The organism is Geomonas anaerohicana (assembly GCF_016458305.1).
Lineage (GTDB): Bacteria > Desulfobacterota > Desulfuromonadia > Geobacterales > Geobacteraceae > Geomonas > Geomonas anaerohicana.
This window is the reverse complement of sequence record NZ_JAEMHL010000004.1, coordinates 57,672-170,509: the sequence shown is the minus strand read 5'-3', so window position 1 is coordinate 170,509 and position 112,838 is coordinate 57,672. Positions and strand designations below refer to the sequence as shown.

103 protein-coding genes and 1 tRNA gene (1 of these 104 only partly in view) are annotated in these 112,838 nt (G+C 62.3%); 32 read left to right on the top strand and 72 right to left on the bottom strand.

Annotation, left to right across the window (positions count from 1 at the left end):
• Window positions 1-571 precede the first annotated feature (571 nt).
• Window positions 572-2,068 carry a sigma-54-dependent transcriptional regulator gene (locus JFN91_RS09870; RefSeq protein ID WP_199389042.1) on the top strand — a complete coding sequence of 499 codons (1,497 nt, stop codon included), beginning with the start codon at window positions 572-574 and terminating at the stop codon, window positions 2,066-2,068.
• 115 nt (window positions 2,069-2,183) lie between these two features.
• Here the strand turns inward: JFN91_RS09870 and JFN91_RS09865 are convergent, their stop codons facing one another.
• Window positions 2,184-3,152 carry a peptidylprolyl isomerase gene (locus JFN91_RS09865; RefSeq protein WP_199389041.1) on the bottom strand — a complete coding sequence of 323 codons (969 nt, stop codon included), beginning with the start codon at window positions 3,150-3,152 and terminating at the stop codon, window positions 2,184-2,186.
• A gap of 355 nt (window positions 3,153-3,507) precedes the next feature.
• Window positions 3,508-3,924 carry a hypothetical protein gene (locus JFN91_RS09860; protein WP_199389040.1) on the bottom strand — a complete coding sequence of 139 codons (417 nt, stop codon included), beginning with the start codon at window positions 3,922-3,924 and terminating at the stop codon, window positions 3,508-3,510.
• A 186-nt stretch (window positions 3,925-4,110) separates the two neighbouring features.
• Between JFN91_RS09860 and JFN91_RS09855 the strand changes: the two genes are divergently transcribed.
• Window positions 4,111-4,275, top strand: coding sequence for a hypothetical protein (locus JFN91_RS09855; protein ID WP_183347731.1), 165 nt, complete (start codon window positions 4,111-4,113; stop codon window positions 4,273-4,275).
• Between the two features lie 135 nt (window positions 4,276-4,410).
• Window positions 4,411-5,385, top strand: a complete 975-nt coding sequence (locus JFN91_RS09850) for a CHAD domain-containing protein (protein WP_199389039.1) — start codon at window positions 4,411-4,413, stop codon at window positions 5,383-5,385.
• Here JFN91_RS09850 and JFN91_RS09845 read toward each other — a convergent pair.
• The 13 genes from JFN91_RS09845 to JFN91_RS09785 all read right to left on the bottom strand — a co-directional run bounded on the left by JFN91_RS09845 (window position 5,330) and on the right by JFN91_RS09785 (window position 24,360).
• Window positions 5,330-6,265, bottom strand: a complete 936-nt coding sequence (locus tag JFN91_RS09845) for a M28 family peptidase (RefSeq protein ID WP_199389038.1) — start codon at window positions 6,263-6,265, stop codon at window positions 5,330-5,332. The genes JFN91_RS09850 and JFN91_RS09845 overlap by 56 nt on opposite strands.
• Window positions 6,262-6,846, bottom strand: coding sequence for a DUF4124 domain-containing protein (locus tag JFN91_RS09840; RefSeq protein ID WP_199389037.1), 585 nt, complete (start codon window positions 6,844-6,846; stop codon window positions 6,262-6,264). Before JFN91_RS09840 ends, JFN91_RS09845 begins: the two co-directional genes overlap by 4 nt.
• Window positions 6,847-7,108: 262 nt before the next feature.
• Window positions 7,109-10,693: a pyruvate:ferredoxin (flavodoxin) oxidoreductase gene (nifJ, locus tag JFN91_RS09835; protein WP_199389036.1), complete on the bottom strand. Its 3,585-nt coding sequence runs from the start codon at window positions 10,691-10,693 to the stop codon at window positions 7,109-7,111.
• Between the two features lie 50 nt (window positions 10,694-10,743).
• Complete coding sequence (locus JFN91_RS09830) at window positions 10,744-10,905, bottom strand: DUF6290 family protein (RefSeq protein ID WP_199389035.1); 162 nt, start codon at window positions 10,903-10,905, stop codon at window positions 10,744-10,746.
• A gap of 41 nt (window positions 10,906-10,946) precedes the next feature.
• Window positions 10,947-11,819, bottom strand: coding sequence for a succinate--CoA ligase subunit alpha (gene sucD / locus JFN91_RS09825; protein WP_199389034.1), 873 nt, complete (start codon window positions 11,817-11,819; stop codon window positions 10,947-10,949).
• Window positions 11,820-11,829: 10 nt separating this feature from the next.
• Complete coding sequence (gene sucC, locus JFN91_RS09820; protein WP_199389033.1) at window positions 11,830-12,999, bottom strand: ADP-forming succinate--CoA ligase subunit beta; 1,170 nt, start codon at window positions 12,997-12,999, stop codon at window positions 11,830-11,832.
• Between the two features lie 497 nt (window positions 13,000-13,496).
• Window positions 13,497-15,746 carry an NADP-dependent malic enzyme gene (locus tag JFN91_RS09815; RefSeq protein ID WP_199389032.1) on the bottom strand — a complete coding sequence of 750 codons (2,250 nt, stop codon included), beginning with the start codon at window positions 15,744-15,746 and terminating at the stop codon, window positions 13,497-13,499.
• A gap of 215 nt (window positions 15,747-15,961) precedes the next feature.
• A complete protein-coding gene (locus JFN91_RS09810; RefSeq protein ID WP_199389031.1) occupies window positions 15,962-17,275 on the bottom strand; it encodes a dicarboxylate/amino acid:cation symporter in 1,314 nt (437 codons plus the stop codon).
• A gap of 399 nt (window positions 17,276-17,674) precedes the next feature.
• Complete coding sequence (locus JFN91_RS09805; protein WP_199389030.1) at window positions 17,675-19,081, bottom strand: sigma-54-dependent transcriptional regulator; 1,407 nt, start codon at window positions 19,079-19,081, stop codon at window positions 17,675-17,677.
• Entirely contained in the window at window positions 19,078-20,889 is a 1,812-nt protein-coding gene (locus tag JFN91_RS09800; RefSeq protein ID WP_199389029.1) for a transporter substrate-binding domain-containing protein, read from the bottom strand. The genes JFN91_RS09805 and JFN91_RS09800 overlap by 4 nt, the downstream gene beginning before the upstream one ends.
• 162 nt (window positions 20,890-21,051) lie before the next feature.
• A complete protein-coding gene (locus JFN91_RS09795; RefSeq protein ID WP_199389028.1) occupies window positions 21,052-23,040 on the bottom strand; it encodes a heterodisulfide reductase-related iron-sulfur binding cluster in 1,989 nt (662 codons plus the stop codon).
• A 105-nt stretch (window positions 23,041-23,145) separates the two neighbouring features.
• Window positions 23,146-24,102: a YbgA family protein gene (locus JFN91_RS09790; RefSeq protein WP_199389027.1), complete on the bottom strand. Its 957-nt coding sequence runs from the start codon at window positions 24,100-24,102 to the stop codon at window positions 23,146-23,148.
• A gap of 84 nt (window positions 24,103-24,186) precedes the next feature.
• Window positions 24,187-24,360: a hypothetical protein gene (locus JFN91_RS09785; RefSeq protein ID WP_215907347.1), complete on the bottom strand. Its 174-nt coding sequence runs from the start codon at window positions 24,358-24,360 to the stop codon at window positions 24,187-24,189.
• A gap of 329 nt (window positions 24,361-24,689) precedes the next feature.
• Here JFN91_RS09785 and JFN91_RS09780 point away from each other — a divergent pair, with 329 nt between their 5' ends.
• Window positions 24,690-27,491 (top strand): PAS domain-containing sensor histidine kinase, encoded by a 2,802-nt coding sequence (locus JFN91_RS09780; RefSeq protein ID WP_199389025.1) that lies wholly within the window; start codon window positions 24,690-24,692, stop codon window positions 27,489-27,491.
• Between the two features lie 107 nt (window positions 27,492-27,598).
• On the opposite strand, the gene fusA is transcribed toward JFN91_RS09780, so the two are convergent.
• Complete coding sequence (gene fusA / locus JFN91_RS09775; RefSeq protein WP_328746754.1) at window positions 27,599-29,668, bottom strand: elongation factor G; 2,070 nt, start codon at window positions 29,666-29,668, stop codon at window positions 27,599-27,601.
• Between the two features lie 219 nt (window positions 29,669-29,887).
• On the opposite strand from fusA, the gene JFN91_RS09770 reads away from it, so the two are divergent.
• Window positions 29,888-30,328, top strand: coding sequence for a BON domain-containing protein (locus tag JFN91_RS09770; RefSeq protein WP_199389023.1), 441 nt, complete (start codon window positions 29,888-29,890; stop codon window positions 30,326-30,328).
• 87 nt (window positions 30,329-30,415) lie between these two features.
• Here the strand turns inward: JFN91_RS09770 and JFN91_RS09765 are convergent, their stop codons facing one another.
• Window positions 30,416-30,589 carry a hypothetical protein gene (locus JFN91_RS09765; protein ID WP_199389022.1) on the bottom strand — a complete coding sequence of 58 codons (174 nt, stop codon included), beginning with the start codon at window positions 30,587-30,589 and terminating at the stop codon, window positions 30,416-30,418.
• Window positions 30,590-30,603: 14 nt separating this feature from the next.
• On the bottom strand, window positions 30,604-30,963 hold the full coding sequence (locus JFN91_RS09760) for a VanZ family protein (protein WP_199389021.1): 360 nt from the start codon (window positions 30,961-30,963) through the stop codon (window positions 30,604-30,606).
• Window positions 30,964-31,197: 234 nt separating this feature from the next.
• Between JFN91_RS09760 and JFN91_RS09755 the strand changes: the two genes are divergently transcribed.
• Complete coding sequence (locus tag JFN91_RS09755) at window positions 31,198-31,620, top strand: pyridoxamine 5'-phosphate oxidase family protein (RefSeq protein WP_199389020.1); 423 nt, start codon at window positions 31,198-31,200, stop codon at window positions 31,618-31,620.
• A gap of 71 nt (window positions 31,621-31,691) precedes the next feature.
• Here JFN91_RS09755 and JFN91_RS09750 read toward each other — a convergent pair whose 3' ends face one another.
• From JFN91_RS09750 to JFN91_RS09715, 8 genes are all read right to left on the bottom strand, one after another.
• Window positions 31,692-32,318 (bottom strand): hypothetical protein, encoded by a 627-nt coding sequence (locus JFN91_RS09750; protein WP_199389019.1) that lies wholly within the window; start codon window positions 32,316-32,318, stop codon window positions 31,692-31,694.
• Between the two features lie 55 nt (window positions 32,319-32,373).
• Window positions 32,374-32,832, bottom strand: a complete 459-nt coding sequence (locus JFN91_RS09745; protein ID WP_199389018.1) for a hypothetical protein — start codon at window positions 32,830-32,832, stop codon at window positions 32,374-32,376.
• Window positions 32,833-33,027: 195 nt separating this feature from the next.
• Entirely contained in the window at window positions 33,028-33,318 is a 291-nt protein-coding gene (locus JFN91_RS09740; RefSeq protein ID WP_199389017.1) for a putative quinol monooxygenase, read from the bottom strand.
• Window positions 33,319-33,367: 49 nt separating this feature from the next.
• Complete coding sequence (locus JFN91_RS09735) at window positions 33,368-33,985, bottom strand: hypothetical protein (RefSeq protein ID WP_199389016.1); 618 nt, start codon at window positions 33,983-33,985, stop codon at window positions 33,368-33,370.
• A 409-nt stretch (window positions 33,986-34,394) separates the two neighbouring features.
• Complete coding sequence (locus tag JFN91_RS09730; protein WP_199389015.1) at window positions 34,395-34,874, bottom strand: type II toxin-antitoxin system MqsA family antitoxin; 480 nt, start codon at window positions 34,872-34,874, stop codon at window positions 34,395-34,397.
• The gene (locus JFN91_RS09725) at window positions 34,871-35,155 is read right to left on the bottom strand and encodes a DUF4258 domain-containing protein (protein WP_199389014.1); all 285 of its coding nucleotides are present in this window, start codon (window positions 35,153-35,155) and stop codon (window positions 34,871-34,873) included. Before JFN91_RS09725 ends, JFN91_RS09730 begins: the two co-directional genes overlap by 4 nt.
• Before the next feature lie 184 nt (window positions 35,156-35,339).
• Window positions 35,340-35,927 carry a hypothetical protein gene (locus JFN91_RS09720; protein WP_199389013.1) on the bottom strand — a complete coding sequence of 196 codons (588 nt, stop codon included), beginning with the start codon at window positions 35,925-35,927 and terminating at the stop codon, window positions 35,340-35,342.
• Window positions 35,928-36,100: 173 nt separating this feature from the next.
• On the bottom strand, window positions 36,101-36,451 hold the full coding sequence (locus JFN91_RS09715) for a hypothetical protein (RefSeq protein WP_236015073.1): 351 nt from the start codon (window positions 36,449-36,451) through the stop codon (window positions 36,101-36,103).
• Window positions 36,452-36,592: 141 nt separating this feature from the next.
• Between JFN91_RS09715 and JFN91_RS09710 the strand changes: the two genes are divergently transcribed.
• The 4 genes from JFN91_RS09710 to JFN91_RS09695 all read left to right on the top strand — a co-directional run bounded on the left by JFN91_RS09710 (window position 36,593) and on the right by JFN91_RS09695 (window position 42,515).
• Window positions 36,593-37,936 carry an integron integrase gene (locus JFN91_RS09710; RefSeq protein ID WP_199389012.1) on the top strand — a complete coding sequence of 448 codons (1,344 nt, stop codon included), beginning with the start codon at window positions 36,593-36,595 and terminating at the stop codon, window positions 37,934-37,936.
• A 32-nt stretch (window positions 37,937-37,968) separates the two neighbouring features.
• On the top strand, window positions 37,969-41,157 hold the full coding sequence (gene mobF / locus JFN91_RS09705) for a MobF family relaxase (RefSeq protein ID WP_199389011.1): 3,189 nt from the start codon (window positions 37,969-37,971) through the stop codon (window positions 41,155-41,157).
• 299 nt (window positions 41,158-41,456) lie between these two features.
• Window positions 41,457-41,843, top strand: coding sequence for a DUF6290 family protein (locus tag JFN91_RS09700; RefSeq protein ID WP_199389010.1), 387 nt, complete (start codon window positions 41,457-41,459; stop codon window positions 41,841-41,843).
• Window positions 41,844-42,224: 381 nt separating this feature from the next.
• Window positions 42,225-42,515: a helix-turn-helix transcriptional regulator gene (locus JFN91_RS09695; RefSeq protein WP_199389009.1), complete on the top strand. Its 291-nt coding sequence runs from the start codon at window positions 42,225-42,227 to the stop codon at window positions 42,513-42,515.
• 85 nt (window positions 42,516-42,600) lie between these two features.
• On the opposite strand, the gene JFN91_RS09690 is transcribed toward JFN91_RS09695, so the two are convergent.
• From JFN91_RS09690 to JFN91_RS09620, 15 genes are all read right to left on the bottom strand, one after another.
• Entirely contained in the window at window positions 42,601-43,830 is a 1,230-nt protein-coding gene (locus JFN91_RS09690) for a tyrosine-type recombinase/integrase (protein ID WP_199389008.1), read from the bottom strand.
• Between the two features lie 179 nt (window positions 43,831-44,009).
• Window positions 44,010-44,096 (bottom strand) — tRNA-Leu (locus JFN91_RS09685).
• Window positions 44,097-44,117: 21 nt separating this feature from the next.
• Window positions 44,118-44,399, bottom strand: a complete 282-nt coding sequence (locus JFN91_RS09680) for an integration host factor subunit beta (RefSeq protein ID WP_015721554.1) — start codon at window positions 44,397-44,399, stop codon at window positions 44,118-44,120.
• A gap of 53 nt (window positions 44,400-44,452) precedes the next feature.
• Complete coding sequence (locus JFN91_RS09675; RefSeq protein ID WP_199389007.1) at window positions 44,453-46,207, bottom strand: 30S ribosomal protein S1; 1,755 nt, start codon at window positions 46,205-46,207, stop codon at window positions 44,453-44,455.
• 68 nt (window positions 46,208-46,275) lie between these two features.
• A complete protein-coding gene (gene ispH, locus JFN91_RS09670; RefSeq protein WP_199389006.1) occupies window positions 46,276-47,127 on the bottom strand; it encodes a 4-hydroxy-3-methylbut-2-enyl diphosphate reductase in 852 nt (283 codons plus the stop codon).
• Between the two features lie 2 nt (window positions 47,128-47,129).
• Window positions 47,130-47,831 carry a (d)CMP kinase gene (gene cmk / locus JFN91_RS09665; RefSeq protein ID WP_199389005.1) on the bottom strand — a complete coding sequence of 234 codons (702 nt, stop codon included), beginning with the start codon at window positions 47,829-47,831 and terminating at the stop codon, window positions 47,130-47,132.
• Window positions 47,828-49,117, bottom strand: a complete 1,290-nt coding sequence (gene aroA / locus JFN91_RS09660; RefSeq protein WP_199389004.1) for a 3-phosphoshikimate 1-carboxyvinyltransferase — start codon at window positions 49,115-49,117, stop codon at window positions 47,828-47,830. The genes cmk and aroA overlap by 4 nt, the downstream gene beginning before the upstream one ends.
• Before the next feature lie 99 nt (window positions 49,118-49,216).
• Entirely contained in the window at window positions 49,217-50,077 is an 861-nt protein-coding gene (locus tag JFN91_RS09655; protein ID WP_199389003.1) for a prephenate dehydrogenase, read from the bottom strand.
• 12 nt (window positions 50,078-50,089) lie between these two features.
• Window positions 50,090-51,169 (bottom strand): prephenate dehydratase, encoded by a 1,080-nt coding sequence (gene pheA, locus JFN91_RS09650; RefSeq protein ID WP_199389002.1) that lies wholly within the window; start codon window positions 51,167-51,169, stop codon window positions 50,090-50,092.
• Between the two features lie 94 nt (window positions 51,170-51,263).
• Entirely contained in the window at window positions 51,264-52,007 is a 744-nt protein-coding gene (locus JFN91_RS09645; protein ID WP_199389001.1) for a hypothetical protein, read from the bottom strand.
• Window positions 52,008-52,259: 252 nt separating this feature from the next.
• Window positions 52,260-53,417 (bottom strand): ABC transporter permease, encoded by a 1,158-nt coding sequence (locus JFN91_RS09640; RefSeq protein WP_199389000.1) that lies wholly within the window; start codon window positions 53,415-53,417, stop codon window positions 52,260-52,262.
• Between the two features lie 7 nt (window positions 53,418-53,424).
• Window positions 53,425-54,591: an ABC transporter permease gene (locus JFN91_RS09635; protein WP_199388999.1), complete on the bottom strand. Its 1,167-nt coding sequence runs from the start codon at window positions 54,589-54,591 to the stop codon at window positions 53,425-53,427.
• Window positions 54,592-55,281: an ABC transporter ATP-binding protein gene (locus tag JFN91_RS09630; protein WP_199388998.1), complete on the bottom strand. Its 690-nt coding sequence runs from the start codon at window positions 55,279-55,281 to the stop codon at window positions 54,592-54,594. It abuts the gene before it with no gap.
• Between the two features lie 2 nt (window positions 55,282-55,283).
• On the bottom strand, window positions 55,284-56,501 hold the full coding sequence (locus tag JFN91_RS09625) for an efflux RND transporter periplasmic adaptor subunit (RefSeq protein WP_199388997.1): 1,218 nt from the start codon (window positions 56,499-56,501) through the stop codon (window positions 55,284-55,286).
• 77 nt (window positions 56,502-56,578) lie between these two features.
• A complete protein-coding gene (locus tag JFN91_RS09620; protein WP_183347669.1) occupies window positions 56,579-56,860 on the bottom strand; it encodes a DUF503 domain-containing protein in 282 nt (93 codons plus the stop codon).
• Between the two features lie 342 nt (window positions 56,861-57,202).
• On the opposite strand from JFN91_RS09620, the gene JFN91_RS09615 reads away from it, so the two are divergent.
• The 3 genes from JFN91_RS09615 to rdgC all read left to right on the top strand — a co-directional run bounded on the left by JFN91_RS09615 (window position 57,203) and on the right by rdgC (window position 61,036).
• On the top strand, window positions 57,203-58,330 hold the full coding sequence (locus JFN91_RS09615) for a WD40 repeat domain-containing protein (protein ID WP_199388996.1): 1,128 nt from the start codon (window positions 57,203-57,205) through the stop codon (window positions 58,328-58,330).
• Window positions 58,327-59,595: a multiheme c-type cytochrome gene (locus tag JFN91_RS09610; RefSeq protein WP_236015072.1), complete on the top strand. Its 1,269-nt coding sequence runs from the start codon at window positions 58,327-58,329 to the stop codon at window positions 59,593-59,595. Before JFN91_RS09615 ends, JFN91_RS09610 begins: the two co-directional genes overlap by 4 nt.
• 247 nt (window positions 59,596-59,842) lie before the next feature.
• Window positions 59,843-61,036 carry a recombination-associated protein RdgC gene (gene rdgC / locus JFN91_RS09605; protein WP_199388995.1) on the top strand — a complete coding sequence of 398 codons (1,194 nt, stop codon included), beginning with the start codon at window positions 59,843-59,845 and terminating at the stop codon, window positions 61,034-61,036.
• Window positions 61,037-61,196: 160 nt separating this feature from the next.
• Here rdgC and mnmA read toward each other — a convergent pair whose 3' ends face one another.
• Entirely contained in the window at window positions 61,197-62,276 is a 1,080-nt protein-coding gene (gene mnmA, locus JFN91_RS09600; protein WP_199388994.1) for a tRNA 2-thiouridine(34) synthase MnmA, read from the bottom strand.
• A gap of 206 nt (window positions 62,277-62,482) precedes the next feature.
• On the opposite strand from mnmA, the gene JFN91_RS09595 reads away from it, so the two are divergent.
• Entirely contained in the window at window positions 62,483-63,313 is an 831-nt protein-coding gene (locus JFN91_RS09595; protein ID WP_199388993.1) for an HDOD domain-containing protein, read from the top strand.
• A gap of 88 nt (window positions 63,314-63,401) precedes the next feature.
• Here JFN91_RS09595 and JFN91_RS09590 read toward each other — a convergent pair whose 3' ends face one another.
• The 5 genes from JFN91_RS09590 to JFN91_RS09570 form a co-directional block, all read right to left on the bottom strand.
• On the bottom strand, window positions 63,402-63,815 hold the full coding sequence (locus JFN91_RS09590; RefSeq protein WP_199388992.1) for a (deoxy)nucleoside triphosphate pyrophosphohydrolase: 414 nt from the start codon (window positions 63,813-63,815) through the stop codon (window positions 63,402-63,404).
• Complete coding sequence (locus tag JFN91_RS09585; RefSeq protein ID WP_199388991.1) at window positions 63,812-64,075, bottom strand: Txe/YoeB family addiction module toxin; 264 nt, start codon at window positions 64,073-64,075, stop codon at window positions 63,812-63,814. Before JFN91_RS09585 ends, JFN91_RS09590 begins: the two co-directional genes overlap by 4 nt.
• Window positions 64,072-64,320 carry a type II toxin-antitoxin system Phd/YefM family antitoxin gene (locus JFN91_RS09580; protein ID WP_236015071.1) on the bottom strand — a complete coding sequence of 83 codons (249 nt, stop codon included), beginning with the start codon at window positions 64,318-64,320 and terminating at the stop codon, window positions 64,072-64,074. The genes JFN91_RS09585 and JFN91_RS09580 overlap by 4 nt, the downstream gene beginning before the upstream one ends.
• A 90-nt stretch (window positions 64,321-64,410) precedes the next feature.
• On the bottom strand, window positions 64,411-65,520 hold the full coding sequence (locus tag JFN91_RS09575) for a hybrid sensor histidine kinase/response regulator (protein WP_199388990.1): 1,110 nt from the start codon (window positions 65,518-65,520) through the stop codon (window positions 64,411-64,413).
• A gap of 2 nt (window positions 65,521-65,522) precedes the next feature.
• Complete coding sequence (locus JFN91_RS09570; RefSeq protein ID WP_199388989.1) at window positions 65,523-68,315, bottom strand: PAS domain S-box protein; 2,793 nt, start codon at window positions 68,313-68,315, stop codon at window positions 65,523-65,525.
• Between the two features lie 390 nt (window positions 68,316-68,705).
• Here JFN91_RS09570 and JFN91_RS09565 point away from each other — a divergent pair, with 390 nt between their 5' ends.
• From JFN91_RS09565 to JFN91_RS09555, 3 genes are all read left to right on the top strand, one after another.
• Entirely contained in the window at window positions 68,706-69,281 is a 576-nt protein-coding gene (locus JFN91_RS09565) for an ANTAR domain-containing response regulator (protein WP_199388988.1), read from the top strand.
• A 253-nt stretch (window positions 69,282-69,534) separates the two neighbouring features.
• On the top strand, window positions 69,535-70,374 hold the full coding sequence (gene htpX, locus JFN91_RS09560; protein WP_199388987.1) for a zinc metalloprotease HtpX: 840 nt from the start codon (window positions 69,535-69,537) through the stop codon (window positions 70,372-70,374).
• A 12-nt stretch (window positions 70,375-70,386) separates the two neighbouring features.
• On the top strand, window positions 70,387-71,307 hold the full coding sequence (locus JFN91_RS09555) for a TerC family protein (protein WP_199388986.1): 921 nt from the start codon (window positions 70,387-70,389) through the stop codon (window positions 71,305-71,307).
• Between the two features lie 147 nt (window positions 71,308-71,454).
• Here JFN91_RS09555 and JFN91_RS09550 read toward each other — a convergent pair whose 3' ends face one another.
• The 6 genes from JFN91_RS09550 to JFN91_RS09525 all read right to left on the bottom strand — a co-directional run bounded on the left by JFN91_RS09550 (window position 71,455) and on the right by JFN91_RS09525 (window position 78,104).
• Window positions 71,455-72,780 (bottom strand): hemolysin family protein, encoded by a 1,326-nt coding sequence (locus JFN91_RS09550; RefSeq protein WP_199388985.1) that lies wholly within the window; start codon window positions 72,778-72,780, stop codon window positions 71,455-71,457.
• A 325-nt stretch (window positions 72,781-73,105) separates the two neighbouring features.
• Complete coding sequence (locus JFN91_RS09545) at window positions 73,106-73,606, bottom strand: chemotaxis protein CheX (RefSeq protein ID WP_183349398.1); 501 nt, start codon at window positions 73,604-73,606, stop codon at window positions 73,106-73,108.
• Window positions 73,607-73,727: 121 nt separating this feature from the next.
• Complete coding sequence (locus JFN91_RS09540) at window positions 73,728-74,933, bottom strand: methionine adenosyltransferase (protein ID WP_199388984.1); 1,206 nt, start codon at window positions 74,931-74,933, stop codon at window positions 73,728-73,730.
• Window positions 74,934-75,120: 187 nt separating this feature from the next.
• The gene (locus tag JFN91_RS09535; protein WP_199388983.1) at window positions 75,121-75,516 is read right to left on the bottom strand and encodes an FxsA family protein; all 396 of its coding nucleotides are present in this window, start codon (window positions 75,514-75,516) and stop codon (window positions 75,121-75,123) included.
• A 9-nt stretch (window positions 75,517-75,525) separates the two neighbouring features.
• A complete protein-coding gene (locus JFN91_RS09530; protein ID WP_199388982.1) occupies window positions 75,526-76,899 on the bottom strand; it encodes a sigma-54-dependent transcriptional regulator in 1,374 nt (457 codons plus the stop codon).
• A gap of 11 nt (window positions 76,900-76,910) precedes the next feature.
• The gene (locus JFN91_RS09525; RefSeq protein WP_199388981.1) at window positions 76,911-78,104 is read right to left on the bottom strand and encodes a pyridoxal phosphate-dependent aminotransferase; all 1,194 of its coding nucleotides are present in this window, start codon (window positions 78,102-78,104) and stop codon (window positions 76,911-76,913) included.
• Window positions 78,105-78,287: 183 nt separating this feature from the next.
• On the opposite strand from JFN91_RS09525, the gene JFN91_RS09520 reads away from it, so the two are divergent.
• Window positions 78,288-79,571 (top strand): O-acetylhomoserine aminocarboxypropyltransferase/cysteine synthase family protein, encoded by a 1,284-nt coding sequence (locus JFN91_RS09520; RefSeq protein ID WP_199388980.1) that lies wholly within the window; start codon window positions 78,288-78,290, stop codon window positions 79,569-79,571.
• Between the two features lie 257 nt (window positions 79,572-79,828).
• Here the strand turns inward: JFN91_RS09520 and JFN91_RS09515 are convergent, their stop codons facing one another.
• Window positions 79,829-80,320, bottom strand: coding sequence for a YchJ family protein (locus tag JFN91_RS09515; protein ID WP_199389248.1), 492 nt, complete (start codon window positions 80,318-80,320; stop codon window positions 79,829-79,831).
• A 36-nt stretch (window positions 80,321-80,356) separates the two neighbouring features.
• Window positions 80,357-80,647, bottom strand: coding sequence for a Dabb family protein (locus JFN91_RS09510; RefSeq protein ID WP_183349410.1), 291 nt, complete (start codon window positions 80,645-80,647; stop codon window positions 80,357-80,359).
• A gap of 205 nt (window positions 80,648-80,852) precedes the next feature.
• Between JFN91_RS09510 and JFN91_RS09505 the strand changes: the two genes are divergently transcribed.
• Complete coding sequence (locus JFN91_RS09505) at window positions 80,853-81,584, top strand: DUF4350 domain-containing protein (RefSeq protein WP_236015068.1); 732 nt, start codon at window positions 80,853-80,855, stop codon at window positions 81,582-81,584.
• A 37-nt stretch (window positions 81,585-81,621) separates the two neighbouring features.
• Entirely contained in the window at window positions 81,622-81,996 is a 375-nt protein-coding gene (locus JFN91_RS09500; RefSeq protein ID WP_183349414.1) for a desulfoferrodoxin, read from the top strand.
• Between the two features lie 248 nt (window positions 81,997-82,244).
• On the opposite strand, the gene JFN91_RS09495 is transcribed toward JFN91_RS09500, so the two are convergent.
• Window positions 82,245-83,618, bottom strand: coding sequence for an HD-GYP domain-containing protein (locus JFN91_RS09495; protein ID WP_199388978.1), 1,374 nt, complete (start codon window positions 83,616-83,618; stop codon window positions 82,245-82,247).
• Window positions 83,611-85,218 carry a HEAT repeat domain-containing protein gene (locus tag JFN91_RS09490; protein WP_199388977.1) on the bottom strand — a complete coding sequence of 536 codons (1,608 nt, stop codon included), beginning with the start codon at window positions 85,216-85,218 and terminating at the stop codon, window positions 83,611-83,613. The genes JFN91_RS09495 and JFN91_RS09490 overlap by 8 nt, the downstream gene beginning before the upstream one ends.
• Window positions 85,219-85,472: 254 nt before the next feature.
• Between JFN91_RS09490 and JFN91_RS09485 the strand changes: the two genes are divergently transcribed.
• The 3 genes from JFN91_RS09485 to JFN91_RS09475 all read left to right on the top strand — a co-directional run bounded on the left by JFN91_RS09485 (window position 85,473) and on the right by JFN91_RS09475 (window position 88,273).
• A complete protein-coding gene (locus JFN91_RS09485; protein ID WP_199388976.1) occupies window positions 85,473-86,768 on the top strand; it encodes an Nramp family divalent metal transporter in 1,296 nt (431 codons plus the stop codon).
• A gap of 5 nt (window positions 86,769-86,773) precedes the next feature.
• The gene (locus JFN91_RS09480; RefSeq protein WP_199388975.1) at window positions 86,774-87,691 is read left to right on the top strand and encodes a universal stress protein; all 918 of its coding nucleotides are present in this window, start codon (window positions 86,774-86,776) and stop codon (window positions 87,689-87,691) included.
• 393 nt (window positions 87,692-88,084) lie between these two features.
• The gene (locus tag JFN91_RS09475) at window positions 88,085-88,273 is read left to right on the top strand and encodes a hypothetical protein (RefSeq protein ID WP_199388974.1); all 189 of its coding nucleotides are present in this window, start codon (window positions 88,085-88,087) and stop codon (window positions 88,271-88,273) included.
• Between the two features lie 224 nt (window positions 88,274-88,497).
• Here JFN91_RS09475 and JFN91_RS09470 read toward each other — a convergent pair whose 3' ends face one another.
• Both JFN91_RS09470 and JFN91_RS09465 read right to left on the bottom strand, forming a co-directional pair.
• Window positions 88,498-89,919, bottom strand: a complete 1,422-nt coding sequence (locus JFN91_RS09470; RefSeq protein WP_199388973.1) for a DEAD/DEAH box helicase — start codon at window positions 89,917-89,919, stop codon at window positions 88,498-88,500.
• Between the two features lie 237 nt (window positions 89,920-90,156).
• Window positions 90,157-90,795: a hypothetical protein gene (locus tag JFN91_RS09465; protein ID WP_199388972.1), complete on the bottom strand. Its 639-nt coding sequence runs from the start codon at window positions 90,793-90,795 to the stop codon at window positions 90,157-90,159.
• 238 nt (window positions 90,796-91,033) lie between these two features.
• Between JFN91_RS09465 and JFN91_RS09460 the strand changes: the two genes are divergently transcribed.
• The 3 genes from JFN91_RS09460 to JFN91_RS09450 all read left to right on the top strand — a co-directional run bounded on the left by JFN91_RS09460 (window position 91,034) and on the right by JFN91_RS09450 (window position 95,191).
• Complete coding sequence (locus JFN91_RS09460) at window positions 91,034-92,485, top strand: ATP-binding protein (protein ID WP_199388971.1); 1,452 nt, start codon at window positions 91,034-91,036, stop codon at window positions 92,483-92,485.
• Window positions 92,482-93,162 carry a response regulator gene (locus JFN91_RS09455; protein WP_199388970.1) on the top strand — a complete coding sequence of 227 codons (681 nt, stop codon included), beginning with the start codon at window positions 92,482-92,484 and terminating at the stop codon, window positions 93,160-93,162. The genes JFN91_RS09460 and JFN91_RS09455 overlap by 4 nt, the downstream gene beginning before the upstream one ends.
• Before the next feature lie 340 nt (window positions 93,163-93,502).
• Complete coding sequence (locus tag JFN91_RS09450) at window positions 93,503-95,191, top strand: methyl-accepting chemotaxis protein (RefSeq protein WP_199388969.1); 1,689 nt, start codon at window positions 93,503-93,505, stop codon at window positions 95,189-95,191.
• 75 nt (window positions 95,192-95,266) lie between these two features.
• Here the strand turns inward: JFN91_RS09450 and JFN91_RS09445 are convergent, their stop codons facing one another.
• The 4 genes from JFN91_RS09445 to JFN91_RS09430 are packed head-to-tail and all read right to left on the bottom strand — an operon-like array spanning window position 95,267 to window position 97,820.
• A complete protein-coding gene (locus JFN91_RS09445) occupies window positions 95,267-95,575 on the bottom strand; it encodes a hypothetical protein (RefSeq protein WP_199388968.1) in 309 nt (102 codons plus the stop codon).
• A gap of 13 nt (window positions 95,576-95,588) precedes the next feature.
• Complete coding sequence (locus tag JFN91_RS09440; RefSeq protein WP_199388967.1) at window positions 95,589-96,242, bottom strand: CBS domain-containing protein; 654 nt, start codon at window positions 96,240-96,242, stop codon at window positions 95,589-95,591.
• A 38-nt stretch (window positions 96,243-96,280) separates the two neighbouring features.
• Entirely contained in the window at window positions 96,281-96,892 is a 612-nt protein-coding gene (locus JFN91_RS09435) for a DUF4124 domain-containing protein (protein ID WP_199388966.1), read from the bottom strand.
• Between the two features lie 55 nt (window positions 96,893-96,947).
• Entirely contained in the window at window positions 96,948-97,820 is an 873-nt protein-coding gene (locus JFN91_RS09430; RefSeq protein ID WP_199388965.1) for a methylenetetrahydrofolate reductase, read from the bottom strand.
• A gap of 274 nt (window positions 97,821-98,094) precedes the next feature.
• Between JFN91_RS09430 and JFN91_RS09425 the strand changes: the two genes are divergently transcribed.
• Window positions 98,095-99,729, top strand: coding sequence for an ABC-F family ATP-binding cassette domain-containing protein (locus JFN91_RS09425; protein ID WP_199388964.1), 1,635 nt, complete (start codon window positions 98,095-98,097; stop codon window positions 99,727-99,729).
• Window positions 99,730-99,828: 99 nt separating this feature from the next.
• On the opposite strand, the gene JFN91_RS09420 is transcribed toward JFN91_RS09425, so the two are convergent.
• The 9 genes from JFN91_RS09420 to JFN91_RS09380 form a co-directional block, all read right to left on the bottom strand.
• Window positions 99,829-101,802, bottom strand: coding sequence for a tetratricopeptide repeat protein (locus JFN91_RS09420; RefSeq protein ID WP_199388963.1), 1,974 nt, complete (start codon window positions 101,800-101,802; stop codon window positions 99,829-99,831).
• Window positions 101,799-102,560 (bottom strand): class I SAM-dependent methyltransferase, encoded by a 762-nt coding sequence (locus JFN91_RS09415; protein ID WP_199388962.1) that lies wholly within the window; start codon window positions 102,558-102,560, stop codon window positions 101,799-101,801. The genes JFN91_RS09420 and JFN91_RS09415 overlap by 4 nt, the downstream gene beginning before the upstream one ends.
• The gene (locus JFN91_RS09410; RefSeq protein ID WP_199388961.1) at window positions 102,557-103,684 is read right to left on the bottom strand and encodes a DegT/DnrJ/EryC1/StrS family aminotransferase; all 1,128 of its coding nucleotides are present in this window, start codon (window positions 103,682-103,684) and stop codon (window positions 102,557-102,559) included. The genes JFN91_RS09415 and JFN91_RS09410 overlap by 4 nt, the downstream gene beginning before the upstream one ends.
• A 48-nt stretch (window positions 103,685-103,732) precedes the next feature.
• Window positions 103,733-105,133, bottom strand: a complete 1,401-nt coding sequence (locus tag JFN91_RS09405; RefSeq protein ID WP_199388960.1) for an NDP-hexose 2,3-dehydratase family protein — start codon at window positions 105,131-105,133, stop codon at window positions 103,733-103,735.
• A complete protein-coding gene (locus tag JFN91_RS09400; protein ID WP_199388959.1) occupies window positions 105,123-106,070 on the bottom strand; it encodes a glycosyltransferase family 2 protein in 948 nt (315 codons plus the stop codon). Before JFN91_RS09400 ends, JFN91_RS09405 begins: the two co-directional genes overlap by 11 nt.
• Window positions 106,071-106,261: 191 nt before the next feature.
• The gene (locus tag JFN91_RS09395) at window positions 106,262-106,588 is read right to left on the bottom strand and encodes a hypothetical protein (protein WP_199388958.1); all 327 of its coding nucleotides are present in this window, start codon (window positions 106,586-106,588) and stop codon (window positions 106,262-106,264) included.
• A gap of 205 nt (window positions 106,589-106,793) precedes the next feature.
• A complete protein-coding gene (locus JFN91_RS09390) occupies window positions 106,794-107,405 on the bottom strand; it encodes a MarC family protein (RefSeq protein WP_199388957.1) in 612 nt (203 codons plus the stop codon).
• A 171-nt stretch (window positions 107,406-107,576) separates the two neighbouring features.
• Window positions 107,577-108,566, bottom strand: a complete 990-nt coding sequence (locus JFN91_RS09385; protein ID WP_199388956.1) for an NAD(P)H-quinone oxidoreductase — start codon at window positions 108,564-108,566, stop codon at window positions 107,577-107,579.
• 127 nt (window positions 108,567-108,693) lie between these two features.
• The gene (locus tag JFN91_RS09380; protein WP_199388955.1) at window positions 108,694-109,059 is read right to left on the bottom strand and encodes a hypothetical protein; all 366 of its coding nucleotides are present in this window, start codon (window positions 109,057-109,059) and stop codon (window positions 108,694-108,696) included.
• 144 nt (window positions 109,060-109,203) lie between these two features.
• On the opposite strand from JFN91_RS09380, the gene JFN91_RS09375 reads away from it, so the two are divergent.
• From JFN91_RS09375 to JFN91_RS09355, 5 genes are all read left to right on the top strand, one after another.
• Window positions 109,204-109,947, top strand: coding sequence for a YebC/PmpR family DNA-binding transcriptional regulator (locus JFN91_RS09375; protein WP_183349474.1), 744 nt, complete (start codon window positions 109,204-109,206; stop codon window positions 109,945-109,947).
• A 75-nt stretch (window positions 109,948-110,022) separates the two neighbouring features.
• Window positions 110,023-110,517: a crossover junction endodeoxyribonuclease RuvC gene (gene ruvC, locus JFN91_RS09370; RefSeq protein ID WP_199388954.1), complete on the top strand. Its 495-nt coding sequence runs from the start codon at window positions 110,023-110,025 to the stop codon at window positions 110,515-110,517.
• A 276-nt stretch (window positions 110,518-110,793) separates the two neighbouring features.
• Window positions 110,794-111,393 carry a Holliday junction branch migration protein RuvA gene (gene ruvA / locus JFN91_RS09365; protein WP_199388953.1) on the top strand — a complete coding sequence of 200 codons (600 nt, stop codon included), beginning with the start codon at window positions 110,794-110,796 and terminating at the stop codon, window positions 111,391-111,393.
• Between the two features lie 363 nt (window positions 111,394-111,756).
• On the top strand, window positions 111,757-112,629 hold the full coding sequence (locus JFN91_RS09360; protein ID WP_199388952.1) for a transglutaminase-like domain-containing protein: 873 nt from the start codon (window positions 111,757-111,759) through the stop codon (window positions 112,627-112,629).
• 74 nt (window positions 112,630-112,703) lie between these two features.
• Window positions 112,704-112,838 carry the 5' end (the start) of a hybrid sensor histidine kinase/response regulator gene (locus JFN91_RS09355; RefSeq protein ID WP_199388951.1) on the top strand. The gene runs 2,205 nt beyond the window's last position, so 135 of the gene's 2,340 nt are visible here — the first part of the coding sequence; it begins with the start codon at window positions 112,704-112,706; its stop codon lies off the right edge, out of view.

Sequence of the window (112,838 nt, the reverse complement as noted above, 5' to 3'; positions counted from 1 at the left end):
CCTCGGCACGCATCCTGCTAGCTTTACTTGCGCCGATGGCACATTGGCCGGTGGGAAACACGGAAACGAACTGCCTCCGTCTCTTGAAGCCGCACCGGCAGCGCGTCAAGACACCGAAAGTTGGTCATTTGCCCCATGGGCTTGTCGACAGAGCTACCGATGCCGGAAAGGCGCAGGTCGGGGGCTGGGGTCGCGTCCTATGCGATAAACTGTTGGAAACGCCCCACCCCGCTGCGCCAAATCACGCAGGTGGGAGAAAAAAGTAACGCCCCCTCGCAAAATTAGCGGATGCAGCCGCAGCCGCCGAAGTAGTGGGGCAGATGCCGCAAAAGTGGGTGATATCACCCACAACACTGGGTGAGGATTCCCGTGAGAGCAGCACTGCATTGGGCCAGGCTATCGCAACCGGCGTTACATTCGGAAAAAACAATACACAAATTATTAAATGCATGATAAAGTTCAGCCGCCTGCTGACCGGCACGGGGAGCCTCCCCGTAACTTGGCCGACACCGGCCTCAGCCTATCGAGAATGTGCGGAGTCCCGCAGCAGGTCCAGGAAGGAACGTTCACCATGAGTAAAAACAGGATCTTGGTCGTCGACGACGAAAAGCTGATCTCCTGGTCCCTTGCCGCCAGCCTTAAAAAGGACGGTTACGAGGTGGACACGGCGGCGTCCGGTGCAGAGGCCATTCAGAAATTCGAAAGCTTCAAGCCGGACCTGGTCATGCTGGACATTTGCCTTCCCGACACCAGCGGCCTCGAACTCTTGAAGCGCTTCAAGGCCGCCAACGACGACCTCTACGTCATCATGATCACCGCTTACGCCAACGCCGACTCCGCCGTGCAGGCGCTGCAGGACGGCGCAGAGGACTACTTCGGCAAGCCGTTCAACCTCGAGGCGGTCAAGCACGTGGTGGAGCGGGCCTTCGAGAAACGGCGGCTCAAGAAGGAGGTCGACTACTTCAGGAACGAGCTGCGCAGGAAGTCGGACCACGAGAAGATGGTGGGCAACAGCCACAAGATGATCGAGGTCTTCAAGATGATCAAGATCTGCGCCGATGCCGATGCCAAGACGGTGCTGATCACCGGCGAGAGCGGGACCGGCAAAGAGTTGGTCGCCAAGGCGATCCACTACCACAGCGCCCGGGCCGACGCCCCCTTCATCGAGGTCAACTGCGCCTCCATCCCCGAAAACCTGCTGGAAAACGAGCTCTTCGGCCACGAAAAAGGGGCCTACACGGATGCTTCCCGGCGCCAGAAGGGGGTCTTCGAACTGGCGGAGGGGGGGTCGGTGTTCCTGGACGAGATCGGCGACATGCCCTACCAGATGCAGGCCAAGATCCTCAAGGCGACCGAGACCAAGCGTTTCCGCAGGCTCGGGGGGCAGGAAGACGTCGAAGCCAACGTGCGTATCATCACCGCGACCCACCAGGACCTTCCCAGGATGGTCAAGGAAGGGAAATTCCGCGGCGACCTCTTTTTCAGGCTCAACGTGATGAACATCTGCCTGCCGAGGCTCAGGGACCGCAAGGAGGACATCGAGTCGCTGGTGCAGTACTTCATCGAGACCCTGAACGAGGAGTACGGCAGAAGCGTGACCCATGCGGCGCCGGAGACCCTGGAATACCTGAACAGGTACGACTGGCCCGGCAACGTCCGCGAACTGCGCAACTGCGTGGAGCGCCTCATGATGCTGGAACAGGGCAAGGTGCTGACCCCGGAATTCCTGAGTCCCGAGATCAAACAGAGCAAGGTCGCCCCGCTGGACCCCGATGCCTCGGGGGTGATAAGCACCGACTTCGCCGGCGAGCATATCGTGCTCCCTTCTACCGGCATCTCGTTGGAAGAACTGGAAAAGATGCTGATTCAGCTGGCGTTGAAGAAGTCCGGGGGGAACCAGTCCAAGGCCGCCAAGTTCCTGAAGACGAGCCGGGATACCCTGCGCTACCGGATGAAGAAGTTCGGCCTTTCCGACTCGGGCAAGGAGGGGGAGCCCGACGGATACGAGGCGCCGGTTGTCGGCAGCAGCGCCTCCCAGCCTTCCGCCGACAGCCTGAGGTGGGCCTGACCACACCCCGCTAGCAACCCGGGATCCCGGATCCTGCAGCGCCGCCCCGGCTGCGGAAAAATAAACGGCCCGGAGGGAAATCCCCCCGGGCCGTACTGCGTCAGGTGACCTGCGCTTACACCTTCTCGATCTTCGCCTTGTGGCGCAGCTCGGTCAGGAAAGCCGCCACCGCCTTGCGCGTCTGCTCCATCTTCAGGTACTGCACGATCTGAAACTTCACTGCTTCGAAGCTGTCAGTGGAGGGAGCGATGCGCTCCTGCAGCTTGATGATGTGGTAGCCGAACTCCGTCTCCACCACCTTGCTTATCTCCCCGGGTTTGAGGGCAAAGGCCGCCTTCTCGAAGGGAGGAGTCATCTGGCCCTTCCCGAAAATGCCCAATTCTCCCCCCTTGGTGCGGCTGGGGCAGGTCGACTCGGCCTTGGCCACCGCGGCGAAATCCTCACCCTTTTGCACCCTTTTCAGCAGCGCCTCCGCCTTGGCACGGGCCTTGTTCTTCTCCTCGACGCTCCCCTTTTGGTCCACGCTCACCAGGATGTGGCTCGCCTGCAGGCGCTCACCCTTCTGGAACAGCTTGGCCTTGTTGTCGTCGTAGAACTTCCTGGCCTCCTGCTCCGAGCAGGTGGCCTTGGCCGAGAACTGCTTGTCCACGAAGTAGTTGACCACGATCTCTTTGCGCATCGACTCCCGTACCTCGGCCTCGGTCATCCCGGTTGCCTTCAGCGCTTTTTCGTACTCCTCCTTGCTGGGGAAGGCGGCGCGGTTTTTCTGGTATTGCTGGTCGACCAGCTGGTCCAGGTTCTTTATCGCCAGCTTCTTCCCCTCCTGGTACAGAAGCTCCGCCGAGGTGAGCTGATCGAGGGCGGCGTCGGCGGCCTTCTTCATCTGTTCCGGCGGCAGGGTCTGGTTGACCCGGTTTTGCGCCAGCAGGGTTTTCACGGCGCGGTCAAGTTCCGGCTTGGTGATGGTGGTTCCGTTCACTTTGGCGACGGGGGCGCCGGTCGGCCCCTGCTCCGAGCACCCCGGGAGCGCGCACAGGGCCAGGACAGCCACTGCGGCCGGGATCCAATTCTTCAATGCAGACATGGAAATCTCCTTTAATAAAATAATGATGCAATGCATTAATGGGCAGCATTGTTACAGCAAGAGCCGTACCCGCATGCGATATAGGCGAAGCCTCAAGGTGCCGGACGCCAACGCATTGAGTTTTACTTGCGGTAATTATTGAGAGTTGCAACCTTTTCGCTGCTATGATCGCTACGGAGACGGCGCTGGGACAGATGGGCCGTCACCCAACGCGGCAAGCGGGTGGGGCATTTGACCCACCCGCCTTGGGAAAGCGGTGCGGCTTCTCTCGACAACACCCCGGGGGACCGGGTGACGCGGCGAAAAAAAAGGCCGCGCCTTTCGGTGCGGCCCTAAAGTTTCCCTTTCCAAATAGTTAATATCCGCCGCCGCCAGTGCCGCCGCCAGTCCCGGAACCGCCAGAGCCACCGCTGGTGCCGCCGCCGGTGCCACCGCCAATACCACCGCCGGTTCCGCCCATGCCGCCGGTGCCGCTAGGGCCTCCCAAGGCCGGGGTGCCGTAGTTAGGCTGGGTGCCGGTGACGCCGGTGCCCGTGCTTCTCCTGGTGTGCTTCCTGGTCTTCTTGCTGCTTTTCTTTCTTTTCTTCTTGGTTTTTGTCTTGGGCTTGGCCGTTTCGGCGCTCCCCTGGTCGCTCTGGGCGCCGGTCGACATGCCGGTCCCCTGGCCGCCGGAGTAACCCGAGTCGGTTCCGGTGGTGTCTGCCGCCCAGACCATTCCAGCGAAAGATACTGCTACCAGCGCGGCTACGATGGTGGACAATACTTTTTTCATGGCGCTTCCTCCCAAGTTTGATAAACAACCGACACACTATAGCACGTCATTAATTTTTACCAATCATAACCCTGATTTTTTTCTCCTTGCGGTAGCGGCGGTTTTTCACCCTCAGCCGCTTGACATATTAATGCACTATAGTTATAAACATCTAATCCAAAATCGACACCAAAGGAGAGCGGCACGTTGAAAAAGATGAAACCCTTTGACCTGGCCCACGAGCAGTACCAACTACTGATGGCAAAGTTCCAGACCACGAAGGACCTGCGGGAAAAGAATATCCTGTTCAGAAGACTCACCAACCTCCTCGCAGTCATGGAATTCCTCATCTCCATCCACAAGCCTCACTGACGGCGTTAGATCCAGGGGGCGCAGCCTGCGCTCCCTGGCACGAAAGTATGCGCACGTTTACTGCCTTGCCTTATTACCAGCAGTGCTATCCTTGATTGAGTTCATGCTATAATGCTGTCAGTCCTGGTGAAGGCTATGAGTATCCCCGCCGAACGCACTTCTTCTCCGCAACTTCACACGGCACGCCTGTGGTTTGCCTCTTCGCACCTCCTTGCCATGCTGCAGCAGGAATTCTTCGCCCATTGGCGCGGCGCGCTGCGCCGGTTCGACCTAGACGAGGTGCACGACCTGCGCGTCGCCTCCCGCCGTCTGCGCGAGGGGCTTGCCCTCTTTGCCCCCCTACTGCCGGAGAAAAAGGTGGCAAGGCTGTCACGCAGGGTGAAAAAGCTCACCATCATGCTGGGAGATTTGCGCAACGTGGACGAGGCGTTGCTGTTTTTCTCCGGGCTCGAGAGGCCGGCGAGCGGCGCTGCCCCGGCCGGCACCGATGAGTTGCTGCGAACGCTGTCCAAGGAGCGGGAGGCGGCCCAAAAGGAACTGACCCGGGCGCTGGCCCGCTTCCGGGCGGTGAGACTCGAAATGGAATTGGCGGAATTGACGGAGCAGGTCACCCCCTTCAAGCCTCGTTCGGTCGACCCCTTCATCGGGATAGGCCTGTTCGCGGCAGGGGCGCTGGAGGAACGGGTCAAGCTGGTCGAGGAACTCTTCCCGGCCGCGCTACACGAAGAAGACGCGGTGGCGCAGCACCGGCTCCGCATCGCCTTCAAGAAACTGCGCTACCGGCTGGAGATCCTGGCGCCGCTGCTTGAGGGGACTGACTCCGCCAGGTGCCTGTCCCCTTCGGAGCAACTGCGCCGGGTTCTCAAGCGCTACCAGGACCTGCTGGGCAAGCTGCACGACCTGGATGTTTTCGCGGAGATGGTGCAGGAACGAGTGGCACCGGGAACGGGTCGGGAAGAGCTGCTGCAGGTACTGGCGCAGCACCGGGCCGTCCTGTTCACAGACTTCAGGCAGGCCCACCGCGAGCAACCACTCGAGTCCCTGGTGAGCCAGATCAGCGCTGAGCTTCGCCTTCCCCACCGGCCAGACCAAGCAGGAACGCAGCTGTAGCTTCGCAGACGCGGAGCGCGAAGGAGAGGTTGAGGGTGTCGACGGTGTCGCTGGGCTGGTGGTAGTGGGGGTTGCGGAAGTTGGTGGTGTCGGTGAGCATGATGGCGGGGTAGCCGGCATCCCAGAAGGGTGCGTGGTCGGATCTGCGGGTATCGGGGAGGAGTTCGCCGTTGCCCGGCACCACCAGGGGGACCACGGGGAGAGGCACCTGGAAGCTCTCGACGGTCAGCGCAAAGCGCGTCACCAGCCCCTGCGACATCTCGTTACCGATCACGGCGAGAAAGTCGCCGTGCGGGGGCACCTGCAGAGGAACACCTGCGGGGGCGCCTTGGGGCAGCGAACTGCCCGCGAAAGCGACCGATTCCAGCACCACCACGGCTTCGATCTCCCACCCTTGTGCCGCTGCCAATGCGGCCAGGGCACGGCTGCCCCTGAGCCCGATCCCGGCTTCCTCACGGTCCGCGTTTTCCTCCAGGTTCACCCCGACGAACTGCAGCGTCAGTTCCGGCCGCCACTGCTTGAAGATCGCCGCCAGTTCCAGGAGCAGCGCGACGCCGCTTGCGTTGTCATCCGCCCCAGGCGAACCGGCCACGGTATCGAAATGGGCCAGTACCAGGAGGCGCTTTTCCGGCCGGCGCGTCCCCAGCCTGGTGGCGACGACGTTGTGGTACTGCTCCGCGCCGTCCTCAAAGCCGTGCAGGTCCACTGCGTACCCCAAGGCACGCAGCATGTCCTCCACGTAGCCGCACGCCTGCTGCAAGGCGACGGGCGCCACCACCGGATGCCGGACCCCCTCCAGAAAGGTAAGGTGCTGCACGATGCGGTCCCTGGAGACAGCAGGGAGCGCCCCGCCCTTCCCCGCTCCGGAGAGCGGTCTCATTTGATGGCCTCGAGTTCCCGCTCCAGGTGCTGCACCCGCGCCTCGTCCCCGCGCACTTCTTCGAGTTTCTTGAAATAGGCGGAACGTGCGGCACCGGACATGGAAAGGGCCCGGTTCTTGGTGACGTAGGGATTCTTCTCGTCAGTGGTCTTACCCTCGGCAAGCTCCTTCTGGAACTTCTTGGCCTCATCCACGGACGGGGTGCGCCCCTTGAGCACCATCCACCTGTGATGCAGTCTCTGCAGTTCCTGCTTTTTCCCCTGCAGACCTCCCCGGACCTGGGCCAGTTCCGCGCCGAGTCGCTCCCGCTGCACGCTCTTCGGGTCGACGGGGACTACCACGCCGCCCTTGGCTGTCGCCGCTGTCGTCGGCGCCTCCTGCTTGGGCGTACTTGCGGCGGGCTTCGCCGCAGGAGCAGAATCCACCTCCTGGGCACGCTTCAGGTACTTGTCCGGAATTCGGTCCGAATCGTCGGTGAAGTGAACGGTGCCGGCGTCGTCGCGCCACTGGTAGGTGCCGCCCAAAACAAGCGCGGGTGCGGCAACGAGAAAAAACAAGGCAGCCATCGTCGTAGGTCGCATGTGCCCTCCGGAATGCAAGATCGTGCAGTTCAAGGCTGAAGATAATATGCATGTGGCGCCGTTTGTCAATTTTCTTTTGCCGCCTCTCATCTTCCGTGACCCTGCGTCCCCTTACCCGCCGCGGCGCAGGCGCCGGTAAAGGGAAAGGGCCGGGGAAGTATCCCCGGCCCTTTCTATTGCCTAATACCGTTATTTGTCAAACTCCCCCCTCCCCTTGCGGGAGAGGGGGGGCAAAAAAGGCTTGCCGCAGCGTCGGCTGCCGCTACTGCTTCCCGTCCTCGCCGAAGCTCAGCGCGGCGAGCTTGGTGTAGTAATCGAAGCGGTCCGCGGCCCAGGCGCTCGCCTTCTGCATCAACTGCTCGGCCGCCTCGGGGTTCATCTTCCTGAGCACCTTGTAGCGGTTCTCGCCCCCCGCGTACTCCTCGAAGGTGGTGGTGGGCGCCTTGCTGTCCAGCTGCAGCGGGTTTTTCCCCTGCGCGGCCAGGGCCGGGTTGTAGCGGTACAGCGGCCAATAGCCGGAGGAGACTGCCTTTTTCTGCTCGTCCACGCCGCGGGTCATGTCGATCCCGTGCGCGATGCAGTGCGCGTAGGCGATGATCAGCGACGGTCCGTCGTGGGCCTCGGCCTCGATGAACGCCTTGACCACCTGGCCCGGGTTGGCCAGGGAAACCGCCGCCACGTAGACGTGGCCGTAGGCCATGGCCATCATGCCCAGGTCCTTCTTGGCCATGGACTTGCCGCCGGCGGCGAACTGCGCCACCGCCCCAATCGGGGTCGACTTGGAGGCCTGGCCGCCGGTGTTGGAGTAGACCTCGGTGTCGAGCACCAGGATGTTGACGTTTTTACCGGAGGCGATGACGTGGTCCAGGCCGCCGTAGCCGATGTCGTAGGCCCAGCCGTCGCCACCCACGCACCAGACCGACTTCTGCACCAGGTAATCGGCGATGGGAAGGAGCTGCGCCGCGGCCTCCTCGTCGCATCCGGCCAGGGCCTCCTTGAGCCTGGCCACCCGGACGCGCTGCGCCTCGATGGCGGCCTGCCCCGACTGGTCAGCGTCCAAAATCTCCCGCATCAGCGGCGCGATGGCGGTGCAGCTGCTGCAGCCGCACTCGACGAGCTGTTCCAGGAACTCCCGCGCCGCCTGGCTGAATTTGTCCACCGCGAGGCGCATGCCGTAGCCGAACTCGGCGTTGTCCTCGAACAGCGAGTTGGACCAGGCCGGGCCGCGCCCGTCGGCGCGCTTCGCCCACGGGGTCGTGGGGAGGTTGCCGCCGTAGATCGAGGTGCAGCCGGTGGCGTTGGCGATGAGGGCCCGATCGCCGAAGAGCTGCGACAGAAGCTTCAGGTACGGAGTCTCGCCGCAGCCGGCGCAGGCGCCGGAGTACTCGAACAGGGGGCGCACCAGCTGGCTGCCGCGCAGGGTGTCCAGCTTGACCAGTGCCGGGTCGAGGTCGGGAAGCCCCAGGAAGAAGTGGTAGTTGGCTGCCTCGGCGGCGCGCAGCGGCGGCTGGAACTGCATGTCCAGCGCCTTGTGCCCCGGGTTCTCCTTATCCTTGGCCGGGCAGTTGTGGGCGCAGGCGCCGCAGCCGGTGCAGTCCTCGGGGGCGACCTGGAAGGTGACCTTGTGCTGCTTCAACTCGGCGATCTTCGAGTCGGCGCACTTGAACCCTGCCGGTGCGCCGGCCAGTGCCTCGGCCGGGTATGCCTTGACCCGGATGGCTGCGTGCGGACAGACAAAGGAGCAGATGGCGCACTGGATGCAGAGCTTTTCGTCCCAAACCGGGATGTCAACGGCGATGTTGCGCTTTTCGTACTGCGAGGTCGCGGTCGGGAAGGTGCCGTCGATGGGCATGGCGGAGACCGGGAGGTCGTCTCCGAAGCCGGCGATGATGCGGCCGGTGACCTCCTTGACGAAGTGCGGCGCGCCCGCCCCGACCGGCGGCGGCATGGTAATACCGCTTGACGCTACTGCGGGAACGGCGACCTCGTGGATGTTCAAAAGCGCCTGGTCCACGGCCGCGTTGTTCATGGCGACCACCTTCTCGCCCGCCTTGCCGTAACTCTTCTTGATGGCCCCCTTGATCTCGGCGATGGCGCTTTCGAGCGGGATGATCCCGGAGATCTTGAAGAAGGCGGTCTGCATGATCACGTTGATGCGGGCGCCCAGGCCAAGTTCCTCGGCGAGCTTGATGGCGTTGATGGTGAAGACCTTGAGCTTCTTGTCGATGATCTGCTTTTGCACCTCTACCGGCATCTTGTCCCAGACCTCGGCGTGGTCGAACGGGGAGCAGAGCAGGAAGGTGGCGCCGGGTTTCGCCTTGCCCAGCATGTCGTACTTCTCCAGGAAGGTGAAGTTGTGGCAGGCGACGAAGTCGGCGTTGTCGATCAGGTACGGTGCGTTGATCGGCTGCTTGCCGAAGCGCAGGTGCGAAGTGGTGATGGTGCCCGCCTTCTTGGAGTCGTAGACGAAGTAGGCCTGGGCGTAGTTGTCGGTTGCCTCACCAATGATCTTGATGGAGTTCTTGTTGGCCCCTACGGTGCCGTCCGAGCCCAGGCCGAAGAACATCGCCTCGTAGGTCCCTTCCATCGCGGTCCTGAAGGAGCTGTCGTAGTCGAGGCTCGCGCCGGTCACGTCGTCGTTGATGCCGACCACGAAGTTGCTCTTGGGCTGGTTCTCCTTCAGGTTGTCGAACACCGCCTTGGCCATGGCCGGTGTGAACTCCTTGGAGCCCAGGCCGTAGCGCCCGCCCACGATGACGGGGTAGCCGACGAAGTTGCTCATGCCGGCCGCCATCCCCTCACCGATGGCGGTACGGACGTCCAGGTAGAGCGGCTCGCCCAGGGCGCCCGGCTCCTTGGTGCGGTCCAGCACCGCGACGCGGCGCACGGTGGCCGGGAGCGCCTTGATGAAGGCCTCCAGCGGGAAGGGACGATACAGGTGGATTTTCACTACGCCTACCTTCTCCCCCTGCGCGTTCAGCGTCGCCACGGTCTCCTGAACCGTGTCGGCGCCCGAGCCCATGATCACGACGACCCGCTCGGCGTCCGGAGCGCCCGCGTACTCGACCACGCTGTACTTGCGCCCGGTGAGCGCTGCAAACTTCTCCATCTCCTTTTCGACGATGCCGATGGTGGCGGGATAGAAACGGTTCACCGTCTCGCGCCCCTGGAAATAGACGTCAGGGTTCTGGGCGCTGCCGCGCAGCACCGGGCGGTCCGGGGTGAGGCAGCGGGCGCGGTGCGCGTTGACCAGCTCGTTGTCGATCATGGCGCGCATGTCGTCATAGGACAGCGCCTCCACCTTCTGCACCTCATGGGAGGTACGGAAGCCGTCGAAGAAGTGCAGAAACGGTATGCGCGAGCGCAGGGTGGCCGCCTGGGCGATCAGGGCAAAGTCCATCACCTCCTGCACGTTGTTGGAACAGAGCATGGCCCAGCCGGTGGCGCGGCAGGACATCACGTCGGAATGGTCGCCGAAGATGGAAAGCGCCTGGGTGGCGATGGCACGCGCCGAGACGTGAAACACGGTCGAGGTCAGCTCGCCTGCGATCTTGTACATGTTGGGGATCATCAGCAAAAGCCCCTGGCTCGCCGTGAAGGTCGTGGTGAGCGCCCCCGCCTGCAGCGCGCCGTGCACCGCACCGGCCGCGCCCCCCTCGGATTGCAGCTCGGAGACCAGCGGCACCGTGCCCCAGATGTTCTTCTCCCCCGCCGCGCTCTTCGCGTCGGAGATCTCCCCCATCACCGAGGAAGGGGTGATCGGGTAGATCGCGATCACCTCGTTGGTAGCGTGGGCCACGTGGGCAGCCGCGGTGTTGCCGTCTATGGTTACCATTTTTCTGCTCATGCTCTCGCTCCTCTTTGCTTAAATCAGTGAATGCTGTTGCGGCGGCCGGGCTACGTCACGCTTTGCCAGGGGACTACATCCTGCAGGGCCTCCCGCATCAGGTCGGACACCTTCATGTTGACCTCTTTGGAAATCTTCTCGATGGTCTCGCGCTCCTCGCGGCTCACCCGCACCGAGAGTACGTGATAGCGTGCATTGTCTTTCTTTTTCATCGGGACCTCCGCAGCCACACCCGTGGCGCTCCTTATCTTTGTTACGGCTTGTAGACCTTGAGCAGCGCCTGTGCCATCTCGGCCGGGGTCGCCGCGACACTGATGCCGCATTCCTTCAGCACCGCCACCTTCTCGGTCGCGGTTCCCTTGCCGCCGGAGATGATGGCGCCGGCGTGTCCCATCCTCTTGCCCGGGGGAGCGGTGACCCCGGCGATGTAGGCCGCCACCGGCTTGGTCATGTTCTCCTTGACGAAGCGTGCCGCCTCCTCCTCGGCGCTGCCGCCGATCTCGCCGATCATGATCACCGCCTCGGTGTCCGGGTCCTCCTCGAACAGGCGCAGGCAATCGATGTGGCTGGTGCCGTTGACCGGGTCGCCGCCGATGCCGACGCAGGTGGACTGGCCGAGGCCGATGCAGGTCAACTGCCAGACCGCCTCGTAGGTGAGGGTGCCGGAGCGGGAAACGACGCCGATCTTGCCCGGCTTGTGGATGTAGCCGGGCATGATGCCGATCTTGCACTCGCCGGGGGTGATCACGCCGGGGCAGTTGGGGCCGACCAGCCGCGTCTTCTTGCCCACCAGGTACTGTTTCACCTTCACCATGTCGAGCACCGGGATCCCCTCGGTGATGCAGCAGACCAGTTCGACGCCCGCGTCCACCGCCTCCATGATCGAGTCGGCTGCGAACGGCGGCGGGACGTAGATGACGCTCGCCGTGACGCCGGTCGCGTGCACCGCCTCGGCGACGGTGTCCCAGACCGGGAAGCCGTCGATCACCGTCCCCCCTTTGCCCGGGGTCACCCCGCCCACCATCTGCGTGCCGTACTCGCGGGCGCCCTGCGCGTGGAACAGGCCGGTCGCGCCGGTGATCCCCTGCGTGATGACCTTGGTCTCCTTGCCTATCAATATGCTCATGGCGTCCCCCCTAGGCGGCAGCCGCGACGGCTGCCACGATTTTCTGCGCTCCGTCGGCCATGCCGTCGGCGGCTACTATGTTGAGGCCGCTTTCGGCCAGAAGCTTCTTGCCCAGCTCCACGTTGGTCCCCTCCAGGCGCACCACCAGCGGCACCTGGATGCCGACCTGGCGCGCCGCCTCGATTACCCCGGTGGCGATCACGTCGCACTTCATGATGCCGCCGAAGATGTTGACCAGGATCCCCTTCACGTTCTTGTCCGAGAGGATGATCTTGAAGGCCTCGGTGACGCGCTCGATGGTGGCCCCGCCGCCGACGTCCAGGAAGTTGGCCGGGTCGCCGCCGTAGTGCTTGATGATATCCATGGTGGCCATGGCGAGTCCGGCGCCGTTCACCAGGCAGCCGATGTTGCCGTTGAGCGAGATGTAGGAGAGGTCGTGCTGGCTTGCCTCGATCTCGTTGGGGTCCTCCTCGTCGAAGTCGCGCATGTCGCCGATCTGCAGGTGCCGGAACAGGGCGTTGTCGTCGAAGCCGAATTTAGCGTCCAGTGCGATCAGCTCGCCCTCGGCAGTAACCACCAGCGGGTTGATCTCCAGCAGCGAACAGTCACAGGCAATGAAGGTGGCATAGAGGTTGGTAAGGACCTTGACCGCCTTGTTGGTCAGCTTTCCCTTGAGCCCCAGGCTGAAGGCGATCTTGCGGCACTGGAACGGGGTGAGCCCCACCAGGGGATCGACCGCTTCGGTGACGATCTTCTCGGGGGTATTAGCCGCCACCTCCTCGATGTCCATGCCCCCTTCGGTGGAGGCCATCACGGTGACGCGGGAGGTGCCGCGGTCCACCAGCAGGCTCACGTAGAGCTCGTTGGCGATGTTGCAACCGTTCTCCACCAGTACCCGGTGCACGACTTTGCCTTCCGGCCCGGTCTGGTGCGTCCTCAGGGTCATGCCCAGCATGTCACGGGTGATCATCTGGACTTCGCTGGAACTGCGCGCCAGCTTGACGCCGCCCCCCTTGCCGCGCCCGCCGGCGTGGATCTGGGCCTTCACCACCCAGGGCCCCTCGCCCAAACGCTTGGCCCATTCCCTGGCGCTGGCGCCGTTGTAGCAGACGTGGCCGTCGGGGACCGGCACGCCGAATTTTCTCAGGATCGCCTTGGCCTGGTATTCGTGGACGTTCATTTTCCCTCCTTAAAGCCTTTGTTTTAGTGAACCCACCCAGTGCATAACATTAACCGTCTCTTGTTTTATTTTGGCTGTTTTCCGGGGGTCAACGCCGCACAACACTCATATACTCCCATGACAGAAATATGGCAAACACTTTTATAATTTTTGAGTAAAAAAATTGGTAAGACCATGATTTACACTGAATCAAGACCGGGATAACCAACAAAAACACCACCACACCTGTTCGAACGAATGTTTGAATTATCGATATTTACGCGGGGAATCAGGAAGAAGTGCGGAGATCTGACAAACAGGACCATCGCAGTAGAACGACACCGGCAACGTTATTTGGTTACATTGTAATACAGCCATATCTGGAAGTGCAGAAGCGGGCAAACAACGAAAGCCGAAAATAAAACACACCGTAAACGAAACGTAATGCGGGCACAAAAAAATCCCCCGCTCCACCTCCGCAGAGGGGGACGGGGGACTCGTTTCCGACGCATCAATACCTATGGGTTCTGGGCGTCCACAACGGCGATGGCGGCCATGTTGACGATGTCGTTGACGTCGTCGCCGCGCTGCAGCACGTGCACCGGCTTGTTCATCCCCATGAGGATGGGACCGATGGATTCGGCGCCCCCGAGCCGGCGCAGCAGTTTATAGCAGATGTTGCCGGAGTTGAGATCCGGGAAGATGAGCACGTTGGCCGGGGTCTTCAGCTTCGAGAAGGTGAAGCCGTCCAGAAGCTCCGGGACCACGGCGGTGTCCGCCTGCATCTCCCCTTCGACCACCAGGTGCGGGGCACGCTCCTTGACCAGCTCCACCGCACGCCTCACCTTGCTGGCCTGCGGGTGCTCCACGGAGCCGAAGTTGGAGAAGGAGAGCATGGCAATCCGCGGCTCCACGTCGAGCATGGCCACCTTTTCGGCGGCGAGGATCGCGGTCTCCGCCAGTTCCTCCGCGGTCGGATCTATGGTGACCGTGGTGTCGGCGAGGAAATACACCCCCTTCTTGAACACCATCATGTACAGGCCGTGCACGCTGGAAAGCCCCGCCTGCTTGCCGAGCACCTCCAGCGCCGGGCGGATGGTTTCCGGGTAATGGGTGTCGATACCACCCAGGAGCGCGTCGGCATGCCCCTTGTGTACCATCATGGTGCCGAAGTGGGTGCGGGACTTGCGGCGCATGATGCGGCTGCTCTCGGAGCTGGTGATCCCTTTTCTCTGGCGCAACCGGTACAACTCTTGGGCGTACTCCTCGGTATGCTCGCTCTCGGTCGGGTCGACGATGGGGACGTCCAGGTCGAGATTCAGGTCGTCCATCTTCTGCTGGATCTTCTTGCGGTCGCCCACCAGGATCGGCTGGGCGATCCCCTCTTCCACCAGGGTCTGGGCCGCACGCAGGATCTTTTCGTTGTCACCTTCGGGGAAGACCACCTTCTTGGGGTCGCTCTTCGCCTTGTTGATGATGCTGCGCATGATCTCCTTGGAGCGCCCCTGCGAGCACTCCAACTGCTCGATGTACTTCGCCATGTCCTCGATGGGCTGGCGCGCCACGCCGGTGTCCATGGCCGCCTGGGCGATGGCCGGCGCCACGTGCAGAAGGACGCGCGGGTCGAACGGCTTGGGGATGATGTAGTTGGGACCGAAGGTGAACTTTTCGTTACCGTAGGCCTTGGAGACGGAATCGGGCACCTCCTCGCGGGCGAGCTTCGCCAGCGCGTGCACCGCGGCGAGTTTCATCTCCTCGTTGATGGCGGTCGCGCGCACGTCCAGCGCCCCGCGGAAGATGAAGGGGAAACCGAGCACGTTGTTGACCTGATTCGGGTAATCGGAGCGGCCGGTGGCCATGATTACGTCGCCGCGCACCGCATGCGCCTCCTCCGGGGTGATCTCGGGATCCGGGTTCGCCATGGCGAAGATGATCGGGTTAGGCGCCATGGAGCGCACCATCTCCGGGGTGAAGGCCCCCTTGACGGAAAGGCCGAAGAGGATGTCGGCGCCGTTGGCCGCCTCCTCCAGGGTGCGGAACGGGGTGTCGGCGGCGAAGAGTTCCTTGTACTTGTTCATCCCTTCGGTGCGCCCCTTGTAGATGACACCCTTGGTGTCGCACATGATCATGTTGTTGGGTTTTACCCCCAGGGCGATGGCGAGCTTGGCACAGGAGTTGGCCGAGGCGCCGGCGCCGTTCACCACGATCCGGATATCCTCGATCTTCTTGCCGGTAAGCTGCAGGGCGTTCAGAAGCGCCGCCGAGCAGATGATGGCGGTGCCGTGCTGGTCGTCGTGGAAGACCGGGATGTTCATGGTCTTTTTCAGCTCTTCCTCGATGTAGAAGCACTCGGGCGCCTTGATGTCCTCCAGGTTGATGCCGCCGAAGGTCGGCTCGAGCAACTGGCACGCCTTGATGATCTCGTCCGGGTTCTCGGTGTTCAACTCGATGTCGAAAACGTCGATGTCGGCGAAACGCTTGAAGAGGACACCCTTCCCCTCCATGACCGGCTTGCCGGCCAGGGCGCCCAGGTTGCCCAGCCCCAACACCGCGGTGCCGTTGGAAACGACGGCGACCAGGTTCCCCTTGGCGGTGTACTTGTAGGCATCATCGGGATTTTGCTGAATGGCCAGGCAGGGCTCGGCGACGCCCGGCGAATAGGCAAGCGACAGGTCTGCCGCGGTCTGACACGGTTTGGTGGCGATGACTTCGATCTTCCCTTTTCTACCGTTGCAGTGGTAGTCAAGTGCTCCCAATTTCTTACTCATCTATGCAATCCTCCTCTTGCTGCCAATTTTTGGTTCAAAAAAAGAGGGCAGCAGCAACGGCGTGCTAGCCCTCTCTTCAAAAGCCCCTTGCGGGCCAAAGTGTTAGATTTCGTGGTTCGCGTCAAGCGCCGCAGAGTTCCCCCCCTCCCGTCAAGGGAGGGGGAGCAGGGACATCCGGCGGGGCAGCACAGGCGCCCCCTTACCAACTCGTGGCTTTACGCCTCTTCCGGCTCCGGCTCGAGCAGCCCCATCTCGGGCTCCTCTTCGACCTCCTGGTTGTTGAGCACGCGGTTCATGCGCTCCAGGTCGAGCTCGTTCTCCCAGCGGGAAACGACGACGGTGGCGACGCCGTTACCGACCAGGTTGGTCAGGGCGCGCGCCTCGGACATGAAGCGGTCGATACCGAGGATCAGCGCCAGGCCCGCCACCGGGATGGTGGGGATGGCTGCGAAGGTGGCGGCGAGCGTCACGAAGCCGCTGCCGGTGACGCCGGCAGCTCCCTTGGAGGTCAGCATCAGCACGCCCAGGATGGTGATGGTCTGGGTCATGGTGAGCGGGGTGTTGGTGGCCTGGGCCACGAAGATGGCGGCCATGGTCAGGTAGATGGAGGTGCCGTCCAGGTTGAAGGAGTAGCCGGTCGGGATGACCATGCCGACCACGGACTTGGTGCAGCCCAGGTTCTCGAGCTTCGCCATCATGCGCGGCAGGGCGGACTCGGAGGAGGAGGTCCCCAGTACGATCAGGAGTTCTTCCTTGATGTAAGAGATGAACTTGAAGATGTTGAAGCCGCAGATCTTGCCGATGGTGCCGAGCACCACGAAGATGAACAACAGGCAGGTGAGGTAGAAGCTCCCCATCAGCATGCCCAGCTTGGCCAGGGAGCCCAGGCCGAACTTGCCAATGGTGAAGGCCATGGCGCCGAAGGCGCCGATCGGGGCGAACTTCATGATCAGGTTGACCACCCCGAACAGGGCGTGGGAGACGTCATCGATGAACTTGTAGATCGGCTTCCCCTTCTCGCCCAGTGCGGAAAGGGCCAGGCCGAAGAAGATGGCGAAGAAGAGCACCTGGAGGATCTCACCCTTGGCGAAGGCGTCGACGACGCTGCTTGGGATGATGCTCAGGGCGAAATCGGCGAAGCTGTGCGATTTGGCCGCGGTGGCGGTGTAGGTCGCCAGCCCCTTGGTGTCCAGCTTGGTGACGTCGGCGTTCATGCCCACACCCGGCTGGATCACGTTGATCACCAAAAGGCCGATGCCCAGGGCCAGGGTGGAGACCACTTCGAAGTAGAGCAGCGCCTTGCCGCCGACGCGGCCTACCTTCTTCATGTCATCCATGCCGGCGATGCCGGTGACCACGGTACAGAAGATAACCGGGGTAATGATCATCTTGATCATCTTGATGAAGCCGTCGCCCAGGGGCTTCATGGCCGCTCCGGTGTCGGGCAGGTAGTAGCCCAGCGCGACACCGATGGATATCGCCAACAACACCTGGAAGTACAGAACCTGGTAGAACTTCTTCGTTTTCATGGTCTCTCCTTTTGAGTGGCTCGTGTGAACCTGGAATATAGATCCCGCAAAGGCATAAAGCCGATAACACTGTTTGACACTTTATATCAGCAAGACGAATACCAAAGGGCTGTATACGGATGCAAGTAACCGTTTATACGATGAAAAATAATGTTTTACGCCTGAGACATGGCGGCAAAGGTATTAACCAAAGGAAAGACCTTTGCTGTTGCAATGGGGAAAACGCCTTGGTTTCGGCATGATGGAGGACTTAACCACGGTTAAGCAATTAACCTAGGTTAAGCCCATTGCCGCTCACAGGAGCGGCATGGGCGGCCGGGATGACCTTTAAGGGAAGTATGAGGCGAAAAAAATCTGGGAGGGGTGGGAGGGGGAGAGCTGTTCCCCCCGTCACCGGTACTACTTGCGCGACATCTTGAGACGCTTGTTGAGGGCAGGCGCCGAGATGCCCAAAAGCCGCGCCGCAATGGCCTGGACACCATTGGCGCGGGTTATGGCCTCCTCCACCAGCAGTTCGGCGGCCTCGACGAAGGTGGGGAGGCGCTCGAAAGTGGCAAACGGGTTTTCATTTTTGGCAGGGACGGGTGCCGCATTGCGACTTTGCCCGATCGCCTTCAGGAAGCTCTCCATGGAAAGGATGCGTTCCTTGTGCAGGCTGACCGCGTTGTAGACCATGCCGCGCAGCTCGCGCACGTTGCCGGGGAAGCTGTAGGTGGCCAGCACCTGGGCCAGTTCCTTGGGCGGGGTCGGCTTCTTCTTCCCGAGCGACTTGGCCGCCTCGGCCAGGAAGTAGTCCAGCAGCATGGGGATGTCCCCGGGCCTCTCCCTAAGCGGCGGGATGTTGATGCGGTGGGTGCAGAGACGGTAGTAGAGGTCGCGCCGGAACTCACCGGCCGCCTCCCGGGCCGCCAGATCGCGGTGGGTTGCCACCACGATGCGCGCATTCATCCTCTTGGGACGGTCACCCCCAAGCGGAAAGTATTCGCCTTCCTGGAGCAGACGTAAGAGTTTCACCTGCGAAGCGATGCTCAGGTCGCCGATCTCGTCCAGAAACAGCGTCCCGTTGCCGGCCTGCTCTATCATGCCAGGGCGCGCCTGGTCCGCGCCGGTGTAGGCACCGCGCACGTGACCGAAGAGGGTGTCGGCAAACACGGTATCGTCCAGCCCCGCCACGTTGACGGCGACCAGCGGGCCCGAGCAGCCGCTCAGGGTGTGCACGGCGCGGGCGACCAGTTCCTTGCCCACGCCGCTCTCGCCGGTGATCAAAAGCGGCTGGTGGCTCGGGGAGACCGCCTCCACGTAGTTGAACAGGTCGTGCATGCGCGGATCGGCGGTGACGATATCGACGAAGGCCTCGGGGTGCTTCAGCTCGCGCGACAGCATCCGGTCCGACATGGTGCGGAACTCCTGCTGCAGTTCCAGGATGCGCACCGCGCGCAACACGCCCCCCACCAGGCGGTCCTCCTCGTCGGTCTTGACGATGTAGTCGAAGGCGCCCAGCTTCATGCAACGCACGGCGGTCTCCAGCTGGTTCATGCCGCTCACGATGATGGTCATGATGCCGGGGTGGCTCTCGCCGATCTGCTGCAACAGCGTCTCTCCGCACGGCTGCGGCATGGTGAGATCCAGGAGCACGAGGCCGATGCCCCCCTTGTCCAGCAGCCCCATCACTTCGCGGCTCTCCTGGCAGGTGACGATGTTGTTGATCCCGGCGCAGCTCTTCAGCGTGAGCGCGAACGACTTGAGCCAGGCGGGCTCGTCATCGACGAGCAGGATGCCGAAACCGGGGTAGAGGGTCTTTTTCATGTTGCCGAACTCCTGTCGGGGACGGGGAAGGAAAGGGTCACCGTGGTGCCCGCCCCCGGGGTGGACTGAAACTGCAGCGCCCCGCCGTGGTCCTCGATGATCCCGGCGGAAACGGAGAGGCCGAGGCCGGTGCCGCCGCTGTCGCGCTTGGTGGTGAAGAAGGGATCGAGCAGGTATGGGAGGTGCTCCTGCGCCACCCCCACCCCCTGGTCGGTTACCTGGAGCTGCACTACCCCCCGGGCCGCATCGTAGCTGGTGCCCACGAACACCCCACACTCCCGGTCGGGAAGGGCCTGGCAGGCATTGAGGACCAGGTTGACGATGACCTGCTCGATGCGCTGCCCGTTGCCCAGGATCTGCGGCAGCGAGCCATGCCAGGCGGTCTGGAAGTGGTTGGTGGAAGAGCGGATGGTCGGGTCGACGAGCCTCAGGGCCGTCCTCGCCACCGCGTCCAGGTCGACCAGCGACTTCTGCCCCATGTCCTTGCGGGCAAAATCCTTCAGATCGTTGACGATGCGCTTGATGCGCTGGGCGCCGTCCTGCATCTCGTCCAGGATGCGCGGGATCTCGTCGCGCATCTCCGAGTAGAGCACCCCGCCCAGCATGAAGTCGCCGTGCTCGCGGTAATGTTCCTCCAGGATCTCCTCCGCGTCGTCATGCACCCGCTTCAGCACCGGGATGTCCAAGAGGAGCAGGCCGTTGGGGTTGTTGATCTCGTGCGCCACGCCGGAGACCAGGGTCCCCAGCGAGGTCATCTTGTCGGCCTGGATCAGCTTGTCCTGGTGCCGTTTCAACTCCTCCAGGGCCTTGTTGCGCTCGGCAACCTCCTGGGCCAGGGCCGTGGTCCGCTCCGCCACCCGTTTGTGCAGGGTCTTGGACCAGAGGGCGATCGCCGCCAAGACGATCAGCAGGGGGGCCAGGATCATGGCGCCGTACTTGAGGGCAAGCTCCCTGGTCACCCTGGGGGGATCGTTCACACCCAGCCAGCGGTTGTAGATCTGGGCGTACTGGCCGGTCTTGATGACGATGGCAAGCCCCTCGTTGAAGCGGGCCAGGAGTTCCTTGTCGCCGCGCTGCACGGCGTAGCAGTACTGCTCGCTCACCACCGCCTTGGCGACCGGCACCAGGTTGGACAGGCGCAGCTCGCGGATCAGGTAGATGCCGGGGAGCTGGGCCACCACCGCGTAGTCCCCCTTCCCGGAGGCAAGCAGCCGGAGCGCCTCGGCCGGCGTCGGGGTGAGCACCAGGTCTTTTTCAAACCCCATCTGCTTCAGGCGTTCGTGCATGATACCGGCCTGGAATACCAGCACCTTCTTGCCGCGCAACTCTTCCAGGCTCTTGACCGGCTTGGTATCGCGCCGGGCGAAGATGGCGTGGTGCACGATGGTGTGCGGCGGCGAGAACTCGACCGTGTTCAGGCGCTGCGCCGAGTAGGAGAGCCCCTGCAGGATGTCGATGCTGCCGTTTTGCAGCCCGGCGCGCACCTCGGACCAGTTGCCGAACACGAAACGGACCTTGAGCCCCATCACCTCGGCGATGGCGCGGGTCAGGTCGACGTTGTAGCCGGCGGGGTTGCCGTCCTTGTCAACGAACTCGTAGGGGGGATAGGCACGGTCGCCGCCCACGACGACCGTGGCGGGTGTGCCCTGGTGCGCCGGCTCGGGGATAAAATCGGCACGCGCGCAAAGACACAGCGGGACCAGCAGCAGGAAAAAGATCAGGAGGGTTGTGCCGGTGAGATCCGGGGGAAGGCGGAGAAACCTTGTGCCGAACGATTGCGTTTTGCCTGTCAAGGCGCGCTGGACCACTGCTCCGTCCTTAAAGCTGGGATGCGGGCGCCCCCGGCTGCCGTCGGTAGCGGGAGGCCCATCACACTATCGCACGCTTAAAGTGCACAAGTCAATGAAGCTCATGAGAAAAGAGCGAAGAGCAAAGGGGACAGCCCCCTGCGGAGCCAGCCCCCCTTTAGGTCAAGCCGGGAGCCGCGCCGCCACCAGCTCGGCCAGGTCGCGCGCCGTCATGCTCCCATCCAGGCCGCCGGTCTTGATGCCATCCTCGAACATGGTCAGGCAGAACGGACAGTTGGAGACCAGCATCGGGGCGCGGGTCTCGCCGGCCATCTGCACCCGGGCGGCGCTGATGCGAGTCCCCACCCTCTCCTCGGCGAGGATGCGCCCCCCTCCCCCGCCGCAGCAGAAGCTCTCCATGCGGTTTCTGTCCATCTCGGCGATGTTGCCCCCCAGGCGCTGCAGGATCTCGCGCGGCGGCTCGAAGATGTCGGCGTAGCGGCCGATGTAGCAGGAGTCGTGATAGGTGCAGTCGAAGCTCTCGCCGGCAGCGAGCTGCAGCCGCCCCTGCTCAACGAGTTCCGCCAGGAACGTCGTGTAGTGACGCACCGGGACCTCCAGCCCGAGCTCGCGGTAGTCGCGGACCAGGGCGTTGAAGCAGTGCGGACAGGTGGTCACGATCTCCTTCACGCCGTACCCCTTGATGCGCTCGATGTTCTCCTGGGCCATGGTCTGGTACAGGTACTCGTTGCCCAGCTTGCGCGGCGGTTCCCCGCAGCACTTCTCCTCCTTGCCCAGGATGCCGAGCCGGATCCCCGCCGCAGAGCAGATCTTCGCGAAGGCCTTGGCCACCTCCTTGTTCCTGCGGTCGAAGGAGGCGTAGCACCCGACGAAATACATCACGTCGAAAGGCTCGCCGCTCTCCAGGGTGACCACGTCCAGCCCCTCGGCCCACGCGCCCCGCTCGGCCCAGGCGAGGCCGAAGGGGTTGCCGTTCACCTCGTAGTTGCCCATGGCGGTGCGCACCTCGTCCCCGGGGAAGGTCCCCTCCATGAGGGCCAGGTTCCGGCGCATCTCCAGGATCTTGTTGACGTGCTCGATGTCCACCGGACAGATCTCCTGGCAGGCACGGCAGGTGGTGCAGTCCCAGAGCACCTCCTCGGTGACGTAGCGGCAGAGATCGCCCTGCGGGTCGTTGAGCGCCATCTCCCCCACCTGCTGCACCACCCGCATCGGGGATAGCGGCTTTTCGGTGTTCCAGGCGGGGCAGCGGTCCTGGCAGCGCTTGCAGAGCGTGCAGGCGTCGGCGTCGTAGATGTCCTTCCAGGCGAGATCGATGGCCTTGGCTGCACCGTACTGCTCCGCGCTCTCGTCTTCCAGGTTGATGGTGTCGATGGCCCCCTTGGGGCGCAGGTCCGTGAACAGGTAGTTGGCCGGGTCGGTGAACAGGTGCCGCAGCTTGGTCCAGGGGATGGCGACGATGAAGGCCATGGCAAGGAAGAAGTGCAGCCACCAGAGCGCCTTGTGGGTAGCGGAGATGGCGGCAAGGTCCATGCCCGCGAACAGCGGGGTGAGCAGCAGCCCGCCGGGGGAGAGCCGTGCCAGTTCCGGGTTCTGGTGCACCTCGGTGGCGGCCATCCGGAGCGCCTCCACCACGAAACCGGTGACGAGGATGGTAAAGAGAAGCGCGTGGGCGAGGTAATCGTCCCTTTTGGTCGGGAGCGCCGGCGGCCTGACCAGGAAGCGGCGCACGAAGAGCCCGCCCAGCATGAGGATGGCGATGATGCCGGCCAGGTCGAGGACGAGGGAATAGCCCTTGTAGAAGGTTCCCTTCAGAAAGGTCCACCCGGCGAGCGGTGCGGTAAAGTCTGCCTGCAGCATGATGAGCAGCGTGCCGATGAAGAGCAGCAGAAATCCCCAGAAGAAGAAGGCATGCAGCGTCCCCGGCACCTGCACCCGAAGTACCTTGGCCTGGGTAAGGGCGCCTCGCACCATGAGCTGCAGGCGTAAGGGGAGCCGGTCCAGCCGGTCCAGGGGCTTCCCCTGCCGGTACAGGGGGAGGCGCGACCAGAAGCCCCAGGCGCACCCGCCCAGGGCGAGGAAGGCGAACAGGTACATGACCCAGATCAGGGCGTGGTTGACGTTCCAGTAGATCTCGCGTGTCGCTTCCATACGGCACCTCTTCAGTTGCGGAATTGGCAAACTATAGCCGAAGAGGGCGCTCCGGGATAGAGAAAATCTAATGGGCTGGTTTGCGGATGATCAGCCGGAGAGCGGCTAGACGTGGTTGCGCAGCATGAGTTCCGCCGGGTGGGGGGCCAGGTAGACCTGCTGCTGCAGGTACTCCTGCCGGTACTTGACGACGTAATGCTTGAGCAGGGTGAGCGGCACCACCAGCGGCACCAGCCCGTCGTGATACTGCTCGATGAGCTGCAAGAGCTCCTGCTTCTCCTCGGCTGTGAGGTGCTTCTTGAAGTAGCCCATGACGTGCATCAGCACATTGGTCTGCTTCTTCACCGTCGCGTGCAGAGCCAAGGCCCCCATGTAGAGTTCCTGGTAGCGCTCCAGCAACTCGGTCAGAGGGAGTTCCTTCCCCCTGGCCACCAGTGCCCCCAGGTCGCGGTAGAGCTGGGTGCTGTGCGACATGATCAGCAGCTTCTGGCAGGTGTGAAACTGCACCAGCTTGCCCAGGTCCGGGCTCTGGGCGAGGAAATCCTTCCAGCGCCGAAAGGCGAAGACACGCTCGATGAAGTTTTCCCGCAACACCGGATCATTCAGCCTCCCCTCCTCCTCCACGGGAAGTTGCGGGAAGCGCCGCACCACCGCCGCAGCGAAGAGGCCGCTGCCGCTGGCCGGCGGGAGCCCCTCCCGGTACACCTTGACCCGGAACAGCCCCGAGGAAGGGGAGCCCTTCTTGAAGACGAAGCCGCACAGGTCCTCGTGCGCCAACTGCTCAACCTTCTTGCGGCAGAACTCCAGCATCTGTTCGGTCTTGTCGATGCGGGTCCGGTGGGTCATGAGCCGCGGCTCTCCCGGGTCACCTTCCAGGCGCATCGCCTCGCGCGGCGTGGTCATGCCGCACTCCACCTCGGGACAGACCGGCACGAAACTGAAAAACCGCCCCAGGACCGAGGTGAGGTAGGGGTCGTGCTTGTGGCCGCCGTCATAGCGTACCTTCTCCCCCAAGAGACAGGAACTGACGCCTATTTTTATGGGTGCCGCGAATCCGGACATTGAAGAACCTCCCGTGTGCTCCTCGATGGGGCGGGAGACATTGTGGCAGAAAAACAGCCCCTGCGCCAGCGGGAAGGACTGTCTTTAAAAGAGTGGCGCCTCCTGGCAGAAGAGCCCTTCGCCGATGCAGAGCCGGACCTGGCGGGGAGGCAGCGGCATCCTCAGGTCGTGCCTGGGGACGAGGTTGGCATTACGGTCCAGCAGAGACTGCTGTTTGGGATGGCGATTTCCCCTGCGGTCGGGGGACGATTTGAGCATCAAAAACACGGATTGCTCCTTTTTAGACAGGATAGGCAGACCCACATGTGTATGCAATAATCCAACCAATGCCATAACATTCCGATTTGCCGTCAATGTCACTGGCATAGGGGTGCAACATAAAGGACAACGGCTCAAAAAACCGTCGCCGCGCGCCGGGCCTTTGACAAGCAGCACTGTCACGGCCCTTCAAAGCAACCGACATTTCTACTACCATTCGTCGCATTGATACACGAACCCACAATTGAACATTCAACATGATCTGATATAAACGTATTTTGTTGTGCTTCTCCACCCTGACCGGCAAAACCACACGCGGAGACACGCCGATGTTCGAATCGCTGGAGCAATGCCACGCCCTGTTCGACGAACTCCCCTTGGGCATGTTCATCCAGAGCCCGGACGGCACGCCGCTGCATGTCAATGCCGCGGCTCTCGAGATCTTCGGGATGGAGCGCGACCTGTTCCTGCGCCACAACAGCGCCTCCCCCCAGTGGCAACTCTGTACCGTCCAGGGGGCCCCTCTGCCGCCCGACCAGCATCCCGCCATGTCCGCCTTCCAGGGGAACCCCGCCCGCGAGGTCAACCTTGCCATCCACAACCGCCGCAGAGGGCGCCTGGTGCCGGTCTGCATGGACGCCATGCCGCTCACCTCGAAGGACGCAACCTCCCCCTCCCACGTCTGCGTGGTCTTCAGAGAAATCGCCGAGACCGAAAGGGCGCTGCACGAGAGCGAATCCCGCTATCGCGCCATGGTACAGACCCAGGCCGAGTTCGTGGTCCGCTACCGGCGCGGCGGCACGCTCACCTTCGTCAACGACACCTACTGCCGCTACCTCCAAAAGGAGCGGGAGGAACTGCTGGGTCATAATTTTTACCCCTTCTTTTTCCTGCAGGACCGCGAAGCCCTGATCCGCTGCGTCGAGAGCATGACCGAGGCAACCCAGAGCCAGTCGCTGGAGGTCCGGGCATGGCTCCCCGATGGGCGCCTGGTCTGGCAAAAGTGGAACAACACCGTAATCATGGACGAGGTCGGGCAGGTGGTGGAATTCCAGGCCAGCGGGATGGACATCACCCGAAGCAAGCAGGCCGAGGAAAGCCTCAAGAAGAGCGAAGAGCGCTATCGCTCCCTGTTCGACAACATGCTGAACGGCTTCGCCTACTGCAGAATGATCCTCGACTCCGCGCTCCCCCTCGATTTCGTGTTCCTGGAGGTGAACCACAGCTTCGAACGGCTCACCGGTCTGCACGCGGCGGGGGGGAGACGGATGAGCGAGGTACTGCCGGGGCTGTGGGATTCGGACCCCGAGCTGCTGGCCGCCTTCCGGCGCGTGGCCCTGAGCGGGAAACCGGAGCAGATGGAGTGTTACGTCAACGCCATCAGCGAGTGGCTCTCGATCTCGGTCTACAGCCCGGAGCCGGGATGCTTCGTCCTCGTCTTCGAGGTGATCACCAAGAGAAAGCGCACCGAGGAGTGCCTCGCCTTCCTGGCCCAGTCCCACACCTCGCCCACGCCCGACGAGCAGTTCTTCCATCGCCTGGCCCGCTATCTGGCCGGCACCCTGGAGATGGATTTCATCTGCATCGACCGGCTGGAGGAAGGAAACCTCTGGGCCCGCACGCTGGCGGTCTACTACAACGGCAACTTCGAGGAGAACGTCCGCTACACCCTCAAGGAGACCCCGTGCGGGGAGGTGGTGGGGCACAACATCTGCTGCTACCGCGAGGGAGTGCGCCAGCTGTTCCCCAACGACCAGGTGCTGCAGGACCTTAAGGCCGAGAGCTACCTGGGCGTTGTGCTGTGGGGTTCCACCGGGGTCCCCATCGGGCTGATCGCGACCATCGGCCGCAAGCCGCTGGCGAACCGAGAGCTGGCGGAAGAGATCCTGCAAATGGTGAGCGGCCGCGCCGCAGCGGAACTGGAGCGCCGCATCCACGAGGAGGAGCGCCTGAGACTGGAGCAGCAGCTGCTGCATGCCCAGAAGTTGGAGAGCCTCGGCATCCTGGCCGGCGGCATCGCCCACGACTTCAACAACATCCTGACCGGGATTCTCGGCAACTCGAGCCTGGGGCTGATGCGCATCGACCCCGCCTCGCCTGCGGTGGAGAACCTGCAGAACATAGAGAAGGGCGCCATCAGGGCGGCGGACCTGGCCCGGCAGATGCTCGCCTACTCCGGCAAGGGGATGTTCGTGGTGGAGCCGGTCGCCCTGAACGCCCTGCTGACCGAGATGATCCACCTGTTGGAGGTCTCCATATCCAAGAAGTCCCGGCTGGTGCTGGAGTTGCCCCAGGAGCTTCCGCCGGTGCAGGCGGATTCTACCCAGTTGCGCCAGATCGTGATGAACCTGGTGATCAACGCCTCTGAGGCGATCGGCGACCGGGGAGGAACCATCACCATCCGCAGTGGCATCCGTCATTTCGATGAGCAGTACCTGAAGGGGGCCTGGTCCGAAAAGGAAATCAAGGCGGGGGAATACCTGTTCCTGCAGGTGGAGGACGACGGCTGCGGCATGGACGAAACCACACTCTCCCGCATCTTCGATCCCTTCTTCACTACCAAGTTCACCGGCCGGGGGCTGGGGATGTCCGCGGTGCTCGGCATCATCAGGGGACACCGGGGCGCCATCAAGGTCGACAGCAGGCCAGGCCACGGGACCACCTTCACCGTCATACTGCCTGCCAGCGACCTGCCGCTCCCGGATGAGGCAGCGGAGCAGCAACCGGCGCCGGAGGAAGCGTGGCAGGGGAGTGGGACGGTGCTGCTGGTGGACGACGAGGAATTCATCTGCAGCGTGGGGGCCTCCATGCTGGAGCAGTTGGGCTACCAGGTGGTGACGGCACTCAGCGGGGCAAAGGCGGTGGAACTGTACCGCGACCGGGGCGACGTGCGCTTCGTGGTCCTCGACCTGACCATGCCGCATATGGATGGGGAGCAAACCTACCAGGAGTTGAGGAAGATCGACGCAGAGGTGAAGGTGATCATTTCCAGCGGCTACAGCGAGCAGGAGGTGACCCGGAAGCTCTCCGGAGCGGGCTACCTCGCCTTTATCCAGAAGCCCTACACCATGCAGGCGCTCACCGAGGTGATGAAGCACTGCGACACACGGCGCAGGGGCCCCAGGTGCTGACAGAGGGGCACAGAGGCAGCAAAAGGGTCCCGCCTCCCCTCGCGGAAGGGGGGTAGGGGGTGGGGGGCAGAGGGGGACAGGCACCTGCGGAGCCAGTCCCCTTCTCGCTAGGTGAGCCCGAAGCGCTCCTGCACCTCCGCAGGAGCCTCTTCAAAGCCCTGGAACTCCATGGTGTAGCTGCCGCGCCCCTTGGTCGCGCTGCGCAGCTCGGTCATGTAGCCGAACATCTCCGCCAGGGGAACGGTCGCCTTGACCAGCTCCAGTTCTCCGCGCCGGTCCAGCCCCTCCACCCGGCCCCGTTTCTGCTGCAGTCCCCCGAGCACCTTCCCCAGGTGCTCCGTAGGCGTCTCCAACTCCAGTTTCATGATCGGCTCCAGCAGCATGGGAGCGCCCTCGCGCGCCGCCAGCACCACGCCGCGCAGGGCCGCCCCGCGCAGGGCAAGTTCCGACGGTGCCGGCGCACCCGGCTCTACCGGAACCTCCAGCACCCCCACCTCGAGATCGGTCAGGGCGTACCCGGTGAGGCTCCCGCCGCTGCACGCATCCAGCAGGCTCTCCTGCACCACGGCCAGCAGTTCGGCCGTGATCGGCGGGGTCGGCTTCGGGAGCACCGTTTTGATGCCGCTGCCACGGGAGAGCGGGGCCAGGCGCAGTAACAGCTCGGCAGGTTCCGGGCGCTTGTCCGCCAGGGCCTGGAAAACCTCGCGCCGGGTTACCTCGCGCCGGAGCGTCTCGCGATACACCACCCGCGGCCGCCCAGTCTTCACCTGCACGCCATACTCGCGCCGCAGCCGGTCGATGACGATCTCCAGGTGCAACTCACCCATACCGGTCAGGATGGTCTGCCCGGTCTCCTTGTCCTCGTGCACCCGGAAGGTCGGGTCCTCCCACTGGAAAAATTCCAGCGTCCCCAAAAGATGCGCCCGGTCCTCACCCCCCTTTGCCTCAACGGCCAGCGAGACCACCGGCTCGGGCACGCTCACCCCTTCCAAGAGCAGTGGGTGCGCTGGGTCGCAGAGGGTATCGCCGGTCAGGGTCGCCTGGCAACCGGTCACGGCCACGATGTCGCCCGCCACCGCCTCGGCAACCTCCTCCCTTCTGTGCGCGTGCATCCGGAACAGGTGCCTGACGCGCTCATTGCCGCCGCGGCTCGCGTTCAAGAGGGTGGCCCCCGTCTTCACCCTGCCTGAGTAAATGCGCAGGTAGGTAAGCCGCCTCCCCTCCTCCGCCATCACCTTGAAGGCCACTGCGCGCAGGGGCTGGTCCGGGTCGCAACTGAAACTCTCCGCCTCCCCGCTGCCCGGGCGCCTCCCCACCATGACCGGGAGGTCCAGGGGGGACGGCAGGTAGAGGCAGACCGCGTCGAGGACCGGCTGCACCCCCTTGTTGCGCAGCGCTGACCCCAGCAGCACCGGGAAGATCTGGCAGGAAAGCGTTCCCTTGCGCAGGGCCCGGTGCAGATCTGCCGCCGCCACCTTGCGCCCCTCGAGAAAATCCGCCATCACCTGGTCGTCGAAGTCTGCAACCACCTCCGTCAGCTCAAGGCGTGCCTGCTGTACCGCTTCCTCGTATTCGGCGGGCACCGGTGCGCGCAGCACCGTCCTCCCCAGGTCCTGCTCCGAGAAGGTAAGCACCTCTTCACCGACAAGATCGATCACCCCCGAAAAGGCGGTCTCCGTTCCCAGTGGCAGCTGCAGCAGGGCGGCCCGCGCCCCCAGGCGTTCCTCCATGTGTGCCAGCACGTGGCCGTGGTCCGCCCCCATCCGGTCCATCTTGTTGATCAGACAGACCCTGGGCACCCGGTAGCGATCCGCCTGGCGCCAGACCAGCTCGCTCTGGGGCTGCACCCCCTCGACGGCACTGAAGATGGCCACCGCTCCGTCCAGAACCCGGACGCTACGCTCTACCTCGATGGTGAAATCGATGTGCCCCGGAGTGTCGATCATGTTGATCCGGTTGTCACCCCAGCGGCAGGAGGTTGCGCTGGCCGTAATGGTGATGCCGCGTTCCTGTTCCTGCGGCATCCAATCCATGACCGCCTGGCCGTCGTGCACCTCGCCCATCTTGTGCGTCTCTCCGCTGTAGAAGAGGATACGCTCAGTGACCGTGGTCTTCCCTGCATCGATATGGGAAATGATGCCTATGTTTCTGATGTGGGAAACGTCAGGGGCAGAAATTGTCGTTCTCCTTTTGGGGGCGATCGTGGAACAGTGGCCGGAAAAGTTCAATGATATCCAACCTCCTGCAGAAGTCAAAAGGGAATGCCAGGTAGTGACGACATTGTTTCTGATGCTTTGTGTGTACTGAGTATTGACATCCCGCCCCCTTTGCATTAATTTTTACTAATTCACTATCTCGAGTTGCCTGAATACCACCTCAAGGAGGAAGCTACCACGATGAAAACGATCAATCTGCTGCTTGCCGCCACACTGTCTGCCGCCGTCGCCTTAGGCGCACCGCCCCTGCTGCAGGCGGCCCAGGATAAGGCAGAAACCACCAAGGCCGACAACACGAAGAAAAACAAGGAAGAGAACAAGGGCGCCACTGCCGACCAGCAGAAGGAGAACAAGACCGACCGGGAGATCACCCGGGAGATCCGGCGCGCAGTGGTAAAAGACAAGTCCCTGTCCATCACCGCTCACAACGTGAAGATCATCACCAAGGACGGGCACGTCATTCTGAAAGGGCCGGTGAAGAGCGAAGACGAGAAGAAGACGGTTGAAAAGGCCGCGATCGGCGTGGTCGGCAAGGTCAAGGTGAGCAACGAACTGGAAGTGGCTCCACCTAAGGAGAAGAAAGAGAAGAAGGAGAAGAAGGACCAGAAAGAGCAGAAGTAACAGCGCCAAAGGCGCTTACCTCAAGATGATGACTAAGGCCGGGCTGCGCAGGCAGCCTGGCCTTTATCGTTGCCGGATCGATGACACCTAGCGGTTGCGGCGTTCCTGCTTGCGGGCCAGGAGTAGCTCCCACTGCCGCTGGACCTCCTCTGGCGCGTAGCGCTTGAAGAAGCGGGGGAAAAATCTGGCGATGAGCCTGTCTTCCCAGGTGAAGGTGGCTACCCAGCGCTCCGCGCGATCTGTGTCGCGTTCCTCTTTCATGCTCCACCCCGACATTACCAACGCCCGGTCAGTTGCACCTGGCGGGCGGAAGCCTTCACCCACAGCTTTCCGTTGATGAGCTCACCGGCAACCATGCCGGTCGCCGCCCCGAGACCGTCGGCAAGTAGATCATACCAACTGAAGTGGGTTCCGGTAAACTCGTCCGCCACTTCGATAGCGAAACCGGGAATCATGGCGAGCCCCGTGGCAGCCACCATACGCCTGGGCCGCTCCAGGTCTGTGGCGTGATACAGGATGGTGTCCGAGGCGAGGCCGAGGACGGCGCCGCCGCCGAAATGGGAGATCTTGTCCTTGTCGAGGGCGTGAGCCGGCAGGGCAAACAGTAATGCAAGGAGAGCGATGGCTGTTTTCATTGCTGTAACCTCCTGTACCCCTGTGCTGCAGTCGATTGCACCATGTGCCTACAGGAAAGCCGCTACAGGCCACCATTTTACCCAATTGCCGCTTTCTGACTACCCCCGGAAAGATTTTTATTGGCAAAGGCTAATTGTTTACAAAACCCATACTCTTGCAGCAATCGGGTTTGTTGTATAATATCCGTTGTCGTAGCGACCAGCGACACCACCGGGCAGTGAAGGAGCGACTATATGAACAAGCAGGAGATCCTCAATTTTCTGAATTCCAATCCCATATTTCACATGGCGACAGCCGACGGCGACACGCCGCACGTGCGCGGCATGCTCTTATACAGGGCCGACGAGAACGGCATCGTCTTCAATACCGGCAAGATCAAGGATCTTTACCACCAACTGAGCAAGAACCCGAAGGTCGAGCTCTGTTTCAGCAACGGCATCTTCGAAAACCTGATCCAGGTCAGGATTGCCGGCACCGTGGAAGCGTTGGAAGATCTGGACCTGAAAAAGGAGATCGTGGCCAAGCGCGACTTTCTGAAGCCATGGATCGACAGGGTCGGTTACGAGCAACTGGCCGTGTACGTGCTGAAGAAGGGAACGGCCACCGTCTGGACCATGTCCACAAACACCGACCCCAAAGAATATATACAGCTTTAGCACCCATACGTTGACCTCAAAAAAGGCGTCCTCCCGCACCAGGAGGACGCCTTTTTAGTATCGGTTCATCCCTACTTCGGGGTGAAGGTCACCGGCGGCGACCACGGCCCCGCCCCGGCGCGGTTATGCCCCCTGACCCGGAAGCCGTGTTCCCGCTCGACAGTCAGTCCGTTCAGGATCATCGGGTCTCCGACGGTAAAGATGTGTGGACGCCAGTTCCGTTCCGAGGAAAGATCCCCTTCCGCGACTTGAAGCTCCCATAACAACACCCCCGGAATAGGATTGACCGTGACAGCAGTGCTGCCAAGAACAGGCCCTTGGTAAATGGCAAGCCCCTGCGGAATTACCGGGGGCAGTTCTCCTCTACGCGGTTGGTTCGGCGTGAACCCGGTGTAGAGTAGCACATTCGGATCATTTACCGCAGCCAACTTGTAGAAAGCTGCCACCGTGTCTAGGTGCTTCACTGCTTCGCCTTCAACTGCCTTCCGTTCCTTAATTTTGATCGAATCGTGTGTCGACGCAGCTTCATGGGTGTATTTGAGCTTTTCTCTTACGGTGAGCAATGTGGCCGCACTACTCACCCCCTGAGGCACCCCGTTTTTAAAAGCAGCGTTGTTTTCCATGGCCGCAGCGACTGAACCCAACTCATTGATTAGGCCAAGCGCGGTCATTTTTCGGTACGCAGAGCTAATTGACATGCTACCCCCTCAATGTATTGGTGATTTTTAACACAACAGGCTGTAGTATAGGATATTACCTGAGGTTGGCAAGAAGAAATCTGCAATCGTAGCCTCCCTTCGCGATTAGCGGGAGACCCTTCCCGGACGGCGGCGGCCCCTTCCCGAACTGCGGGAGACCCTTCCCGAACTGCGGGAGACCCTTCCCGAACTGCGGGAGACCCTTCCCGAACCGCGGGAGACCCTTCCCGAACCGCGGGAGACCCTTCCCGAACCGCGGGAGACCCTTCCCGAACCGCGGGAGCCCCTTCCCGAACCGCGGGAGCCCCCTCCCGAACCGCGGGAGACCCCTCCCGAACCGCGGGAGACCCCTCCCGAACCGCGGGAGCCCCCTCCCGAACAGCGGGAGCCCCCTCCCGAACCGCGGGAGCCCCCTCCCGAACAGCGGGAGCCCCCTCCCGAACAGCGGGAGCCCCCTCCCGAACAGCGGGAGACCCCTCCGGAACGACAGGAGCCACTGGCGATTGTCCGACAACGCTCACTAGTTGTCACAATGGAGGATTTGTCACGAACAAGCCACCACAGATGATTCTATGGCGCTTACGGACCCTGCCGTGCCGGGGGCGCAATAATAAAAGGCGTCTCCGTGAGGGAAGACGCCTTTTCAGTTGCTAAGACCTGCCTTGGTACCAAACATCCGACGGGCCATGCTCCGCACGCCCCCCCTCAGTTACCCTACTTCGGTCATACGGTGCACCGTCTTGTCAGTGATCATGTCGCTAACTGCGGCAACGTAAGCCTTGAAATGTTCCGTTTCCATATGCTGCTCGAAAACGGCCTGGTCTTTCCAGTTCTCGAAGAAGACGAAGACTGCAGGATCGGCGTTGTCCTGGTGCAGGCGGTACTCGATGCACCCTTCTTCCTGGCGGGTCGGGGCGAGCATCTTGATGACTTCCGTTTTTACCGCCTCGATGCAGTCACTTTTTGCTGTTAGTTTTGCCACAATGGTTACTTTTGACATGTTGTCCCCTTTGTTCTGGATGTTGATCCCGCGCAGCGTGCGGGGGTGGTCATAGCTTGGCGCGCTCGATGATCTCCTCCAAGGTCAGCCCGCGGTTGGCCCATAGGGGGAGTTGATCGATGGCGTCGAAAAAGGCGATCTCGTCGGCGAATGCCTGTTGCCAGGGGGTGCCATCGGCGACGAACGTACCGCACGGCACGAAGGTCACATAGCCGGGATAGGACTCATCCACATAATCGGGATCAGGCTCGCCCGGCAGCGGGGGCGGCGCAAGCTCCCCTTCCTTGATGGTCAGGGGAAAGAGCCAGCATGCGGTCGGCTTGAAGGTCCACTTATGGACGCCCAGTTGCACCGCAAGCCCCTGGAGCAGGCACATGTGGTCACTGGTGGCGAAGACACACTTGGTGTGGTTGAAGTGAGACGGGAAGGCATCGGTGGTAAAGGTAAAAGGCCTGGTCGCGGTCTTTAGCCCTGAAGTGCCGTCGGGCCATGAGCCTGCCACGATGTAGTCCGCGGGGAGGCCGTCGAACTGCTCCGGGTATCGGCCCACCACGGCCCGGATCATCTCGTCTTCGCCCGGCAGCAGATAGACGCCGTCATAGCAGCAAAGCCCCTGGCATCCAGCCGGGTCACATCCCTTGACCAACATCGTCACATCATTGTCCATAGCTGCTCGTGCACCGTAAGGAGATGGCTTTGTTGTTTTATCTCCCACCCTTGAGCATGCCCGAAGGAGGGGACTGGCTCCGCCAGGTGCCTGTCCCCTTGGTGTTTGGAGACGGTGGCTGAGCAGGGAGGAGCGTTCCGCTAGAGGGACAGGCACCTAACGGAACCGGTCCCCTCTGCTCCGCCCCATTCTTTAAAGAAAAAAGGGCTATGCGTTGAACATAGCCCTTCTTTTTGTTGTCGGTTTACCGTGGTGCCCGGAGCCGGGGCCACATCAGGGCTCTATATATTCAATATGATTACTTTATAATTTAGAAAGAAGCAAAAGCACACCCAAACGTATACTTAAAAACAGTCGTTAGCAGGCAGGGTTCGTCCCCTGGCCCTTCTTAACCTTATACCTTATTTGATCAGGCCGCCAGTTTCCACTCTCTGCCTTGATCCATTTCCACAAACAACCGAAGAAGGGTTGCTTCTTTCCTGGCTGCGTCTTCGCGATGGTAGTCCACAATCTTTTTCCCACGCGCGATAATTTCACGGAAAAGCAATTCATTCGATTTGCTCATCTCGACCCGCCCATGTTCCCACTTGCTGACCTGGGTCTTGTCGATCTGCAGATTCCTGGCGAGGTCGGAGCTAGACCAGCCAAGGGACTTACGGAGGAACACGATCTCCGCCGGCAAAAGCCGCTCTTCCTTCTTCACAAGGAACTTCGCTATGCAATCATGCAACCCCTCAATGTTCCGGATCTTGGGCATGGCAACGCCACACTCGGGGCACTTGCGGACAGTGATCCCGTTCAGCGTTATGTTATCAAGACCACATTCGCGATAATGGTAGTTCTCAACGGATTCGGTAAGTTCGGCGCGGTCGCAAATAGGGCATCTCATCTCTTTTCTCTCCACGCAGTCACGATCATCAGTTCGTCTTCGTCAATGAAAGTGACGACAACCGCCATTCTCGGCGTCTCAACTCTGTACCGCCAACTCCCGTTCTCGTACTCGCCTTCCCTCACTTTCCCGCCGCGAAGGATATTGATGCAGTCGCTGGTGTCCATCTCCCGTTCTTCCATGCGCTCTATGGCATGAGGACGGGAGTAGGTAACATCTCCATTTTTCAGGATATAGTTGATTAGCTTTCTAGCTTCGCCCGGTTTCAGCGGCTCAACCATAATATACACCCTTTGCAGTAGAGTTCAACACTAAAGTTGGCTTCAGCCCAACTGTTGGCAAAACCGGAGTCCTATGAAGTTCGATATTTGCCCTTGCATTCGGCTAACGGCTCGGCACATGACCCGCCCGCCCAGCTTCTTCGGGCGGTCGGCGTCCATGTGTCTTGTTGGGGATGTTCTTAAACTACCAGAATCTCCACCACGGTTTCTGACTGGTCTCCGTGTTTGATATCTTCTCAACTTTCTTTGGCCGATAAATGGTGCAGGGGGCCTCTTCAAGTTCGTCCCAGATAAAACCAAACCCTTCAGCAACAGTCACAATATCCCACTCTTCTACATCCTCATCCCCTAAATCACTTCCGAATTTTCCAGGTGGTTCATTAGGTAAAGGATTACCTGCATTTAAATTGACCCGAGGAACGCACGACCACCAACTTCGCTTTACCGAGCCGTTCTCGACATAGTCAAAAGCAAGGGTGCCAGAGGTGTCTTCAACAGTCCAGTGGAAGAGCCTCCCTCCTGTAGATAATTCCTTAAGGTGTTCCTGAAATTCTGCTTCGTTATCTCTTCCGAAAAGTACCTCACCTTGCATAAACAACATATTCTTGAAGTTACAGACTGCGACAGTCCCGGTATCCAAGAGCATTGCGGGATTATATGTCCCCTCAAAAGCAACCTCTGTTTCTTGATTTGTCAGCCGTCCGATAATGCCTGATGTGTCGATGTCCTTCGGGAAATCCATCATAATTAAAGCACTGTAGTGAGATCCCATCCAATTCCTCCTTTGCGACCAACATTTGTTATTGAGCGGTTAGAGAAGTTACCTATACAGGAAGCTGGTTACCTATAAAGGAAACTTGCTACCTATACAGGTAGCCAATCTTGGTTACCTATATAAGAAACAACAGTATTAGAACGAGTGCCGAAGGCTCCTCATTGGAGTTGCTAATCCTTCAGCACCCTCGCCTCCAGCTCCGTACCCTGAATGGAACTGAACGGCACACGCCACACCTTCTCCACGGGGTCCCACCTCGCCCCTGCAGCCTTCAGCTTTTCGCGCAAAGCCCTTTCCGTGTAGGCGACCTGCAAGGCGACAACGGCCGTATCGCCGTGCCGGGGTGGCACCGGCCAGGCCTTTTCCTCCAGAACGAGTTCGACCGTCTTAAGACGTACGCCGCGAACCCTGTCGTAACGGTAACGCACACAAAGCAGTGCCTGGCCGTACTTGGCGACCAGCCGCTTGGTCCCCTTTTGCCCCGGTTTCAGGTGGGCCTGCGTCTTCATGTCCCTCAACATAGGCACCTCCGGCCTGAAGGCCCCATGGCGCTGCAGCAGGTTAGCATGCGCCGTTAGCCGCTATCAATGTATTTTTTTTCTTAAGGCCTTGAAAGATTACCGCAGAGCCATAATCTGTGAAGGGCTCAAACGGAGGCGCATATGATACAGTTGCCAGAGCAGCTCGTCCAGCGGTATGCAGTCGTCCTCGAGAAGCACGGGATACCGGACGAGGAACGCCCCTACTTCATCATGTGGCTCCGCTATTATCTCGATTTCTGTGATAAATACGCCGTCGAGGGCCCCGAGCCTCTGAGGCTCGGGCGCTTCCTGGCTAAGCTCGGCGAGAAAAGGCAGCCACAGAAACGCAGGGATCAGGCCGCCCATGCCGTTTCCCTTTATGCCAGGATATTCCTGGCACCCGACGAAGCCGCCCCACCGTCGAGCATGCCACAGCAGACTTCCGAACGAAAGCCCTGCCCCCCCGTTTATCCCGGCCGCGTCTCCCAGTTCTGTGAGGCGGGGTACCAGGTTTCCTCGCAATCGCCGGAATGGGACGACGTCCTGTCAAAACTAGCCGGCGAGATCAAGGTGCGCCACTATTCACGAAAGACCCTGAAGGCTTATGCCACCTGGACACGTCACTTCCAACGCTTCGTGAAAAATAAGCCCCCGGGGGAGTTGACAACGGAGGACGTGAAGGAATACCTCACCCACCTTGCCGTGACGTGCCACGTTGCGGCGTCCACCCAGAACCAGGCCTTCAACTCCCTTTTGTTTCTCTACCGTCATGCCCTGAAACGGGAGTTCGGCGAGTTGCGCGGCGTCCCCCGAGCCAAGAAGTCCCTTTATGTGCCGACGGTGCTTTCCAGGGCCGAGATCGACGCCATCCTTGATGAGCTCCCGCCACCTTACCGGCTCGTGGTGGGTCTTTTGTTCGGCTGCGGCCTTAGACTTTTCGAGGGGCTGCAGCTCAGGATCGGCGACTTCAACTTCGACGCGGGGCTTCTCACCGTGCACGGCAAAGGCAAGAAGGATCGAACCGTCCCGCTGCCGCAGACCCTGCTGCCCGCGCTCAGGGCACAGATCGAAACGGTGGCGAGACAGCATGAAGCGGATCTGGCTGCCGGGTACCACGGGGTTTTTCTGGACGACGCGCTGGAACGGAAGTTCCCGAAGGCTGCCAGGGAGTTCCGCCACCAGTGGTTCTTCCCGCAGCCGTCCCTCACCCTGGTCTCCGGTTCAAGTGAGTACCGCCGCTATCACATCCACGAGAGCCAGCTCCAGGAAGCCTTGTACCACGCGGTGTGCAGCGCCAGGATCAACAAGCGTGTCACCGCGCACACCTTCCGTCACTCCTTCGCCACCCATCTGCTGCAGGCAAACTATGACATCCGTGTCATCCAGAAGCTTCTGGGGCATGCAAGCCTAAGGACAACGATGATCTATACACATTGTGTACCGGTGAGAACGGTCAAGGAGCCGCGTAGCCCACTCGACCTGTAACCGCAGCGGGAAATGGCGACGGGGGGCACTCTATGATGACTTTATCAAGAAAGATGACAGCCGGGCACGCGGGAGGTTACTTCTCCAGGGAGGACTACTACCTGGGGGGAGCCGATGAGCCAGGAAGCAGCCTGTGGTGCGGCAAGGGGGCCGAGGCGCTGGGACTCACCGGTCCGGTCGGATCGGAAGAATTCCGTGCCCTGTGCAGGGGTGAGGCGCCGGACGGTGGACAGCTGGTTGCGGCGGGGCATGGTCGCGACCCGAAGACAGCGGAGGTCATGGAGGTACGGCGGGCAGGGAACGACGCCACCTTCTCCGCTCCCAAGTCGGTTTCCATCGCCTACGTCGCCGGGGTCGAGGGGATGAAGGAAGCCCACGACGCGGCGGTGCTTTCCGTGCTCGATCACATGGAGCGACACTACTGCCACTACCGGCACGCGAAGAGCGCCCATCCAGGGGAGATGGTGGCGGCCAAATTCGACCACGCCACCTCGCGCAGCATAGACCCGCAACTGCACTCGCACGTCTTCTTGGTGAACGCGGTTAAGACTCCGGACGGGAGCTTCAGGGCCAACACGACCAACCTGGTGTTCGAGGACCAGAAACTCCTCGGGCGCCTGTACCGGCAGGCGCTCTCCCACGAACTCACCCAGCGCGGGTTCCAGGTGACGGTGATGGACCGCTCGGAGATGTACATCGAGTTGAAAGGCATGGATCCCGCGCTCGTCGACCACTTCTCCAACAGGCGCAAGCAAATCGACCATCAGGTGGAGAAGTGGCAGGCTGAAGGGCTTTTTACCGGAGTGCCCCATGCCCGGCTTTACGAGATGGCGGCGCTGGAGACCAGGGACTCGAAACGCACCCTCACGAAGGACGAGCTGACCCGTTACTTCGAGAGGGGCTTCGAGGCCTGCGGCGCCTCGATGGACGGGGTCCGGCTCGGCATGGAGCGGGAGCACGGACTCGCCGTGCTGCACGAGCCAACCGCTCCCAACAGGGTGGTGGAGCTGGCGGTCAGGGACCTGACCGACCGGGAGGCGGTGATCGACCGGGCCCGGCTTCTGGACCAGGCGGTGCGCATCTCGGGGGGGGAGCATTCGCTTCCCGAGTTGAATGCCGGCATCGACGGCGGGACGGAGGGCGTATTCAAGGTCGGCAATGACCCGTTCGGCAGGGAGTTCTGCAGCACGAAAGAGATGCTGGAGCTCGAGGCCCGAAACCTGGAGCGGATCAGGGCCCTCCCCTCCTTTGAGAGCACCGCCTCCCCCACGAGCGTCAACTGGCTCCTGGAGCGGGCGGCAGAAGACGAGGGCCGGACGTATACGGCCGGGCAGAAAGCCGAGGTATTCAACGAGTTGACCGGGAAGCGCGGGATCACCTATACCCTGGGCGATCCTGGGGCCGCGAAGACTACGACCTTGCAGTTGGTGGAGCGCTTCAACGACCAGGTGCTGCGCCCCTACGGGGAGGAGCACCTCTCCATCAACCTCGCCTACACCGGCAAGGCTGCCCGGGAACTCGCCCTTGCCACCGGCAGACCCGCCTGCACCATCCACAGCTTCGAAAACGCCAACCCGGCTTCCAAATTTGACCTACAGAGGCAAAACGGGGAGCCGCCCATGGTAGTGGTAAGGGGTGAAAAAATTTTCATCCCCACGGAGCCTGGGACCCAGGTGGTGATTCGCGTGGACGAGGCGGGCTTTTTGGGAGCGAGGCAGACCGAGCGGCTTCTCGACGTGGTGGAGAAGCTGCAACAAAGCGGTGCCCGGGTGAAGCTGCACCTTCTGGGTGACTCTAAGCAGATGCAGGGTGTCCAGGCGGGGAACCTGCTCGTACCGCTCAGGGAGCTCGGGGAGAGAGGCGAGATCGACTACGCGCACCTGACCGACATCTTGCGGCAGCGGGACCCGGGGCTTTTGGAGATCGCGCGCGGGCTGAACCGCGAGGACCGCCTCTTAGCCGTGAACGCGCAGGAGGCGCTCAGGGGGCTGGCAAAGAGGCGCGAGATGGTGGAGATCGCCGACCCGCAGGAGCTACGCAAGGCGGTGGTGGAGCATTACCTGGCAGAGAGCCGCAAGCCCTCCCATCTACCCGAGCGCGAGGAAGCCGGGCAACCGCAGCAGGTGCTCCTTCTGACCGTGACCAACGCGGCGCGCAGGGAACTGAACCGGGAGATCCGGCAGGCACGTGTCGCGTCGGGCGAGATCCTGGAGGGAAAACCGTTCGCGGTGCTGGTCCCGGTGCGCCAGGGGGTGACGGTGGAAGGGTTCCAGGTCGGGGACACGGTGCAGTTTACCGGGACGAGACGCACGGACGGCCAGATGGAGCGCTGGGGGACGCGGCTCAATACCGAGGCGCAGGTGACCGGGCTCGACCGGGAGCGGAACATGGTCCAGGTGACCTACTCCTTCCACACCAGGAAGCGGGACGGGCGGGAACTGTCACGCACGGTTACCAAGGAATTCTCCGCCGCAGAAATGGCGGGTAAGACCAGGCTGTACCGGGAGGAGGAGCGGAACTTCTCCGTGGGGGACCGCGTCGTGCTCCTGAAAAACGACACCAAGCTGGATCTGCAAAACGGTGCCATGGGGGTGGTCAGGGAGTTGGACTCAAAGGGACGCGCGGTGGTCGACCTCGGAGACCGCAAGGCAGCGATCGACCTCACCCGTTACCGGCACCTGGATCACGGCTACGCGGTCACGGTGCACAAGAGCCAGGGGAGCACGGTGGAGCACTCGATCCTGTACGCCCCGGTTCCCCCTCCGAAGCAGACCCTCACGCCACGGTTCGATGTTCCGGCGTCGGAAGTGGAGTACGGCAGGGCAAGCTTCAACGCCCTCAACGTCTCCTTGACCCGCGCCCAGTTCGGCACCCGTGTCTTCACCAACTGGGTCGAGGGACTTTCCCGCTCGGTGGAGATGGTGGACGAGAAGACCACCACCTTGAACAGGGGGAGCTACAGCGACAAGATCGCGGCAAAGGAGGGTCCGCTTCACGCATCGGTTCGGCAGTTCGCGGAGAAGGTCACGGAGATGGAGCGGGCGGTGCGCGGACCCGAGGCGGCCGTCACTCAAAGGAAGGCGGAGAAGGATCTCGCAGCCATGTCGCGGCCTCTCAACATCCCGCTGCCGGGTCGGGAGATCGCACCGGTCCAGAAGGGTCCGGGACGCGAGCTCGAGCTCAAGGGTCCCAAGGGGTTCGGACGCGGGTTCGGGGAATGATTTTTCGTGCCTCGCAAAGCCGGTTTCGCATGTCGTTGGTGCCGGTGGTAAACTGCACGGCGGGCCTCGCTCCGCTTGGCTGACGTTTTCTTTCACACCTCATGCAGCCCCCTCACGGGGGCTAAAATGTCAGACATCGGCAAGCCTTGTCTTTCCAGGTAGTTTCACGGTACCGCGTGGCGCCACGGTGGGGCCAGGCATCTTTGAAAAGTGACTTAACCCTGCGGAATGGCTACCGGACCGGCTGGGGCCAGAATGTAGCACGGCGTAGCACAAAAAAAGAGCGTGTCGGACGGTCTATGGACAGGATCTCGCTACGGCTTTCAGAGGAAGAAAAGGAGCTTTTACGGCGCCAGGCCGAGGAGGCGGGGGTGAGCGTTTCGGAGCTGATCCGGGACCGGCTTTTCCCCGCAAACCTCTCCGGAACTCCCGCCACGTTCGGGCAGGTTTGCGGGCTCTCGGAGCGGATTGCCGCGCTCTCGGCAACGGTGGAAAAGCTCGCCAAAACGGTGCAGGAGTCCCCTCCGCCCAAGGCCGCGCCGGAGTCGATGGTGGAGTTTCGCCTGGAAGAAATGGGGCTGATTCTGGGAGAGCTTTGCGGGCAGCTGGCGGGACTCAGGGAGGCTCTTTCGAAGCGGGAACAACCGGTTTCAGGCTGGACTTCATTTCTATCGCGGAACAGGTAGCGAGGCGGTCCCAGCCCGTTCTGAGGGGTATGACCCTGCTCACGCAGCTTCGTCCCCCTTCCGAACCGGCCCTACATGAATTCCCCACTCTTGCCAAAGGCGTAGCGATTTTAAGCAGGATGACGCTGCCTTGATGTTTGAGGTTCATGCAGCATTTTTTATTCACCATTCGCGAACCATGTAAACCCGTACCGTTCTCAGGTATCGTGTACCTGCTTTGAACAGGGCATGTACTTTCTCGGGGCAGATTGGAGACAGACGCATTGGCAGCTTCAATAATTATAAATATTTAAGATTGGCACACTCTAAGCTAGTTTCTACATGGCACGGGAAACAGCCGCTGCCTCCCCGTCAAACGAGGGGGAAACAGAGGAGGTCGCCATGAACGCCAGGAACGAGTTGCCCGGTGACGGGTACGTGAGACTCCACCAGATCATCGGGCAAAGGGAAGTAACCGAGGAACAGGCGGCAGCAAACAGGAAGACGGGGCGGGGGCCAAAGATGGCCAGACCTGCCATCATCCCACTCTTTCCTATCAGCCGCGCCGGCTGGTATGCCGGCATCAAGAAGGGAATCTATCCAAAGCCGGTCAAGCTCTCGGAGCGGATTGCAGCCTGGCCGGTACAGGTAATTCGGGACCTCCTGGACCGGCACGCCGCCCTTGCAAAATGACGGTGGCGCGGGTAAGCGACCGAGAACGGGCCGGATCGACGAGCTTCATGGAAGCGGGATCCGGCCCCCTCATACGCCCTCCAATCTAGGTCACCCTCTTGAGCGGCAGCACCATTGCTCCCGCTTTCAAGCCGTCCAGGTAGTCGGCCCAGGTCTGCATCATCTTGCGCCTTTCGGCAAGGTGGGTGGTCCGGTTGTAGGCGCGCCCCAGCGGGTCTCGCACCTGGTGGGCCAGCTGGTGTTCGATCAACTCGGGACGGACCTGCAGCACCTCGTCCAGGATGGTTCGGGCCATGGCGCGGAACCCGTGCCCGGTGATCTCGGACTTCTCAAACCCGAGGCGGCGCAGTCCTGCGTTGACCGCATTCTCGGACATGCAACGGTGGGTAGAGCGCATACATGGAAACACATACTTGTCATGTCCGGTGAGTAAATGCAGCCCCCTCAAGATCTGCACAGCCTGTTTCGGCAACGGAACCAGGTGCGGCACACCCATCTTCATCTTCGCCCCCGGAATATTCCACTCGGCGGCCTCGAGATCGATTTCGGACCATTCGGCGTGGCGCAACTCCCCGGGACGGACAAAGAGCAAGGGGGCCAGTTGCATGGCACATTTGACGACGTAGGACCCCTTGTAATCGTCTATGGCACGCAGAAGCGAGGCCACATCTGTGGGGTCGGTAGGAGCTGCGAAATTTTTGTTTTTCACCGGTGGCAGCGCCCCTTTCAGGTCCGCCACCGGATCTCGGTCGGCGCGCCCCTCGGCTACCGCATAGCGGAATACTTGGCCGCAGGCGATCTTGACCCTGAAGGCTGTTTCCAACGAGCGAGCCTCGATCCGGCGCAGGACAGTCAGCAACTCGGGTGCCTTGATTTCCCCGATCGGCCTGGCTCCGATCCACGGAAAAACGTCCTGCTCCAGGCGCCGCAATATCTGTTCGGCGTGCTTCTCCGACCACTGCGATTTGAACCTGGCGTGCCAATCTCTCGCCACGGTTTCAAAGGCGTTCCTGACTTGAGCGATCTTCTCCAACTTTTCTGCTTTCTTCACCTCGCCAGGATCAACCCCTTCGGATAACAGTTTGCGGAAAGAGGTTCTTTTGCCCCGCGCATCGGCAATAGAAACCTCAGGGTAACTCCCCAGCGAAAGCAGCTTCTCCTTCCCTCCGAAACGGTACTTGAAGCGCCACAACTTGCTTCCTGTCAAGGTGACCAAGACGAACAGGCCGCCCCCATCAAAGAGCGTTACCTGTTTCCCCTGAGCCTTTGCCTTACTCACCTGCAGGTCGGTTAACGGCGGGATTCTCTTCGGCATTTGGGTACACCTCCTTTTTCGGTATACGCTAGTAATGTCCCAACCACCATACCCCCAAGCATATACCTAAAAAAAGAATCTTGCAGCAGATTGCGCTGGACCTAAGCTAGTCCAAAAACAGAAAAAGCCCTGATTTCTCAGGGCTTTTGGGTTGCATGCTATTCTATTGTACTTACCGCTGGTGCCCGGAGCCGGGGTCGAACCGGCACGGCTGTGAGGCCGACGGATTTTAAGTCCGTTGCGTCTACCAATTCCGCCATCCGGGCCGATCCCGTCGGTAATTGCTGCTACAGGTTGTTCACGCGCTCCCGCAGGTCCTTCCCGGTCTTGAAGAACGGGGTCTTCTTGCTCGGGATGCTGACGATTTCGCCGCTCTTCGGGTTCCTCGCCTCGCGCGGCTCGCGGTCACGGATGGTGAAGCTGCCAAAGCCGCGGATCTCGACCTTGTCACCGTTGGTGAGAGCCTCGCTCATGGCGTCGAACACCATGGAGACTACCGCCTCGGAATCCTTGCGGGTCAGAGCACCGCGTACTTCAACCAGTTTGTCGATCAGTTCGCTCTTAGTCATTTAAACACCTCAATATGAACCTATAAGATTACTCAGTCGGCGAAGTGACTGGTTTATTCTTCAGTGCTCTTCTTCAGCTTCTCTTTGAGGAGATCGCCGAAGCTGGAGGTTGCCTCACCCTGGCTACCCATGTAGGAAGCCATCTCGGCTTTCTCCATTGCGGTCTGCAGCGCCTTGATGGAGAGGGCGATCTTCTTCTCGACCATGTCCACGTTCAGGACAACTGCCTCGAGCTCGTCGCCCACGTTGGCGAAGTCCTTCGGAGAAGCGACCTTCTCGTAGGAAATCTCGGAGACGTGGATCAGACCTTCGATCCCTTCCTCGATCTCGACGAAGATGCCGAAGTCGGTCACGGAGGTCACCTTGCCGTTGACCTTGGAGCCCGGCTTGTACTTCCTGGGGATCTCTTCCCACGGATCCGGAACCAGCTGCTTGATGCCCAGGGAGAGGCGCTCGTTCTCGACGTCGATGTTGAGAACTACGGCCTGCACGGTCTGGCCCTTGCTGAACAGCTCGCCCGGGTGCTTGACGCGGCGGGTCCAGGAGATGTCGGAGACGTGGACCAGGCCGTCGATGCCGTCCTCGATGCCGATGAAGACGCCGAAGTCGGTGATGTTCTTGATCTGCCCTTCGATCTTGGTGCCGACCGGGTAACGCTCGCCGATCACGGTCCAGGGGTTGACCTCGGTCTGCTTGAGGCCCAGGGAGATCCTGCGATTGCCCGGATCCACGCCCAGGATCACCGCCTCGACTTCCTCACCAACCTTGAGGATTTCCGACGGGTGACGCACGCGACGGGTCCAGGACATCTCGGAGACATGCACCAGGCCTTCGATGCCGTCCTCGAGGGAGATGAATGCGCCGTAATCGGTGAGGCTGACGACCTTGCCGCTCACGCGCTCGCCTTCCTGGTAACGGTCAGCAACGTTGAGCCACGGATCGGGCACGGTCTGCTTGAGGCCCAGGGAGATCTTCCCTTTCTCGCGGTCGTACTTGAGGACCATGACCTTCAGGGTGTCGCCCACCTTGACCATTTCGGACGGGTGGCCAAGACGGCCCCAGGACATGTCGGTGACGTGCAGCAGGCCGTCTACGCCGCCCAGGTCGACGAACGCGCCGTACTCGGCGATGTTCTTCACTACGCCGTTGACGATGTCGCCTTCCTTCAGGGTGGACAGGGTCTCGGTCCTTGCCTTGTCACGCTCTTCCTCGAGCAGCACGCGGCGGGACAGCACCAGGTTGCCACGCTTTCTGTTCAGCTTCAGGATGCGGAACTGGTAGGTCTGGCCGACGAAACGGTCCATGTTGCCGCCGGGGCGCAGGTCAACCTGCGAAGCCGGGAGGAACGCTTCCACGCCGACGTCTACGGTCATGCCGCCCTTCACCTTGCCGGTGATCTTGCCTTCGATGACGCCGCCTTCGCCGGCTGCGGCGATGGCTTCCCAGGCAACCTGGGAATCGGCCTTCTTCTTGGAAAGGACCATGTGGCCGCGGATGTTCTCACCGCGCTCGAAGTAAACGTTGACTTCGTCACCGACTTTGACGGTCAGTTCGCCGTTCTCGTCGATGAACTCGGCGATGCGGATGGCACCTTCCGACTTGTAGCCGACGTCAACCAGCACCACGTCCTGCTCGATCTGAACCACGACCGCCTTGACGACTTCGCCGCTCTGCGGCTGCCTCAGACTGTCCTGGAAAAGGTCAGCAAACTCGCCACCCATTTCTGCCTGGTCCATCTCCTCGTCATTATCGTGTAACCGCCTGATCGGCATATCTTTTTTCTTGAACGTACGTTTTTCATCACCCATTGAAACTGTTACCCCCTCGTGTAATCTCCATATAAAATCGAGCTAATTTAGCACATCGGACAAAAATATCAACCTATTTTATCCTTGTCGATGGCCGAAATTCTTTCCGTCACTTCGTCGATCAACCACTTCGGCGTCGAGGCCCCCGCCGTCACCCCAACCCGCTGCACCCCTTCGAACCAGGCCGGGTCGATCTGGCCGGCGGTCTCGATGTGGTGCGTGCGCGGCAAAAGTTCGCGGCAGATCTGGGCCAATCGTTTGGTGTTGGCGCTGTTGAATCCGCCGATGACGATCATGCAGTCCACCTCGCCAGCCAGCTTCTTGGTCTCTTCCTGGCGCACCGCGGTGGCGTCGCAGATAGTGTTGTAGACCCGGGTCTCGCCGCCGCGGGCGAGGCAAGCCGCCACCACCTCGTTCAGGTGTTCGAAGGACTGCGTGGTCTGCGCCACCACCCCCATCTTGGCCATACGCGGCAGCCTCTCGACGTCCTTGCCGGAGCTGACCACGTAAACCCGGCCGGTGGCGTAGGAAACGATCCCCTGCACCTCAGGATGGACCGCATCCCCGACCACGACCACGTCGTACCCTTCCTTGGAGAGCATGGCCACGTGTTCCTGGGCTTTCTTGACGAAGGGGCAGGTGGCGTCGACGATGGCCAGATCGGCGCGCACCGCGGCTTCCAGTTCCTCGGCGGCGACGCCGTGGGAGCGGATGATGACGGTACTGCCGTTTTTGATCTCGGACACGTCCTCGACCGACTTCACCCCCATCTCCTCGAGGCGCTGCACCACCTGCGGCGAATGGATGATCGGCCCCAGGGTGTAGGTGTCGCCGCCCTTGCCGGCGGCGTCGAAGGCGAGATGGGTGGCCCTTTTCACCCCGAAGCAGAAGCCCGCGTGTTTGGCCAGTATCACTTCCATGGTTACCCCTTGTCGCCCTGTGCCAGGCGCTCACGTACCGCGTTCTCCATGACGGACAGCACCTCCTCGATGGAGAGGCTGGTGGAGTCGATGGGGAGCGCGTCGTCCGCCTGCTTGAGCGGCGCGTGCTCGCGCCCCTCATCCTGCTTGTCGCGCTGGATTACCTTGGCGATGGTCTCCTCGAGCGTCGCCGAATCGCCGCGGGCGGCCAGTTCCAGGTAGCGGCGGCGGCCGCGCTCCTCGGCGCTCGCGGAGAGGAAGAACTTCACCTCGGCGTCAGGGAAGACCACGGTGCCGATGTCACGTCCCTCCAGGATGACTCCCCCCTTGGCCCCCATGGCGCGCTGCATGGTCAGAAGCGCCTCGCGCACCGGTTTACGGGCGGAGATGGCGGAGGTTAACAGGCCGATTTCCTCGGTGCGGATCTCGGTGGAGACGTCCTCGCCGTTGGCAAGAACCCGGCAGCTTGCACCGTCACGCACGAAGGTCACGTCCAGGCCGCGGCAGAGTTCGGCAAGCCGGGCGTCGTCATCGGTGGCGATGCCGGCGCGCTTGGACATGAGGGCGACGGCGCGGAACATGGCGCCGGTGTCGATGTGAATGTAACCGAGGCGCTGGGCCAACAGCTTGGTGAGGCTGCTCTTGCCCGCCCCGGAGGGCCCGTCTATGGCGACGATTACGCCGTTTTCTCTTACTGCACTCAACGCTGTACTACCCCCTCGAGAAGTTCACGGAAGCCGGGGAACGAGGTGGCGATGCAGTCGACGTCGGAGATGGTGGTTTCTCCCTGTGCGACCAGCCCTGCCACCATCATGGACATGGCGATCCTGTGATCGCCGAAGCTGTCGGCGGCGCACGCCTTGAGGGCGGATACACCGGTGATTTCCATGCCGTCCGGCGTCTCCACCACGGTGACCCCGGCTCGTCTTAAATTGTCCGCCATGGCGGTGATGCGGTCGGTTTCCTTGACCCGCAGCTCCTCAGCGCCGCTCACCACGGTGGTCCCTTCGGCGAGAGCCGCCGCGACGCAGATGGCAGGGAACTCGTCGATGGCGCGCGGCACCACTTCGCCGGAGATCGCCATGGCCTTCAGCTGCGCGTAGCGCACCCGGATGTCGGCCACCGGCTCGCCGGTCTCGTCGCGCACGTTCAGAAGTTCGAGGTCCGCCCCCATCCCCTTCAGGATGTCGATGATGCCGGTGCGGGTCGGGTTGATGCCGACTCCCTTGATGACCAGTTCCGCTCCCGGAACGATCGATCCCGCGACCATGAAGAAGGCGGCCGAGGAGATGTCGCCGGGGACGACGATATCGCGTCCGGTCAGCTCGGCGCCGCCGCGAACCTTGACCCCGCCGGGGAAGGTTTCCACGTTGGCTCCGAAGGCGCGCAGCATACGCTCCGAGTGGTCGCGGGAGAGATGCGGTTCGCGCACGACCGTCTCACCTTCGGCGTAAAGCCCGGCCAGCATGATGGCCGACTTCACCTGGGCACTCGAGACCGGGGAGTCGTACTCGATCCCCTTGAGCTTGGAGCCCTGGATGGCGAGCGGCGCCTTTTCCCCGCCGGCGCGGCCGCCGATGTGGGCGCCCATCTTGGAGAGCGGTCCCACCACGCGCTTCATGGGGCGGGCGCGCAGGTACTTGTCGCCGGAGAGGACCGAGAAGAAGCTCTGGCCCGACAGAAGCCCGGTCAGAAGCCTCATCGAGGTGCCGGAGTTGCCGCAGTCGAGGACGTCGATCGGCTCCTCGAGCCCGTGCAGCCCCTTGCCCACGATGGTCACCGTCTCGCCGTCGTCGTCGATCTGCACCCCCATGGAGCGGAAGGCCTCCAGGGTAGCCAGCGCGTCCTCGCCGCGCAGGAAGCCCGAGACCTTGGTCACGCCGTTGGCGATAGAGCCGAACATGATGGAGCGGTGCGATATCGACTTGTCGCCCGGGACGCGGATCTCGCCGCGCACACTCTTGGCGGGTTGAACGGTGTAGCTTTGCATGAAGCACCTCGCTGCCGCTTTCAATTTTTTCTGTCCGACCTGTCAGACCTGTCAGACTGGTCGGGCTAGTCGGACCGGATTCGCCGCCTGCCGCTGCTGCTAGAGAATGGCGTCCCGCTTCTGCTTGGAGTTCAGGAAGAAGGCCTGCAGGCCGTCGGCATCACCCTCGTCCACCAGGGCGCGCAGCTTCTCCAGGTACACGGAGAAAAAGTCCATCATCTCCAGGATCGCCTCACGGTTGGTAAGCGCGATGTCGCGCCACATGACCGGGTCGGACGAGGCAATGCGTGTGAAGTCCCTGAACCCTCCCGCGGAAAAGGAGAGCAGATCGCCGCCGAAGCGGTCGTAGCCGTCCACCGCGTTCACCAGCGAGTAGGCCACCATGTGCGGCAGGTGCGAGATGGCTGCCACCACGCGGTCGTGCTGCACGGGGTCCATGAGCGGTACGGTGGAGCCGGCCACCTTCCAGAGCTCGACCACCTTCTCGAGCGCCACCTGATTGGTGTTGGCGGTGGGGGTCACGATGCAGCGCCTTCCCACGTAGAGAGTGGAAAAGGAAGCCTCGACGCCCGAATGTTCCGTTCCGGCGATGGGATGCCCGCCGACGAAGTAGGTGCCGGCCGGCATGAGCGGCTCGCACGCCGTCACCACGCTCTCCTTGACGGAACCGCCGTCGGTGACGATGCAGCCGGGAGCCAGGTAGGGCGCAATCTCGGCGACCACCTTCGGTATGGTGCAGACCGGCGTCGCCACGAAAACGAGATCGGCTCCGGCCACCGCCTCCCGGGCATCGGTGCTGTAGCTGTCCAGAACGCCCAGTTCCACGCCGCGCTTGAGGTTGGCTTCGCCGCGGCCGACGCCGACCACCTCGTTCACGGACCCTTTCTCGCGCAGCACGCGGGCGAGGGAACCGCCGATCAGCCCGACGCCGATCACGACCATCTTCTTGAACTGGACCATGCTAGTCCCCCCTCACTGGCGTGCCCGGGGGTACGAGCCCAGCACCTTAACGAACTGGCAGCAGGTGCCGAGATCCTGCACCGCCTCGTTGACGGCAGGATCGGAGATGTGTCCAGAGAGGTCGAGATAGAAGATGTATTCCCAGGCCTTCTTCTTGAGCGGGCGGGACTCGATCTTGGAGAGGTTGATGCCGCGCTTGGCGAACGGCTCCAGCATCCGGTGCAGGATGCCCGGTTCGTCGCGGACCGAGAACATGAGCGAGGTCTTGTCGTCGCCGCTGGCCTCGGCCATCTTCCGGCCGATGACCAGGAACCTGGTGAAGTTGTTCACCTGGTCCTCGATGCGGGCCTTGACGATCTTCAGGTTGTAGATGGAAGAGGCGTACTCGCTGGCGATCGCCGCTGCGGTGTAGTCCTCCGCCACGATCTGGGCGGCGAGCGTCGTGGAGGCAACGTCGACCAGGGGCACGTTGGGAAGGTTCTCGGCGAGCCACTTGCGGCACTGGGCCAGCGGCTGCGGGTGCGAGTAGACCTTCTTGATATCTTCGAAGCGCCCGGTCCTGGAAAGCAGGAAGTGGGACACCTCCAAAAGGACCTCGGCGTTGATCTTCAGCTCGCTCTCCATGAACATGTCGAGCGTGTGCGAGATCATCCCTTCCGTCGTGTTCTCCACCGGCACCACGCCGTAGTACGCCTCGCCCTTCTCCACCGCCTCGAACACGGCGGGGATGGAGCGCTCCGGCGACAGCGAGGCCGAGAGGCCGAAGTGCTGCATGGCGGCCAGGTGGCTGAAGGTGGCGTTGGGGCCCAGGAAGGCGACCTTCAGGGGCTTTTCCAGCGCCAGCGACGCGGAGATGATTTCGCGGAATACGCCGCGCACCGCCTCGGCCGGGAAGGGGCCGGGGTTCGCCGCGGCGAGTCGCTCGTAGATCTCCCTTTCGCGGCTGGGCACGTGGAAGTCGCTGCGGTTCTCGGTCTTCACCGCGCCGACCTGCATTACGAGCTTGGCCCGCTCGTTGAGAAGTTCCAGGATGCGATCGTCCACCGCATCTATGTCCTGACGGAGTTTTGCCAGAGTCTGCTTTTCTTTCAAAGCTTTCGGTCACCTTTCAGGAGGGATAGTGGCTTTTTGCGGAGCTGATACTTATAAGGCACCCGCCGCAAATATGCAACTTTTTTTCTATTTCTCAGGTCACCTCGGCGTGCGCCTCCGGGTTCATCGGGTTCATGCGGACCGCGAGGGAGAACAGGTAGGGGTAGTCCTTCTGCAGGTGTGCCATGTAGGAGAGCCACTCCATGAGGAGGTAGGTATGCGCCCGCTTGATATCGCCGCTCAGGTGGTCCATATCGCTGGCCGGGAGCCCAGTGAGGGCGCGGCGCGCCTGGAGTTCCTCGATCAGGTGGAACACCGCCCAGAGGAGATCGGTGAAGGAGTCGTGCTCCAGCAGGTTCGGGTTCTCCATGAGCGACAGCATCACCCCTTTTCTTTCGGAGAGGAAGGTCCTGAGGGCGACCAGGTCGCCGGAGCGGGAGTCGGGACGGATTTCATGGTCCTTCAGGAACTCCCTGGCCGCGCGGTAATCCTCCTCGCGCCAGCGCACCGTGACCCGGAGCTTCTTGGAGAGTTCCTCGCCGTCGGGGTAGAAGTCGTGCAGGTCCCGAAGCAGCGGAGAGCCGACCTCGCTGAAAAAGATGCCGATGACCATGTTGAGCTTCTTGATCATCGCCTCGCGCTCGCGCTCTTTGAGCACGCGCTCGATCATCAGCGTCACGAAGAGTACGTAGACCGGGAGGAAGGCGACGTTGGACATGAAGCCGAAGCCGATCTCCTCGGCGCGGGGGAACAAGAAATAATCGGCAAGGTACAGGATCAACGAGACCAGGAGCAGCAGCCAGACGATGCGGTCCTTGGGCAGACGCAGAAATCTCAACGGGGACCTCCTGAAATCAAAAACACAAAGGCTAAAAGCTTTAACGCAAAGGCGCAAAGCCGCTAAGGCGCAGAGAAAAAACTAAGCGCATGGCACATCAGAGGCAAAGGCGCCGGGGGGAAACTCCAAGGGTACGGCTGGAAAGCGGACTACAGGCGGGTTCTTATACTGTTTTTTGCTTTAAAACACAAGATATTGCTTTCTCTTCGCGCCTTTGCGGCTTTGCGCCTTTGCGTTGAAGCTTTTGGAGTTTTACCCGATCCGCTTCAACCCGTCGGCGATGCGGATGGTGGCGCCGCGCCAGGTGGGGAAGATGCCGGAGACGACACCTACCGACAAGGCTGCCAGCAACTCCAGCAGGATGGTCTCGCTGGAAACGCTGAAGTAGGGAAAGTACTGGGCCAGTTCGACTTCGATCCAGTGTGCCGCCGGGAAGGTGGCCGCGACGCCGACCACTCCTCCGGACACGGAGATCAGCACCGACTCTCCGAAGATGAGCCAGCCCAGGTGCCCCCCCTTGAAACCCAGTGTCTTCAGGGTGGCGTACTCGCCGATGCGCTCGCGCGCGGTCATGGCCATGGTGTTGGCCGCCACCACCATGATGATGGCGATCACCATGTAGGAGACGATCTGGATGGCGACCATGATGGCTTCGGTCATGGAAACGAAGCTCATGTGGAAAGCCTTCTCCGTCTCGGTCAGGGTCTCCGCGAGGGAATTCTTGAACAGCGAGTCGATGGCCATGGACACCTCGGGGGCAAGCTCCGGCTTTTTCACCCCCACCACGAAATATCCCACCTGGTCGGCCCGGCGGGGGACGGTCTGGCGCAAGGTTTCGTTGAGGTAGCTCCAGTGGAAAAGGAGGATGCGCTCCTCGGTCGCCTTCTCCTTGCCGTGGTAGATGCCGCGCAGCACGAATTCCCACTGTCCCGGAAAGATGGTCCCCTTCAGGGTGATCAGGTCGCCCACCTTCCAGCCGTAGGTCTTGGCCAGGCGTTCCCCCACGATGCACCCCTTGCGGTCCAGGAAGAAATCGTTCTTCTCCTTGGGAGAGAGCATGAGTTCCGGGTAGAGCTCCAGGTAGCCGCGCGGCTCGATGGCGTAGTTGGCGAAGAAGTTCTTCTGTTCCTTGTAGTAGGCGCCGAACCAGTTGCCGTAGGAGACCGTAGTCACGCCTTGCACGCCGCGGATGCGGTCCAGGTAGGAGATGGGAAGCGGGAAGACCAGGGAGATGGAATTGCGGGTGACCAGGCGCGTGTCCGAGGCGTGCTCGGCGCCGGCGTACCAAAGCCCGACCAGCGTGCGCAAAAGGCCGAAGGCGAGCACCGCCACCGCCACCCCCACGATGGTGAGGACGGAACGGAGCTTGTGCCGGAAAAGATTCCTGAGGATGTATTTCAGGAAAAACATCAAAACCTCATGTGGCCCGCAGGGCCTCCACTATATTCATGCGCGAGGCACGCAGGGCGGGGAGCGCGCCGCCGACAAAACCCATTACGGCGGAAAAGAGCAGCGACTTCCACACGATGCTGAAGTTGAGCGTGAAGGAAAAGGCCAACTCGGAAAACGAGGCCCAGTTCATGGTGGAAATGGTGATCAGCTGCATGAACGAGGCGGCAAAGACGCCCAGGACCCCGCCGCACAACCCCAGTAACAGCGCCTCGATGATGAAGGATGCCAGGATGCTCTTTCTCTGGAAACCAAGCGCACGCAGTGTGCCGATCTCGGTGACCCGGTTGGCCACGGCGGCGTACATGGTGATGGTCGCCCCGATCACGGCACCGACGGAGAAGATGATGGTGAGCACCAGCCCCAGGATGCGCAAAAACGTGGCCATCGCCTCGGACTGGTCCAGGTAGTACTGGGTCTCCCGCTTGGCCTCGACCGTGAGCCTCGGATCGGCCTCCACGCGCGCCTTGTAGGCGTCGAAGGCGCTGGGGTCCCGCATCCGGAAGATCATGGAGGAGTAGACGGGCCTTCTGAAGGCCTGCATCATCTGATCGCGGTCGCCCCAGATTTCGGAGGAGAAACCGGTGGCCCCGGCATCGAAGACGCCGACCACGCGCCAGTCGCGCATGCCGAAGCGCAGGGTCTCGCCCAGCCCGCATCCCTTGAAGCGCTTGGCCACGCTTTCCCCGGCGACGACCTCGGCGGAACCGGGACGCGGCATGCGCCCCTCCTTGAGCCGCACCGCCGGTCGCAACTTGAGCGAGGCGGCGTCGATGCCGCGGATGATGACGTTGGCGGGTTTGTCCCCCACCCGCTTCTTCAGGTTGATCAGGACCACCAACTCCTTGGCCAAAAGCGGCATGCCGTCGGCGCCGATGGCGACCTCGGGCTGGCTCTCCAGTAGAGAAGCCTGGTAGCGCTCAACGCCGCTTTGCACCTCGGAATTGGCCGACTTCCTTAGCAGCACCACGTTGTCGGACGAGCCGGTCTCAACCAGGGTCTTTTCCAGCCCCTCGGTCAGCATCAGGGTGGCGGCAAAGACGAATACCACCAGCCCCATGCCGCTTGCGGTGAGGACGGTGGTGAGCCGCCTGGTCCAGAGGTTGCGGAAACTGTAGGAATAGGGAATGCCCATCTAGGTCACGCTCAGCTCACCCTTCTCCAGGTGCCGGATCAGGTGGGCCTTCTCGGCGGCACGCGGGTCGTGGGTCACCATGATCACGGTCTTGCCGAAGTCATGCACCAGGCGGTCCATGAGCTGCAGGATCTCCTCGGCGGAGGCGCGGTCCAGGTCACCGGTGGGCTCATCCGCCACCAGGATCTCGGGGTCGGTAACGATGGCACGGGCGATGGCGACCCGCTGCTGCTGCCCGCCGGAGAGCTGAGAAGGGTAGTGATCCATCCGGTCGGCAAGCCCCACCACGTTTAGGACCGCCTCTACGTGCTCGCGCCGCTCGCGCCGGCTCAGGTGGGTCAAAAGAAGCGGGAGTTCCACGTTCTCGTAGGCCGTCAACACGGGAATCAGGTTGTAGAACTGGAAGATGAAGCCGACGCTGCCGGCGCGCCAGCGGGCCAGGTCGCTTTCACCCAGACGGGTGATCTCGACGTCTCCCACCAGGACCGAGCCTTGGTCGGCGCTGTCGATCCCGGCGATGAGGTTCAAGAGCGTGCTCTTGCCGGAGCCGGAAGGCCCCATCAGGGCGACGAATTCGCCGCGGGCGATGTCGAAATTGATGTCGGTGAGGACCGGGATCACCTGGGTGCCCCGGCGGTAGGCCTTGGAGAGGTTCCTGATCCGGACGATCGGCTCGCTTGCTTCGGACATGGCTACTTTTCCGCCGTCTTCACGCGGCTGCCGTCGCGTACCTGGTCCAGGGGCTTGGTGACGATGCGCTCGCCGGCGTTGATGCCGGAGTTTACCTGCACCAGGTCGCCGAGCTTTCCAGCCAGCACCACCGGAGTCAGTTGGGCCCGATCTTTGACCACCTTGAAGACGTAGTCCTTGCCGTCGCGGTGCACCACCGCCGTCGGAGGGAGGCCCACGCGGGGAGTCGCCTCACCTTGCCTGAGCTCGCGCTCCAGGAAGGCGACCTTGGCGCTCATCTCCGGGAGTATGCGCCGGTCCTTGTCCAGGAAGCGGACCTTGACCATGACGCTCCCCTTGCTCCGGTCGGCGGTGGGGACGATGGTGTAGAGCGAGCCGCGGAAGCGGACGTCGGGAAGCGAGTCGAGAACGATCTCGCACGGCTGCCCCACCTTCACCTTGCCCAGGTTGGCCTCCGACACGTCCGCCTCCACCTGCAGCGATCCCATGTCGGCCATGGTGACCACGGCGGCCTTGGCGTTGGCGGCGGCGGCCAGCGGCGAGACGATGTCCCCCACGTCCGCGTTCTTGGTGAGGACAACGCCGTCGAAGGGGGCGCGGATCAGGGTGTAATCGAGGGAGGCTTCGGCTCCCCGGAGGGCGCTTTGCGCGCCGCCGATGTTGGCCTGGGCTGCCGCCACCGCGGCGGCCGCGCGCTGGTAGCGTGCTTCGGCGGTGTCGTAGTCGGCCTGGGCGATGATCCCCTGGCCGATCAGCTCCTTGGCCCGGGACAGGGCGCGGGCGGCATCGGTACGCTCCACCTTGGCCTGCTCCAGGGTGTCGCGCGCCGCCGAAAGCGTGGCCGCCGCCTGCCCTTTCTGGGCGGCCACGTCGCGGTTCTCCAGGCGGGCCAGCAACTGCCCCTCGCGCACCACGCTCCCCTCTTCCACGCCGAGCCATTCCAGCCGGCCGGTCGCCTTGGAGGAAACCGCAGCCTTTCGCTGGGCCACCACGTACCCGCTTGCGTTGAGCGACGAGATGGTCTGCGAGGGATAGACCAGGGAGACGGTGGCAACTTCCACTTCGATGCTGCGTCTGGTCGCCAGGGTCCAGATGCCCAGCACCAGGGCCAGGAGCACCAGCGCCGCTATGATCCGGGTGCGCCGTTTCCTGGGTGCGCCACCGGCGGGGGTGTAGCGTTGTTTGTCGATGGTCAATTTGTTCAGGTCATCTTGTGCCATGCAGGGTCACCCCGATTAGCGGATTCATAGAAGCGGAAGCTAACACATTTTCAAATGGGTGGGAAGCGACAATGCGGCTACAGGTCTTCGACCTGCAGGTCGATGATCTGCACGTCGGGCCGCTCCGACACCAGCCAGTATTCCAGTTCCTGTAAAAGCTGCCTGGCGCGGGTGGCACTGTTGGCAACGGTGACGAAGCAGAGTTCGGCGTCGGCGGGTTGATCGTTGAGGGCGCTCTCGGAACAGGCGACATTGAACCTGTTGCGCGCCCGCGCCAGCACGCTCTTGACGATGGCCCTCTTCTCTTTGAGCGTGCGACTGGGCAGTAGGAGCCTCATCTGCAGCAATGCCACGTGCATATCGTCCCTCCTTTGACAAAAACAATGCAGCGATTCTACCACATCGGCTCAATACAAAACACGCCATCCTGCCGCCGACTTCTGTCGCAAAGTCATTCCCCCTCCCCAACCCTCCCCCTCCGGGGGAGGGGACTCACCAGCTATTTCCCTGCAATGGAGAACCGCACCAGCCGGTGGCCAGCCAGCCTCAGGGCGGGAACTCACCCCTCGCGGTTAGGGAGCTCACCAGCCCCTCCCCCTGGAGGGGGGAAGGGGCATACGGCACAGGATGGCAAAAGCGGTGTTGCGTGTTGTTTTAGCATTGCAAATTGAGTACACTGGCGCCCGCTCAATGGAGGTGACATGAAGAAATTGGTGCTGACTCTCTTTACCGTCCTTATCCTCGGCTCCCTTACCGGTTGTGCCGCCACGCTGCCGGTGCAGCTACCCACGGGCCTCCAGGTAAAACCCATTGCCCGCTCCGATGCGGGAACCCCTTTCGATGCCACCCGTAACGGCACCTTCGCCACGGTGGTCAAGGGGAGCGTCGCGCTGACCGACCTGCAGGGTAAGAGCGTGAAGGTCCTCGACGGCGCCGTCAGCGCGCTCAGCTTCTCCCCCGGCGGCGACAGGCTGGCCGTCGCCCTACCGGCCGAGGACGGCACCTGGCTGCGCATCCTGGACGGCAGCGGCAGGACGCTCGGGGAAACCAAGATCGGGGGGAGGATCACCTCCGTCGCCTGGCGCTCCGAAAAAGAGGTGCTGGCCGGGGTGCTCAATGTAAGGAAATTCAGTTTCGGCTCCCAGATGACCTCGCGTCTGTTCCAGTGGGACGGAAGCGGCGTGCCCGTCGCCACCACCTTGAACGACGTCACGCTGCGTCCGCATGTGGCGGGCCTCCCGGACCAATTGCTGTACAACCAGCTTTTCATCGCCGTCTCCCCGTACCGCGACGAAATCGCCTATACCACGCTGAAGGATCCGCCCCTTTTCACCCCCTACCTGAAGGTTTTAATCCGCAACATCGAGACCGGCGGCGGTGCCGAGGTGGGGCAGGTACAGCTGGGTGAAGGAAAGGTAGTTTACGCGCCGGATGGCGAGTCGCTACTGATCGGAGACGCGGAGAACGCCGCGCGCAGGGTTTCGCTCCCCGACGGCAAGGAACTGGAGAGTTTCCCCAGCGCCGCCGTCAGCCCCGCACTGTCCCCTGCCGGGAGCTACCTGCTCCTGGACGGTCACCTGTACCGCAAAGGGAAGGAAATCGCCACCTTCCCCGCCGGCACCCGAGGGGTCTTCCTCCCTGACGGTTCTGCCATCGCGGTAAGTTACCAGGGGCAACTCTACCTGGTCTCGGGGCTCGATGACGGCCCGGTCCCGGCGCTCCCCGCAGACCTGGAGCGCCTCCTCAAACTGCGCCGGCTGCGCAGCCAGAAGCTGATCACCGACCAGGAATACCACAAGCAGCTGGAGCGGAAGGAGCCTATGCAATGATGAAGTCTTTGCTCGCGGCGGCGCTGCTGTTGTCTGCGCCTCTCGCCGCCGGTGCCGCGGCACCCTGTCTCCCCTGTCACGCGGAGAAGACTCCCGCGGCGGTGGCGCAATGGCAGGGGAGCGCTCACGCCAAGGCCGGAGTCGGCTGCGAGAAGTGTCACGGCACCGACCATGACAAGATCGTCAAGGGCGAGGCCAAGGTGGGAATGAAGGTGTGCGCCCCGTGCCACCAGAAGGCATACCAGGAGCACCGCGCCAGCCGCCACGGCATGGGGCTGCACTCCGGCTGGGGCTGCACCAGGAACCTTCCCAACCGCAAGCAGGGGGAATGCCGCTTCTGCCACGAAGAGGGAGACGAGGTGCCGCGCTCGGACGTGCAGTGCGCACGGTTCCTGAAGCAATCCCCCGAGATGGGGGAGATCGGCTGCAACTACTGTCACAGCGTCGAGGACGCCTGCGACTCCTGCCATTCGAAACACATGACCGACCTGAAGATCGTGCGTGACCCGAACTCGTGCGCCAAGTGCCACATGGGGCCGGACCATCCGCAGTGGGAGATGTGGCAGACTTCGATGCATGGAACGCTCAATGCGACCACCGGCAGCAAGACCGGGCCCGACTGCCAGACCTGCCACATGCCCAAGGGAACCCACAACGTCTCCATCGGCATCACCATGAACTCCGGCGGCGTCCCCTACCCTGCCGCCAAGGCGCAGCCGGCCCGCGCCGACATGATCAACATCTGCAGCGCCTGCCACGCCCCCTCCTTCGCGAAAAGGGAGTTGGAGCGCGGGGACCAGGTGCGCAGCCAGAGCCTCGCCATTCTCAAGGAAGCCGAGCATGTCATCTGGGACCTGAACGACCGGGGGCTCCTCGACCCGATGCCGGAAAACCGCCCGCCGCACCCGTTGAGCGGGCAGCGTCTCGTGACCGACAGCCAGATGCTCTACGAGGACACCTCGCACATCGAGCGGCTCTTCTTCAAGATGAAGAAGTACGATTATGCCCGGACCGTGAAAGGCGCCTACCATCAGAACCCGGCCTACACCCACTGGTACGGCAATGCCGAGTTGAAGATGGACCTGGTGGACATCAAGAGCGAGGCGAGCCGGCTCAAGGAGCGGGGTAAAAAGGGAGAGACCAAGGCCGCCGCCCCGGCCGGCGAGGATGAGCTGAAGGCGCTGAAGAACAAGTTCGAACGAGGCGCGCTGAGCCAAGAGGAGTACGCCAGGGAGAAGGGTAAAGTCCTTGAGAAGATGAAGTAAAAACAGAGACAAAGACAAAACCGTTGGCCACGGAGAAAATCTGAGAACTTCCGAGAGAAACAGAATCAAAAGACTTGAGGGGTTACCTTCAAAGCTTTCAAAGGTGTTCTCAGATTTCCTCAGATTTTCTCCGTGGCTTATGGTTTTCAGGTTTTAGCCTTTTTAACTTGCCCCCCACGGGCAAAAGGTGTATCCATGCTGTCCCGCTCGCGCGGGACAAGAAAAGCACACTGAAGGAGAAACATCGATGGGCATCCTCGCCAACACAGTAAGCGTCTGCCACTTCAAGGTCCAGGGGGATCTTCCGCCGCAGGAAGAGCTGTACGCCTGGGTCACCAAACAACTCGCAGGCAATAAATTCAACCCGATCGACCAGGGAACCGAGGAACTCTCGGTCGGCTGGGTGCACCTGGACGATCCCAGGATCGCCGACTTCGACTCCCCCGCGGCCTGCTGCCGCGAGCACTATTTCATGTTCACGTTGCGCCGCGACAAGCGCGCCGTCCCTTCCGCGGTACTGAAGGCCCACCTCGAGAAGGCGAAGGAGGAGTTCCTCGCCGAAAACCCGGGCTTCGCCAAGGTCCCCAAGCAGAAAAGGGAGGACCTCAAGGAGGCGGTGCACGCGATGCTCCTCTCCCAGACGCTGCCCACCCCGGCAACCTACGACGCGGTCTGGGACACCAAGACCGGCATCCTCACCTTCAGCTCGCTCTCGCCCAAAGTCATCGAACTCTTCGAGGACATGTTCAAGAAGACCTTCGAGGGGCTCAGGGTCTCCGCGTTCCATCCCTATGCCCGCGCGGAAAGCGTCCTCGACGACGGCAACAAGGTGCTGCTGGCGCAGGCCAACAAGGCCGGCGGCGACAATTACCTGGAGCTGATCAAGGAAAACCAGTGGCTGGGGACCGACTTCATGCTCTGGCTCATGTACCAGACCATGAACGAATCCTCCGAGTACGCCGTGAACCAGCCGGGCGTGCTGCTCGCCAACGAGCCGTTCGTGGCGTACCTGGACGACCGCGTGGTGCTGCTCGGCTCCGGTGAGAACGGCGCACAGAAGATCACCGTGGCGGGGCCGCAGGACCACTTCAACGAGGTGCGGAGCGCACTCCTGAACAAGAAGCAGATCACCGAGGCGACCCTGCACATGGAGGCGGGGGACGACCACTACAAGCTGACCCTTAAGGGGGAGCTGTTCCATTTCGCCTCCTTCAAGTCCCCGGCGGTCCAGTTGGAGAAGGACAGCACGGTCGACGAGGCGATGGAGCGGGAGGCGGTGTTCTTTGAAAGGATGCTGCTGCTTGAGAAAGGGACCCAGCTCTTCGACTCGGTGTTCGCCACCTTCCTGAAGCTGAGGCTTGGCAATCAGTGGGAAGAACAGGCGACGGCGATCCAGAAATGGCTCAACGTCTGCACTTACTGCAACAGCCAACTGGCATAAGCTCTCCGAACGGAAGCGGCCGCGAAAGAAACAAAGAAGGGCGCAGGGAATTGATCTCTGCGCCCTTCGTATATTTATGTCGCGGCCCAATAGGAAGCACCTGGCCCCGGTGACGACGCATCCCCTCCCCCGGAGGGGGAGGGTTAGGGAGGGGGAAAGCTTATGCGCCGGCAGTGAGGGCTTTGACGATGCGGCCGCCGCCTACCAGCTCGTCTCCCTGGTAGAAGACCACCGACTGCCCCGGGGTCACCGACTTCTGCGGCTCGGCAAAAAACACCTCGCCCAGTCCTTCCCCCAGTATCTTGACCCGGCACTCCATGGGCTGCTGCCGGTAGCGGATCTTGCACGTCGTTTCCACGGTGTCACCCGCGACCGGCACCACCCAGTTCAGATCACACGCCAGCAAACCGGGAGCGAACAGTCCCCCGACCTCGCCGACCACGACCCTGGCTTCGGCCGCATCGATGGCGACGACGTACAGCGGCTCCTTCCAGGCGATACCCAGTCCCCTTCTCTGCCCGATGGTGTACCGATGGGTGCCGTTGTGACGCCCGAGCACGGTGCCGTCCACGTGCACGATCTCGCCGCTTCTCCCGTCCAGCCCGCCCCCCTTTTCCAGGAAGGCAACGTAATCGTCACCGGGGACAAAGCAGATCTCCTGGCTGTCGCTTTTCTGGGCCACCGGGATGCCGAAGCCGGCGGCGAGCCTTCTTACCTCGTCCTTGCTCGGCATCTCGCCCAGCGGGAAGATGACCCGGGCCAGTTGCCGCTGGGTCAGGGTGTAGAGGAAATAGGACTGGTCCTTGGCGAGGTAGGCCGCCTTCAAGAGGTGCCAGGTGCCGCTTTCGTCCCTGCCGGTCCTCACGTAGTGCCCGGTGGCGAGGTAGTCGGCGCCGACTTCGAGCGCCTTGTCCAACAGCAGCCCGAACTTCACGTACTTGTTGCAACGCACGCACGGGTTCGGGGTCTCCCCGGCGAGGTACTGGGCGCGGAAGTCCTCCATGATGAGGCGACCGAATTCCTCCTCCAGGTGCACCTGGTGAAACTCTATGCCGAGATACTCGGCCACGATCTGGGCGTCCCCCTTGGCCTGCGGGTCCTCGCCTTCCCGCTTGAACAGCTTCATGTTGATGCCGATCACCTCCGCCCCCTGCTCTTTCAGAAGCGCCGCGACCGTAGATGAATCCACGCCGCCGCTCATGGCGACGGCGACCTTCTTGCCTTTATATTCTGCTGACATGTCCGCTCCGTTATGTTGCTGTTTGCCGCGCGTCCATAGTTGACCGAATCGCCGCTGCAAGGCAACCTTTTTCTCCTGAACGCGGCCTCATCCCCGACGGGCACCGGCGCTCAAGTTCCGGCGCCATCAGCCGATTTGTATTGTTATGGCCCGGCCGGGTGGATTAAACTGTCTCCTGGCCCGAGCCCAGCACAAGGAGAATCGTCATGCCCCTGTCGCTCACCATCAGGCGTCTGCTGACCAACCAGCCCATCGACCTCCCGGTCTTCCACCCCATCGCGGTGCACATCCTGCACCTGTTGCAGACCCCTGACTTCACCATGACCCAGGTCACCGATCTCGCCAACGAGGACCAGTCGCTGGCGGGGCAGATCCTGAAGATGGCCAACTCCCCCTTGTACATAGGCAGGGTCCGGACCGAGACCATCAAGGAGGCGGTGGTCAGGCTGGGGGGACAGGAGATCGCCAACCTCGCCATGGCGGCGTCACAGGCGAGCATCCACACCTCGGAAAACAGGACCATCAACAGCTTCATGCAGTCGCTTTGGCTGCACAGCCATGCCTGTGCCCTGGGGAGCCGGTGGCTGGCGCGCCGCGCCGGATATCCGCAGCACGGCGACCAGGCTTACATGGCCGGCCTGCTGCACGACATCGGCAAGTTGTACCTGTTGAAGGCGCTGGAGCGGCTGAACCAGATGGGGGTGGCGCACGCGGCGCTCGAGGAGGACCTGCTGCTGGAAATCTTCGCGGAGCTGCACGTCGAGCAGGGGTGCCGGCTCATGGAACACTGGAACATGCCCAAGGTCTACTACAACGTGGTCGCCAATCATCACGACGACAACTTCGACACCCAGGACATAGTGCTGACGGTGGTGCGGCTGGTGAATACGGCCTGCAGGATGAAGGGGATCGGGCTGCTGCACGACCCGGAGATCGATCTCGCGGAGCAGACCGAGGCGGCCCTGCTGCAGCTTTCCGACGAGGAGATGGACGACCTGCTGGACGTATTGGACGACTCGCAGGAGCTTGTGCTGTAAGGCAGGGGCTAGGGGAAAAGCAGGGGCTGGGGGCTAGCATAGCGAGAAGGGGGACAGGCACCTGACGGAGCCAGTCCCCTTTTAGTCTCTAACCCTGCTGCTGCCCTTGGTACTCCAAAATGATGGGGAGGTCGGCGTCGGCCCACTCCAACTCCAGCATCCGCTCGGGGGGGAGCCAGGTCATGGCCGAGTGCTCGTGCAGGGTGATCTCGCCGGAAACGATGCTGCAGACGTAGGGATAGAGGGTCACGTCGAAGGTCGGGTAGCTGTGGGTGGTCGGCGTGAGCGGGCGCCCCACGGCTATCTCCACCCCCATCTCCTCCACCAGTTCGCGCGTCAGGCACTCCTCGCGCCCCTCTCCGGGCTCGATCTTCCCACCGGGAAATTCCCACCTCAAGGGCAGGTTCATGGATGCGCTGCGCCGCGCCGACAGCACCAGCCCGTCACGCTCGATGATGGCACAGGCTACATGGACGTGTTTTCTGGAATCGATGGTTGTCATTCGTAGTGAGTCCACATCCGGAGGATCTTTACCGTCCGTTCCGCTTCCAGGACTTGGTAGACCACCCGGTGTTGCAAATTAATCCTTCGGGAGTAAGCGCCGGAGAGGTCACCGACCAGCTTTTCATACGGCGGAGGGGTTTTGAAAGGATCTTGTTCAATGACAGCTAGAAGCGACTGAGCCTTCGGCTTCAACTTCGCGGCCTTCAGCTTCTGGGCGTCCTTCTGCGCCTGCTTGGTGAAAACAACGCTCCAACTCACCAGCCCGGCTCTTCGCTGCATTCTTCAACGGGAGTCGCCATCCCTTCCAGCACGGACTCGCGCATCCCGGGTACAGAGAGGAGATAGAGGGTTTCTGTCACTGCACGCCAATCATCTTCAGACAACATCACCGCGTTGCCACGCTTGCCAGTGATACAAACCGGTTCGTGGGAAGCAGCGGTCTCGTCGATGAGCCGGTACATGTTTGCCCTTGCGGCACTTGCCGAAACTACTTTCATTTCCATCACCTCCCGCAAAAGCGTACGCGAGCGTGACGGCGAGGTCAAGGGAATATTCCCAACTGCCGGTTCAGGAGCCGGAAAGGTTACTATGCTTTACTCTTCCGGCAGCACCAGCGGGATCTGCAACTGGAACACGGAGCCGCCGTTGGGGGCGTTCTCGGCCCAGATGCTGCCGTCCATCAACTCGGTCATGCGCCGCGCTAGGGTGAGCCCGAGCCCTAAGCCGGGATAGGAGCGGGTAATGGAACCGTCGGACTGGGTGAAATCGCTGAAGATGCGCTCGAGGTCCGCGTCGTCGATGCCGACGCCGGTGTCTGAAATGGAGAACTGCAGCATCTGCACGGCCGCGATTTCCTGCCGGCACACCTCCAGCCCGACCGCACCGGCGGGTGTGAACTTGACCGCGTTGCCCAGGAGCATGGAAAGCACCTTGTGCAGCATCCCCTGGTCGGAGACAACCACTTCGGGCAGCGCGGGCTCGACCTGAACGTTGAAGGTAAGCCCCTTGGCATCGGCCATGGCCCGGGCCTCCATGACTACCATGTCAAGGAACGACTTCAGGTGGAAGGGTGCGTTCTCCGGAGCTCCCCCCTCCCCTTCCAGGCGGCTGGTCTCGATGAGGTCCTCCACGATCCCGAGCAGCCGGGTGGCTGATTTCTGCACCATGCCCAGGTACTTGCGCTTGTTGTCATCCTCTTCCTGGGTGAGCACTAGGTCGGTCATGCCGATGATCGGGGTGAGCGGCGTGCGCAGTTCGTGGCTGACGCTGCGCAGAAACTCCTTCTTGGCGCGGTCCGCGGCACTGGCCAGCGTCTCGAGCAGGTCGCGGTAGCGCTTCAGCTCCAGGTGGTTCTTTACCCTGGCCCGGACGATGTGCGGGCTGATCGGCTTGGTGAGGTAATCGATGGCGCCCAACTCGAGCCCTTTGATTTCCTGTTCCTCCTCGATCATGGCGGTCACGAATATGATGGGGATGTCGCGCATGGTGGGATCCGCCTTCAGAATGCGGCACAGCTCGAACCCGTCCATCCCGGGCATCATGATGTCCAAAAGGATCAGGTCCGGCTTGTCGGCACGGATCAGTTCCAGCGCGTCCAGCCCGCTGGTGGCAAAGAACAGCTCGTAGTCGTCCCCCAGGCTCTCACTCAGGATCTCGATGTTGGCAGGGGTGTCGTCGACTATCATCACCGTCTGGCGTTTCATAGCTACTCCGTTTTTTCGGTATGGAAATCCGGCACTGCCGGGAAGATGGACAGCAGCTGGCGTGCCTTCCTGAAATCGAGCTTTTCCATGCAGGCCTGCAGCGCCTGCAATTCACTGGCAAAGCTGCCGCGCGGCACCTCGCCGCAGAACTTCTCAAACTGCCGCTTGGCGTCCAGGCTGTTCCTGGCCAGCAGGCGTTCGAGCTTCGACTTCTCGGCGACGAACCGGTCCGGGGCGAAGGTGCCTGCCGATGCCGTGCGGACCGGCCGCGTCACCGGGGCGGGGGGCGACACGGGTTCGGGCTGGTGTGCGGCGGCACGGGCCAGGGCCCGGATCATCCCGTCCACCAGCAGCGACGGGCGCACCGAAACGGGGTACACCGCGCTCACCCCCCACTCATCCCCCAATTGCCGCACCGCTTCCAACTGCTCCGCCGGAACCGTGGCTAGGACCGGCACCTCGTTGTGATACCGGCTCGAGATGCTGCGGGAAAGCTCTTCGAGCCCGTCTTCACCGGCGGTGTCGGCGTCGATCACCACCATGTCGAAAGGGTACCCGCCCGCCGGCGCTTCCTTGAGCGCCTCGCTGGCAGCCGCAAAGTTCGGCACCGCTTCCAGGTCGATCGGCATCCCCTGCAACATCTCGGCGATCCCTTCGACCGCTGCCGGATTGCCGTCCAGCACCAGGAGCCTCAGGTTGCGCAGTTCCTCTTTGCGGGCCTCCGGTTTCGGCTGCCCCGCAGCCGGGACGGCGAAACCGACGGTGAAGGAAAAGCTGCTCCCCGCGCCGGGGACGCTCTGCACCTTCAGTTCCCCTCCCATCAGTTCGACCAGCTGCCGACTGATGGAAAGCCCCAGGCCGGTGCCGCCGTAGCGGCGCGTGGTGGAACTGTCGGCCTGAGTGAAGGGTGTGAAGATGCGCTCCATCTGCTCGGGGGTGATACCGATGCCGGTGTCCTGGACAGAGAAATTCACCTGCACCACCCCGGCTTCCTGTTCGACCGGCTTCACCGCGACCACGACCTCACCGCGGCCGGTGAACTTGAGCGCATTGGCGATCAGGTTGTTGAGCACCTGGGTCAGGCGCAGCGGGTCGCCCAAAAGTTTCCTGGGGAGTTCCGGGGCGAGCCGCATCTTGAAGTCGAGCCCCTTTTCCTGTGCCTTCAGGTGGTGCATGTCCGAGATGTTGCCCAGCACCTCCTGCAGGCTCAGTTCGGTCTTTTCCAGCTCCAGCTTGCCCGCCTCCATCTTGGAGAAGTCCAGTATGTCGTTGATGATGTTCAGCAGCGTCTTGCTGGCGGAGCAGATCTTCTCGAGGTACTCGCGCTGCTTGGGCATGAGCTCCGTCTTCAGGGCGAGGCGGCTCAGCCCCATCACCGCGTTCATCGGTGTCCTGATCTCGTGCCCCATGTTGGCCAGGAACTCGGTCTTGGCCTGGCTGGCAGCCTGCACAAGGTCGCGCTCCCGGCGCAGCTCCTGGGCCTCCCGCTTGGCGGTCACGTCCTCGATAACCCCGATCAGGTACTTGGGCTCCCCTTTTGGGCCGCACACCAGGGACTTGGTGAGGTTCACCCACACCACGGACCCGTCCTTCCTGAGCTGGCGCATCTCGATGCTGTAATTGTCGATCTCGCGGTTGACCAGGCGGGAGAGCTGCCCCTGCTCGGCGGTGCGGTCGTCGGGGTGGATGGTCTGCTCCAGGGTCCACCCCAGCAGCTCCTCCTGGGTGTAGCCCAGGATGTCACAGAAGCGCCGGTTGATCCTGATCAGGATGTCGCTCAGGGCGATGTGGCAGATCCCGACGGCCGCCTGCTCAAAGGTATTGCGGAAGCGCTCCTCGCTCTCCTTCAACTGTTCTTCGGCCTTCTTGCGGAAGGTGATGTCGGTCAGGACGCCGAGCAGGGCGTAGACCCGGGCATGATCGTCCTTGAGCGGGATGAGGGCCTTGCTGACCCAGTTGCCGTCCCGCTCGCGCTGCTCGTCCCGCTCGACGGCCGTACCCGCCGCTATCACCCGCTGGTCCTCCTCCTGGCGTTTGCGGGCCAGCGGCGGTTCGAACAGGTCGTAGTCGTTCTTACCGAAAACGTCGGCCGGCTCAAGCCCCAGCTCGCGGGCAAAGCTGGAGTTGCAGGAGAGATAGACCAGGTTGCAGTCCTTGAGGAAGATGCGCTGGGGCAGGTTCTCGATCAGCCCCCGGTAGCGTTTCTCGAAGAAAAGTGCGCTTTCTGCCTCCTTGCGCTCACTGATATCGTGCACCACGCAGACCACCCGGAGTGCCGTCCCCGAATAGCTGCGGAACACCTCGCCCACTTCGGAAAGGTAGCGCTCGCTGCCGTCGGGACGGACCAGGGGAAATTCCACGGTGAAAGAATCATCCCCGCAGAGGGCCCTCTCCACGGCGACCGCCATTGCCTCACGCGCCGTTTCCGGCAGCAGTGCAAGGAAGGAGTCGTAGCTCTGCGGCGCGTCCTCGAACGGGAGTCCGAAGATGCGGCAGAGTTCCTCGGAGCAGTCCAGACGACCGCTGGCGAGATCCCAGTCCCAGCTCCCGATATGCGCGATGCGCTGCGAGATGCGCAACTGCTCCTCGCTGCGCCTGAGTTCCTCCTCCGACTGCCGACGCCACTTCAGGCGCAGGGCGTGCAGCCCCCCCACGAAGACCATGGCCAAAGCTCCCACCGGCCCGGCCTGGGGACGGCAGACCGCCGCGACCAGGACCAGCAGAACGCAGGCGCAGATGGCCAGGGCCAGAGTGCTTCGGCTATGGATGGCTGCGGATCGGGAGATGAACAACACGGGCTCCTTTGGCTACCGGAGGGTGCCAGGTCCCGCTGCGGCACGTGGCAATGTCGCAGCGGCTGCCCCGCCGCTTGCAGGGGCATAGCCACATTATCGGCTCTCGGGTCCAAAACATTAATGAAATTAGCGGCAAACGGCAGGCAATTTATGCACAGTCCCTCTCCCTCCGGGAGAGCGGGTGAGCAGCGTTTGCTGCCAGCATGTTGCAGCCGCCCTAAGGGGGCCCCCTCCCCTTGCGGGAGGGGGAGAGCTGGACAGGAGAGGGGATGCGGACACATCTGGCATAAGATCATTCCCGATCAGGACGTTTTTGGAACGCTCTATGCTCTTTAACCGGGTAACCTGTCCAGTCGGGGCAGTTCCAATCGTCGTAAGGGGGTGAAAATCATGGGAAAAGCGGTCCTGTACATTCGCGACGAGGAGCTTCTGGAGAGCCTAAAAAACAGGCTGAGGGAGCGAGGTTTTGCTGAAATAATAGCGTCCGGCAGTGCCAGCGAGCTGTTGAGCGAGGCCCTGGCCAACCATCCGGAAGTCGCCGTGGTCGAATTCAGCGCCGGCGACCAGGAGATCGTGGGCGCGGTGAAAAGGCTATGGGACAAGCTGAGCCTCCCGATCGTGATGATCGCGGAGAGCTGCGACTTGGGGGATGTGCAGACCTGGGGCGAGTCCGCGGTTTCCACGGTCCTGGCCAAGCCGGTCCGGGAGGAGGAACTGGTGGCGGCACTGGTCCTGTCCATCGCGGCGGCGCGGCGGGTGGAGCGGCTCAAGGAAGAAGTCTCTTCCCTCAAGGAGAGCATCGAAAGCCGCAAGGTGATCGAGAAGGCCAAGGGACGGCTCATGGAGCGTGACAAGCTGTCCGAGGCCGAGGCTTTCCGCAGGATGCAGCGGCTCGCCATGGACCGCAGGATCTCCATGCGGCAGCTGGCCGACGCGATCCTGCTCACAGAGAGCATCGCCGGGTAAGACCACATTTCCCCGCATAAGGAGGGAAAAGAAACGGTTGACACCACTGCCTCCCTTACCTATATTTCATGATGGTAAAGGGGAGTAGCCAACGGTTGGCACCGCAACCGACCCGTGTTCGTCAAGACGGCCGCCCAGGCCCGGACATGGGGCATGACAATCCTGTCAGAGCAGGCAAGACCTTTATCCAGTGCAAGCGCGCCTGGGTAAAGGTCTTTTTATTTGACCACGCGACACGGCAAGGAGGTACGTCATGAACCGATTCAAAACAGCGGTCCTGCTCACTACGCTCACGCTGATCATGGTGGCTCTGGGAAGCGCCATCGGCGGCCGGGGCGGCATGTACTTCGCCTTCATAATGGCCTGCGCCATGAACCTCTTCTCCTACTGGTTCTCCGACAAGATCGTGCTGCGCATGTACGGAGCCCAGGAGATCACCGAGGCGGAGAACCCGGCCTTCTACGGCATGATCAGGAGGCTCGCCATGCAGGGGGGGCTCCCCATGCCCCGGGTCTACATCATCCCATCGGAGAGCCCCAACGCCTTCGCCACCGGCAGGAACCCGGACCACGCGGCAGTCGCCGCGACAGAGGGGATCCTGCGCATCCTCACTCCCGAAGAGATGGAAGGGGTGATGGCGCATGAACTGAGCCACGTCGCCAACCGCGACATCCTCATATCCAGCATCGCCGCAACCATAGCGGGCGCCATCTCCATGCTGGCCAACATGGTCCAGTGGGCAGCCATCTTCGGCGGCCGCAGGGACGACGAGGAAGGTGGGGGCTGGGGCGGCCTGGCACTCGCCATCATCGCGCCTATCGCCGCCATGCTGATCCAGCTCGCCGTTTCCAGGAGCCGCGAGTACCTGGCCGACGAAAGTGGCGCCAGGCTCTGCGGAAAGCCGCGCTCCCTGGCCAACGCGCTCAGGAAGCTGGACCAGGCGTCACGGGCCCTGCCCATGGAAGAGGCACGACCGGCGACCGCGCACATGTTCATCGTCAACCCACTTAGCGCTGGGATGCTGATGCAGCTTTTTTCCACGCACCCCCCGATGGAGGAGCGTATCGCCCGACTGGAGCAGATGGGGCATTAACCGGAGGGAGTTTTGACCAACAGAGAGATGATGTGGATCGCCTTCGCAGGGATCATTACCGTGATGTTCATCCTGGACCTCTTCGTCTTCAACAGGAAGAGTCACGAGATCGGGTTCCGCGAGGCGCTGGCCTGGACGGCAGTATGGGTCGGTCTCGCCATGGCCTTCAACGTCGGCGTCTGGAACGTGCTGGGGTCGGCGAAGGCGCTGGAGTTCCTCACCGGCTACATCATCGAGGAGTCACTCTCCGTCGACAACCTCTTCGTGTTCATCATGATCTTCTCGTATTTCAAGGTGTCGAGGGCGCACCAGCCCAAGATACTGAAGTGGGGGATCATCGGCGCGCTGGTGATGCGGGGCATCTTCATCGTGGTGGGCATAGAGCTCATCGAGCGTTTCCACTGGATGATCTACGTGTTCGGCGCGGTGCTGATCTACACCGGGTTCAAGATGGCGTTCGGCGGCGACGAGGAGGTCCACCCGGAGCACAACCCGCTGGTACGGCTGGTGCGGCGCTTCGTCCCCATCACCAAGCGTGCGCGCGGTGACCACTTCTTCATCAGAAGGCGCGGCATCTGGGCCGCCACGCCGCTGTTCCTGACCCTGGTCGTGGTCGAGTCGACCGACGTCATCTTCGCCGTCGACTCCATCCCTGCGGTGCTCGCGGTAACCCATGACCCCTTCATCGTGTACAGCTCCAACGTCTTCGCCATCATGGGGCTGCGCTCGCTGTACTACCTGCTGGCCAACGTCATGGAGATGTTCGCCCACCTGAAGCTCGGGGTTTCCGTGATCCTCGCTTTCGTGGGTTCCAAGATGCTCCTGTCCAACCTGGTCGAGATCCCGCTGCAGCTCTCCCTGGGAGTCATCATCGGCGCCCTGACTATTTCCATACTGACATCCATAGTGGCGGGGAAAAGACACAGGGGATAAAGGCAGGGGCTAGGGACTAGCGGCTGGGGGCTAGAAACAACAAAGGCGGGCTTGATGCCCGCCTCGTGCCGTCAGTTTACAGCCTAAGTCCCGTCGACCCAGTCCCCAGTCCCCAGTCCCCAGTCCCCAGTCCCCAGTCCCCAGTCCCTAATCCCTAGTCCCTGCTTCTTGCCCCTGGTCTTTCTTCACAATCCGCACCTGGGTGATGCCGGTGCGGGTCACTTCTTCGCAGGTCAGCAGATACTCGCCCAATGCCACCGTCTCGCCCTGCTCCGGAAAACGGCCGATCCGGTTCAGGATGAGCCCCGCCAGCGTGTCGTAGGGAAGATCGTCGCCCAGGTCGATCTCCAGGAGGTCTTCAAGATCCGAAATGGAGATCAGGGCATCGACCAGGAAACTCCCGTCCGCCAGCACCTGCACCCGGCTCGGTTCCCCCACGTCATGCTCGTCCTCTATCTCGCCCACCAGCTCCTCGAGCAAATCCTCGGTGGTGACGATACCGCTGATGCTGCCGTACTCGTCCACCACGAACGCCATATGCACCCGCGTTTTCTGCATCTCCTTCAACAGGTCGCTCACCTTCTTCCCCTCGGGGACGAACACCGGCGGACGCACGATGGAACGGATGTCGAAGTCGGGCTCGCGCACCATGCGCCCCAGCAAGTCCTTGCCGTGGATGAAGCCCACCGTCTCCTCTATGCTGCCGAGATAAACGGGGTAGCGGGAGTACATGTTGTCCAGCACCCCGTTCAGGATCTCTTCGTTGGAGAGGTTGAGGTCGAAGGCGACCACGCGGGTGCGCGGCACCATCACCTCGCGCACCGCGGTGTGGGTGAAGTCGAATAGGTTGTCGATGAAGGTGTGCTCGGTCTCGCTGAAGATGCCGCTTTCATGCCCCTCGGCGACGATGTGCTGCACCTCCTCGCGGGTCATGAAGGCTTTTCCCTCACCCTTCAATCCGAACAGGGCCAGGGTGAACTTGGTGGAATAACTGAGAAACGACACCAACACCCCCGCCACCCGGGCCAGAACGGTGATGGACTTCACCACCCGCAGGGCAACCGGTTCGGCGTACTGCAACCCCGCCGTCTTGGGGACCAGTTCCCCAAGGATCAGTTGCAGGTAGGAGATGGCACTGACCACGATGCCGATGGCGAGCGGTTCGGCGGCGTTGCGAACCATGGCGATGGGGGAGACCTGCAGCACGGGTCGGATGTAGTCAACGGCGATGACGCCGCCCACCGCCGAGGCGGTCGAGCCGACTACCGTGACCCCGATCTGCACGATGGCGAGTAGGCGGTGCGGATCGTTTTGCAGCGACTCCACCAGCGCGGCCCGCTGGTCCCCCAGGGCGACCAGTTGCGCGACCCTGCTTTTACGAATGGAGATGATGGCGAATTCGGCGCAGGAGAAAAAACCGTTCAGCAGGATGAGGACGGCGATGACCAGCAGTTCGACAAAGACGGTGTCCAATGACCCTCCGGATTAGTTCATGGCCCGCCCGCGTTGCTCCACGGACGTTCCAAAATCAACAGTTGCTCATTTTCAACGCTAACCGCCACCTTGTCAACCTTTTGATGGAGTAAACCGTTCAAGCGCGCGGGTACGACAAGCGACAAGGTAATCAATAGCGTCTTCCCCCTCCCTTGACGGGAGGGGGTCGGGGGGGTGGGTGAAGCCGCAAGATATGAAAGTGATGGCAGCAGGGGTGGGGACCTAAGGCAGCTGTCCCGACAAAAACAAACAGCGGCCACCGCTGTGGTGGCCGCTGCCGGTAGACAACTCTGTAAGCAAAAGGCTACTTGCCGATCTTGAACGAGAGCAGGAAACGCTCCTCGCCGCAGACGAAGGGCATCACCAGCGACTCGGCACTGGAGATGCTCTCCAAGGCGTAGTCATTGCCGTAGATGACCGTCGGTATGGAGAGGTTGATGTCGGCGCCCTTGGGAGAGAAGATGTGCTTCACGTCGCCCCCCACCATGTTGGCGATCTCACCCATGGCATCGTTGACATCCTCGTCGACTTCGGTGACGTCCATGCCCAGCATATTGGAAGTGACCTGCAGGGCCAGTTTCTTAGGGCAGTGGATGGCCAGGATGCCGGAGTGGCTGCCGGCCAGGCCCACCATGCTGGTCACCGTTTCATGAAAGGTCAAGACCGGTTCTGCCAGGGGAGGCTCGTCGACCACCTCCAGCATCACCATGGTGGAGAAGACCCCCTTGGTGATATCCGCAATCGTTTTCCTGACTTCGTCCTCGGTGGTGTTGGCTTCACTGAGTACCGCTGCATCAAGCCCCATGTTCCGTCCTCCTCACCGCATCGATTAGGTAGCGTAGTCCAGCACCTGACGAAAGAAGACCAGGTAGATAAAGATGCGTATAAATGCATTCGGCAGGAAAGCCCCGGTCTTTAGCGAATTTTTAACAGACCGGGAAATCGCCCCGCGCCAGGGCATGGCAGAACTCCGTGATGCCAGATAGTTGGCGCTGCATGACCTCCCGCACCTTTCCCTCGACCTCGGTCACGCTGCGCCCTGGTTCCATGACCAGTTGGGCGCTGGCCATCTGCGGCCGGTCGACCGGCTCGCCGATCCGGCTCAAGAGCATCACGTACGCGCCCTCCACGCCGGCCACCGACGTGCAGATCTCCTGCGCCATCCGGTGCGACAACACGTTGTAGATCTTGCCGACGTGGCTCATGGGATTCTTACCCGCGGCGGCCTCGGTGCCGATGGCGCGCGCAATGGGGATCAGGCCGTTGACGCGGTTGCCCCGCCCGACCTGTCCGGAGTCGGCGTCCTCGGCCGAGGTGCCCAGGAGTGAGAGGTAGACCCCGGCAAGGCCGCGCCCGGCTTGGTCCAGCGTGTTGTAGTGCACCCGGACCCGCCCGAAGCCGCGGCACTCGCGCTCCAGGAAGTCACCCATCTCCATCTCGACGGCGTGCTTTCTCTCGAAGTATTCCCGCTCCGACTTGATCCCCTCGGCAAGAAGCGGCATGGCCACGGTGATATCCAGGTCGTCCCCGTTTCTGAGCCCCATCACCTTGACGTCCTCACCTGTCTCGGGGAAGAGCGTCTTGAACCGTGCGCCGTTCAGCTCCCGCTCCAGGGTGAGCACGGCGCGCTCGGTCGGGCTCAAGGGGTAATAGCCGACGGCGGCCGAGGTGTCGTTGGCCCCCATCACCGCGCCGGGACGCGCGAATATGTCGGTCAACTCGCGAGAACCCGGGGCCAGCTTGAGCCGATAGCTGACATGGCGCTCGGGGTCCACGTGGCGCAGGTTGCGCGAGATCCAATCCTTCGCGGCGCCGACGGCGATGTCGTGCACCGGGATCTCCTTGTCTGCCACGCTGAAGGTGGCCCGGTCGCCGATGGTCAACTCCATCGGCTCGATCACCTCGCCTCCGCCGAAGCGCAGTTCGACCCGGCCGGCGGCCAGGAGCCCCTTGTCGATGTTGTGATGCAGGATCGTGCCGAACTCGGAGAGGTAAGCCTGGGACAGCGCGACCGAGATGGAGTCCATGATGCAGTCGCAGATCTGGTCGGGGTGGCCGGTCCCCTTGCGCTCCACCATCTCGACCCGTTGCTGCGTCACCTGAGTGCCGTGAAACTCTTCCACTACCAGCATGGTCTTCCCCTTTCCTCCCGGCGGGTGCGGGTTGCGGCCGCGCGGGCAACCCGAAAATAGTAGCCGAAAAAGGTGGGGGCGCAATTCGGGGCTGCAGTGGCCTGCATTCCCTCTCCCGGAGGGCGAGGGGGTAGTTGGAAAAGGTTCGATTTTGAGCGGGATAGGAGCGGATGACAGCGGAAAGGAATCAGAAGTGGCGGCGCACCACGAAGCCGCCGCGGGCTATCTTGTTCTGCAGCCACAGGCCGAGCCAGAGCTTGATGAAGCGCCTGGTGGCGGGAATCAGGAAGAAGATGCCGAGGAAATCGGTGAAGAAGCCGGGGGTGGTAAGGAGGACGCCCCCGATGAAGATGAGGGCGCCGTCCAGAAGCTGCGCGGCGGGGAGCCGCCCCTGGGAGAGCTCGTCGCGGATCTGGGTAAGCACCCTGCCCCCCTGGTGGCGGATGAGCCAGGCGCCGGTCATGCTCATCAGCAGCAGGATGGCGACCGTGGCCGCGCCGCCGATCACCTGCCCCACCTTGATGATCAGGTAGATCTCGATGACCGGGACGATGAGGAGGATGAGGAACAGTCGGAAGAACATGGCGCCCCGCTACTTTTTCATGTCGATGCCGTAGCTCTTGATCTTACGGTGCAGGTTGCTCCGCTCCAGTTCGATCGCCTCCGCGGTCTTGGAGACGTTCCAGTCGTTCTCCTCGAGCTTTTGCATGATGAACTCGCGCTCGAACTCCTCGCGCGCCTCCCTGAGGCTCGAGAGTTCCAGCACGCTGTCCAGCTTGCCCCCCGCCTCTTCCCGGGCGCCGGGCGAGACGAAGTCCTCGGGGAGATGGTTCATGGTGATGGTGCCGCCGGGGGTCATGATCACCAGGCGCTCCACGATGTTCTTCAACTCGCGCACGTTGCCGGGCCAGTCGTAGCGCTTGAGCGACTCCATCGCCTCCGGGACGATACGCTTGCGCTCGCGCCCCTCCTGGTCGCAGAAGGCGTCCAGGAAGTAGCCGGCCAGAAGCGGGATGTCCTCGCGGCGGTCACGCAGCGGCGGAACCTTGAAGGGAACCACGTTGAGGCGGTAGTAGAGGTCCTCGCGGAAGGTGCCGTTCTTGATCTCCTCCTCGAGGAGCTTGTTGGTGGCGGCGACGATGCGCACGTCCACCTCCAGGGTCCGGGTCCCCCCCACCCTTTCGAACTTTTTCTCCTGCAGGATGCGCAGCACCTTGGCCTGGGTCTTGAGCGACATGTCGCCGATCTCGTCGAGAAACAGCGTGCCGCCGTCGGCCAGGTCGAACTTCCCCTTCTTCTGCGCCACGGCACCGGTGAAGGCGCCCCGTTCGTGGCCGAAAAGCTCGCTCTCGATCAGCTCCTCGGGGATGGCGGCGCAGTTGATTTCGATGAAGGGCTTGTCGCGGCGCTGGCTGTGGTAGTGCACCGAGCGCGCCACCAGCTCCTTGCCGGTGCCGTTCTCGCCGGTGATGAGGACCGAGGCGTTGGTGGGAGCGACCAGCCGGATCTGCTCGGCCAGCTGCTGCATGGCGGGCGAGTTGCCGATCATCTCGTGCCCCTGCTGCACCTGCCCCCTGAGGGCCGCGTTCTCCTCCTTCAGGCGGTTCATGGAGAGCGCGTTCTCCACGGTCACCACCACCTTCTCCAGGGAGAGCGGCTTCTCGATGAAGTCGTAGGCGCCCAGCTTGGTCGACTTGACCGCGGTCTCGATGGTGCCGTGGCCGCTCATCATGATGACGTTGAGGGCCGGGTGCTGCTCCTTCAGGCGCTTGAGCGTCTCGATGCCGTCCATCTTGGGCATCCAGATGTCCAGGAGCACGAGTCCGGGAAGCTCCTTCTGGCACAGGGCGAGCGCCTCGGTCCCGTCCGCCGCGCACACGGTGCGGTATCCCTCGTCCTCGAGGATGCCGGCCAGGGAGGAGCGGATCCCCTCCTCGTCATCGACTATGAGAATGGTCTCGGTCATGGTGGTCCCTTCTATCCCGGCAGTCCCGCCTCTTTGGCCAGCTCGCGCCAGGCGGGGATACTGCGCTCGATCATCCCCTTGTCAACGCAGTAGGCGATGCGGAAGAAGCCGGGGGCGCCGAAACCCGCACCGGGCACCAGCAGGATGCGGTGCTTCTGGGCCATCTTGACGAACTCGACGTCGTCGGCCAGCGGCGACTTGGGGAACAGGTAGAAGGCGCCGTCGGGTTTCACCATGGAGAAGCCCATGCCGGTCAAGGAATCGTAGAGCAGATCGCGCTTGACCCGGTAGGCGTCGATGTCGACCGAGACGTGCTGCAGCCCGGCCACCAGGCGCTGCATCAGGGCCGGTGCGTTGACGAAGCCGAGCACGCGGTTGGAGAACACGGCCCCTTCCATGAACTGGTCCACGTTGTTCATCTTGGGGCTGGCGGCCAGGTAGCCGATACGCTCGCCGGGGAGCGCCAAGTCCTTGGAGTGCGAGGTGACGATGACCGAGTTCTGGACGTAGCGAAAGATGTTGGGCACGCTCTTGCCGTCGTAGGCGATGCGCGCGTAGGGCTCATCCGAGATGACCAGGATCTGCCTGCCCATTTCGGCTTCCTTGGCAGCCACCATGTCGCCCAGGGCCTTGAGGCTCTCGGCGGGGTAGATGACGCCGGTCGGGTTGTTCGGCGAGCAGATGATGATGGCGCGGGTCTTGTCGGTCACCGCCGCGGCGATGGCCGGGATGTCGAGCTGGAAGGTCTCGCGGTCGGTCCAGACCTCGACCGGCACGCCGCCGTGGTTGTCGATGTAGAAGCGGTACTCGACGAAGAACGGGGTCAAGAGAATCACCTCGTCGCCCGGGTTGAGGATGGTCTTCAGCACCACGTTGAGGGCACCGCCGGCGCCGCAGGTCATCACCACCTGGCTTCCCTGCACCGGGAGGTCGGAGGCGGCGGCGAGCATGCGCGCCACGGCGTTCCGAGTCTCGGGATAGCCGGCGTTGTTCATGTAGCGGTGCATGCCCGGGATCGGCTGCTTGGCGAGCTTCAGGAACTCATCCTGGAACGCCGCGGGGGGCTCGACATCGGGATTCCCCAGTGTGAAGTCGTAGACCTTGTCGGCGCCGAACTCCTTCCTGAGCTTCTCACCCTCCTCGAACATCTTCCTGATCCACGACGATTTCGCAATAAATCCAGCGATCTTATCAGCGACGGGCATGCATCCCCTCCTTGGTTTTGGTGTCCAGTTTTATTAGCACATTACGGAAAACGGGGCAAGGCGTATTCCCCCCCGCGGATCAGGCCACCAAAGCACCATTCTAATATTTCCCTGCACCAGCCGAGACAATCATGCTATAGTGCGGGCCTTGCCTTGCTATATGACTTACGAAGGAGGGAACCCATGAAGAAGAATTGGCGCATCGAGACCCAGGCGATCCAGGAGGGGTTCGTCCCCAAGGACGGCGACCCGCGCATCCTGCCCATCTATCAGAGCACGACCTTCAAGTTTTCCAGTGCGGAACACGTGGCCAAGCTGTTCGACCTCGAGGTCGGCGGGCATTTCTACACCCGGCTTTCCAACCCCACGGCGGAAGGCTTTGAAATGAAGATAGCCGCCATGGAGGGGGGCGTCGCGGCCATGGCGACCTCCAGCGGCCAGGCGGCCTCCACCATCGCCGTAATGAACATCTGCCAGGCGGGGCAGCACGTGGTCGCGGCCAGCACCCTGTACGGCGGCACCTACTCGCTGTTCGCCAACACCTTCCCCAAGATGGGGATCGAGGTGACTTTCGTCGACCCCGAGGCTGACGAGGCGACCATCGTTGCCGCCTTCCGCCCCGAGACCCGCTGCCTGTTCGGTGAGACCATCGGCAACCCCGGCCTCAACATCCTCGACTTCGACAAGTTCTCCCGCATCGCGAAGAAGATGCAGGTGCCCCTCATCATCGACAACACCTTCCCGACCCCGTACCTGTGCCGGCCGCTCGAGCACGGCGCCGACATCGTGATCCACTCGGCCACCAAGTACATCGACGGGCACGCGACCAGCGTGGGCGGCGTGATCGTGGACAGCGGCAACTTCGACTGGGGCAACGGCAAGTACCCGGAAATGACCGAGCCCGATGAGAGCTACCACGGCCTGCAGTACCTGAAGACCTTCGGCAAGCTCGCCTACATCGTGAAGGCGCGCGTGCAGCTCATGCGCGACATCGGCCCCTGTCCGGCTCCGATGAACGCTTTCCTGTTCAACCTGGGGCTGGAGACGCTGCCGCTTCGCATGCAGCGCCACTCCGAGAATGCGCTCGCCATGGCAAAGTTCCTGGAGAAGCACGAGGCGGTGTCCTGGGTGAGCTACCCGGGGCTGGAGAGCCACAAGAGCTACGCCCGGGCGCAGAAGTACCTACCCAAGGGGGCGAGCGGTGTGCTCACCTTCGGCATCAAGGGTGGCGCCGCGGCGGGCAAGAAGTTCATGGAGAGCTGCCAGCTGGTCGCACTCGTGGTGCACGTGGGCGACGCGAGGAGCTGCGTGCTGCACCCGGCCAGCACGACGCACCGCCAGCTTTCCGAAGAGCAGCAGATCGCTTCAGGGGTTACTCCCGACCTGATCCGGCTCTCGGTGGGGATCGAGCACATCGACGACCTGATCGAGGACGTGGACCAGGCGCTGGCGGCGAGCCAGAAGTAAGGGACTGCGACAACTAGAAGCAAATCCCCCCTGTCCCCCCTTTCACAAGGGGGGGGACGCATTTGCCGCCTCATCCTTCTATGGCAACGGCGAGAAGGGACACAAACTTGGTCAACACAAAAAGAGGGGGCGAGTGGATTTTCCACTCGCCCCTTTGCTATTCCAGCCTCAGCCGCACTTCGTCCAGCCTCAGCCGTCCTTAGCGTCCAGCCTCAGCCGCTTTTCCGTCTGCCTCAGACTTTCTTACCACGGCAGTCTTACTTGCCGCAGCACTTCTTGTACTTGATGCCGCTGCCGCAGCTGCACGGATCGTTGCGCCCGATCTTGGGCGAGGTCCTCACGATCGGCTGCGGGGTCACCGCCTTGCCGTCGGTGAAGAGCCAACCATCCTTCTCCTTCTTGAACAGGGCGCGCTCGTGGTGCACCCGGTCCTGCCCCTGCTCTTTCCAGCGCGCGATGAACTCCACCTCGCCGGTGGTGTCATCCTTGCCGCCGGCCTTGGTGGAGACGATCTCCAGCCCCTGCCAGTCAGACTTCTCCGCCCATTCGCGGGTCCCCTCGGCGTCATACCCCTCGCGGTGCTTGGGGTGGGTGCTCTCCAGTATGAAATCGGTCTCGACGTTGGCATACGCGGCGTAACGCGCACGCATCAGCGCCTCTGCCGTCTCAGCGCGGCGCTCCCCCTTGATAATGGGGCGACAGCATTCGGCGTAGGCTACGCCGCTGCCACAGGCACACAGCTCCATCAGTTACTCCTCCTCATTGCTCTTTATGTCTTGCTCGGGTCAGACTTCGTAATCGGCGGCAACCACCGAAGAGCAGACGCTCCTCATGTAGGCGGCCACTTCGTTGGCGTGGTACGGATGTACCTGGTAGGCCTGCAGGTCTTCCAGGGAGTCGAACTTGGTGTACAGGGCGATGTCCGCGGAACGCTCGGAACGGATCAGGTCTACCCCTACCTCGAGGTGACGCAGCAACTCAACCTTGCCGTCCATGCTCAAAAGGCGCTGCCTGGCAGCCTCGACGTTCTCAGCGGTGGCCTCTTTCAACTTGAAAAGCACTATATGCACGATCATGTGTAGCCCCCAGAATCAGTAGTGACATTCTTCGGATACCTGTAATACATCGGCGCCCGCCCCGCTGTCAACGATGGCAGTCCCGTAGACAGAAAAAAGTTGTTGCGTGGCCGAAACAATGCTGCTATAAGGACCAACAGGATCAAAAAGGTCTTTTTTAAAATTTGGTGCAATGGAGGATTAAATGACTGGCGCTTTGAGATTCATGAGTATAATTGTACTGGCGTTCTTAATGATGACCGCTCCCGTCATGGCGGCCGAGAAGGTTCTGTTCGACAACGGGCACGGCGAACGCTTCCAGGTGAAGGAGCAGGGACCGCTGCAGCTTTCCGGCCTGGCCGAGGTGATCCAGGCCGCCGGACTCGAGATCGGCACGGTGGACCAGCCCCTCTCCGACGCGACGCTTGCCGGCGCGCGAGCCCTGGTGATCAGCGGCGCCTTCACTCCGCTGCACCCCACCGAGATAGAGGCGGTGGCGAAGTTCATCCAAAACGGCGGGCATGTCGCGATCATGCTGCACATCGCGCCCCCCATGGCTCTGCTCTTGGACCGGCTGGATGTACGCCACACCAACGGTGTCATCCAGGAGCGCGAGAACGTGATCGACGGCGACCTGCTCAATTTCCGGGTCGCCCGCCTCAAGGAGCACCCCCTTTTCAAGGGCGTCAACGATTTCGCCGTGCACGGCGCCTGGGGACTGATCAACCAGACCGACAGCGCCCAGGTCATCGCCGCCACCGGCTTCCAGGCCTGGATCGATCTCGACCTGGACCAGAAGCAGTCCAAGGAGGAAACTGCCTCCTTCGGCGTAGTCGTCGCCGGCACCATGGGCAAAGGCTCCTACCTCGTCTTCGGCGACGATGCCATCTTCCAGAACAAGTTCCTGGAAGGGAACAACAAGATTCTCGCGGCGAACCTTGCCGCCTGGCTCAAATAAGCGGCACCACTACACCAACAAAAACAGGAGGGATTCAATGGCGCAGGCTCTGGAAATCTACAAGTGTGAAATGTGCGGCAATATAGTCGAGGTCTTCCATGCTGGCGGCGGCCAACTGGTCTGCTGCGGTGAGGAGATGAAGTTGCAGAAGGAAAACACGGTGGACGCTTCCAAAGAGAAGCACGTACCGGTCATCGAGCGCGGTGCCGGGACCGTCACCGTGAAGGTCGGCAGCGTTCCGCACCCGATGGAAAGCGCCCACTACATCGAGTGGATCGAAGTGATCGCCGACGGCAAGGTCTACCGCGCGCAGCTGCAGCCGGGCCAGGCCCCGGAAGCGACCTTCCCGATCACCGCCGCCGACATCAAGGTGCGCGAATACTGCAACCTGCACGGCCAGTGGTCGGCCTAGGCACGTACGGCACGCTTTAGAAGCAGGAAGGGGGGACGGCTGACGCCGTCCCCCCTTTTTTTGTTGCTGCCGGAAGCGCTAAATCCCCCCTGCCCCCCCTTTAACAAGGGGGGAACGTGAGGTCACGTTCAGCGCTTCGTAGGTTAAACATGCTGCGGTTCCCGGTACTCCCAGTACTCCCAGTACTCCCAGGACTCCCAGCAGTTCCAGAAGAAGCCCCCGCTCCCTTTGCCGCTATCGCCCCTGCCTCAAGCAAGCAAATGACTGGCGACGTCGATGTTCTTCAAAAGCGGATCCACCGGCGCGACGATCGAGGCGTAGCGCGCCCCACCGTCTCCGGCCAGGGTCACCAGCCTCGGCGTCTCCAGCGCCTGCCCCTGCGCGTCGATCAGGATCTTCACCGACGGCTCCGCACACTCCATCGGGTGCGGCTTGAGCACCAGCGCGATCTCGTTGGTGTCCAGGCGCACCAGGCTCCCCACCGGGTATTCCCCCATCATCGCCTCGAACTGCTCCACCAGTTCGGTGTTGAGCGAGGAACCGGCCAGCCGGTGCATGATCTCCATGGCCTCCTTGGGGAGGGTCGGCCGCTGGTAGGTGCGCAGCGTGGTGATGGCGTCGTAGCAGTCGGCGACGGAGACGATCTCGGTGTAAAGCCCGAAGTGCATGTCGCGCGCCCACTCGGGATAGCCGGTGCGGTCGTGGCGGATGTGGTGACCCAGCACGGCCTCCGCTACCGCGGGAGGGATGTTCTTCATCTTCTTGACGATCTCGGACCCTTCCTCGGCGTGGCGCTTCATCTCCTTGAATTCGGTGTCGGAGAGCTTGCCGGGGCTGTTCAATATGGTCTTGTCGATCCTGGTCTTGCCGATGTCGTGCAGCAGCCCCGCCGTGTTGATCTCGTGCAGCGCCTCTTTCTCCAGGCCCAGAAAGGCGGCCAGGGTGAGCGCCAGGATGCCGACGTTGACGGAATGGCTGAAGGTGTAGTTGTCGTAGTCCTTGATCATGGCCAGGCCGAGCAGGGTGGTCGGCTCCTCCATGGTGACCGACACCATGTTCTCGACCACACCGTTGATCCACTCGCCGCTTGGGATGCGCCCGTTGTCGACCTCGCGCATGGTGTCGCGCACGGCCTTGAGCGCGTCCCGGTAGATGGCGGCGGGGACCAGGGCTTCCCCCTTTCCCTCCTCCCCCTCACCGGCGACCATCTCCTCGATGCCGAGCCGGACGTTGCTGATCCCCTTGCGCTCCAACTCGGCCGCAAAGGTCTCGGCGCTCACCTGCCGGTTCGCCAACAGCGCTGCGAAGCCGAAGAGATCGTCGGGGGTGACTCCGGCGTAGATGGTGACGGCGTCGATCCCCTTCTGCAGCAGGCGCTCGACCAACTCGGCGACGGCGGCATTGGGGGCGACCAGCAGGCACCCTTCGATGAAAAAGGTCCCCTCCACCACTCCCAGGTGCAGTTCATGCCGCTCCCCCATCATCTCGCCCATCAGCCCCACCAACTCCTGGAGGGGTTGGCGTACCGCCGGATGGGCCAGGGGATAGAGCAGTACCGACTTGATGGAGGCGGTAAAGAGCATTGCCGCGCGCTGCACGTCCTGTTTGGTGATCTCACTCATGTGCTGCTTCCCTTTGCGCCATGGCCTGCAGCGCAGCCGCAGCAGCATCGGCCAACTCCCCCGTCCCCGAGGCATACCCTTGCAGGAAGGCCCGCGCCTGGTCCCCGCCCAAGGCGGCTATGGCGTCGACGGCGACCAGCTTCTGCTCCAAGCGCCGGGTCGTGCCGATCAGGCAGCGCCGGCGCACCAGTTTGAACAGCGTCCCCAGGGCACGCCGGTCTCCGATGCGTCCTACCGCCCGCAGCGCCTCCAGTTGGAGCGCGTGCAGTTTTCCCCTGAGGTCGCGCTTCCCCGCCAGACTGAGCAGCGGATCGAGCGCCGCCTGGTTCCGGCAGCTCCCCAGGCATGAGATCGCCTGCAGCGCGGTCGCCTCGTCCCCTTCCTGCACCAGGGAGAGGAGCACACTGGTGGCCTCCATGCCCCCTATGCGCGCCAGGGCCCGGATGCTTTCCATGCGCACCCGGCTCTCCGGATGATACGCCGTCAGCGTCAGCCCCTTCACGGCGTCGCGATTGCCGATCTCGGCCAGGATGGCCACGGACATCTGCACGACCTGCGCCCTGGCGTCTTTGAGCAGCACCAGCAACTGCGGCTGCGCCTGCACGCCGATGCGAACCAGGGCGGTGCCCAAGGCCTTGCGCGCGGCCCTGCTGCCGGTTGCGGTAAGGCGCCGGACCACGGCGTCCACCACCTCGGGTCCGGATAGCCTGAGCATGCGGCAGATGGCTTCCTTGCCCGGGAAGTCGACGTCCTCAAGGTGGTTCAACAGGTGCTCGGCCATCTCTCCCAGGATGAGCTGCTGCAGCACCGTGTGCGCCGCATCGCAGCAGACCGTGCTTTTCTCCGGGTTCGCCTGCTGGTCCACCAGGTGCGTCAGCACCACGTAGAGCCGGTCGTAGTTTCCCTCCAGCTTCAGTGGCAGGGCCTTCTTCAGCAGCAGGCGAGCCAGTTGCCGGTAGCGTTCCTCGTCGGTCTCGGCCACCAGCGCGGCCAGGATCTCGTCGACACCCGGTTCGGAAGCCTGCGCGGCCGCGCTCCCCTGTGCCGGGGCGGCCTCGGGCGCGCGCTCCTCCACGACCTCGGCGCCCCCATCGCCCAACTCCTCCTCGGTCTGCCCCACGTTTTTCTTGGTGTAGACGGCGGTCACGTCGATCTGGTTCACCATGACGGCGGAGACGCCGTTGCGGGCCAGCATGCCGGCCACGCCCCCTTCCTCGGCAATCTTCTGTGGTGACACCGCCAGCGCGGTAAGGAGTGCGGAGAGGTCCGCCTGGGACAATTCGGGGAGGAAGGTGAGTCGTTGCAGCTCGCGGGCGAAGAGTTCCTGCGCCAGCGCCTTGGTCATCGGGTTGCTTTCGATGGTCTCCTGGCGACCGGCGATGGCGAAGCCGCCGCGCTGCACGATCAGGGTGATCGGCGCCTGCCGGACCAGGTTGGCAATAGCTTCATAGGCAGAAGAGAGTATTTGTGAACGCAGGGGATGGTTGTCGGGATAGAAGGAAACGGCCTTCAATGCCTTGGAGGTTTCGGCGAGCGCTTTCTGGCAGGCCGCGCCGAGATCTTCGTTGTCTTCGAGCAGATTTCTGTGGTCTTCCGGCATTTTCCATTCCCGTTGATAGGACGCCAGATTCTAGCCGAGATAATGATAATTATCAAACAATTTTGCAGCGGACGCCATGACCGCCCCGGCTATACTACTTCACCGTTGCTTTTACCATGCTGACAGGTCGGCTGCCAACTCATTTCGCAGCAGGTGACCGCCGGGCATCTTTTTATAAGCTTGCAGTTGCTCTTGATGCTATCGTAGATAGAATTGGGTGACGTTTTCGCCCAACTACCGCCGCCGAGGGGACATTGCCCAAAAACAGCAGCAGCAACCTTGACTCGAGGACCGTCCAGTCCGCACTGGAGGCCCTGTCGCGCGAAACGAAGCAGTCACGACTCGCCCGCGTCTTTCCATTCCTCGGCCCCGCCTTCATCGCCAGCGTCGCCTACGTCGATCCCGGCAACTTCGCCACCAACATCCAGGGGGGCGCCCAGTTCGGCTACCTGCTCCTGTGGGTGATCATCGCCAGCAACCTGATGGCCATGCTGATCCAGACCCTCTCGGCCAAGCTGGGGCTCGCCACCGGCCAGAACCTGGCAGAGCACTGCCGCAACCAGTTCCCCAAGCCCGTTGCCATCACCATGTGGGTGATCATGGAGGCGGTGGCCATGGCCACCGACCTGGCCGAGTTCATGGGGGCGGCACTCGGGTTCCAGCTCCTGTTCGGCATCCCGCTCCTGGCCGGGGCCCTGCTCACCGCCCTCGCCACCATCGCCATCCTCGGCATGGAGCGCTTCGGTTTCAGGCCACTGGAGGCGGTGATCTCCGCCATGGTCGCCATCATCGCCCTGTGCTACGTCGCCGAGATCTTCATCGCCAGCCCGAACTGGGGTGACATCGCCGGACACGTGGTGCGGCCGGCATTCGCGGGGCGGGAAAGCATCCTCCTCGCCACCGGCATCATCGGCGCCACGGTGATGCCGCACGCCATCTTCCTGCACTCCTCACTCATGCAGGGGCGGATCGTGGTGAAGGACAGAAGAAAGCTGCGCACCCTGTACCGCTACGAGATCATGGACGTGGTGATCGCCATGGGGATCGCGAGCTTCGTGAACATGTCCATGCTCATCATGGCGGCCTCCACCTTCTACGCCACCGGCAAGACCTCCATCGCCACCATCGAGGAGGCCTATAAGACCCTGGAGCCGCTTCTGGGGCCGGCAGCCAAGTTCATCTTCGGCGTCTCCCTGCTCTTCTCCGGCCTCTCCTCCAGCAGCGTCGGCACCAGCGCGGGACAGGTGATCATGCAGGGCTTCATCCAGCGCCACATCAGGCCCTGGATCCGGCGCGTGGTCACCATGGCCCCCTCGCTGTTCGTCATCGCCATGGGGTTCGACCCGACCCGCACCCTGGTGATCAGCCAGGTCGTGCTTTCCTTCGGGCTCCCCTTCGCCATCATCCCGCTGGTGCTGTTCACCCGCCGCCGCGACCTGATGGGGGACCTGGTCAACAAACCGGCGACGACCGCCTTTGCCGGCTTGGCGGCGGCCCTCATCGTCGCCCTCAACATCTACCTGATTTACGCAACCTTTTTCCCAGGATGATCGCCATGTTCAAGCACATTCTCGTCCCGATGGACGGATCCAAACTCGCCGAGGCCGCCCTCCCCGCAGCACGTTTCATGGCCGAAAAGCTGCAGGCCCAGGTGACCCTTTTCCACGTGGTGGAAAAGGACGCCCCGAGCCAGGTACACGGACAGAAGCACCTGACCGGCCCCCAAGAGGCGCAAGCGTATCTGCAGGAAGTCGCGCACGCGTGGTTGCAAGGCATCCCCAAGGTCGAATGCCACGTGCACGAGACCGAGACGGAACTGGTCTCCGACAGCATCGTCGCCCACGCCGCCGAGCTCGGCCACGATCTCGTGGTGATGTGCTCGCATGGGCGCGGCAAGGCCTTTCACCTCCTCTTTGGCTCCATCGCCCAGAAGGTGATCGCCGGGGGAACCCTGCCGGTCCTGATCACCCATCCCGACGAGCACGGCGAGCCGCCGCCGTTTTGCTGCTGCCAGATACTTTTGCCGCTGGATACCGACCCGGAGCACGAGAAGGGGCTGCCGGTGGTGAAGTCGGTGGCGCGCATCTGCAACGCCGACCTGCACATCACCACGGTGATCCCCACCTACGAGTCGCTGCCGCCGGAGGAGAAAGTGTCCGCGCGCACCCTGCCGGCGACCGCCGCGCGCATGCTGGACCTGGAGGCGCGGGACGCCTCCGAGCACCTGGACGGTGTGGTGCGGGAGCTGGTCGCGGAGGGGATCCACGCCTCCGCGCACGTGTTGAGGGGGGCTCCGGCGGAGACCATCGCCCGGGCCGCGGAGGAGGCGAAGATCGACCTCATGGTGCTGCCCACCCACGGCAAGACCGGCATGGCCGCCTTCTGGACCGGCAGCGTCGCCCACGGCATCTGCAGCCGCAGCAAGTGCCCGTTGCTCCTGGTGCCCATCTCGGAGCCCTCCTCCACCGACTGAACCTGCAGCGTGGGCTGTAACGATGCAAAGAACGAGCGAAGGGGGAGGCCGTAACCGGCCTCCCCCTCTTTCATTGCCCGTGACGCCGGGCGTCCAGCCTGTTGTCTGCTTTTGCTGCGCTTTTCTATTTCCTTCCTGACCCCTTGCACATAGTGCAGGGCACTTCCTCGACGTCGTATCCGGACTGCCGGGAAGCCATCAGGATTTTTCCTTTGCCGTTGCATTTAGGGCATCTCGATCCAAGCATGGCTTACCTCCTCTGACAGTAGCTATCTCCTTCTGTGACAACAATTTTATCAAAAAAGCGTAGAATAAAGTAGTCACATCTCTACCGAGACAGTGCTGCCCATCGGGCAACGCGGCTATGACATAGCCGACAAGGAGGTGATCATCATGGCATGCAACAAAGAAGGGCACAGCGAGCATATCTGCGCCCTGACCGCTAAGGGTGAGATAGACAAGGTTCACCAACTCACGCTGCACCCCACCGTCGAATGCGGCAACTGCGGCGCCAAGGCAAAAGACATCGACGCGGTGTGCGATCCGATACAGCTTCCCGAGGCGGGGTGGTTGGGGGATTGAAGCTGGTAGCGGCGTGCGGAGTTCTCACCTTTAGAGCCCTGCACCGAGGAAGGGGCTCCCCCAGGGCTTGGCAGGGCGGTTGGGCGGAATGGAGCGTTCCGCTAGAGGGACAGGCACCTAACGGAGCCAGTCCCTTCTGCTGTTACCCGCTAATAGAGCAATAAAAAAGGGGGAAAGTCGAACGACTTTCCCCCTTCTCTTTTGTGCCGGGAATTCCCGCGGCGCTACCTGCCGCTGCGCCGGGCGGCGTGGTTGCCGGGACGCTGTGCGCCGGAGCGCTGCCCTTCACCCGCCCCCTGGCCGGCGGGACGGTTACCGCCCTGGCGCTGACCGGACTGGTGGCGGTTGCCGCCGGGGCCGCCGGAGGGGCCGGAGTTGTTGCGGTTGCCGGGCTGCGCCGGCTTGCCACCCGCCCCCTGCGCGCTCTTGGCCTCGGCGGGCTTGCCGGCCGCCGGAGCTGCCGGCTTCCTGCGCTGCGGCTCGCGCGGCGCGCGGGCAAACTCGGCGTCCTTTTTGGGCGCCGGCACGGTGTAGTCGAACCCTTCCACGCGGCGCCGCTCGATCTTGGCGCCGAGCACGCGCTCGATGCTGCGCACCATCTGCTCGTCCTCGCCGGTCACCATGGTGAAGGCGTCGCCGGTCTTGGCGGCGCGGCCGGTGCGGCCGATGCGGTGCGTGTACGCCTCGGGGGTGTCGGGGATGTCGTAGTTGATGACGTGCGAGATCAGCGAGACGTCGATGCCGCGGGCGGCGATGTCGGTGGCCACCATGATCTGGTAGGTGCCGTCTCTAAAGCCGTCCAGCGCCGCCTGCCTGCGGTTCTGGGACAGGTTCCCCTGCAGCGAGGTGGCCTTGTACCCTGCCTTTTCCAGCTGCTCCCCCACCCTCTTGGCGCGATGCTTGGTCTTGGTGAAGATGAGCACGCTCTCGGTGTCGGTGTGCTTCAAGAGTTCGAAGAGAAGCGGGGTCTTCAGGTGCTGCCCCACCGGGTAGAGCGCGTGGGAGACCGTCGCCGCGGGGGCGGTCCGGCTCACCTGCACGGTGACCGGGCGGCACAGGATCTCGTGCGCCAGACGGCGGATGTCGTCGGGCATGGTAGCCGAGAACATGAGGTTCTGCCTCTTGCCGGGGAGCGCGCGCAGGATCTTTCTCACGTCAGGGAGAAAGCCCATGTCGAACATCTGGTCCGCCTCGTCCAGGACCAGGACCTCGACCTTGGAGAGATCCACGGTCCCCTGGGAGATGTGGTCCAGAAGGCGTCCCGGGCAGGCGACCACGATGTCGGCGCCTTCTTTGAGCTTCTTGATCTGGGTGTTGATGTTGACGCCGCCGTAGACCGTGATGCTTTTCAGCCGGGTCTGCTGCGCGAGGGCATTGAGCGACTCGTTGATCTGCTCGGCCAGCTCCCTGGTAGGGGCGAGGACGAGCGCGCGGACCTGGCCGCGGATGCCTTCTGCCAGACGGTGCAGCAAGGGAAGACCGAAGGCGGCCGTCTTGCCGGTGCCGGTCTGGGCCAGGCCGAGCACGTCTTGGCCGGCGATAACGGCGGGAATCGCCTGCAGTTGGATGGGGGTCGGGACCTGGTAGCCCACGGCCTCTACGCCCGCCTGGACCTTGGGGTGCAAGTTAAACTGTTTGAAATCCACTGATACTCCTGTTTCTTGGTGTGACGCCACAAAAAACCCCAGAAGCCTCAAGAGGCCCATGGGGTCTGTGACTCATTAGAGAATCGGACTATACCACGAAACGGGAGGAAAGAGGGCTCAAATTTATCTAATGCTGCGCTTTACCGTCGGAAAGGCTTCCCCCTCCCCCCTGTCCCTCCGGGAGAAGGAGGAGAGCCCAGAGGTCACAGGTGCGGGAGGAGGTTGCCAGCCATGGGATCAGTGGCGGTCCCTGTAGTCGCGGCGGTCGTCCCGACGGTCATCGCGGTGATCGTCCCGGTGGTCATCCCGCCGATCTTCCCGTGCCCCATCGCGATAGCCGTTGCGGTAGCCGTCGCGGTAGTAATCCTTGCGCTCGCCCCAGCGCCCGTCGCGGCGCTCGGCCACCGGACGATACCAGTTGCCGCGGTAGCGCTCACGGTCGCTCAGGTAGGTGCGGTATTCGTGGTCGCGGTAGTAGCGGATCTGCTCGTAGCGGTGCTGATGCAGCCCGTAGGGGAGGTAGCGCGGCGCCACGTAGGTCCACGGTCCGCGGTAACTGCCGGCGACATACCAGTAGCCATTGCGGTACTGGTAGTAGCTGTTGTCCATGTAGACCACGTCATACGGGAGCCCCACCGAGACGTAGAAACCAAGGGCGGGCGAATAGATGAAGCTGGGGGGCTCGGCATAGGCTACCGGGCCCGCAGGTGGCGGGTAGGCGACCGGGGCGGGGTACACCACCGGTGCCGGCGGGGCTACCGGGACCGGAGCGACGGCGACCGGCACCCCGATATTGACGCTGAAATCCACCCGTGCCTGAGCCGTGGCAGCTGCGGCGAGTACGATGACGAATGCCAGTGCGATAAGTTTTTTCATGATCTTCTCCTTGCGGCCTCAGGCCGTCTTCCTTTCAGATGATCGTTGCCGTACTTCGTTTGTGGCGGCCGTGACTTCGCGGTCCGCTCCATTCATTCTGTGAGATACAAGCTAACAGTACAATAAGGAACAATTGTGGAGCAAATGTGGAATTTCCATCGCGCTGAAAGATGCAATGGCACATTAAGCACAACTATGTTAATACAAAGCTGTACGAGTGACTTAAACGGTGGATGTCATGAAGGTAAAGATCAAGTACAGGCTGTTTGTAACTATGCTGGCCGCAACCGGAGTGGTGGTCATTTCCATGTTCCTCATCATGCAGTGGAGCATCGGACACGGCTTTCTCGCCTACGTGAACACCATGGAAAAGGACCGCCTGCAGCGCCTGGCCCACGTGCTGGAGCAGTCCTACAGCCGTAGCGGCAGTTGGGAGTTCCTGGAGCAGGAGCCGTCAACCTGGTTCGAGGTGGTCGCCGCAACCCGTGAAGGGCGCGAGGGCGGCGAGCCCGAGCCCGGCCAGCGCAGGATGATGGAACGGCGCGGGTTCATGAACCTGAGCGGCCAGGGGCAGCACCTGCCGCAGCGCTTCCTGTACCGTTTCGAAGGGCGCGTGGTGCTGCTCGACCCCGACAAGCGCGTGATCCAGGGAGCCCCGGGGAGCCTCGACACGGCACAGGTGAAGAAGCTGACCAGCGACGGCGAGGTGATCGGGTACCTGGCGCTGCGACCAAGACAGCGGCTCACCGACACCTACCAGCTCCTCTTCGTGCAGCAGCAGAAGCTCACCATGGGGCTGGTCGCCATCGTGATGCTGCTCGTGTCTGCGGCGCTCTCGCTGCCGCTGGCGCACCGCCTGGTCGAGCCGATCAAGAGGCTCGCCGGCTCCCTGCACCGGCTTGCCTCGGGCGAATACGACACCCGGGTGCCGGTGCAATCCAGCGACGAACTGGGACAGCTGGCCCGCGATTTCAACACCCTAGCCCTCTCCCTGGAAAACAACGAGCGGGCCCGGCGCCGCTACCTAGCCGACATCTCCCACGAACTGCGCACGCCGCTTTCCATTCTGCGCGGCGAGATCGAGGCACTGCAGGACGGGGTGCGCCCGCTGGGCCCCGAGTCGATGCGGTCGCTGCACGCCGAAGTGATGCACCTGGGGCGGCTGGTGGAAGACCTGTACCAGATCTCCATGTCCGATATCGGCGCCCTCAACTACAGGAAGGAACTGGTCGACCTGGCCGAACTCCTCGAAGATACACTGGAACCGTTTGCAGCCAAGTTCCACCAGAAGAACATCGCCCTGCGGCAGCAGATCCCCGACGAGGAACTGACCGTCTTCGCCGATGGCGTGCGCCTGAACCAGCTTTTCAGCAACCTTTTGGACAATTCGCTCAAGTACACGGACCAGGGGGGTGAGCTGTCGGTGCGTCTCTCCCGCAACGACGGGAGGGCCGTGGTGGAATTCGCCGACTCGGCTCCCGGCGTGCAGCCGGAGGAACTGGCCCGGCTTTTCGACCGCCTGTTCCGGGTCGAGAATTCGAGGAACCGGGCCCTGGGCGGCGCGGGACTCGGGCTCGCCATCTGCAAGAACATTGTCGAGGCACACGAGGGGACCATCGCGGCGCTCCCCTCCCCCAAGGGGGGCGTGCTTATCAGGATAGAACTGCCGCTTACCGGGAGCAGGACATGACACAGACCATCATGATCGTCGAGGACGAGGAAAAACTGGCCAGCCTGTTGGGGGATTACCTGAAGCAATCCGGCTTCGAGACCGTCTGGATCGCCAACGGCACCGAGGTGGTGCCGCGGGTGCGCGAGCGGCAGCCCGACCTTGTGCTGCTCGACCTGATGCTCCCCGGCCGCGACGGTCTGGAGATCTGCAAGGAGATACGCACCTTCTCGCAACTCCCCATCATCATGATCACGGCACGGGTGGAGGAGATCGACCGGCTGCTCGGCCTGGAGCTTGGCGCCGATGACTACATCTGCAAGCCCTTCAGCCCCCGCGAGGTGGTGGCGCGGGTAAAAACCGTGCTGCGCCGCAGCGTGGAGCAGCCGGCACCCTCCTCCGGCGGCCTGGCGCTCGACCCGGACCGCTACTCCGCCCAGTGGCAGGGGCACGACCTCGACCTGACCGTAGTCGAGTTCAAACTGCTGCACTTTCTCTACCTGAACCCGGGTCGCATCTACTCCCGCACGCAGCTGATGGACCGCATCTATTCGGACCAGCGCATCGTGAGCGACCGGACCATCGACAGCCACATCAAGAAGCTGCGCAAGAAGATCTCCGCGGTCGCACCGGACCAGGAACTGATCCACTCCATCTACGGCGCCGGCTACAAGTACGAGCCCCCCGGCCAGAATTAAGGCCGGGGCTTTCGCTCACACATCCCTCACAAGATTTTTCCCTTCTCTCAGTGCTGCTCTTTGTCCCCGCGGTGCCCCGCCCTGTGCCATGGCGGAATGGGCACAGGTGACCACATCCCTCCAAGATCTCAATTCTTTCCTTAAGAAAATCCCACTACCACCGATATTCACATTAGCACACGGGAAAAGCGACAACGCTTTGACCATGCCTGATACACGTCCGCGGGAACTTACGAAAGCGTCACTTCCAACAGGACCATAGTTTATTCGCCGCCGCAGTCGATACGTCCGATAGTTGAGACGTTACAGATAGGCGTTCTGCCTAAGGGGGGAAATAATAATGCTTAAGAACATGAAGATCGGTACCAGGTTGATGCTGAGTTTCGGGCTCGTGGTCCTGCTGTTGGTGGGAGTTGCCGGCACCGGTTACTGGGGGGTCAAAGACGGTGAAAACACCATGGTTACGGTTTTGGACGGTGAAGCCAAGATCGCCGAGCACGCCGCCAGGGCCCGGGCCAACGTATTGGGGATGAGACGCTACGAAAAGGACCTATTCCTGAACATCACCGATGCTAAAAAGGTCGAGGAGTATTACGCCAAGTGGAACGAGGAGGCGGGCAAGACGTCCGAACGCGTCGCGGACCTGGAGAAGGTGGTGCGGGACAAGGAAGACGTGGAAAAGACCAAGATCATAAAAGAAAACTTCGCCCTCTATAAGGCAGGCTTTGCGAAGGTGGCCGGCTCCATTCTCGATGGCAAGTTGAAGACACCGGCCGAGGCCAACGCAGCCGTTGCCGCTTTCAAGGATGAAACCCACAAGATGGAGAATACTGCTGTCGAGCTGGCCCAGGAAGGAAACAAGGCCATGCAGCAGGAAAAAGGAATGGTCTTGAAAGCAACCCAGCGCGTCGTCTCCCTGCTGGTCACCATCTCCATCGTTGCCGTGCTGCTCGCCATCGCGCTAAGTATCCTGGTCACGTCCAGTATCAAAAAGCCGCTGCAGGTCGGGGTCGACACCGCCAACCGCCTGGCCGACGGCGACCTGACATTCGAGATCGGCCAGACCTCCAAGGACGAGACCGGGCAGCTGCTTGCCGCCATGAGCACCATGCTGAACAAGCTCAAAGACGTGGTGACCGAGGTTAAGGCGGCCACCGATTACGTGGCGCAGGGAAGCCAGGAGCTGTCCTCCAGCTCCGAGGAGATGTCGCAGGGGGCCAGCGAACAGGCGGCCGCAGCCGAGGAAGCCTCCTCCAGCATGGAGCAGATGACCTCCAATATTCGCCAGAACGCGGACAACGCTATCCAGACCGAGAAGATTGCAGTCAAGTCTGCTGAAGACGCCAAGGACGGCGGCAAGGCCGTACTGGAAACTGTCCACGCCATGAAGGAAATCGCCAGCAAGATCAACATCATCGAGGAGATCGCGCGCCAGACCAATCTCCTGGCCCTTAACGCCGCCATCGAGGCGGCCCGTGCCGGCGAACACGGCAAAGGCTTCGCGGTGGTGGCAAGCGAGGTGAGAAAACTCGCAGAACGCAGCCAGAAAGCTGCCGGTGAAATTTCAGAGCTTTCCGCCAACAGCGTGAGCATAGCGGAAAGGGCGGGCGAACTGCTGGCCAAGATGGTCCCGGACATCCAGAAGACCGCCGAGCTGGTACAGGAGATCAGCGCCGCCAGCCGGGAACAGGACACCGGCGCCGAGCAGATCAACAAGGCGATTCAACAACTCGACCAGGTCATCCAGCAAAACGCCAGCGCCTCCGAGGAAATGTCCTCCACCGCCGAGGAGCTCGCCTCTCAGGCCGAGCAGTTGCAGAGCACAATCGCCTTCTTCAAGATCGGGGACGACGGCAGGATCAGGACCAAGACCGTGAAGACGCCGAAGGCAACCGGGAAGTCGGCGACCAAGCAGATGACCACAGCCAAAGCGGCTGGCCATAGCGGGACGGCACATAATGGCACAGTTCACCTTGGCAAAGCGGTGGGGGCAGAGCTGGAAATGGATGACGAGTTCGAAAGATTCTGATCCTGCTTGGTTCCGACAAAAGAAAGAGGCCGGGTGGCACTGCCACCCGGCCTCTTTTCATTGCTGTTCCCGCGACTAAAGAAGTTCCACCTTGCTCGCCCTGACGATGAGCAGCGCCTGGCGGAAGTCGGCCGTCAACTGCTGCCGGTACTTCCTCCACCAAGCCCGGTCCAGTTCTTTCGTCATCACCTCGTAGATGACGATGTCGTCATGGACCGTGGTCTCCTTGGTCTCCTTCCAGATCCCGCGGGCAGGAGAGCGCATGTAGGTGGTGATGCCCCCGAAGCGCTCCGATAGTTCGTCGCGCACCTTGAGAAACTCGTCCTGAGTGAACAGGTTCCCCTCGTTGTCGTACAGCGGCAGCAGTATCTGGATCAGGTGCATGGCGCCCCCCGGGTTACGACGTCTCGCGCACGTCCTTGATCTCGCGTACGTGCGGCCGGATCGCCTCCACCAGCTTTTCCTTGGACACCCCCTGCACCTTGAAGGTGTTGATCCAGGTGTCGGCCTGGTTGCCGTCGACCTCGCTGAAGCCAAGGCCCACGATGTTGCCGCCGGCCTCGTAGATGGTCTTGGTCACGTCGGCAAGGGTCCCCTTGGCGCCGGTGGTGGCGACGGTGAGGCGCACCCCCTTGCGGCGGCCGCCCAGGAGCTCGAGCAGGATGTTGAACAGGTCGGACTCGGTGATGATGCCGACCAGCTTGCCCTCTTTCACTACCGGCAGCCCCCCGATTCTGCGATCGACCATGATGCGGGCCGCCTCCTCGAGCGGGGTGTCCTCGGAGACGGTGATGACGTCCCTGGCCATGCACTTCTCCACGGTAAGTTTCGCCAGGAGGTCGTGGATTTCCCAGACGGCCAGCGAGGTGGCCGGCGACGGGGAGGCCTGGAACAGGTCACGGTCGGAGACGATACCGACCAGCTGACCGGAGCGGTCTACTACGGGGAGGCGCCGGATCTTCTTCTCTCCCATCAGTCGCAGCGCCTCGGTAACCGAGATGTCGGGAATGATGGTAATCGGGTTTTGAGTCATCCTGTCTCGTACTAGCATTGTGGCACCCTCCTAGGTTTGTTGTGCTGCAGCCGGCGTCACTGCCGGTTCATTGAATCAGAAGCTGGCATCGGTATCGCCCGAGACTCACCCGGGGCTGCGGCGGCCGGATCGGGCAATTCGCGGTTGGAGGATTTCTTCATCATGGTGACCGCACGCTCCTTGATCCTCATGCTGCTCGCGACCATGTAATCGACGTAGGTCTTGTAGAGAAAGACCATGACGCCGACGAAGAAGGAGATGTAGATCACCCTGGAGAGCATGGGCGAGGGGATCAAGGTTGTGAGTTTGCAGACCGCGACGAACAGGCCGACGATGACGGCAACGATCAGCAGCGGCTTGAGCCAGGCATGGCGCGAGGCCAGCTGTGCAAACCCTCCCGGCTGGGGCGCCGGCGCCTCCTGCTGCAGCGACTGGCTTGCCGGGGCCTGTTCCGTCGCCTCCGGGGCCTGGGCGGCAGGCTGCTTCTTCGGCTCTTCACGGGTCACCTTCATAGTGGCGCGGTACTTGGCAGGGACCGCCTGCAGCTTGTTGGTCATGTGGACGACGCCGCGGTTGTCGGTGTAGTTGTAATAGTCGGCGAGAAGCCGAGAGGGAAGCGCGCAGACGATGAGCGCGCCGAGCAGCAGGAAAAGCAGTGACTTGTTCACCTTCCCCCCTTGCAGCGGCGAGACAGCCGCATGTAATGGAATTGCATTGCAGGTCCTACGGTAGCAGTCCTTGCACCAGATCGAGCACCGCCTGGTCCCGGTTCAGCGTGTAGATGTGGACTCCGGGAACGCCGGCGGCCAAAAGCTCCTCGGCCTGTCTCCGCGCGTGGGCCACGCCCACCTCCTGGACGGCGGCCGCGCCACCTTTGCGGTCGGCCGCCTCCAGCTCGGCCAGGTAGGCCGGCGGGAGGGTCGCCCCGCACAGGGAGATGATGCGCTGTATCACCTTGAGGCTCACCACGGGGATGATACCGGGAATGATAGGCTTGTCAATGCCGATGGAACGGGCCTTGGCGACGAAATCGAAGTAGAGTGCGTTGTCGAAAAAGAGCTGGGTGATGGCAAAGTCGCCCCCCTGGTCCAGCTTCAGTTTCAGGTAGGAGAGATCGTGTTCGGCATCGACCGCCTCGGGGTGCACCTCGGGATACCCCGCCACGCCGATCCCCATGCCGGGATGCGACTCCTTGATGAACGCGGCGAGGTCGGAGGCATGCAAGAGTGTGCGGCAGGCGGAGAACTCGGGGGGCGCGTCCTTGGGAAGGTCGCCGCGCAGGGCCAGGACATCGTTCACCCCGGCCTCGGCCAGGCTGTCCAGGAACAGCTGCAGATCGCCGCGGTAGGCGCCGATGCAGGTCAGGTGCGCCATGGCGTCCAGGCCGTGCTCGTTTTTCAGCCGACTTACGATTTCGAGGGTGTCCCCCCTGGTGCTGCCGCCGGCACCGTAGGTGACCGAGGCGAAGAGCGGCTTGAGCTGGGTCAGGCGGTCGACCACCTGGAAAAACCCGGGCCACTCGCTCTTGTTTTTGGGCGGAAAGAATTCCAAAGAGATGAACTGCCCGTTGCAGTTCATCTTGTCGATTATCTTCATGTATGCTCCATGGAGTGCACGGCCTCCAGGCGCCGCTTTGACAACGGGCGGAGCACCGGGACAGGCATCTGTTGTCTCCTCGACAGCGGTGGGCCTGACTTTAGCATTTTTTTATAAGAAAAGCGACAGCGCCGTAATGGACCGACGGCACCGTTAAAATCGTGTCACAACAGAAAAAAGACGTTGCTCAGCCAGTTGCAGCAATGGTATAAGTACCAGATTCACGACCACAGGCTATCCTGTGGTCTTTTCATTTTGCACAGAAGGAGCAAGCATGATCAGCGCATCAAACGTCACCCTTTCCTACGGGAAGAGGGTGCTGTTCAAGGACGTAAACATAAAGTTCACCCCCGGCAACTGCTATGGCCTCATCGGCGCCAACGGCGCCGGCAAGTCGACCTTCCTGAAGATCCTCTCCGGCGAAATCGATGCCGACAAGGGCGAGATCTCGGTCGGCAAGGGAAGGATCGCCGTGCTCAAGCAGGACCAGTTCGCCTACGACGAGTACACCGTCTTCAACACGGTCATCATGGGGCACAAGAAGCTGTACGAGGTGATGGCGGAGCGCGAAGCCATCTACTCCAAGGCCGAGTTCACCGAAGAGGACGGCATCCGTTCCGCCGAGCTCGAAGGTGACTTCGCCGAGATGAACGGGTACGAGGCGGAGAGCGAGGCGGCAGTGCTCTTGAACGGCCTGGGCATCCCCGAGGAACTGCGCGGCAAGCTGATGAAGGAGTTGGAAGCGGGCGAGAAGGTGCGCGTACTCCTGGCACAGGCCCTGTTCGGCAACCCCGACGTGCTCCTTTTGGACGAGCCGACCAACCACCTGGACCTGAAGTCGATCGCGTGGCTCGAGGACTTCCTGTACCGCTTCAACAACACCGTGATCGTCGTCTCCCACGACCGTCACTTCCTGAACCAGGTCTGCACCCACATTGCCGACATCGATTTCGGCCGCATCCAGGTCTACGTCGGCAACTACGACTTCTGGTACCAGGCCAGCCAGCTGAACCTGAAGCAGCGCCAGGACGAGGCGCGCAAGGTCCAGGACAAGGCCGCCGAATTGAAGGAGTTCATCCAGCGCTTCTCCTCCAACGCCTCCAAGGCCAAGCAGGCGACCTCCAGGAAGAAGCTCCTCGAGAAGCTGACCATCGAGGACATGCCCATCTCTTCGCGCAAGTACCCCTGGGTGGTGTTCAAGCCGGAGCGCCCCTGCGGCGACATCATCCTCGAGGTGAAAGGGCTCTCCAAGACCGTGGACGGGGTACAGCTCTTCAAGGACCTGGACCTGATCGTGAGAAAGGGCGACAAGATCGCCTTCGTCGGGAGCAACTCGCAGGCGAAGACCACCCTGTTCCAGATCCTGGCAGGCGAGCTGGAGCCGGACGCGGGGACCTTCCGCTGGGGCGTCACCATCACCAACGCGTACTTCCCCAAGGAGAACGGCGACTACTTCAAGGGCGACATGAACCTGATCGAGTGGCTGCTGCAGTACTCCCCGCCGACGGAAGGGGAAAGCTTCGCACGCGGCTTCCTGGGCAGGATGCTCTTCTCCGGCGACGAGGCGACCAAGAAGACCAGCGTCCTCTCCGGCGGTGAGCGCGTGCGCTGCATGCTCTCCAGGATGATGCTGACCGGCGCCAACGCGCTCATCCTGGACGAGCCGACCAACCACCTGGACCTGGAGTCGATCACCGCTCTCAACAACGGCCTCATCTCCTACACCGAGGTGGTGCTGTTCGCCTCCCACGACCACGAGTTCGTCTCCACCGTGGCCAACAGGATCATCGAGATCACCCCGGCCGGCATCATCGACCGCGACATGAACTTCGACGACTACCTGGAGGACGCCGACGTCATCGCCGAGCGCGAGAGGCTGTGCAACGGACACGCGGAGTTGAGCCTGTAACAGGGACGAAGGGGATAGAAGGGATAAAGACAAAGGGGGGCCGGTAAACGGCCCCCCTTTTTACGTGGTGATAATGGCTGGGTTCACACCCCCTCGCCCTCACCGCACCCCCGCCACGTCCCGCAGCCGTGCTATGGTGGCTATCAGGTCGGCACGGGGAGAGAGGGCATACGCGGTTTCAAATTCTGCCAGCGCCTCGGCATGCCTGCGCTCCCGGAGGTGAAGCAGCGCCAGGAAAAGGTGCGCGTACTGGGCGGATGGTTCGTGGGCGATGGCTTCCTGGTACTTGCGGCGCGCGCCCGCCAGATCCCCCTGGGCCTCCAGGACCTGCCCCATGAAAGCGGTGGGGCGGGCGTCCCGCGGCTCGAGCGCGGCGGCGCGGACCAGGGCATCGGTCGCCTCCCGGTACCGCTTCTGAACCAGCAGCGCCCCCCCCAGGAAGGTGTAGGTGGCCCCGGACTGCGGGTCGAGCCTGGCGGCGGTCTGGAACTCGCGCACCACCTCGCCCAGTACCTCGTTCTGTCTGGCGTCCATGGGCAGCAGCATGAGGTTGACGTCATCGGTGTGCCAGGGGGGCAGGGTGTCGGCCAGCGCCACCCCAAGCGAGAAATGGGATCGCGCCTTCTGCGGGCTCTTGCGCACGTTGTCGCGCCAGAGCGAAACAGGCGTCTCCCACACCGTGTTCCTCGCGTAGGCAGCCCCCGCGCTTACCGTGACCAGCAGGGCCAAGGCTGCCACCGCCGGGCGCGACGTCCCCAGCGGCTCCCCTGCCCGCCGCGGCAAAAGAGCAAAGATACCGGTGACTGCCGCGATGAAAAAGCCGACCGACGGGAGGTAGGCACGGTGCTCGAAGATCAGATCGTCAATGGGGACCACGCTCGACTCCACGCTCAACGTGATGAAGAACCACCAGATGCCGAAGCCGGCGAGGGCGAGCGGGGCGCAGGCGGCCCCGCGGCGGCCCCGCGACCGGTACAGGAGCCAGGCGCCTATCCCGGCGACAGCCAGGAGAAGAGCCAACGGAAGCAGCACGGCCGGGGCCAGCAGCGTCTTTTGCAGCGGGTAGTCGTAGTCGAAGTTCTGCTCCACCGGCAGCAGCAGAAGCCTCAGATACGTGGCGACGACGCCGAACTGGGTCATCAGGTACTCCCAGGAGGAGACCTGCTTGAAGTTGACCAGGTTGACCGCGCCCGCGACCTTACCCCCCTGGGCCGTGGCGGCCACCGAGGAGAGCTGCATCAGCTTGACCGGGATGATGGCCATGGTCAGCGCGAAGGGAAGCAGCCGGAGCAGGCGGGGGGCGGTGAACGCGCCGCGGAAAAAGACCCATTCGTACAGCAGTATCAGCACCGGCAGGGTGAAGGCGTTCTCTTTGGTCTTCATGGCCAGCACGCAGGCGAGCAGGGATGCCAGGTACAATCCGTTGCGGGAGGCCTTGCCCGCCGCGAGCCGGCCGGCGACATAGAGGACCAGCGCACCGATGTAAAACAGGGCGACCAGAGGAACGAAGCGCTGGATCACGTAGGTGACCGCCTGGGTCTGCAGCGGGTGGCAGGCGAACAACAGGCTGCAGGCAAGGGGGAGATAGTAGAAACGCTCCGCAGGGTGGTCGTCCTCCCCCCCCTCTTCCATCCGCAATACCGGCGTCCGCAGGGTGAGCCACACGAGCAGGTACACGAGCAGGGCGTTGACCAGGTGCAGCAGGAGGCTGACCACGTGATAACCGCCCACGTCCAGGCCGTGCAGGGCGTAGTTGAGCGCGAAGGTGAAATAGGCGACCGGGCGCAGCATGAAATTGTTCTTGAGGTCGGGGTTGACCGGGAGCGCGAACACCCGTTGCGGATCGGTGAAGAAACCGAAATCCTTGATCAGCGGGTTGCCGGCCAGAAACGGCTGATCGTCGAAGACGAAGGGGGCCCAGATGATGTTTGAGTAGACGGCGAAACCGATCGCCAGGACCAGCAGGACATGGACCAGGGGGTCGCGCCGCAGGTTCAGCTCCTCTGCCTGCTCCGGCGCCGCCGGACCGTGGGGCGCCGCCCCCGTTCTTGCCGCTTTTTTCCGCTTCTTCATAGTTTCTCCTGTCCCGCCTCACCCTTTCGGGCGATGGCAAAAAGCGATGAACCGATGGGGAGCCTCACCCTGCGCAGCACGGCGTTCTCCGCCCGCATGACCCGCACGAGGAGCGCGTTCACGAAAGGCGAAGGAAGCGCCACGTCAGACTCGCCCCCCTTGCGGCGCCCCCACCGCCCCCGCAGCAGCCGGTACGACGCTATCAAGGGAAACAAGAGGCCCACCCGGAAGGTAAGGAGCTCGACGTGGAAGCCCGCCGCGGCGAGCCTCGTGCGCAGGGTCCGCTCGTCGTAGCGTTCGCGGGTGTGGACCGCGACGTCGTGGGAGCTGCGCAGCCATTCCAGGGCGACCAGGTTGAGTACCAGCATCCCCCCCGGCCGCAGCGCCGCACAAAACGCCTTCATCACCTCCACGTCGCTGCGCACCCCCGCGTGATAGAGGACGTCGATGCAGGTGATCACGTCGTACGACGCCGGCTCCAGTTCCAGGGCGTTCAGGTCCCCCCGTTGCGCCGCTACGCCGCGCCGGCTGCTGTAGCGGATCGCCTCCGGCGACGCATCCACCCCCTGCACGTGGACTAAAGGGGCCAGAAGCTGGCACAGCCTGCCGGTGCCACAGCCGGCATCGAGGATGCGCAAAGGCCGCCCCAGGCGCTCCGCTTCCCGCGTCACGTGGGCAAGGACCAGTTCATGCAGTCCCACGTACCACCAGTGCGTATCCTCCGCCTCGAACATGACCCGGTACTCGGAAGGGTTCATCGCCCCCCCGAAAAGAAGCGCCGCACCGCCTCGACCACCCTCTCGGCGTGGCGCCTGGGGAGCTCCGGGTAGATGGGAAGGGAGAGGATGGTTCGGGCCAGGCGCTCGGTGACCGGCAGGTCCCCGTCCCGATACCCGAGCGCGCAGTACCCCCGCATCAGGTGCACCGGGTGCGGGTAGTTGATCTTGGTCTCGATCCCCTCTTTGGCGAGGAACTCCATCAGCCGATCCCGGCGCCGGGTGCGCACCGTGTACAGGTAGTACTGGTGCCGACAGTCGCGGCCGACGGCGGGAAGGCCCACGTCTCCCACTCCGGCCAGCCCCTCATCGTATATGCGGGCGATGTCGCGCCGCGCCGACGCGGCCGCCTCGATCCCGGGAAGCCTCAGGTTCAGGATCGCCGCCTGCACCTCGTCCAGCCGCGAGTTGTACCCCTCCTCCTCGGCGTGGTATCCCTGCTCTATGCCGTAAAAGCGCAGCCGCCTGAGCCGCGCGGCGAGTTCCGGGTCGGAGGTGGTCACGGCGCCCGCATCGCCGAACGCCCCCAGGACCTTGGTGGGATAGAACGAGAAGGCGCCCACGTCACCGATGCTGCCGGCCCGCTCCTCGCCGTAGGCGGCGCCACAGGACTGGGCACAGTCCTCCACCACCCGCAGCCCCCGCCGCGCCGCGATGTCACGCAGCGGCGCCATGTCCACCATCTGCCCGCACAGGTGCACCGGCAGCAGGCACCGGGTGCGCGTGGTGACGGCGGCCTCGACGAGGGAGACATCCATGAGGTAGGTGTCCTCCTCGACGTCGACAAATACCGGGGTCGCACCGCTGGCGCGGATCGCGGCCACGGTCGGAACGGCGGTATTGGAGACGGTGATCACCTCGTCCCCCGCCCCTATTCCCAAAGCCTTCAAGGCCAGGACGATGGCATCGGTCCCGGAATTGACCCCGACGGCGAAGGCGGCCCCGCTGTAGGCCGCCAGCCCCTTTTCAAACTCCGCCACCTCCTGCCCCAGCACCAGCCGGCCGGAGGAAAAGACACGGTCCACCGCGCCCAGGTACTCCTCGCGGCGAGGCGTGTACTCTCCAAGATAGTCCCAGTAGCGGACGGTATGATTCATGCCCGGCATCGCGTCTTCCCTCCTCCGCCATCTCACGCTCCGGCACCGGTTCGCTCTTCACAAAAGGCACGAGATGATGCTCCGCGCACACGAATTGACCTGTTCACCCAGGTGCACCAGCACCAGCACCTGGCGCATCGTGAGCCAGCGGTAGTCGGCCGGCAGCACCAGCTCGGTCCCCTCGGGAAGCATCAGGATGCGGTGCAGGTTGTATTCCCGGTAAAAACGCGCCCCCTCCTCAGCCTGGCGGCTCTCGTGTACCAGCGGGAAGCGGCCGGGCGCGGTGAACTCCTCGAACAGGAAGGGCTTTTCCAGCTTCGCGTTGCGTTCGTAGTTGCCCTGGGTGAACTGGGCGGTGGGACCGAGTTGGACCGTAGTGCGGTTGCCGGCCTCGGCCTTGGCCTGCATCAGCAGTTCCGGCCCGTGGGGTCCCTCGCGCAGCAGCAGCCCGATGATCCCGGGGGCGGGGTTCTCGATGATCGGCTGTCCCCAGGCCCCCACCTCCCTGGTTTGCGAGGAGACCTGCAGTCCCACGATCCTGAAGAAAGAGCTGGAAACATGGGAGAAGTAGCCTTTTCCGTCCAGGCGCCATTCCCGCAGATCGTTCAACCCGATGCGCCTGGTCAGCATATGCGTCATCGCCCGTCGGTCGTCCAGCCACTGCAGCGCGTCGCGCAACCCCTCCCGCCCGGCTGCGGCGTCCGGTTGCCCCGTGTTCCCGGCGCCGACGAGGCAGGCCAGGATACTGCGCGTGCAGGCATTGACCAGGTTGTCCCGACGGATGAGGGAGGCGATCTGGCGCAGTGTCAGCCAGATGAACCCCTCGGGGAGCTCCACCGGCACCTCATCCCCGGCGAGGATGATCATGTTGCGGTTGGACTTGTACAGGAACCGGCCGCCATCCTCGGTCTGCAGGCGGGCGAACAGCCGCCGGGCGGGGTCGGGCTCGACGAAGGTTTCGATGAAGAGCGGTCTCGCTCCGCCGTGGGCTCCGGTGTAGTTGCTGTAGGTGGCCTGGACCGTCGGGGAAAGCTGGACACCTCCCACGTTGCCCGGTTCCTCCTTGGCCTGCAGGCAGAAGTGGAGCGTGCCTTCGATGTACTTGGCCAGAATGCCCAGAATCCCCACCTCGGGCTGCTCGATAATGGGCTGGTCCCATTCCAGCTGGTGATGCCCCACCCGGTGCCGGACGTGCACCCCCATGACGCTGAAGAAGCGACCGCCATCGTGGTGGATGTTGCCGGTGCCAGCTTCCCTATGCCACCCCTGCACCGCCTCCAGCGGCACCTGCATGTTGCTGAGGGAGCACTTCTCCCGCGCCGCGGTGATCCACCGGTCGACGAAGGCGTCGCCGTGCAGTGCGAAGGCGCCGCTTCGGGAGGCGGCCACCCCTGCGGCGTGATCGGCGGGTACGCTGCCCCCTGCCGCCAGCATCGCGGCGCTCATGTTAGCTGCCATTGCGCTCCCTCCCCGCGGCCCAGGTTTCCCTGACGATGAATTGCGGCTCCTGGTTCAGCTTGAGGTAGATGCGCCCCACGTACTCGCCGACGACCCCCGTGGCCAGCAACTGGACACCGCGGAAGAACATGGTGATGGAGTTCACCGATTCGATGTCGCTTGGGTCGCTCAGCATGGGAAGCCAGCCCCGGATCAGCATGGCAGAGACGGAATAGATTCCGGAAAGGGTCAGCACCGCTCCCCCCATCGCCAGCAGGCGCAGCGGTATCAGCGAATAGCTAACGAACACGTTGCCCCACAGGTCGATGAGTTTCTTGATCGTGTAACCGGACCTCCCTTCGCGGCGCGGGTCATGCCGCACCTGGACGGTGCCGATGTTACGCGTGCTGCGCAGGATGAGAGCGTCGAGATAGACGTTCGGGCTCTTGTGTGCAACGAGTTGGTCCACCAGGAAGCGGTTCATCACCTTGAAGCTGGAAAGGTAGAGGCTGGCCGGCTTGTCGAGGGTGACGCGGGCGAGGGTGCCGTTCAGATAGCTGCCCAGGTTGCGGAACCAGTGGTCGCTTTTTTCCGGATACTGGCAGTAGACGACGTCGTACCCCTTGGCGATCGCGGCCAGCAGCTTGGGCACCTCCGCGGGCGGGTTCTGGAAGTCGTCATCCATGATAACGACGTAATCACCGCGGGCCTGGTTCAGCCCGGCCATCACCGCGTTGTGTTCGCCGAAATTGCGCGACAGGGAGAGGTAGGTCACCGTCTCCGGCCATTCGCTGTGGAGTTGGCGGCAGACAGAATCGGAGCCGTCGCGGCTGTAATCGTTCACCAGCACGATCTCGAGCCTATAGTGCTCCGTGAGTTGAGAGACCAGGGCCTGACACAGCGGGGCTATGGTCTTCTCGGCATTGAAGACGGGTATGACGATGGATATGAGGGGCATGGCACTCTTTCACGCAGTCCCTTGCAAGAGGACGTGGCAAGGCTCCCGAGCGCGCGACAAGACATGACGGCTCAGCCGCATGGACTGGATCGGGCAGCACAGGACGCACTATGGGCGCAGAAAAGGGGCGTTCCAGCCTTGTAGCGAATGCGACAGGGAAAGGCGGGGGCGCCGGTTTGCGAGTCAGGGGATCAGCAGGCGGGTGGAGAACGACCAGGAAGGGTTGCTGTGTAGGGGCCTTCGCTATGAGCAGCCACGAGGCGGGTAAAGGCGGTGAAGTCCGGGACCGGCTCGCTGAGACAGTGGTGGTGGAATTCGCCGTCGATGGCGTGGACCGGGCAGGCGTCGCTGCAGTTGGAGGCGGAGGCTTGTTTCTGGACGGTCAGATTGAGGACCGCCCGCGGCTTGGGCTTGGGTCCCGGGGAGCGGTCGAGGAGGGCTATCCTCATGCCTGCGAAGACCAGGAAGAAGATGACGGCGTACGCGGCCGCAACTTTTACCTTTTTGCTGTTCACCATTGTTTTCAGCCCGGCTCCAGGATGATCACGCCGCACCGGAATTTGGCTGACAGTCAGACTGCAGGACAGGTGAGGCGACGTGGAACATAGCGTGAAACGGGTCGACAAGTCAACCCGAAATTAAACCGAACACATTCAGAAAAATCGAAGTTCCCACAAAGGGCCGCCCGCGCCTGCGGTTAAAAGCGGTAACGCTGGTAAGGTTCTACGCGCCGATCTTCAGGAAGTTCCTGACGCCGGTGAAGACGATCTGGGCGGCGAGCGCGGCGACGAAGAGACCGGTCAGCTTGCTTAAGATGGTGATCCCCTTCTTGCCGACGATGTGCTCGATGAAGGAGGCGCAGACCAAGAGGATGCCGACGCACAAGACGGCCATGGCGAGCGCGGCGAGCCCCACGAAGACCTGCCAGTTGTGCTGCACCTCGGCGCCCATGACCAGGAGGGCGCCGGTGGTCCCGGGGCCGACCGTGACCGGAATCGCCAGGGGCACCACGGAGATGGCATCGCGCTTTTCGCTGGGGGGCGCGCTGTCGTCGCCGTGCACCATGTGCACCGCAGAGAGAAAGAGCAGGCTTCCGGCGCCGATCCGGAAGGAGTCGAGTGTGATCCCGAACAGGGAGAACAGGGTGTTGCCGAAGGAGTACAGGACGAAGCAGGCGACCATGACGGCGAGGGTCACCCTGACGGCGGTCGAGCGCCGCTCACGGGCGGTGAGCTCCGGGGTCATGGCCAGGAAGGTGGAGAGTACGAAGAAGGGGGTGAGCAGGAAGAAGAACCTGATCCACACGGTGAAGAAAAAATCCGAATAAGCTTCCATCCTGTTACGGTACTCTCCTTTGATTGGAAACCAAAAGCGTTACCACAGAGGTCTCGGAGGTCCACAGAGGGCACAGAGGAAAAACGTGAAACGGGTTTTAAACCTTCACGTCTTTTTCTCTGTGTCCTCCGTGCTCCTCTGTGTCCTCTGTGTTCCGCTTCTGGCTTTGGTTTATTGCGCTATCTTCAGCACGATCTTGCCGAAGTGCTTGTCTTCTTCCATCATGCGGTGCGCCTCGACCACCTGGTCGATGGGGAACACCTTCTCGATGATGGGTACGATGGTGCGGTCGGCGAACTTGGGCATGGCGCGACGCACGAATTCGGCGGCGATCTCACCCTTCTCGGAAACCGGGCGGGAGCGGAGCACGCTGCCGATGATCTGCTGACGCTTCACCATCATGAGCGCGAGGTTCAGCTCGGCCTTGATGCCGGAGATGACCCCGATGACGACCAGCCTCCCCTTGTAGCCCAGTGAGTTCATGTTGGGGGCCAGATACTTGGCGCCGACGTGGTCCAGGATGACGTCCACGCCTTTCTTGTTGGTGAACTCCTTGACCGCCTCGCTGAAGTCCGGGGTCTCGCGGAAGTTGATCACCAGGTCGGCACCCAGTTCCTTGACCCGCTCGAGCTTCTCGGGGGAAGCGGTGACGATCAGCTTGGCGTTGGGGGTCAAAGCCTTGCAGAGCTGGATCGCCGCGGTATTGACGCCCCCGCCGCCGCCATGCAGGATCGCGGTCTGGCCGTCTTCGAGCCCGCCGATCATGAACACGTTGAGGAACGCGGTGATGTAGGACTCGCAGATGCAGGCGGCTTCCTCGAAGCTGACCGTTTCCGGGATCGGCATGAGGTGGTTGGCGTAGGCCACGGCGTACTCGGCGTAACCGCCGCCGCCCACCAGCGACACCACGCGGTCACCCACCTTCCACCCGGTAACGCCCGCGCCCAGTTCCTCGACGACGCCGGCTACTTCGAGCCCGAGGATTTCGGAATCGCCGGGCGGGGGGGGATATTTCCCCTCGCGCTGCACCAGGTCGGGTCGGTTGATCGAGGTGGCGTACACCTTGATCAGCACCTCGTTTTCCTTGGGGGTGGGCTTGTCCACCTCGCCCACCTTGAGCACCTCGACGCCGCCGAAACCTTCCATCAGTACCGCTTTCATGGCCTTCCTCCTGTATCGATTGAATTCATGGCAGCCGAGTCACCCGGCCACGATAGTGTATACGGCGCACACTATCTCAAAAATGTGCGCCCTTTATCAACGGAATTCTCTCAGGAGGAGGAAAAAGTCAGCGGAATTTTATGGCAGTCCCGCGCGCGGTGATTTCGCTTTTGGGAAAGAAGATGTAGGTGTCCATCTCCACTTTGACTTCGGGGAGGATCACGGCGTCGGCTCCGATCTTGGCCGCCTCCGCGCGCAGGGCGTCGTTGGCCCAGCTGTAATCGGCAGGGGTGAGATCCTCCTTGTCGCCGTAGCGCACGCGGTGCACCTCGATGGTCCCGACCTTCTTGTAGGGACGCAGCACTTCGTCTTGTGCCAGTATCGGCGGGGCATCCCTTCTCAGGACCACCTTGGTGCAGCCGACGGCAGACAGCATGAGGCACAGCAAAAGCAGAGGCGACAAACCTTTCAGTGTCCGGTAAAACAGGTTCATGATCTCTCCCTGTTGGAGTTGAATCTCCGATCGATGCGGGTCCAGCGACACAGTTTAACTGCCATTTTCCCACTTTACAACACTCTTTTGGCCGTGCTAGTATTTCGCGTTTCATTCACAAACTGATCGGAAAGGAAGCAGATCATGTCAGGCCATAATAAATGGAGTACCATCAAGCACAAGAAAGGCGCCGCGGATGCCAAGCGCGGCAAGATATTCACCAAGCTGATCAAGGAAATCACCGTTGCCGCTAAGCTCGGCGGTGGCGACCCGGATGGGAACCCGCGCCTGAGGACTGCTATCGATAAGGCAAAGGGCGAGAACATGCCCAAGGACAACGTCGAGCGCGCCATCAAGAAGGGCGTGGGCGGGATGGAAGGGGTGAACTACGAGGAGACCACCTACGAAGGGTACGGTCCGGGCGGCACCGCGGTGCTGGTGGAGGTCATGACCGACAACCGCAACCGCACCGTTTCCGATGTCAGGAGCACCTTCTCCAAGTGCAACGGCAACATGGGCGAGACCGGCTGCGTCTCCTGGCTCTTCGACAAGAAGGGGCTCCTGGTGTACCCGAAGAGCACCGACTTCGACAAGCTCTTCGAAGCCGCCATCGAGGCCGGTGCCGACGACGTCGCCGATGAAGACGAGCAGTACGAGGTACTGACCGACCCGACCGCGTTCCACCAGGTGAAGACCGCGCTCGAGGCGGCAGGCTTCAAACCGGAGTCCGCCGAGATCACCATGATCCCGCAGACCATGGTCAAACTGGAAGGCAAGAACGCCGAGAACATGCTGAAGCTGATGGACCGTCTCGAGGACAACGACGACGTCCAGAACGTCTACGCCAACTTCGACATCTCCGCCGAGGACATGGAAAAGATGATGTAGCAAAAGCGTGTTGTTTTGTGGTACTAAGAGCGCGGGCATTCCCCGCGCTTTTTTTATTAAATCGAAGGTTTTGACATGATCATTCTCGGCATCGACCCCGGCTCCCGCAAGACCGGCTACGGCCTCATCTCCAAACAGGGCAACCGCCTGGTCCACATCGACAACGGCGCCATCTTCACCCAGAGCGCCAAGGACTTCCCGCAGCGACTGGAGAAGATCTTCACCGGCCTCTCCGCGATCATCGCCGAGTACCAGCCGGAAGTGGTGGCGGTGGAAGACGTGTTCCTGGCCAAGAACGCCATGAGCGCGCTGAAACTGGGGCAGGCCCGCGGCGCCGCCATCGTCGCAGCGGTCAACGTGGGACTGCCGGTGCACGAGTACACCGCCATGCAGGTGAAGCAGGCGGTGGTGGGGACCGGCCGCGCCGAAAAGACCCAGGTGCAGCAGATGATCAAGGCGCTCTTGAACCTCCCCGAGGTGGCGCAGGAGGATGCCTCCGACGCCTTGGCCGTGGCCATCTGCCACGCCCACTCCGCCGGCATCAGCACACTGTTGAAGAGCATCAGGTAGCGGGCTATTTTTCATCCTAATTAGCGACAATCTTCCGCTAATGCCCTCTCCCTCCGGGAGAGGGTGCCCGAAGGGCGGGTGAGGGAGGTGCCACGAAGCGGCATCATTGCCTATTGCAGCGCCCTCACCCCAGCCCTCTCCCGTAGGGAGAGGGGGATGGACATCCTGGCGGAAGATCATCGCTAGTCAGGTTTTTCATCGCTAGTCCCCGCGTCCTCACCCTAACCCTCTCCCAAAGGGAGAGGGGATGCTATAAAGTTCTCCATCGAGGTTTAAATGATCGCCCTTCTCACCGGCAAGATCGCGCACAAGGCCCCCGACTACGTCATCCTGGACGTGAACGGCGTGGGCTACCAGGTCTTCATCCCCTTCTCCACCTACTACGCGCTCCCCGCCGAAGGGAGCACGACTACGCTGCAGGTGCACACCTCCGTGAAGGAGGACGCCATCAACCTGTACGGCTTCCGCACCCAGCAGGAAAAGGAACTGTTCCAGTTGCTGATCGGGGTCTCAGGGGTAGGACCGAAACTCGCCAACAGCATCCTCTCCAACAGCGAGCCGTCCGAGCTCTCCGAGTCGCTGGTCAGTGGCAACATAGCGAGGCTTTCCGCCATACCGGGCATCGGCAAAAAAACCGCCGAACGACTGGTGCTGGAACTCAAGGAAAAGATGAAAAAGCTTGGCATGACGGCCGCGGCACCCGGGACCGCAGCCGCACCGGCGAAGCCCGAGATCCGCGAAGACGTCCTCTCGGCGTTGATCAACCTTGGCTACAAAGAGAACATAGTACAAAAAGCATTGGCAGAGCTGAAATTTCCCGAAGATGCTACCGTAGAGACACTTCTTAAGCAGGCACTGAAGAAATTGATGAAGTAACAATACGCCGGAGCATGAAAATGCTCCGGCACTAGCAGTTTTTCTCTCCTCATCAGCTGCTCTCTTCACAACGCTTTCCTATTTTCCAACCTGCAATTTCACCTTCTTCTCCCCCCAGTTAATCCCAGCAGCGTCATTGAACCTGATACTCAATGGGATATAATTTCCAAGTCACATACAATATCTGGCAAGACCTGATCCCGAAGAGGAGAAACTATGCGCGCAACGTTGATGGCGTCGGTTGTTTTCTTGACGGTATTCACAGTTCCTTTAACAGCATTTTGCGCGTCCCCCAAAGAGAGAAAAGGCTCGGTCACTTTTAACATAAACATAAACTCACCCCAGCAGGTTCAGGACGTCAAGATGTGGTTCCCCTACCCCACCTCGGACCTGAACCAGAAGATCGAAAACCTCCATTTCGACGGCAACTATTCAACCTTCACGCTGTCGCGTGAACCGCAAAGCGGGGCGCTCTACCTGTACACCCAATGGCGCGGGGCGCAGAAAAATCGCCACTTGACCGTCACCTTCGACGCCACGGCGCAGGAGCGCAAGGTAACCAAACTGGTGGAGCAGCCAGCCCCTATTCCGCCTGAAGTCGTGAAGTACGTGAAAGCGGAGTTCTGGATTCCCTCGGACGAAAAGAAGGTGAAGGCACTGTCGCACCAGATCACCGCCGGCAAGAAAGGGATCCTCAAGAAGGCGCGCGCGGTCTACGACTGGGTGGTCGACAACACCAAGCGCGACCCGAAGGTGCCCGGCTGCGGGGTCGGCAACGTGCAGGCCACCCTGGCGGCGCGCAGCGGCAAGTGCGCCGACATCAGCACCCTGTTCGTGGCGCTGGCCCGCGCCGCCGGTGTTCCGGCCCGGGAGGTCTTCGGCCTGAGACTGGGGCGCCCCGGCCAGACCGACATATCCAACGGCCACCACTGCTGGGCCGAATTCTACCTCCCCGGGACCGGGTGGGTGCCGGTGGACCCGGCCGATGTCACCAAGGCGGTCCTGGAGAAGAATCTCACCCCGGCTATGGCGAAGCCGTACCGGGAGTACTACTTCGGAGCGGTCGACGAGTTCCGCATCGTGCTGCAAAAAGGCGGACGCGGCATCGCCTTCAGCGAGGGGAACAAGGAAAAGGTCAATTACTTCATGTACCCCTACGCAGAGGTGGATGGCAAGAGCCTCGACTACTGCCGGCCTGACACCTTCGCCTATACCGTATCCTTCCGGGAACGCTGAGGCGACATGGCGCGCGCTTTCCCTCACCGGCACCGGGTCCCCCCCCCTCCCGCAAGAGGGCACCAGGAGTCTTCATGCGCCTGAGTCTCAACATCTCCATCAACCTCATCCTCCTGGTAGTCATCCTGGCCATGGGCAGCACCATCGGCTTTTTCTTCATCTCGCAGCAAAGGGCAACCCTCCGCAGCGACCTGGAGCACCGGGTGGAG

What these genes read in the sequence shown, in the direction of transcription:
- JFN91_RS09870 (WP_199389042.1), top strand. Translation starts at nt 572, where the DNA reads ATGAGTAAAAACAGGATCTTGGTCGTCGACGACGAAAAGCTGATCTCC.
- JFN91_RS09865 (WP_199389041.1), bottom strand. Translation starts at nt 3,152, where the DNA reads ATGTCTGCATTGAAGAATTGGATCCCGGCCGCAGTGGCTGTCCTGGCC.
- JFN91_RS09860 (WP_199389040.1), bottom strand. Translation starts at nt 3,924, where the DNA reads ATGAAAAAAGTATTGTCCACCATCGTAGCCGCGCTGGTAGCAGTATCT.
- JFN91_RS09850 (WP_199389039.1), top strand. Translation starts at nt 4,411, where the DNA reads ATGAGTATCCCCGCCGAACGCACTTCTTCTCCGCAACTTCACACGGCA.
- JFN91_RS09845 (WP_199389038.1), bottom strand. Translation starts at nt 6,265, where the DNA reads ATGAGACCGCTCTCCGGAGCGGGGAAGGGCGGGGCGCTCCCTGCTGTC.
- JFN91_RS09840 (WP_199389037.1), bottom strand. Translation starts at nt 6,846, where the DNA reads ATGCGACCTACGACGATGGCTGCCTTGTTTTTTCTCGTTGCCGCACCC.
- nifJ (WP_199389036.1), bottom strand. Translation starts at nt 10,693, where the DNA reads ATGAGCAGAAAAATGGTAACCATAGACGGCAACACCGCGGCTGCCCAC.
- JFN91_RS09830 (WP_199389035.1), bottom strand. Translation starts at nt 10,905, where the DNA reads ATGAAAAAGAAAGACAATGCACGCTATCACGTACTCTCGGTGCGGGTG.
- sucD (WP_199389034.1), bottom strand. Translation starts at nt 11,819, where the DNA reads ATGAGCATATTGATAGGCAAGGAGACCAAGGTCATCACGCAGGGGATC.
- sucC (WP_199389033.1), bottom strand. Translation starts at nt 12,999, where the DNA reads ATGAACGTCCACGAATACCAGGCCAAGGCGATCCTGAGAAAATTCGGC.
- JFN91_RS09815 (WP_199389032.1), bottom strand. Translation starts at nt 15,746, where the DNA reads ATGAGTAAGAAATTGGGAGCACTTGACTACCACTGCAACGGTAGAAAA.
- JFN91_RS09810 (WP_199389031.1), bottom strand. Translation starts at nt 17,275, where the DNA reads ATGAAAACGAAGAAGTTCTACCAGGTTCTGTACTTCCAGGTGTTGTTG.
- JFN91_RS09805 (WP_199389030.1), bottom strand. Translation starts at nt 19,081, where the DNA reads ATGAAAAAGACCCTCTACCCCGGTTTCGGCATCCTGCTCGTCGATGAC.
- JFN91_RS09795 (WP_199389028.1), bottom strand. Translation starts at nt 23,040, where the DNA reads ATGGAAGCGACACGCGAGATCTACTGGAACGTCAACCACGCCCTGATC.
- JFN91_RS09790 (WP_199389027.1), bottom strand. Translation starts at nt 24,102, where the DNA reads ATGTCCGGATTCGCGGCACCCATAAAAATAGGCGTCAGTTCCTGTCTC.
- JFN91_RS09785 (WP_215907347.1), bottom strand. Translation starts at nt 24,360, where the DNA reads ATGCTCAAATCGTCCCCCGACCGCAGGGGAAATCGCCATCCCAAACAG.
- JFN91_RS09780 (WP_199389025.1), top strand. Translation starts at nt 24,690, where the DNA reads ATGTTCGAATCGCTGGAGCAATGCCACGCCCTGTTCGACGAACTCCCC.
- JFN91_RS09770 (WP_199389023.1), top strand. Translation starts at nt 29,888, where the DNA reads ATGAAAACGATCAATCTGCTGCTTGCCGCCACACTGTCTGCCGCCGTC.
- JFN91_RS09765 (WP_199389022.1), bottom strand. Translation starts at nt 30,589, where the DNA reads ATGAAAGAGGAACGCGACACAGATCGCGCGGAGCGCTGGGTAGCCACC.
- JFN91_RS09760 (WP_199389021.1), bottom strand. Translation starts at nt 30,963, where the DNA reads ATGAAAACAGCCATCGCTCTCCTTGCATTACTGTTTGCCCTGCCGGCT.
- JFN91_RS09755 (WP_199389020.1), top strand. Translation starts at nt 31,198, where the DNA reads ATGAACAAGCAGGAGATCCTCAATTTTCTGAATTCCAATCCCATATTT.
- JFN91_RS09750 (WP_199389019.1), bottom strand. Translation starts at nt 32,318, where the DNA reads ATGTCAATTAGCTCTGCGTACCGAAAAATGACCGCGCTTGGCCTAATC.
- JFN91_RS09740 (WP_199389017.1), bottom strand. Translation starts at nt 33,318, where the DNA reads ATGTCAAAAGTAACCATTGTGGCAAAACTAACAGCAAAAAGTGACTGC.
- JFN91_RS09735 (WP_199389016.1), bottom strand. Translation starts at nt 33,985, where the DNA reads ATGGACAATGATGTGACGATGTTGGTCAAGGGATGTGACCCGGCTGGA.
- JFN91_RS09730 (WP_199389015.1), bottom strand. Translation starts at nt 34,874, where the DNA reads ATGAGATGCCCTATTTGCGACCGCGCCGAACTTACCGAATCCGTTGAG.
- JFN91_RS09725 (WP_199389014.1), bottom strand. Translation starts at nt 35,155, where the DNA reads ATGGTTGAGCCGCTGAAACCGGGCGAAGCTAGAAAGCTAATCAACTAT.
- JFN91_RS09720 (WP_199389013.1), bottom strand. Translation starts at nt 35,927, where the DNA reads ATGGGATCTCACTACAGTGCTTTAATTATGATGGATTTCCCGAAGGAC.
- JFN91_RS09715 (WP_236015073.1), bottom strand. Translation starts at nt 36,451, where the DNA reads ATGTTGAGGGACATGAAGACGCAGGCCCACCTGAAACCGGGGCAAAAG.
- JFN91_RS09710 (WP_199389012.1), top strand. Translation starts at nt 36,593, where the DNA reads ATGATACAGTTGCCAGAGCAGCTCGTCCAGCGGTATGCAGTCGTCCTC.
- mobF (WP_199389011.1), top strand. Translation starts at nt 37,969, where the DNA reads ATGATGACTTTATCAAGAAAGATGACAGCCGGGCACGCGGGAGGTTAC.
- JFN91_RS09700 (WP_199389010.1), top strand. Translation starts at nt 41,457, where the DNA reads ATGGACAGGATCTCGCTACGGCTTTCAGAGGAAGAAAAGGAGCTTTTA.
- JFN91_RS09695 (WP_199389009.1), top strand. Translation starts at nt 42,225, where the DNA reads ATGAACGCCAGGAACGAGTTGCCCGGTGACGGGTACGTGAGACTCCAC.
- JFN91_RS09690 (WP_199389008.1), bottom strand. Translation starts at nt 43,830, where the DNA reads ATGCCGAAGAGAATCCCGCCGTTAACCGACCTGCAGGTGAGTAAGGCA.
- JFN91_RS09680 (WP_015721554.1), bottom strand. Translation starts at nt 44,399, where the DNA reads ATGACTAAGAGCGAACTGATCGACAAACTGGTTGAAGTACGCGGTGCT.
- JFN91_RS09675 (WP_199389007.1), bottom strand. Translation starts at nt 46,207, where the DNA reads ATGGGTGATGAAAAACGTACGTTCAAGAAAAAAGATATGCCGATCAGG.
- ispH (WP_199389006.1), bottom strand. Translation starts at nt 47,127, where the DNA reads ATGGAAGTGATACTGGCCAAACACGCGGGCTTCTGCTTCGGGGTGAAA.
- aroA (WP_199389004.1), bottom strand. Translation starts at nt 49,117, where the DNA reads ATGCAAAGCTACACCGTTCAACCCGCCAAGAGTGTGCGCGGCGAGATC.
- JFN91_RS09655 (WP_199389003.1), bottom strand. Translation starts at nt 50,077, where the DNA reads ATGGTCCAGTTCAAGAAGATGGTCGTGATCGGCGTCGGGCTGATCGGC.
- JFN91_RS09640 (WP_199389000.1), bottom strand. Translation starts at nt 53,417, where the DNA reads ATGTTTTTCCTGAAATACATCCTCAGGAATCTTTTCCGGCACAAGCTC.
- JFN91_RS09635 (WP_199388999.1), bottom strand. Translation starts at nt 54,591, where the DNA reads ATGGGCATTCCCTATTCCTACAGTTTCCGCAACCTCTGGACCAGGCGG.
- JFN91_RS09630 (WP_199388998.1), bottom strand. Translation starts at nt 55,281, where the DNA reads ATGTCCGAAGCAAGCGAGCCGATCGTCCGGATCAGGAACCTCTCCAAG.
- JFN91_RS09625 (WP_199388997.1), bottom strand. Translation starts at nt 56,501, where the DNA reads ATGGCACAAGATGACCTGAACAAATTGACCATCGACAAACAACGCTAC.
- JFN91_RS09620 (WP_183347669.1), bottom strand. Translation starts at nt 56,860, where the DNA reads ATGCACGTGGCATTGCTGCAGATGAGGCTCCTACTGCCCAGTCGCACG.
- JFN91_RS09615 (WP_199388996.1), top strand. Translation starts at nt 57,203, where the DNA reads ATGAAGAAATTGGTGCTGACTCTCTTTACCGTCCTTATCCTCGGCTCC.
- JFN91_RS09610 (WP_236015072.1), top strand. Translation starts at nt 58,327, where the DNA reads ATGATGAAGTCTTTGCTCGCGGCGGCGCTGCTGTTGTCTGCGCCTCTC.
- rdgC (WP_199388995.1), top strand. Translation starts at nt 59,843, where the DNA reads ATGGGCATCCTCGCCAACACAGTAAGCGTCTGCCACTTCAAGGTCCAG.
- mnmA (WP_199388994.1), bottom strand. Translation starts at nt 62,276, where the DNA reads ATGTCAGCAGAATATAAAGGCAAGAAGGTCGCCGTCGCCATGAGCGGC.
- JFN91_RS09595 (WP_199388993.1), top strand. Translation starts at nt 62,483, where the DNA reads ATGCCCCTGTCGCTCACCATCAGGCGTCTGCTGACCAACCAGCCCATC.
- JFN91_RS09590 (WP_199388992.1), bottom strand. Translation starts at nt 63,815, where the DNA reads ATGACAACCATCGATTCCAGAAAACACGTCCATGTAGCCTGTGCCATC.
- JFN91_RS09580 (WP_236015071.1), bottom strand. Translation starts at nt 64,320, where the DNA reads ATGGAAATGAAAGTAGTTTCGGCAAGTGCCGCAAGGGCAAACATGTAC.
- JFN91_RS09575 (WP_199388990.1), bottom strand. Translation starts at nt 65,520, where the DNA reads ATGAAACGCCAGACGGTGATGATAGTCGACGACACCCCTGCCAACATC.
- JFN91_RS09565 (WP_199388988.1), top strand. Translation starts at nt 68,706, where the DNA reads ATGGGAAAAGCGGTCCTGTACATTCGCGACGAGGAGCTTCTGGAGAGC.
- htpX (WP_199388987.1), top strand. Translation starts at nt 69,535, where the DNA reads ATGAACCGATTCAAAACAGCGGTCCTGCTCACTACGCTCACGCTGATC.
- JFN91_RS09545 (WP_183349398.1), bottom strand. Translation starts at nt 73,606, where the DNA reads ATGGGGCTTGATGCAGCGGTACTCAGTGAAGCCAACACCACCGAGGAC.
- JFN91_RS09540 (WP_199388984.1), bottom strand. Translation starts at nt 74,933, where the DNA reads ATGCTGGTAGTGGAAGAGTTTCACGGCACTCAGGTGACGCAGCAACGG.
- JFN91_RS09535 (WP_199388983.1), bottom strand. Translation starts at nt 75,516, where the DNA reads ATGTTCTTCCGACTGTTCCTCATCCTCCTCATCGTCCCGGTCATCGAG.
- JFN91_RS09530 (WP_199388982.1), bottom strand. Translation starts at nt 76,899, where the DNA reads ATGACCGAGACCATTCTCATAGTCGATGACGAGGAGGGGATCCGCTCC.
- JFN91_RS09525 (WP_199388981.1), bottom strand. Translation starts at nt 78,104, where the DNA reads ATGCCCGTCGCTGATAAGATCGCTGGATTTATTGCGAAATCGTCGTGG.
- JFN91_RS09520 (WP_199388980.1), top strand. Translation starts at nt 78,288, where the DNA reads ATGAAGAAGAATTGGCGCATCGAGACCCAGGCGATCCAGGAGGGGTTC.
- JFN91_RS09510 (WP_183349410.1), bottom strand. Translation starts at nt 80,647, where the DNA reads ATGATCGTGCATATAGTGCTTTTCAAGTTGAAAGAGGCCACCGCTGAG.
- JFN91_RS09505 (WP_236015068.1), top strand. Translation starts at nt 80,853, where the DNA reads ATGAGTATAATTGTACTGGCGTTCTTAATGATGACCGCTCCCGTCATG.
- JFN91_RS09500 (WP_183349414.1), top strand. Translation starts at nt 81,622, where the DNA reads ATGGCGCAGGCTCTGGAAATCTACAAGTGTGAAATGTGCGGCAATATA.
- JFN91_RS09495 (WP_199388978.1), bottom strand. Translation starts at nt 83,618, where the DNA reads ATGAGTGAGATCACCAAACAGGACGTGCAGCGCGCGGCAATGCTCTTT.
- JFN91_RS09490 (WP_199388977.1), bottom strand. Translation starts at nt 85,218, where the DNA reads ATGCCGGAAGACCACAGAAATCTGCTCGAAGACAACGAAGATCTCGGC.
- JFN91_RS09480 (WP_199388975.1), top strand. Translation starts at nt 86,774, where the DNA reads ATGTTCAAGCACATTCTCGTCCCGATGGACGGATCCAAACTCGCCGAG.
- JFN91_RS09475 (WP_199388974.1), top strand. Translation starts at nt 88,085, where the DNA reads ATGGCATGCAACAAAGAAGGGCACAGCGAGCATATCTGCGCCCTGACC.
- JFN91_RS09465 (WP_199388972.1), bottom strand. Translation starts at nt 90,795, where the DNA reads ATGAAAAAACTTATCGCACTGGCATTCGTCATCGTACTCGCCGCAGCT.
- JFN91_RS09460 (WP_199388971.1), top strand. Translation starts at nt 91,034, where the DNA reads ATGAAGGTAAAGATCAAGTACAGGCTGTTTGTAACTATGCTGGCCGCA.
- JFN91_RS09455 (WP_199388970.1), top strand. Translation starts at nt 92,482, where the DNA reads ATGACACAGACCATCATGATCGTCGAGGACGAGGAAAAACTGGCCAGC.
- JFN91_RS09450 (WP_199388969.1), top strand. Translation starts at nt 93,503, where the DNA reads ATGCTTAAGAACATGAAGATCGGTACCAGGTTGATGCTGAGTTTCGGG.
- JFN91_RS09445 (WP_199388968.1), bottom strand. Translation starts at nt 95,575, where the DNA reads ATGCACCTGATCCAGATACTGCTGCCGCTGTACGACAACGAGGGGAAC.
- JFN91_RS09440 (WP_199388967.1), bottom strand. Translation starts at nt 96,242, where the DNA reads ATGCTAGTACGAGACAGGATGACTCAAAACCCGATTACCATCATTCCC.
- JFN91_RS09430 (WP_199388965.1), bottom strand. Translation starts at nt 97,820, where the DNA reads ATGAAGATAATCGACAAGATGAACTGCAACGGGCAGTTCATCTCTTTG.
- JFN91_RS09425 (WP_199388964.1), top strand. Translation starts at nt 98,095, where the DNA reads ATGATCAGCGCATCAAACGTCACCCTTTCCTACGGGAAGAGGGTGCTG.
- JFN91_RS09420 (WP_199388963.1), bottom strand. Translation starts at nt 101,802, where the DNA reads ATGAAGAAGCGGAAAAAAGCGGCAAGAACGGGGGCGGCGCCCCACGGT.
- JFN91_RS09415 (WP_199388962.1), bottom strand. Translation starts at nt 102,560, where the DNA reads ATGAACCCTTCCGAGTACCGGGTCATGTTCGAGGCGGAGGATACGCAC.
- JFN91_RS09410 (WP_199388961.1), bottom strand. Translation starts at nt 103,684, where the DNA reads ATGCCGGGCATGAATCATACCGTCCGCTACTGGGACTATCTTGGAGAG.
- JFN91_RS09405 (WP_199388960.1), bottom strand. Translation starts at nt 105,133, where the DNA reads ATGGCAGCTAACATGAGCGCCGCGATGCTGGCGGCAGGGGGCAGCGTA.
- JFN91_RS09400 (WP_199388959.1), bottom strand. Translation starts at nt 106,070, where the DNA reads ATGCCCCTCATATCCATCGTCATACCCGTCTTCAATGCCGAGAAGACC.
- JFN91_RS09395 (WP_199388958.1), bottom strand. Translation starts at nt 106,588, where the DNA reads ATGGTGAACAGCAAAAAGGTAAAAGTTGCGGCCGCGTACGCCGTCATC.
- JFN91_RS09390 (WP_199388957.1), bottom strand. Translation starts at nt 107,405, where the DNA reads ATGGAAGCTTATTCGGATTTTTTCTTCACCGTGTGGATCAGGTTCTTC.
- JFN91_RS09385 (WP_199388956.1), bottom strand. Translation starts at nt 108,566, where the DNA reads ATGAAAGCGGTACTGATGGAAGGTTTCGGCGGCGTCGAGGTGCTCAAG.
- JFN91_RS09380 (WP_199388955.1), bottom strand. Translation starts at nt 109,059, where the DNA reads ATGAACCTGTTTTACCGGACACTGAAAGGTTTGTCGCCTCTGCTTTTG.
- JFN91_RS09375 (WP_183349474.1), top strand. Translation starts at nt 109,204, where the DNA reads ATGTCAGGCCATAATAAATGGAGTACCATCAAGCACAAGAAAGGCGCC.
- ruvC (WP_199388954.1), top strand. Translation starts at nt 110,023, where the DNA reads ATGATCATTCTCGGCATCGACCCCGGCTCCCGCAAGACCGGCTACGGC.
- ruvA (WP_199388953.1), top strand. Translation starts at nt 110,794, where the DNA reads ATGATCGCCCTTCTCACCGGCAAGATCGCGCACAAGGCCCCCGACTAC.
- JFN91_RS09360 (WP_199388952.1), top strand. Translation starts at nt 111,757, where the DNA reads ATGTGGTTCCCCTACCCCACCTCGGACCTGAACCAGAAGATCGAAAAC.